108 protein-coding genes and 3 tRNA genes (1 of these 111 cut by a window edge) are annotated in these 113,611 nt (G+C 66.1%); 50 read left to right on the top strand and 61 right to left on the bottom strand.

The genetic code is table 11. The annotated features are described in order from the left end of the window. From NVV90_RS00555 to NVV90_RS00540, 4 genes are all read right to left on the bottom strand, one after another. Positions 1-480: the beginning of a LacI family DNA-binding transcriptional regulator gene (locus NVV90_RS00555; RefSeq protein WP_258439262.1), read on the bottom strand. 564 nt of this gene lie to the left of the window's left edge; 480 of the gene's 1,044 nt are visible here — the first part of the coding sequence; it begins with the start codon at positions 478-480; the stop codon falls past the left edge of the window. 56 nt (positions 481-536) lie between these two features. Beyond that, positions 537-1,451 (bottom strand): carbohydrate ABC transporter permease, encoded by a 915-nt coding sequence (locus tag NVV90_RS00550; protein ID WP_258439261.1) that lies wholly within the window; start codon positions 1,449-1,451, stop codon positions 537-539. A gap of 35 nt (positions 1,452-1,486) precedes the next feature. Then, positions 1,487-2,374, bottom strand: a complete 888-nt coding sequence (locus NVV90_RS00545; protein WP_258439260.1) for a carbohydrate ABC transporter permease — start codon at positions 2,372-2,374, stop codon at positions 1,487-1,489. A 65-nt stretch (positions 2,375-2,439) separates the two neighbouring features. Further along, the gene (locus NVV90_RS00540; protein ID WP_258439259.1) at positions 2,440-3,717 is read right to left on the bottom strand and encodes an ABC transporter substrate-binding protein; all 1,278 of its coding nucleotides are present in this window, start codon (positions 3,715-3,717) and stop codon (positions 2,440-2,442) included. Between the two features lie 276 nt (positions 3,718-3,993). Here NVV90_RS00540 and NVV90_RS00535 point away from each other — a divergent pair, with 276 nt between their 5' ends. The 3 genes from NVV90_RS00535 (at position 3,994) to NVV90_RS00525 (ending at position 8,231) form a co-directional block, all read left to right on the top strand. After that, positions 3,994-4,194 carry a hypothetical protein gene (locus tag NVV90_RS00535; RefSeq protein WP_258439258.1) on the top strand — a complete coding sequence of 67 codons (201 nt, stop codon included), beginning with the start codon at positions 3,994-3,996 and terminating at the stop codon, positions 4,192-4,194. Between the two features lie 86 nt (positions 4,195-4,280). Next, entirely contained in the window at positions 4,281-5,486 is a 1,206-nt protein-coding gene (locus NVV90_RS00530; protein WP_258439257.1) for a NosD domain-containing protein, read from the top strand. 159 nt (positions 5,487-5,645) lie between these two features. After that, the gene (locus NVV90_RS00525; protein ID WP_258439256.1) at positions 5,646-8,231 is read left to right on the top strand and encodes a GH32 C-terminal domain-containing protein; all 2,586 of its coding nucleotides are present in this window, start codon (positions 5,646-5,648) and stop codon (positions 8,229-8,231) included. A gap of 87 nt (positions 8,232-8,318) precedes the next feature. Here NVV90_RS00525 and hpt read toward each other — a convergent pair whose 3' ends face one another. From hpt to dacB, 4 genes are all read right to left on the bottom strand, one after another. Continuing rightward, positions 8,319-8,870: a hypoxanthine phosphoribosyltransferase gene (hpt, locus tag NVV90_RS00520; RefSeq protein ID WP_258439255.1), complete on the bottom strand. Its 552-nt coding sequence runs from the start codon at positions 8,868-8,870 to the stop codon at positions 8,319-8,321. Between the two features lie 29 nt (positions 8,871-8,899). Then, positions 8,900-9,937 carry a tRNA lysidine(34) synthetase TilS gene (gene tilS / locus NVV90_RS00515; RefSeq protein ID WP_258439254.1) on the bottom strand — a complete coding sequence of 346 codons (1,038 nt, stop codon included), beginning with the start codon at positions 9,935-9,937 and terminating at the stop codon, positions 8,900-8,902. A gap of 107 nt (positions 9,938-10,044) precedes the next feature. Continuing rightward, positions 10,045-11,163 carry a zinc-dependent metalloprotease gene (locus tag NVV90_RS00510; protein ID WP_258439253.1) on the bottom strand — a complete coding sequence of 373 codons (1,119 nt, stop codon included), beginning with the start codon at positions 11,161-11,163 and terminating at the stop codon, positions 10,045-10,047. Positions 11,164-11,295: 132 nt separating this feature from the next. Then, positions 11,296-12,756 carry a D-alanyl-D-alanine carboxypeptidase/D-alanyl-D-alanine-endopeptidase gene (dacB, locus tag NVV90_RS00505; protein WP_258439252.1) on the bottom strand — a complete coding sequence of 487 codons (1,461 nt, stop codon included), beginning with the start codon at positions 12,754-12,756 and terminating at the stop codon, positions 11,296-11,298. Positions 12,757-12,972: 216 nt separating this feature from the next. On the opposite strand from dacB, the gene NVV90_RS00500 reads away from it, so the two are divergent. From NVV90_RS00500 to NVV90_RS00490, 3 genes are all read left to right on the top strand, one after another. After that, positions 12,973-13,461: an inorganic diphosphatase gene (locus NVV90_RS00500; RefSeq protein WP_024818962.1), complete on the top strand. Its 489-nt coding sequence runs from the start codon at positions 12,973-12,975 to the stop codon at positions 13,459-13,461. Positions 13,462-13,651: 190 nt separating this feature from the next. Continuing rightward, positions 13,652-14,236, top strand: a complete 585-nt coding sequence (locus NVV90_RS00495; RefSeq protein WP_258439250.1) for an RDD family protein — start codon at positions 13,652-13,654, stop codon at positions 14,234-14,236. A gap of 45 nt (positions 14,237-14,281) precedes the next feature. Next, positions 14,282-14,881 carry a hypothetical protein gene (locus NVV90_RS00490; protein WP_258439249.1) on the top strand — a complete coding sequence of 200 codons (600 nt, stop codon included), beginning with the start codon at positions 14,282-14,284 and terminating at the stop codon, positions 14,879-14,881. Between the two features lie 29 nt (positions 14,882-14,910). Here the strand turns inward: NVV90_RS00490 and NVV90_RS00485 are convergent, their stop codons facing one another. The 4 genes from NVV90_RS00485 to serS all read right to left on the bottom strand — a co-directional run bounded on the left by NVV90_RS00485 (position 14,911) and on the right by serS (position 18,666). Then, positions 14,911-15,306 carry a DUF1761 domain-containing protein gene (locus NVV90_RS00485; protein ID WP_258439248.1) on the bottom strand — a complete coding sequence of 132 codons (396 nt, stop codon included), beginning with the start codon at positions 15,304-15,306 and terminating at the stop codon, positions 14,911-14,913. Between the two features lie 119 nt (positions 15,307-15,425). Further along, complete coding sequence (locus tag NVV90_RS00480; protein WP_258439247.1) at positions 15,426-16,262, bottom strand: AraC family transcriptional regulator; 837 nt, start codon at positions 16,260-16,262, stop codon at positions 15,426-15,428. 133 nt (positions 16,263-16,395) lie between these two features. Next, entirely contained in the window at positions 16,396-17,241 is an 846-nt protein-coding gene (locus NVV90_RS00475; protein WP_258439246.1) for an HAD family hydrolase, read from the bottom strand. Between the two features lie 144 nt (positions 17,242-17,385). Then, entirely contained in the window at positions 17,386-18,666 is a 1,281-nt protein-coding gene (gene serS, locus NVV90_RS00470; protein WP_258439245.1) for a serine--tRNA ligase, read from the bottom strand. A 121-nt stretch (positions 18,667-18,787) separates the two neighbouring features. Between serS and NVV90_RS00465 the strand changes: the two genes are divergently transcribed. Beyond that, positions 18,788-19,843: a diacylglycerol kinase family protein gene (locus tag NVV90_RS00465; RefSeq protein WP_258439244.1), complete on the top strand. Its 1,056-nt coding sequence runs from the start codon at positions 18,788-18,790 to the stop codon at positions 19,841-19,843. A 13-nt stretch (positions 19,844-19,856) separates the two neighbouring features. On the opposite strand, the gene NVV90_RS00460 is transcribed toward NVV90_RS00465, so the two are convergent. From NVV90_RS00460 to NVV90_RS00450, 3 genes are all read right to left on the bottom strand, one after another. Further along, positions 19,857-20,066 (bottom strand): hypothetical protein, encoded by a 210-nt coding sequence (locus tag NVV90_RS00460; protein ID WP_207615842.1) that lies wholly within the window; start codon positions 20,064-20,066, stop codon positions 19,857-19,859. Positions 20,067-20,215: 149 nt separating this feature from the next. Further along, positions 20,216-21,157 (bottom strand): prephenate dehydratase, encoded by a 942-nt coding sequence (pheA, locus tag NVV90_RS00455; RefSeq protein WP_258439243.1) that lies wholly within the window; start codon positions 21,155-21,157, stop codon positions 20,216-20,218. A gap of 29 nt (positions 21,158-21,186) precedes the next feature. Beyond that, the gene (locus NVV90_RS00450) at positions 21,187-21,513 is read right to left on the bottom strand and encodes a rhodanese-like domain-containing protein (protein ID WP_258439242.1); all 327 of its coding nucleotides are present in this window, start codon (positions 21,511-21,513) and stop codon (positions 21,187-21,189) included. Between the two features lie 173 nt (positions 21,514-21,686). Between NVV90_RS00450 and NVV90_RS00445 the strand changes: the two genes are divergently transcribed. From NVV90_RS00445 to NVV90_RS00435, 3 genes are read left to right on the top strand one after another with little or no spacing between them, the layout of a single operon-like run. Continuing rightward, complete coding sequence (locus tag NVV90_RS00445) at positions 21,687-22,430, top strand: peptidase E (RefSeq protein ID WP_258439241.1); 744 nt, start codon at positions 21,687-21,689, stop codon at positions 22,428-22,430. Beyond that, the gene (locus NVV90_RS00440; RefSeq protein ID WP_258439240.1) at positions 22,423-23,856 is read left to right on the top strand and encodes an amidase; all 1,434 of its coding nucleotides are present in this window, start codon (positions 22,423-22,425) and stop codon (positions 23,854-23,856) included. The genes NVV90_RS00445 and NVV90_RS00440 overlap by 8 nt, the downstream gene beginning before the upstream one ends. A 53-nt stretch (positions 23,857-23,909) precedes the next feature. Next, entirely contained in the window at positions 23,910-25,409 is a 1,500-nt protein-coding gene (locus NVV90_RS00435) for a peptide MFS transporter (protein ID WP_258441259.1), read from the top strand. A 122-nt stretch (positions 25,410-25,531) separates the two neighbouring features. On the opposite strand, the gene NVV90_RS00430 is transcribed toward NVV90_RS00435, so the two are convergent. Next, the gene (locus NVV90_RS00430) at positions 25,532-26,128 is read right to left on the bottom strand and encodes a DUF4190 domain-containing protein (protein WP_258439239.1); all 597 of its coding nucleotides are present in this window, start codon (positions 26,126-26,128) and stop codon (positions 25,532-25,534) included. 61 nt (positions 26,129-26,189) lie between these two features. Further along, positions 26,190-26,969, bottom strand: coding sequence for a nuclease-related domain-containing protein (locus tag NVV90_RS00425; RefSeq protein WP_258439238.1), 780 nt, complete (start codon positions 26,967-26,969; stop codon positions 26,190-26,192). A 258-nt stretch (positions 26,970-27,227) separates the two neighbouring features. Here NVV90_RS00425 and pgm point away from each other — a divergent pair, with 258 nt between their 5' ends. Next, on the top strand, positions 27,228-28,907 hold the full coding sequence (gene pgm, locus NVV90_RS00420) for a phosphoglucomutase (alpha-D-glucose-1,6-bisphosphate-dependent) (protein ID WP_258439237.1): 1,680 nt from the start codon (positions 27,228-27,230) through the stop codon (positions 28,905-28,907). Positions 28,908-28,995: 88 nt separating this feature from the next. Here the strand turns inward: pgm and NVV90_RS00415 are convergent, their stop codons facing one another. From NVV90_RS00415 to NVV90_RS00405, 3 genes are all read right to left on the bottom strand, one after another. After that, positions 28,996-29,490: a 2'-5' RNA ligase family protein gene (locus tag NVV90_RS00415; protein WP_258439236.1), complete on the bottom strand. Its 495-nt coding sequence runs from the start codon at positions 29,488-29,490 to the stop codon at positions 28,996-28,998. A 138-nt stretch (positions 29,491-29,628) separates the two neighbouring features. Continuing rightward, a complete protein-coding gene (locus NVV90_RS00410) occupies positions 29,629-30,234 on the bottom strand; it encodes a malonic semialdehyde reductase (RefSeq protein ID WP_258439235.1) in 606 nt (201 codons plus the stop codon). Positions 30,235-30,367: 133 nt separating this feature from the next. Beyond that, on the bottom strand, positions 30,368-30,964 hold the full coding sequence (locus NVV90_RS00405) for a helix-turn-helix domain-containing protein (RefSeq protein ID WP_396125330.1): 597 nt from the start codon (positions 30,962-30,964) through the stop codon (positions 30,368-30,370). A 77-nt stretch (positions 30,965-31,041) separates the two neighbouring features. On the opposite strand from NVV90_RS00405, the gene NVV90_RS00400 reads away from it, so the two are divergent. Both NVV90_RS00400 and NVV90_RS00395 read left to right on the top strand, forming a co-directional pair. Further along, entirely contained in the window at positions 31,042-31,971 is a 930-nt protein-coding gene (locus tag NVV90_RS00400; protein WP_258439234.1) for an NAD(P)/FAD-dependent oxidoreductase, read from the top strand. 102 nt (positions 31,972-32,073) lie between these two features. Beyond that, a complete protein-coding gene (locus NVV90_RS00395; protein WP_258439233.1) occupies positions 32,074-33,426 on the top strand; it encodes a uracil-xanthine permease family protein in 1,353 nt (450 codons plus the stop codon). Between the two features lie 1,093 nt (positions 33,427-34,519). On the opposite strand, the gene NVV90_RS00390 is transcribed toward NVV90_RS00395, so the two are convergent. Together NVV90_RS00390 and NVV90_RS00385 are read right to left on the bottom strand one after the other, a co-directional pair. Next, a complete protein-coding gene (locus tag NVV90_RS00390; RefSeq protein WP_258439232.1) occupies positions 34,520-35,509 on the bottom strand; it encodes a reverse transcriptase family protein in 990 nt (329 codons plus the stop codon). Positions 35,510-35,635: 126 nt separating this feature from the next. Beyond that, positions 35,636-36,397, bottom strand: coding sequence for a hypothetical protein (locus NVV90_RS00385; protein WP_258439231.1), 762 nt, complete (start codon positions 36,395-36,397; stop codon positions 35,636-35,638). An 831-nt stretch (positions 36,398-37,228) separates the two neighbouring features. Between NVV90_RS00385 and NVV90_RS00380 the strand changes: the two genes are divergently transcribed. Beyond that, a complete protein-coding gene (locus NVV90_RS00380; protein WP_258441257.1) occupies positions 37,229-39,622 on the top strand; it encodes an excinuclease ABC subunit UvrA in 2,394 nt (797 codons plus the stop codon). Positions 39,623-39,720: 98 nt separating this feature from the next. Here NVV90_RS00380 and NVV90_RS00375 read toward each other — a convergent pair whose 3' ends face one another. Together NVV90_RS00375 and NVV90_RS00370 are read right to left on the bottom strand one after the other, a co-directional pair. Next, the gene (locus tag NVV90_RS00375) at positions 39,721-40,185 is read right to left on the bottom strand and encodes a GatB/YqeY domain-containing protein (RefSeq protein ID WP_258439230.1); all 465 of its coding nucleotides are present in this window, start codon (positions 40,183-40,185) and stop codon (positions 39,721-39,723) included. A 271-nt stretch (positions 40,186-40,456) separates the two neighbouring features. After that, positions 40,457-41,599, bottom strand: coding sequence for a glycerate kinase (locus NVV90_RS00370; protein WP_258439229.1), 1,143 nt, complete (start codon positions 41,597-41,599; stop codon positions 40,457-40,459). Between the two features lie 272 nt (positions 41,600-41,871). Between NVV90_RS00370 and NVV90_RS00365 the strand changes: the two genes are divergently transcribed. The 4 genes from NVV90_RS00365 to NVV90_RS00350 all read left to right on the top strand — a co-directional run bounded on the left by NVV90_RS00365 (position 41,872) and on the right by NVV90_RS00350 (position 44,948). Beyond that, positions 41,872-42,594 (top strand): LppX_LprAFG lipoprotein, encoded by a 723-nt coding sequence (locus NVV90_RS00365; RefSeq protein ID WP_258439228.1) that lies wholly within the window; start codon positions 41,872-41,874, stop codon positions 42,592-42,594. 29 nt (positions 42,595-42,623) lie between these two features. Then, entirely contained in the window at positions 42,624-44,240 is a 1,617-nt protein-coding gene (locus NVV90_RS00360; protein ID WP_309304083.1) for an MFS transporter, read from the top strand. Positions 44,241-44,345: 105 nt separating this feature from the next. Next, positions 44,346-44,615: a hypothetical protein gene (locus tag NVV90_RS00355; RefSeq protein ID WP_258439227.1), complete on the top strand. Its 270-nt coding sequence runs from the start codon at positions 44,346-44,348 to the stop codon at positions 44,613-44,615. A gap of 60 nt (positions 44,616-44,675) precedes the next feature. Further along, complete coding sequence (locus tag NVV90_RS00350) at positions 44,676-44,948, top strand: DUF1643 domain-containing protein (protein ID WP_258439226.1); 273 nt, start codon at positions 44,676-44,678, stop codon at positions 44,946-44,948. A gap of 269 nt (positions 44,949-45,217) precedes the next feature. Here the strand turns inward: NVV90_RS00350 and NVV90_RS00345 are convergent, their stop codons facing one another. After that, positions 45,218-45,541, bottom strand: a complete 324-nt coding sequence (locus NVV90_RS00345; protein WP_258439225.1) for a DUF805 domain-containing protein — start codon at positions 45,539-45,541, stop codon at positions 45,218-45,220. Between the two features lie 570 nt (positions 45,542-46,111). Between NVV90_RS00345 and arr the strand changes: the two genes are divergently transcribed. The 4 genes from arr to NVV90_RS00325 all read left to right on the top strand — a co-directional run bounded on the left by arr (position 46,112) and on the right by NVV90_RS00325 (position 49,721). Next, positions 46,112-46,522 carry an NAD(+)--rifampin ADP-ribosyltransferase gene (gene arr, locus NVV90_RS00340; RefSeq protein WP_258439224.1) on the top strand — a complete coding sequence of 137 codons (411 nt, stop codon included), beginning with the start codon at positions 46,112-46,114 and terminating at the stop codon, positions 46,520-46,522. A 358-nt stretch (positions 46,523-46,880) separates the two neighbouring features. Beyond that, complete coding sequence (locus NVV90_RS00335) at positions 46,881-47,255, top strand: STAS/SEC14 domain-containing protein (protein ID WP_258441256.1); 375 nt, start codon at positions 46,881-46,883, stop codon at positions 47,253-47,255. A gap of 99 nt (positions 47,256-47,354) precedes the next feature. Continuing rightward, positions 47,355-48,899: a bifunctional diguanylate cyclase/phosphodiesterase gene (locus NVV90_RS00330; RefSeq protein WP_258439223.1), complete on the top strand. Its 1,545-nt coding sequence runs from the start codon at positions 47,355-47,357 to the stop codon at positions 48,897-48,899. A gap of 3 nt (positions 48,900-48,902) precedes the next feature. Beyond that, positions 48,903-49,721, top strand: a complete 819-nt coding sequence (locus NVV90_RS00325) for a class I SAM-dependent methyltransferase (RefSeq protein WP_258439222.1) — start codon at positions 48,903-48,905, stop codon at positions 49,719-49,721. Positions 49,722-50,480: 759 nt separating this feature from the next. Here the strand turns inward: NVV90_RS00325 and NVV90_RS00320 are convergent. Further along, positions 50,481-51,422, bottom strand: a complete 942-nt coding sequence (locus NVV90_RS00320) for an NAD-dependent epimerase/dehydratase family protein (RefSeq protein WP_258439221.1) — start codon at positions 51,420-51,422, stop codon at positions 50,481-50,483. An 86-nt stretch (positions 51,423-51,508) separates the two neighbouring features. On the opposite strand from NVV90_RS00320, the gene NVV90_RS00315 reads away from it, so the two are divergent. The 4 genes from NVV90_RS00315 (at position 51,509) to NVV90_RS00300 (ending at position 54,820) form a co-directional block, all read left to right on the top strand. After that, positions 51,509-52,144, top strand: coding sequence for a TetR/AcrR family transcriptional regulator (locus tag NVV90_RS00315; protein ID WP_258439220.1), 636 nt, complete (start codon positions 51,509-51,511; stop codon positions 52,142-52,144). After that, complete coding sequence (locus tag NVV90_RS00310) at positions 52,141-52,824, top strand: type 1 glutamine amidotransferase domain-containing protein (protein ID WP_258439219.1); 684 nt, start codon at positions 52,141-52,143, stop codon at positions 52,822-52,824. Before NVV90_RS00315 ends, NVV90_RS00310 begins: the two co-directional genes overlap by 4 nt. 395 nt (positions 52,825-53,219) lie before the next feature. Next, positions 53,220-53,570 carry a YciI family protein gene (locus NVV90_RS00305; RefSeq protein ID WP_258439218.1) on the top strand — a complete coding sequence of 117 codons (351 nt, stop codon included), beginning with the start codon at positions 53,220-53,222 and terminating at the stop codon, positions 53,568-53,570. Next, complete coding sequence (locus NVV90_RS00300) at positions 53,570-54,820, top strand: RNA polymerase sigma factor (protein ID WP_258439217.1); 1,251 nt, start codon at positions 53,570-53,572, stop codon at positions 54,818-54,820. The genes NVV90_RS00305 and NVV90_RS00300 overlap by 1 nt, the downstream gene beginning before the upstream one ends. Here NVV90_RS00300 and NVV90_RS00295 read toward each other — a convergent pair. From NVV90_RS00295 to NVV90_RS00270, 6 genes are all read right to left on the bottom strand, one after another. After that, a complete protein-coding gene (locus tag NVV90_RS00295; protein WP_258439215.1) occupies positions 54,817-55,602 on the bottom strand; it encodes a glycerophosphodiester phosphodiesterase family protein in 786 nt (261 codons plus the stop codon). The genes NVV90_RS00300 and NVV90_RS00295 overlap by 4 nt on opposite strands. A gap of 75 nt (positions 55,603-55,677) precedes the next feature. Continuing rightward, positions 55,678-55,926 carry a hypothetical protein gene (locus tag NVV90_RS00290; protein WP_258439214.1) on the bottom strand — a complete coding sequence of 83 codons (249 nt, stop codon included), beginning with the start codon at positions 55,924-55,926 and terminating at the stop codon, positions 55,678-55,680. Between the two features lie 143 nt (positions 55,927-56,069). After that, the gene (locus NVV90_RS00285) at positions 56,070-56,879 is read right to left on the bottom strand and encodes an HAD family hydrolase (RefSeq protein WP_258439212.1); all 810 of its coding nucleotides are present in this window, start codon (positions 56,877-56,879) and stop codon (positions 56,070-56,072) included. A gap of 75 nt (positions 56,880-56,954) precedes the next feature. Beyond that, on the bottom strand, positions 56,955-57,485 hold the full coding sequence (locus tag NVV90_RS00280; protein WP_258439211.1) for a YbhB/YbcL family Raf kinase inhibitor-like protein: 531 nt from the start codon (positions 57,483-57,485) through the stop codon (positions 56,955-56,957). Next, positions 57,485-58,450: a carbohydrate kinase gene (locus NVV90_RS00275; RefSeq protein WP_258439210.1), complete on the bottom strand. Its 966-nt coding sequence runs from the start codon at positions 58,448-58,450 to the stop codon at positions 57,485-57,487. Before NVV90_RS00275 ends, NVV90_RS00280 begins: the two co-directional genes overlap by 1 nt. A gap of 57 nt (positions 58,451-58,507) precedes the next feature. Continuing rightward, entirely contained in the window at positions 58,508-59,329 is an 822-nt protein-coding gene (locus tag NVV90_RS00270; RefSeq protein ID WP_258439209.1) for an alpha/beta hydrolase, read from the bottom strand. A gap of 111 nt (positions 59,330-59,440) precedes the next feature. Here NVV90_RS00270 and NVV90_RS00265 point away from each other — a divergent pair, with 111 nt between their 5' ends. Further along, on the top strand, positions 59,441-60,547 hold the full coding sequence (locus NVV90_RS00265) for a GTP pyrophosphokinase family protein (protein ID WP_258439208.1): 1,107 nt from the start codon (positions 59,441-59,443) through the stop codon (positions 60,545-60,547). Positions 60,548-60,554: 7 nt separating this feature from the next. Continuing rightward, positions 60,555-62,051 (top strand): SulP family inorganic anion transporter, encoded by a 1,497-nt coding sequence (locus NVV90_RS00260; protein ID WP_258439207.1) that lies wholly within the window; start codon positions 60,555-60,557, stop codon positions 62,049-62,051. Positions 62,052-62,058: 7 nt separating this feature from the next. Here the strand turns inward: NVV90_RS00260 and NVV90_RS00255 are convergent, their stop codons facing one another. Further along, positions 62,059-63,069, bottom strand: a complete 1,011-nt coding sequence (locus tag NVV90_RS00255; protein ID WP_258439206.1) for a LacI family DNA-binding transcriptional regulator — start codon at positions 63,067-63,069, stop codon at positions 62,059-62,061. A gap of 305 nt (positions 63,070-63,374) precedes the next feature. Here NVV90_RS00255 and NVV90_RS00250 point away from each other — a divergent pair, with 305 nt between their 5' ends. Further along, positions 63,375-64,079, top strand: a complete 705-nt coding sequence (locus tag NVV90_RS00250) for a response regulator transcription factor (protein WP_258439205.1) — start codon at positions 63,375-63,377, stop codon at positions 64,077-64,079. Here NVV90_RS00250 and NVV90_RS00245 read toward each other — a convergent pair. Next, the gene (locus NVV90_RS00245) at positions 64,033-65,718 is read right to left on the bottom strand and encodes a cell wall metabolism sensor histidine kinase WalK (RefSeq protein WP_258439204.1); all 1,686 of its coding nucleotides are present in this window, start codon (positions 65,716-65,718) and stop codon (positions 64,033-64,035) included. The genes NVV90_RS00250 and NVV90_RS00245 overlap by 47 nt on opposite strands. 51 nt (positions 65,719-65,769) lie before the next feature. Here NVV90_RS00245 and NVV90_RS00240 point away from each other — a divergent pair, with 51 nt between their 5' ends. After that, positions 65,770-66,285, top strand: coding sequence for a PepSY domain-containing protein (locus NVV90_RS00240; RefSeq protein WP_258439203.1), 516 nt, complete (start codon positions 65,770-65,772; stop codon positions 66,283-66,285). Positions 66,286-66,421: 136 nt separating this feature from the next. Here the strand turns inward: NVV90_RS00240 and NVV90_RS00235 are convergent, their stop codons facing one another. The 6 genes from NVV90_RS00235 to NVV90_RS00210 form a co-directional block, all read right to left on the bottom strand. Next, positions 66,422-66,799, bottom strand: coding sequence for a hypothetical protein (locus NVV90_RS00235; RefSeq protein ID WP_258439202.1), 378 nt, complete (start codon positions 66,797-66,799; stop codon positions 66,422-66,424). Further along, positions 66,799-67,413 carry a hypothetical protein gene (locus NVV90_RS00230; protein WP_258439201.1) on the bottom strand — a complete coding sequence of 205 codons (615 nt, stop codon included), beginning with the start codon at positions 67,411-67,413 and terminating at the stop codon, positions 66,799-66,801. The genes NVV90_RS00235 and NVV90_RS00230 overlap by 1 nt, the downstream gene beginning before the upstream one ends. 250 nt (positions 67,414-67,663) lie before the next feature. Continuing rightward, on the bottom strand, positions 67,664-69,442 hold the full coding sequence (locus NVV90_RS00225) for a biotin carboxylase N-terminal domain-containing protein (protein WP_258439200.1): 1,779 nt from the start codon (positions 69,440-69,442) through the stop codon (positions 67,664-67,666). After that, the gene (locus NVV90_RS00220; RefSeq protein ID WP_258441255.1) at positions 69,442-71,163 is read right to left on the bottom strand and encodes a carboxyltransferase domain-containing protein; all 1,722 of its coding nucleotides are present in this window, start codon (positions 71,161-71,163) and stop codon (positions 69,442-69,444) included. The genes NVV90_RS00225 and NVV90_RS00220 overlap by 1 nt, the downstream gene beginning before the upstream one ends. Before the next feature lie 17 nt (positions 71,164-71,180). Next, positions 71,181-72,518, bottom strand: coding sequence for an MFS transporter (locus NVV90_RS00215; protein WP_258439199.1), 1,338 nt, complete (start codon positions 72,516-72,518; stop codon positions 71,181-71,183). 60 nt (positions 72,519-72,578) lie between these two features. Then, positions 72,579-73,337, bottom strand: coding sequence for a LamB/YcsF family protein (locus NVV90_RS00210; RefSeq protein ID WP_258439198.1), 759 nt, complete (start codon positions 73,335-73,337; stop codon positions 72,579-72,581). A 106-nt stretch (positions 73,338-73,443) separates the two neighbouring features. Here NVV90_RS00210 and NVV90_RS00205 point away from each other — a divergent pair, with 106 nt between their 5' ends. Further along, entirely contained in the window at positions 73,444-74,148 is a 705-nt protein-coding gene (locus NVV90_RS00205) for a GntR family transcriptional regulator (protein ID WP_258439197.1), read from the top strand. Between the two features lie 9 nt (positions 74,149-74,157). On the opposite strand, the gene NVV90_RS00200 is transcribed toward NVV90_RS00205, so the two are convergent. Continuing rightward, on the bottom strand, positions 74,158-74,913 hold the full coding sequence (locus NVV90_RS00200) for a LysR family transcriptional regulator substrate-binding protein (RefSeq protein ID WP_258439196.1): 756 nt from the start codon (positions 74,911-74,913) through the stop codon (positions 74,158-74,160). Positions 74,914-75,252: 339 nt separating this feature from the next. On the opposite strand from NVV90_RS00200, the gene NVV90_RS00195 reads away from it, so the two are divergent. Both NVV90_RS00195 and NVV90_RS00190 read left to right on the top strand, forming a co-directional pair. Further along, positions 75,253-76,758, top strand: a complete 1,506-nt coding sequence (locus tag NVV90_RS00195; protein WP_258439195.1) for an amino acid permease — start codon at positions 75,253-75,255, stop codon at positions 76,756-76,758. A gap of 77 nt (positions 76,759-76,835) precedes the next feature. Beyond that, the gene (locus tag NVV90_RS00190) at positions 76,836-77,285 is read left to right on the top strand and encodes a DUF5997 family protein (protein WP_258439194.1); all 450 of its coding nucleotides are present in this window, start codon (positions 76,836-76,838) and stop codon (positions 77,283-77,285) included. Between the two features lie 104 nt (positions 77,286-77,389). On the opposite strand, the gene NVV90_RS00185 is transcribed toward NVV90_RS00190, so the two are convergent. Continuing rightward, positions 77,390-77,770 carry a VOC family protein gene (locus NVV90_RS00185; protein WP_258439192.1) on the bottom strand — a complete coding sequence of 127 codons (381 nt, stop codon included), beginning with the start codon at positions 77,768-77,770 and terminating at the stop codon, positions 77,390-77,392. A 121-nt stretch (positions 77,771-77,891) separates the two neighbouring features. Between NVV90_RS00185 and NVV90_RS00180 the strand changes: the two genes are divergently transcribed. Next, positions 77,892-78,461: a hypothetical protein gene (locus NVV90_RS00180; RefSeq protein WP_258439191.1), complete on the top strand. Its 570-nt coding sequence runs from the start codon at positions 77,892-77,894 to the stop codon at positions 78,459-78,461. Between the two features lie 86 nt (positions 78,462-78,547). Here NVV90_RS00180 and NVV90_RS00175 read toward each other — a convergent pair whose 3' ends face one another. Continuing rightward, positions 78,548-79,921, bottom strand: coding sequence for an NAD(P)/FAD-dependent oxidoreductase (locus NVV90_RS00175; RefSeq protein WP_258439189.1), 1,374 nt, complete (start codon positions 79,919-79,921; stop codon positions 78,548-78,550). Between the two features lie 137 nt (positions 79,922-80,058). On the opposite strand from NVV90_RS00175, the gene NVV90_RS00170 reads away from it, so the two are divergent. After that, positions 80,059-80,736 carry a TetR/AcrR family transcriptional regulator gene (locus NVV90_RS00170; RefSeq protein ID WP_258439187.1) on the top strand — a complete coding sequence of 226 codons (678 nt, stop codon included), beginning with the start codon at positions 80,059-80,061 and terminating at the stop codon, positions 80,734-80,736. 107 nt (positions 80,737-80,843) lie between these two features. Here NVV90_RS00170 and NVV90_RS00165 read toward each other — a convergent pair. After that, positions 80,844-80,926: transfer RNA gene (locus NVV90_RS00165), tRNA-Leu, on the bottom strand. Between the two features lie 343 nt (positions 80,927-81,269). Here NVV90_RS00165 and NVV90_RS00160 point away from each other — a divergent pair. Genes NVV90_RS00160 through pknB form a run of 7 tightly spaced genes read left to right on the top strand, consistent with a single transcriptional unit; the run spans position 81,270 to position 90,808 of the window. After that, entirely contained in the window at positions 81,270-82,028 is a 759-nt protein-coding gene (locus tag NVV90_RS00160; RefSeq protein WP_258439185.1) for a DUF3662 and FHA domain-containing protein, read from the top strand. After that, a complete protein-coding gene (locus NVV90_RS00155; RefSeq protein ID WP_258439183.1) occupies positions 82,025-82,513 on the top strand; it encodes an FHA domain-containing protein in 489 nt (162 codons plus the stop codon). The genes NVV90_RS00160 and NVV90_RS00155 overlap by 4 nt, the downstream gene beginning before the upstream one ends. A gap of 3 nt (positions 82,514-82,516) precedes the next feature. Further along, positions 82,517-84,190, top strand: coding sequence for a PP2C family serine/threonine-protein phosphatase (locus NVV90_RS00150; RefSeq protein ID WP_258439181.1), 1,674 nt, complete (start codon positions 82,517-82,519; stop codon positions 84,188-84,190). Next, positions 84,187-85,632 (top strand): FtsW/RodA/SpoVE family cell cycle protein, encoded by a 1,446-nt coding sequence (locus NVV90_RS00145; protein ID WP_258439180.1) that lies wholly within the window; start codon positions 84,187-84,189, stop codon positions 85,630-85,632. The genes NVV90_RS00150 and NVV90_RS00145 overlap by 4 nt, the downstream gene beginning before the upstream one ends. After that, on the top strand, positions 85,629-87,086 hold the full coding sequence (locus NVV90_RS00140; protein ID WP_258439179.1) for a penicillin-binding protein 2: 1,458 nt from the start codon (positions 85,629-85,631) through the stop codon (positions 87,084-87,086). Before NVV90_RS00145 ends, NVV90_RS00140 begins: the two co-directional genes overlap by 4 nt. Then, complete coding sequence (locus NVV90_RS00135; RefSeq protein WP_258439178.1) at positions 87,083-88,888, top strand: protein kinase domain-containing protein; 1,806 nt, start codon at positions 87,083-87,085, stop codon at positions 88,886-88,888. Before NVV90_RS00140 ends, NVV90_RS00135 begins: the two co-directional genes overlap by 4 nt. Before the next feature lie 6 nt (positions 88,889-88,894). Next, positions 88,895-90,808 (top strand): Stk1 family PASTA domain-containing Ser/Thr kinase, encoded by a 1,914-nt coding sequence (gene pknB, locus NVV90_RS00130; protein WP_258439177.1) that lies wholly within the window; start codon positions 88,895-88,897, stop codon positions 90,806-90,808. A gap of 70 nt (positions 90,809-90,878) precedes the next feature. Here the strand turns inward: pknB and NVV90_RS00125 are convergent, their stop codons facing one another. The 3 genes from NVV90_RS00125 to NVV90_RS00115 are packed head-to-tail and all read right to left on the bottom strand — an operon-like array spanning position 90,879 to position 92,482. Next, positions 90,879-91,520, bottom strand: a complete 642-nt coding sequence (locus NVV90_RS00125) for an aminodeoxychorismate/anthranilate synthase component II (protein ID WP_258439176.1) — start codon at positions 91,518-91,520, stop codon at positions 90,879-90,881. Next, positions 91,517-91,687: a hypothetical protein gene (locus NVV90_RS00120; RefSeq protein WP_258439175.1), complete on the bottom strand. Its 171-nt coding sequence runs from the start codon at positions 91,685-91,687 to the stop codon at positions 91,517-91,519. Before NVV90_RS00120 ends, NVV90_RS00125 begins: the two co-directional genes overlap by 4 nt. Before the next feature lie 3 nt (positions 91,688-91,690). Next, entirely contained in the window at positions 91,691-92,482 is a 792-nt protein-coding gene (locus NVV90_RS00115; RefSeq protein ID WP_258441254.1) for a class E sortase, read from the bottom strand. A 207-nt stretch (positions 92,483-92,689) separates the two neighbouring features. On the opposite strand from NVV90_RS00115, the gene NVV90_RS00110 reads away from it, so the two are divergent. The 6 genes from NVV90_RS00110 to NVV90_RS00085 are packed head-to-tail and all read left to right on the top strand — an operon-like array spanning position 92,690 to position 95,978. Further along, on the top strand, positions 92,690-92,941 hold the full coding sequence (locus NVV90_RS00110; protein ID WP_207615778.1) for a cell division protein CrgA: 252 nt from the start codon (positions 92,690-92,692) through the stop codon (positions 92,939-92,941). A 44-nt stretch (positions 92,942-92,985) separates the two neighbouring features. Further along, on the top strand, positions 92,986-93,495 hold the full coding sequence (locus NVV90_RS00105; protein WP_258439174.1) for a methylated-DNA--[protein]-cysteine S-methyltransferase: 510 nt from the start codon (positions 92,986-92,988) through the stop codon (positions 93,493-93,495). Further along, complete coding sequence (locus NVV90_RS00100; protein ID WP_258439173.1) at positions 93,495-93,992, top strand: RNA polymerase sigma factor; 498 nt, start codon at positions 93,495-93,497, stop codon at positions 93,990-93,992. The genes NVV90_RS00105 and NVV90_RS00100 overlap by 1 nt, the downstream gene beginning before the upstream one ends. Then, positions 93,989-94,624 carry a methylated-DNA--[protein]-cysteine S-methyltransferase gene (locus tag NVV90_RS00095; RefSeq protein WP_258439172.1) on the top strand — a complete coding sequence of 212 codons (636 nt, stop codon included), beginning with the start codon at positions 93,989-93,991 and terminating at the stop codon, positions 94,622-94,624. The genes NVV90_RS00100 and NVV90_RS00095 overlap by 4 nt, the downstream gene beginning before the upstream one ends. 50 nt (positions 94,625-94,674) lie before the next feature. Further along, positions 94,675-95,322, top strand: a complete 648-nt coding sequence (locus NVV90_RS00090; protein ID WP_258441253.1) for an alpha-ketoglutarate-dependent dioxygenase AlkB — start codon at positions 94,675-94,677, stop codon at positions 95,320-95,322. A 56-nt stretch (positions 95,323-95,378) separates the two neighbouring features. Continuing rightward, the gene (locus NVV90_RS00085) at positions 95,379-95,978 is read left to right on the top strand and encodes a DNA-3-methyladenine glycosylase I (RefSeq protein ID WP_258439171.1); all 600 of its coding nucleotides are present in this window, start codon (positions 95,379-95,381) and stop codon (positions 95,976-95,978) included. A gap of 801 nt (positions 95,979-96,779) precedes the next feature. On the opposite strand, the gene NVV90_RS00080 is transcribed toward NVV90_RS00085, so the two are convergent. Both NVV90_RS00080 and NVV90_RS00075 read right to left on the bottom strand, forming a co-directional pair. Continuing rightward, a complete protein-coding gene (locus NVV90_RS00080) occupies positions 96,780-97,661 on the bottom strand; it encodes a rhomboid family intramembrane serine protease (RefSeq protein WP_258439170.1) in 882 nt (293 codons plus the stop codon). Positions 97,662-97,712: 51 nt separating this feature from the next. After that, entirely contained in the window at positions 97,713-98,255 is a 543-nt protein-coding gene (locus NVV90_RS00075) for a peptidylprolyl isomerase (RefSeq protein WP_207615771.1), read from the bottom strand. 153 nt (positions 98,256-98,408) lie between these two features. Between NVV90_RS00075 and NVV90_RS00070 the strand changes: the two genes are divergently transcribed. Then, positions 98,409-99,428 carry a hypothetical protein gene (locus NVV90_RS00070; protein ID WP_258439169.1) on the top strand — a complete coding sequence of 340 codons (1,020 nt, stop codon included), beginning with the start codon at positions 98,409-98,411 and terminating at the stop codon, positions 99,426-99,428. 141 nt (positions 99,429-99,569) lie between these two features. Continuing rightward, positions 99,570-100,445, top strand: a complete 876-nt coding sequence (locus tag NVV90_RS00065; protein WP_258439168.1) for a glycosyltransferase family 2 protein — start codon at positions 99,570-99,572, stop codon at positions 100,443-100,445. 25 nt (positions 100,446-100,470) lie between these two features. Here NVV90_RS00065 and NVV90_RS00060 read toward each other — a convergent pair whose 3' ends face one another. The 12 genes from NVV90_RS00060 to dnaA form a co-directional block, all read right to left on the bottom strand. Continuing rightward, positions 100,471-101,391 carry a DMT family transporter gene (locus NVV90_RS00060; RefSeq protein WP_258439167.1) on the bottom strand — a complete coding sequence of 307 codons (921 nt, stop codon included), beginning with the start codon at positions 101,389-101,391 and terminating at the stop codon, positions 100,471-100,473. Positions 101,392-101,467: 76 nt separating this feature from the next. Further along, a tRNA-Ala gene (locus tag NVV90_RS00055) sits at positions 101,468-101,543 on the bottom strand. 73 nt (positions 101,544-101,616) lie between these two features. Then, the gene (locus NVV90_RS00050) at positions 101,617-101,733 is read right to left on the bottom strand and encodes a DLW-39 family protein (RefSeq protein WP_258439166.1); all 117 of its coding nucleotides are present in this window, start codon (positions 101,731-101,733) and stop codon (positions 101,617-101,619) included. A gap of 47 nt (positions 101,734-101,780) precedes the next feature. Next, positions 101,781-101,854 (bottom strand) — tRNA-Ile (locus NVV90_RS00045). 113 nt (positions 101,855-101,967) lie between these two features. Continuing rightward, positions 101,968-102,612 carry a DUF3566 domain-containing protein gene (locus NVV90_RS00040; RefSeq protein ID WP_258439165.1) on the bottom strand — a complete coding sequence of 215 codons (645 nt, stop codon included), beginning with the start codon at positions 102,610-102,612 and terminating at the stop codon, positions 101,968-101,970. Beyond that, positions 102,609-105,281 (bottom strand): DNA gyrase subunit A, encoded by a 2,673-nt coding sequence (gene gyrA, locus NVV90_RS00035; RefSeq protein ID WP_258439164.1) that lies wholly within the window; start codon positions 105,279-105,281, stop codon positions 102,609-102,611. Before gyrA ends, NVV90_RS00040 begins: the two co-directional genes overlap by 4 nt. A gap of 60 nt (positions 105,282-105,341) precedes the next feature. Beyond that, positions 105,342-107,420, bottom strand: a complete 2,079-nt coding sequence (gene gyrB / locus NVV90_RS00030) for a DNA topoisomerase (ATP-hydrolyzing) subunit B (RefSeq protein ID WP_309304082.1) — start codon at positions 107,418-107,420, stop codon at positions 105,342-105,344. A gap of 356 nt (positions 107,421-107,776) precedes the next feature. After that, entirely contained in the window at positions 107,777-108,331 is a 555-nt protein-coding gene (locus tag NVV90_RS00025; protein ID WP_258439163.1) for a DUF721 domain-containing protein, read from the bottom strand. Continuing rightward, positions 108,318-109,511: a DNA replication/repair protein RecF gene (recF, locus tag NVV90_RS00020; protein WP_258439162.1), complete on the bottom strand. Its 1,194-nt coding sequence runs from the start codon at positions 109,509-109,511 to the stop codon at positions 108,318-108,320. Before recF ends, NVV90_RS00025 begins: the two co-directional genes overlap by 14 nt. A gap of 24 nt (positions 109,512-109,535) precedes the next feature. Further along, positions 109,536-110,420: a phosphogluconate dehydrogenase (NAD(+)-dependent, decarboxylating) gene (gene gnd / locus NVV90_RS00015; RefSeq protein WP_258439161.1), complete on the bottom strand. Its 885-nt coding sequence runs from the start codon at positions 110,418-110,420 to the stop codon at positions 109,536-109,538. Positions 110,421-110,523: 103 nt separating this feature from the next. Further along, the gene (dnaN, locus tag NVV90_RS00010) at positions 110,524-111,648 is read right to left on the bottom strand and encodes a DNA polymerase III subunit beta (protein ID WP_258439160.1); all 1,125 of its coding nucleotides are present in this window, start codon (positions 111,646-111,648) and stop codon (positions 110,524-110,526) included. A gap of 541 nt (positions 111,649-112,189) precedes the next feature. After that, positions 112,190-113,611, bottom strand: coding sequence for a chromosomal replication initiator protein DnaA (dnaA, locus tag NVV90_RS00005; RefSeq protein ID WP_258439159.1), 1,422 nt, complete (start codon positions 113,609-113,611; stop codon positions 112,190-112,192).

The raw sequence follows: 113,611 nt of genomic DNA, 5'->3' as shown, positions 1-113,611 counted from the left end.
GTTTCCGCCGATGGCCACCGAGTCGACCAGGACGGAGGGCACGCTGCCGAGGTTGGCCGGCAGCTCCACGTTGCGGTGGTACATGGTGGCGTAGAGGATTCCGTCCACCCGGCGTTCCAGGAGGGTCTCGACGTCGGCCTGCCGGGATTCGAGGCTGGACGAGCCGGAGGTGTTGATGATCATGAGGTTGTACCCCCGGGCTCTGGCGGCCTCGTCAGCGCCGAGGATGATCCGGCCGGCGTGGGGCGTGGTGGCGATATCCTCGCTGACCAGGCCCAGCATGCCGGTCCTCTGGGTGCGAAGGGCCTGGGCAAGGCGGTTGGGGCCATAGCCTAGTTGCTCCGAAATGGCCCTGACCTTGTCCCTGGTTTCGGGGCTGATTCTGGCGTAGGAAACCTCGTTGAGGACATGGGAGACAGTCGTCACGGAGACGCCGGCGGCGATGGCCACGTCCTTGATGCCGATGTTCTTGTTGCTCATCTGTCTCCCACGTCCATGTTCTCTTGCGTGCCTTTCAGTGTTGTTTCAAAGATGGTCTAGCCCTTGACGGCGCCGAGCGTCATGCCTGCCACGATCTTGCGCTGCAAGAGAAGCGTGAGGAGGATGACCGGGATCGAGTAGACGGCTGCGAGCGCCGTCATGGATCCCCAGTCCAGGCCGAACTGGGTCTGGAAGTTGGCGATCACCACCGGGGTGGTCTGCGAGCGGATCGCCGTCATCAGGAGTGCGAAGAGGAATTCGTTCCAGGAGGCCAGGAAGGCGAAGATCGCGGTGACGGCGATGCCGCCGGAGACCACGGGGATCACCACCCGCCAGAGGGCGCCGAGCCTGCTGCAACCGTCCACGGTCGCCGCTTCCTCCAGGTCACGGGGAACCGCTTCGAAGAAGCTGGACATGAGCCAGATGGAAAGGGGCAGCGAGATGGTGGTGTGGGCGATGGACAGCGCAATCGGGGTATCGGCCAGGCCGACCGAGGCCATCATGGACGCCAGCGGGATGCCGATCGCCACCGGTGGCACCATGCGGGTCACCAGCGCGGCCATGATGAACACGCGTCCGCTGGCGGTCTTGTACCGGGTGATGCCGTAGGCGGCCGGTACGGCCAGGAGCAGCGATAGCAGGGTGCTGATGATGGCCGTCTGGGTGCTGTTGATGATGGAGGCCAGCACGCCGCTGCGGCCCAGGGCGTTGGTGTAGTTCTCCAGCGTCCATTCCCTGGGGAGGATGGTGGGCGGGACCGCGATGGTATCAATGGGGGTCTTGAAGGACGTGAAGAGCAGGTACAGGAACGGGAAGCCGTACAGCACCATGGCGGCGACGAGCAGGATCCAGAGAAGAGTCCGGGTACTGCGGCGTCCCGCCTCAAGGCCTTCGCGATTGACTCCACGGCGCTTGCGCGGGCCGCTTGGGCTGGTGGCGCCCGACGGCGGCGCAACGGTTCGGCTGGTCATGGCACCTTCTGTTGCTTGCTTTACTGCCACGCTCATCAACTGTCCTTTCCTGGTCGCCAGATGGTGGTCACCGCGAAGAACGCGACGGCGAGCATCGCCACCAGGTAGATGGTGCCCATGGCGCTGGCCAGTCCCGGATCGCCGAAGCGGATCATGGTCCGGTAGATCAGCAGGCTCATGGTCTCGGAGGCGGACTGCGGGCCGCCGTTGGTCTGGATGAGGATGGTGTCAAAGGCACGGGCGGCATCGATGCCACGGACCACCAGTGCCACGGCGATGACCGGCCGGAGCAACGGGAGGATGATCCGGAACAGGAGCGCCGGGGCCCTGGCACCGTCCAGGCGGGCGGCCTCGATGAGGTCGCCGGGGATGTTCTGGAGCCCGGCGAACAACACCAGGCACATGAACGACGTGGTCAGCCAGATGTCCGGGATGGCGACCGAGAAGAGCACGATGTCCGGGTCGGACAGCCAGCCGATCTGGTTGGGGTTGAACAGGATGCCGGCCTGGTGCAGGAGAGTCCCGATGAGGCCGAAGTTGTCGATCATGAGGAACTTCCACAGCAGTCCGGCCACGATCGGGGCGATCATGAGCGGGTACAGGAAGGCTGTCCGCCACACCTGGGACTTGCGGCCGAGGGTGGTGAAGAGGAGCGCCATGCCGAGGCCCAGCGCAAACTCGAGGGTCACCACCACCACGGTGTAGGCGAGGGTCCGCCAGCCGGCGCCCATGAAGGCTTCGGAGGCGAAGGCCCGGAAGTAGTTGTCCAGGCCGACGAAGTCGCGTGGACCGCCGACGATGGGGGAAATCTTGAAGAAACTGTCGGCCACGAGCCTGAACAACGGGTAGGCAACAAATACTGCGAGGAACAACGCCGCCGGGGTCATCAGGTAGAGGGCGAAGCGGCGATCAGGGATACGCACGGGGTTCTCTTCCGCTGGTTGGGTCCGCGGCCGGCACGGCTGATGCCGGTGCCGGCCGCGGTGTCTTACTTGAGGAGCGCCTGGACCTGGGTCTTGGCCTCGCTCAGGAGGGCCTTGCTGTCGCCGCCGGCCACCGACTTCTGCAGCGTGGGGATCAGGACGGTGTCCACGATCTGCTGCCACTTGGCCGTGGCCGGGCGGGTTGCCGTGGCCTTGGCATTGAGCGTTTCGATGAGCGGCTTGAAGCTCTCATAGCCGGGCTTGTCCTGGTACTTCTCGAAGGCCGAGATACGTGCCGCGAGGCCCAGGCTGGATTCGATGCCCATGCTGTTGTGCTCGTAGGCGCACTTGACGAACTTCTTGGCGTTGTCCGCGTTCTTGGTGGCCTTGGGGACCGAGAGGTACCACGGTCCGGGGACGCCTGCGACGCCGGCGGAGCCGCCGATCATGGCTGCGGTGCCCACCTTGCCGTACACCGGGGCGTCCTTGGGGATCTGCCGGTAGGCGTGTGCCCAGAAGCGGGTCATGACGGTCTTGCCCTGGTTGAACAGGTTCTGCGCGGCGGCCCAGTCAACCTGAGCGGCGCCCGGGGGGGCCGACTTGGACAGGCTCGTGTAGAAGTCGAGTGCCTCCTTGTGGGCGGCATTGTCGATCACCACGTTGTTGTTGGCATCCAGGACCATGGGAGACCCGGCCTGGAGGACGTGGGCCATCCATTCGGTTTCCACGGCACCCTTGACGTCCGTGCCGTACATGCCGTCCTTGGTGAAGAACTCGGAGATGTCCTGGTACTGCTTCCAGGTGGTGGGTGCCGCGAGATCGTAGCCGTATTTGGCCTTGAAGCCGGCCTTGTTGGCTGCGTCTTCGAAGAGGTCCTTGCGGTAGAGGATGATCTCGGCGTTGGTCCACGCGGGCATGCCGATGTAGTGGCCATCCACGTTGGCTTCCTTGACGAGCGCCGGGAAGATGTCCTTCTTGGCCTCATCGGTGAAGAGCTCGTCGATCGGCTGGACGGCGTCCTTGAAGCTGGGGAGCCAGACTGAGTCCAGGGCGGCGACGTCGAAGGAAACGGCGCCGGAGGAGAATTCGCTGGAGAGCCTGTTGAACAGGCCGTCGTAGGGCAGTTCGACGAAGTTGACGTCGATGCCGGTGTCCTTCTTGCACTGCTCGGCGATGCCGGTGAGTTCGGCGTGGCCGCCGGCTTCGACGAGGACATTGATGGAGCTTGCAGCGCTTCCCGACGACGCCGGGCCCCCTGCGCCGCATGCAGTCGCCGTGAGGGCGACTGCCGTGCAGATGCCGCCGATGGAGGCGAGCTTGGAGATGGTCTTTCGAGCTGACATCGCTGTCGACTCACTTTCTCTCGGAACGGGATGGCGAGACTGTTTCGGGGTGAAAAATCGTTTTGCCAAAACGACTTGGCTCAAACACTAAACCCAATCCGAAGAGCGTGTCAAGCGTCACTTTGGAAGAGTTTTCGGGGTCTTGACTGCCGCACGATTCCGGCCCTACTGTGATCGACGGCAGCCGCAAAATCGTTTTGGCATATTTTGGCCGCTTTGGCAGCTTTTTGGCAGGCCGCCGCGTTCCAGGCACACACACCACCCAAGGAGGGCCCTTTGCACCCCAGCCCGTACCAACCGAGCCGCAGGACCCTGCTCCGCACGGCATCGGCAGCCCTGGCGGCGGTCGCCGTCGTCGTCGCTTCAAGTACCCAGGCCGCTGCCCGGACTGCCCCGGATCCCGGTCACCGCACAGCGCCCGACGCCGGCGGGCGGCTGCCGGCTTCCGGGCACCGCGGCATCATCGGAGTCCTCTGACGGACTTCGGATCGACCCGTTCCGGGTCCGGACATCCGGGCCAGGTCCAAAACGCTTCACCCCCAAAGATGTGAGGAGAACCTGCTTTGACCACCGTTTACGACGTCACCACCTGGTCCGTTCCAGGAAACCCGACGGCCACGCCCTACAACGACATCGGCCTGATCATCAACAGCATCATTGCCGATGTGAAGTCCCAGCAGACCAGCCAGGCCTCCAAGCCCGGCGCCGTTGTCTACATCCCGCCGGGAGACTACTCCCTGAAGACCCGCGTCAACATCGACATCAGCTACCTGACCATCCGTGGCTCCGGCCATGGCTTCACGTCCCTGAGCATCCGCTACAACGCCGGCAGCACCTCGGGCTGGCACGAAATCAACCCGGGCGGTAGCCGGATCCGCGTGGAGAACACCGACGGCAACAACGAGGCCTTCCGCGTGTACCGCACGGGAGATCCGCGCCTGAGCTCCATCGTGTTCCAGAACTTCTGCCTCGACGGCGTGTCCTTCGGCTCCAACCAGAACTCCTACGTCAACGGCAAGACCGGAATCCGTTTCGACTCCGCCAACGATTCCTGCCGGATCGAGGGCATGGGAATGGTCTACCTGGAACATGGCCTGGTGGTCTGGGATACGGACGCGCTGAGCGTGAGCGGCAATTTCCTGGCCGAATGCGGCAGCTGCATCGAGTTGCCGGGCTCAGGGCAGGCCTCGAAGGTCACGGACAACCTGATCGGCGCCGGCTACGTGGGCTTCTCGATCTACGCCGAGGGCCACATGGGGCTGCTGGTGTCCGGGAACAACGTCTTCCCGCGCGGCAAGAGCAGCGTCCACTTCAAGAACTGCACGCGCTCCACGATCACGTCCAACCGCTTCCACGCGTTCTACCCCGGCATGGTGAACTTCGAGGGCAGCTGCACGGAAAACCTGATCGGGGCCAACCATTTCCTGCGCCAGATGGAACCCTTCGATCCGCTCAAGCCCTACAACAACGGCCTGGACGACCTCTTCGGCCTGGTGCACATCGCCGGAGGTTCCAACACGGTGACGGGAAACCACTTCAGCTACGACGTCCCGTCCGCCTCCGTCACGCCGTCGGGACAGACCCCCACCATCATCCTGGTGGCTTCCGGAAACAACAACTACATCGCCGCCAACAACACAGTGGCCTCCGTGGCAGTGAAGACGGTCGTCCTGGACTCCTCCACCTCGGGGACCAAGGTCCTGGACAGCGGCACGCAGAGCCAGTTCGAGCCCTATCAGAGCAGCTACTCGTTCAGGGCCACGCCCTAGCCGCGGCACCATGACACCGGCCGCATAGCGGCAAGAACCACGACGACGGCGGACGCCGCCCCAAGGTGACGTCCGCCGTCGTCGTTCGCTGTACTGCACCTTCGCTCAACTGCATTTCGATGTACTGCAAGGCAAGCACTCTTGAAAGGTCTGTCAAAGATGACCAGACGCACCAAAGCATTGCTGTCACTCGGGACGGCCGTGGCCCTGACCGCTGCCTCCTTCGCCATCGCAACGAACGCTGCCCGGGCCACCGACCCGGATCCGGCGACTCAGCAATACCGGCCCTATCTCCATTACACGCCGGAGGCCAACTGGATGAATGACCCCAATGGGCTCGTCTACCACAACGGCAAGTACCACATGTACTACCAGTACAACCCTGAGGGAACGGGGTGGGGGAACATGAGCTGGGGCCATGCTTCCTCCACCGACCTGATCCACTGGCAGGAACAACCGCTCGCCATCCCGCGCGGTTTCAACGGAAACGACGTCATTGAGGAGATCTTCTCCGGGTCCGTGGTGGTGGACACCCTGAACAGCAGCGGGTTCGGGACCCTGCAGAACCCGCCCCTGGTTGCCGTGTACACGAGCAATTACACCGGCGCCCACCCGACTCTGGCCGGCAAGCAGGCGCAGTCGCTGGCGTACAGTACCGACGACGGGCAAAACTGGACCAAGTACGGCAGCAACCCGGTCCTCAACCGAAACACCTCCGGCTTCCGCGACCCCAAGGTGTTCTGGTACGACGGAGCCGGCGGCCCCTACTGGGTGATGGCCGCGGTGGAAGCCGACGAGCACCGGGTCCTCTTCTATAAGAGCAGCAACCTGAAGGACTGGACCTACCTGGACGACTTCGGACCGGCAAATGCCTTCGGCGGGCAATGGGAATGCCCGGACCTCTTCCCCCTCGCCGTGGACGGGGACCCGAACAACATCAAATGGGTCCTCGCCGTGAACATCAACCCGGGCGCCGTGGCCGGCGGCAGCGGCGGGCAGTACTTCGTCGGGACCTTCAACGGCACATCGTTCACCGCGGAGAACATCGATCCCGCCGATCAGCTTCCACCCGGCAACGTCCTTGCCGGTTTCAACGGAGGCAATTACAGCGGATGGAATGTCCAGAACGATCCGTCGAACAGTTCGGGCCCCTGGGGAAGCGCCCCTGCCGCCGGAAACCTTGCGGGACAGATGGCAGTCGCAGGCAACATCGGGGCCGGGCTGGTGAACAGCTTCCATGGCGGAGACGTGCCCGTGGGCACCATGGAATCGGCACCCTTCACCGTGGACAAGGACTACCTCAACTTCCTGGTGGGCGGCGGTAAGCACCCGCAGGAGACCGGCCAGCAGTCGGGAAACCAGGCCCCTCCGGGCTACCTGCTGTTCGACGGCTTCGACTACCCCGGAACGCTCACCCAAGCCGGCTGGCAGCTCACCGGCGACTTCCAGGCGGCACTCAACCCCTCGACGTCGGGCGGTGAATTCGCCATCGGGAAGCGGATCAACACCTTCGAGGGCGGCCCGTACCAGGACAACAACGTCGGCACCATCACGTCGCCCGAGTTCTACCTGACCAACACCAACATCGGCTTCCTCCTGGGCGGCGGCGATCGGACCGACGGGCAACTCCAGGTGGAACTGCTGGTGGGCGGCGTGCCGGTCCGCACCACAAGCGGCGCCAATTCGGGAGACCTGAACTGGAAGAACTGGGACGTCTCCCCCTGGTACGGCCAGATCGCCCGCATCCGGATCGTGGACAACGCAACGGGCACATGGGGGCACCTGACCCTGGACAACATGGTCCTTGGTTCGGAACCGGCCAAGGCCCGGAGCAGCGAAACCACGGTGAACCTGGTGGTCAACGGCCATACTGTCCGCAGTGCAAGCGGCGCGAACAGCGAACACCTGGCATGGACCGCCTGGGACGTCAGCGCCTACAAGGGCAGCCAGGCCACCATCCGGATCGTGGACAACAACCGCGGCGGGTGGGGGCACATCCTGGCCGATGAGTTTGTCTCCTCGGACGAATCCCGCCTTGAGCCGCACGACTGGCTGGACTGGGGAAGGGACTACTACGCCACGGTGTCCTTCAACAATGCTCCGGGCGGCAAGCGCATCATGCTGGGCTGGATGAACAACTGGGACTACGGCCAGAACACCCCCACCACCACCTGGCGCGGAACCATGGCCCTGCCGCGTGAAGTCGTCCTGACCCAGACGCCTGCAGGCCCAAGGTTGCGGCAGCAGGTGGTGTCCCAGGCGGACGCGCTGAAGAACACGGCCGCGACATACACGGCATCTGCCCAGGACATAGCGCCGGGAACCACCACGCTTCCGGTCACGGGGGACGTGGTTCAGATCGATGCCGAGTTCTCTCCTGGCACGGCGTCGTCGTTCGGCCTGAAGGTGCTCGGAAACGCCAGCGAATCAACCCGGATCAGCTACTCACCATCGACCACCCGCCTTTCCCTGGACAGGACCAACTCCGGCAACGAGGGCTTCCATCCGGCCTTCAGTTCCGTGGAGGACGCGCGCGTCGAGTTGATCAATGGCCGGCTCCACCTGCGCCTGTACGTGGACCGTGCATCCGTGGAGCTCTTCGCCCAGGACGGCCTGACGACCATCACGGACCAGGTCTTCCCAGCCGCTGGTGCGAACACCATCTCGGTCTTCTCCGAGGGAGGAACCGCGCGGCTCGAAAGCATGACGGTGACTCCCCTGAACCAGGCCATGTGGGGCGGCTGACGGTCCCCACCCGAAGCCGGCGTTAACAGCAAAGGCGGCCTCCCAAGGGAGGCCGCCTTTCGCGCGTGGCGCCGGAAACTGTGGGGTCTACTCGTAGACGTGCGGAGCCAGGGTGCCGACGAAGTCCAGGTTGCGGTACTTCTCGGCGTAGTCCAGGCCGTAGCCCACCACGAATTCGTTCGGGATGTCGTAACCGACGTACTTGACGTCGATTTCCACCTTGGCCGCGGTCGGCTTGCGGAAGGCCGTGCAGATTTCCACGCTGGCGGTGCCGCGGGATTCCAGGTTGGACTTGAGCCAGGAGAGGGTCAGGCCGGAGTCGATGATGTCCTCGACGATCAGGACGTCCTTGCCCATGAGGTCGGTATCGAGGTCCTTGAGGATCCGCACCACGCCCGAGGACTGGGTGCCGGAGCCGTAGGAGGACACTGCCATCCAGTCCATGCTGACGTGGCTGTGCAGTGCGCGGGCGAGGTCTGCCATGACCATGACGGCGCCCTTGAGGACACCCACGATCAGGATGTCACGGCCTGCGTAGTCCTTGTCGATCTGTGCGGCCAGCTCAGCGATGCGGTTCTGGATCTGCTCTTTGGTGTAGAGAACGTGCTTGAGATCTGCCTGAACGTCGTTTGAATCCACCAATGGCTCCTGTGTTGATGCGGGTGCGGCTACTGTTGGGGCGGTTTTTGATGCCGGAATACTAGCTTCCCACAGCGGGCGGCCTCCCGGGGAACCCCGGGGCCCGCCAGGGCCTGTTCCTGCTCCAAATCGCTGAGCGAGAGACGGTACACGCCCACGTGCCCGGGCAGCTCCACCGGCCCCGCCGAACCCTGCCGGCGCAGCAGCGCTTCGGCCGCCTGAAGGCGCCCGTACCCCGGTTGTTGCCCGCCGACGTCGGCCGCTGCCTTGGCGATGACCCGGAACCTGAGTGCCGGCGCGAGGTCCCGGACGGCGTCCTCGGGCAGCCAGACACCATCGTCCATGCGCTGCCTGAGCGCCTCATATGTGTCTTTCGCCATGTCTTCGAGGAAATCGGCGTCCTGCTGCAGGATGGCGGCCGTGCGGGCCAGGGATTCGGCGACGCCGGGCCCCAGCTTTTCCTCGAGGACGGGCATGACCTCCACGCGGGTCCGGGAGCGGGCGAAGGCAGGATCGGCATTGCTGGGATCGTGCCAGGGATCGAGTTCCTCGGCCTCGCAGATGTCCAGGGTTTCCTCGCGCCGCAGGCCCAGGAACGGGCGAAGGAGCCGCCCGCGGGCAGGGCGCATACCGGCGAGGGAACGGGTCCCGGAGCCGCGGGCCAGGCCCAGCAGCACCTGTTCGGCCTGGTCGTCCAGGGTGTGGCCCAGCAGGATGGCCTGGCAGCCGAGTTCCTCGGCAGCGGCGTCCAGGGCCGCGTGCCGGGCATCGCGTGCGGCGGCCTCCGGGCCGAATCCGGTGGACGCGACCTCCACGGTGCGCAGCTGCACGGGCGCAAGGCCAAGGTCTTCCAGGGTCCGGACGGCACGCGCGGCCACGTCGGCCGAGCCGGGCTGCAGCTGGTGGTCAACCACGACGGCGGCCACGGACACCGGGCGGCCGTCCACGTGGCCGCGGCGGGCGAAGTAGGCGGCCACGGCTGCCAGGGCCAGGGAATCGGGGCCGCCGCTGCAGGCCACCAGCACCCGTTCCGGGTAGCCGGCGTCGGCGAGCGCGTTCTGCAACATCTTGCGCGCCTTGCCGACGACGGGCGCCAGGCGCCCCGGCCGGCGTCGACCGCTGCTCAGTCCCCCGCTGGATCCTTTGGGTACGCCTCCCCTGGGTACGCCGCCGCTCACAGCCCCATCCGCTCGAGCCACCGCCGGGAATCGTGGATTTCCTCTTCCGTGGGGAGGTGCTCGGGAGACTCCCAGACGCGGTTGAAGCCCTCCATGCCGGCCACGGCCACCACTTCGCGGACGAACTTGGCGCCGTCGGTGTACTGGCGCATCTTGGCGTCCAGGCCCAGCAGGTTGCGGATGAACTTCTCCACCACGCCACGGTCCTTGCCGCGCTCGTTGAAGCGCTGCCGGATGGTCTTCACGGAAGGGACGATGCTCGAATCCACGGCATCCATCACCACGTTGGCGTGGCCTTCCAGCAGGCTCATGACGGCGGTGAGGTGGGACAGCGACGCCTTTTCCTCGGGGTTCTGCAGGAGGTCCAGGATGGCGCCGCGGCCCGGCATGGAACCGGAGGAGGTGCGGTCGCGCAGGGACCTGGCGGCGGCAGCGGCCCGCTCCACCAGGGAGTCCACGTTGCCCAGGAGGTGCTCGCTGAGCTTCCCGATCTCGTCCAGCATGTGGTGCCGCAGCCATGGCGCGGCCGCGAACTGGACCCGGTGCGTCTGCTCGTGGAGGCAGACCCAGAGCCGGAAGTCGTCCGGATGCACATTGAGTTCGCGCTCCACGGAGATGATGTTGGGTGCCACCAGCAGGAGCCTGCCGGCCGGCGGGGCGTTGGACTCCGGCGCGAGAGCGGCGAAGGGATCGTACTGGCCCAGGACCTTGCTCGACAGGAACGCCAGGATGGCGCCGAGCTGGCTGCCCGTGATGGCCCCGCTGGCGCTTGCCGCGGCAGGGCTCAGGGCAGAGGTCCGCGTTTCCATCATCTGCTGCAGGGCAGGCTGGAGCATCACGGCGAAGCTCTGGGTGTTGGCCTTGGCCCAGGAGGCCCGGTCCACCACCAGGACGTGGGAATCGCGCAGGTCGCGGGCGGCCTCAAGGCCGGTGATGTCGTGGACGTGCGGCACGGAAATGTCCGCATTGAAGCGCAGATTGTCCACCGCCTTGCCGATTTCGGACGCGCTGAGGGCAGGGCCGGGCGGGGCAAGCCGGGCGGCCGTCGAGGCGGCCAGTTCCCAGTTGATCAGGGACTGGGCCCCTGCGGACGAATCTCGGGCAGAAGACACCATGCGTCCATCAGACCACAGCAGGCTGGGTGCGCACCCTTAAGTTCGCTGACCGGGGAAGGCGCCCAGCCCAACTGAGTAGCGGCAGGTGTCGTTTTGGGCGCTCAAAACGACACCTACTGCTACCTACTTGGGCTAGCGGCACCCGCAGGCTGCCAGGACCGACGCCGAGCGGTCCAGCGCCACCTTGTTGCCCGCGGCGCCGGGCTCCAGGCCGTTGCCGATGAAGGAGAACACCAGGAGCCGGCCGTCCGCGTCCACCACGTAGCCGCTCAGGGCGATCACGGTGTTGAGCGTTCCGGTCTTGGCCCGAACCAGGCCAGCGCCGCCGGCCGTGCTGGCCTCCCCATAGCGCTGGTCCAGGGTGCCCGTGAGGCCGGCCACCGGGAAACCGTCCAGGGCTGCCCTGAGCCGCAGTTCCGGCCCGTTGGTGATGGCCCGCACCACCTCGGCGAACTGCCGGGCACTCACCTGGTTCTCCAGGGCCAGGCCCGAAACGTCGGCCAGGCGCATGGAACCGGCGGCGATCCCCAACTCCTCCAGCTGTTGGCGCACGGCCGCGGTGGCGCCGTCGTTGCTTCCCGGAAGGCCGGATTTCACGGCGGCCATCCGCCCCAGCGCCTCGGCGAGGTAGTTGTCCGAGGTTTCCAGCATGAGGTCCACCTGCTGGCTGACCGTGGCGGACTCCGCGGTGGCGAGCACCTGCGCGGGATCGCCCTTGGCACGCTCGACGCCGGGTGCCAAGGTAAGCCCGGACGCCGCACCGGCCATGCTGAGCTGCGCGGCGAAGGTCTCGGCGGCCGTGGCTGCGGCATCCTTGGGGCGCGGTCCCGTCGTGTTATTCGGGGAGCTGCGGGCGGCGTTGAGGGCCAGCGGGAACAGCGGCGCGGTTTCGCCGGCGTCCACGTCGCCGGGCGCCCAGGCCGGGTTCAGTCCGGGACCTTCGAAGAGGGAGTCGTCCACCCGGACCGTGACGGTGCCGCTGATGCCACGCTCCGCGAGCGCCGCGACCGTGTCCCGTGCCAGGGCCGCCAGGCCGGCGTGGCCCATGACGGCACCGGGCTGCGGTTCGCCGGCACCGAGAAGCACGTCCCCTCCCCCGGTAAGGACCACGCTGCCGGGGGCGTCGCCGGCCAGCACCCGCGTGCTGAAGCGCGTCTCGGGGCCCACGGCCCGCAGCGTTGCGACGGCGGTGAGCAGCTTCATGTTCGACGCCGGGATGCGGTTCGCGTCGCCGTCGCGGTCGAACAGCACCTGCCCGGTGGAGGCATCCTGGACGACGCCGGTGAAGGTGCCCGCGCCGTCGGGCTTGAGGCTGCCGTTGAGCAGCCGCGCGAGTTCGGCAGGGACCGGGAGCGGGGCGTCGGCACCCAACGGTGCGACGGCGTCGGGCCGTGAAAGTTGGGTGGGAGGCAGCTGCCAGGCCGGAACGCCGGGGGCCGGGGCGGCGGGGCCGGCGAACAGGCCGGGAACCAGGCCGAGGCCTGTGGAGATCATCAAAACAAGCAGCACGAGGATCAGCATCACCGGGGTGAACCAGCGCCCCCATGCCACAGACACCCGCTTGCGGGCCCCCGCGTCCTTAACGCCGTTCATGCAGCTTTTTGGTCCTTGTCAGTCCTGAAATGTCCCCGCCGGTTCAAGAAACCTGGGCCTCTCGCTATATCCTCAATAGTAGTCGGCGGTACCGGCTGCGATTTTGCCTGCCGCCAGCCCTGGGCTGAACAGCCTGCCCGAGGTACCGGCGCCTGCGTGCCGGCCGCCGTCGCGGCGGAGCCCATTGCCCGCACATACCCCGTCAAGGAGCATTCCATGAAGCACGACGTGACCATCGAGATCCCCAAGGGATCGCGCGTCAAGTACGAAGTTGACCACGAGACCGGCCGCGTCCGCCTGGACCGCGTCCTCTTCACCTCCATGCAGTACCCCACGCACTACGGTTTCTTCGAGAACACCCTGGGCGAGGACGGCGACCCCCTGGACGCACTGGTGCTCCTGCAGGACTTCGATCTGCACCCGGGCGTCATCGTTGAGTCCCGCCCCATCGGCGTCTTCAACATGACCGACGACGGCGGCGGAGACGCCAAGGTCCTGTGTGTGCCGGTTGACGCCCGCTTCGACCACATCCAGGAAGTCAGCGACGTCAGCGAATTCCTGATCAAGGAAATCGAGCACTTCTTCACGCGCTACAAGGACCTGGAGCCCGGCAAGTGGGTCAAGGCCGAGGGCTGGGGCGACCGCGCCGCTGCCGAAGCCGAGCTGGAAGCCTCCATCAAGCGCTACGTTCCGGCAGCGCACTAGCAGCGCGCGTAACAGCCAACGCCCGACGGCGGTTGGTGCGGTTCCCTGCGGACCGCACCGGCCGCCGTCGTTCTTTGAGCCGTGGTGAGGCACATGGGGATGTCTCCCCATGGCGGTGGTTGCAGGGCCAGCCTAGGCTTGGACGAGCATTTTTCGAGCGACGCAGGTCCATGCACACGGGGGGTTTCATATGGCTGGCTTCAACGGGACCGGGGCCCGTTCCGGGTTCCCGCCCGCAACGGGACTGGCCGATGCACTGACGGGCCGGCCCGTCCGGCGGCACACCGCCACCGGGGCGTTCTACGTCCGCAAAGCGGGCTGGGAGCACTTCTGGGCCCGGGCCCTTGACGCGGCCGTGTTCGTGGCCGCTTACGGCGTGGTGGCCCTGCTCCTGGCGGCCGTCCGGTCCGCGATGTTCAGCAGCGGCGTCCAGCTGGCGCTCAATGACACCTTCTTCCTGGTGCTGCACGCCGTCCTGTGGTTCGTGGGCCTGTTCATCTACGGCATGATCTGGGGCACGGCGGGCAGCGTGGGCGACGCCGCCGGCGGCATGCGTTCCGTCCGGACCAAGGACGGCACGACGGCCGGGGCCTGGCTGGGCGGCTGGCGTGCGGTCTGCTGGTCCTTCTTCCCGTTCTACGTGGTGGTCCTGGTGTTCTCGGCCTTCAGCGGAGGCGGCGACTCCTGGGACCCCCAATTCGTGGCCATCGACCTCCGTTCAGGCGTGGCCCAGGGCCAACAGCCGCAGCCGACAGTGCCGGCAACCGTTACTTGAATCCCACTTGCGGGGTGACTACCAGCCGGTAGCATGTGATCCACGATGTTCACGCTCACGATCAACCAACGCGACAGCCGCCACGACGGCGACCTGGTGCCGCAGCTCCTCAAGGACCTGCGGCACATTCCCGCGCGGCTGGACTTCGACCGCTCAGTGGAGGACGAGGTCCAGGGCATCGTCGAATGTCCGCACCAGGCTGTGGACACGGCACTGATCGCCCTTCGCGGCGGGCAGTGGTACGTGGGGATCGGCGTGGGGCCCGTGAACGAGCCGCTGCCCAACCTCGTGAAGGACGCCTCGGGCCACGGACTCGTGTACGCGCGGCGGGCCGTGGACCGCCTGCGCAACGGCAAGGACCGCATCCCTGTCGCCGTGGAAGGCCCGCTCGCGGCCATCGCGGCCGAATCCGAAGCCGTGCTGCGGCTGCTGGGGCACATCGTCCAGCACCGGACCCTGGCCGAATGGCGGGTCCTGGACCTGCTCACGCCCGGTGTCCGCGGCCAGCAGAAGGCCGTGGCCCAGGAACTTGGCATCACCACCCAGGCCGTCAGCAAGGCCCTGGCGCGCTCGCAGTGGGTGGAAGAGCACGCGGCACGTCCTGCGGCCGCCAGGCTGCTGCAGCTGATCCTCGAAGTCCGTTAGGGGCTCTTCCAGGTACGGTAGGCGGCGCGTCAGCCCTGCATGGCGCCGATGATGGCGCCCATCGCCGTAAAGGTGACCACATTGTAGCTGCCGTTGATGGCGAACAGGGCCAGGCTGCGGCGCTCGAACAGGTAGTTCACGCCCAGTGCCGTTGCCACCCAGCCCAGGCCTGCCGCCAACCCGGCGAACGTCCCGAAGGCCGCACCGCCCTTGCCGATGAAGGCGGCGAGGAAGGCCGCCATCACCACGGCCAGGAGGAACGAGCCGACGAACACCCGCACTGTGCCGGCCTTCAGCTGCTCACCGCTCACGCCCGCCGCCTTCTGCCAGGCCTTGGCGAACAGCAGCGAGTACCAGAGGCCACCCACCACGAACGTTGCCAAGGAAGCCAGGAGCACCGCGAGCCAATTGATCTGGACGTCCATGGGGCTTCCTTCCGGATTCTGCGTCTTGAGCTGGAGGCTACACCGGCGGCTGCCCGTGGTCTTGTACAAATGCCGCAACTAACTGAATCCTGTCGGCCGGCTGGTTCCTGTCAGCCTCGTCAGCCGACCACGTCCTCCACAGGGACGAACGTGGCGTATTCGGCGCCGTAGCTACGCACCACGTGCAGGTACTCCCCCGGCGTGAAGCCGCTGAAGCGCCGGAAGGCCCGGATCAGGTGCGGCTGGTCGTAGTAGTCGGCCAGCTGAAGGAGCTCGCGGCCTGCCGCTTCCCCGGGCGGGAGGGCCGCTGCCGCATTGACAAAGCGGAAGAAGCGGCACACATCCGAGTAGGCCTTGGCCGTGGTTCCGCAGTCCCGCATCATGATGCGTTCCAGCGTGGAGGAGCTGATCCCCAGGCCGGCGGCAAGCTCTCCGATCCCGACATCCTCAGCCGCAAGCGTCTCAACTGCCCGTACCGTCCGCGGGTCCGCCGTGTAGCCGGGGCGGAGCCGCTGCTCAAGGAAGCCGCCCAGGGCGGCGAAGGCTTCCACTGGCTCCGGCTCGTTGAGCCGCTCCCGGAGGGCGGCGAAGCCCGGGAAGACGGCTTCCGCGTCCACCACCCTGTCCTGCAGGCCCGACGGCGGCTCCCGCGTGAACGCTGCCAGGCCGTAGGCAGTCAGCCGGGCACCGATGTTGAAGATCTGCTCGGGATTCTCACTGACCAGGTAGCTCCGCTGCAGGCCTGCATAGAAGCCTGTGGAGACCACGGTCGCGTGGCCTTCCGTGCCGCGGCCGGTATCGATGAGCCGGTAGGGCGTGGACAGGTTCAGGATCAGGTGGGCTGCAGGGCCGGGGAGGATCTTCTCGTAGCGGGCCCGCGGGAGGGCACGGATGAACCAGAACTGCGTGACGAACGGCTGCAGCCCTGGCGGTGCGGGGCACTCTTCGTAGTGCACAGCATCAGTGTAGGAGGCGCGGGGCCTGGTTGGGCCTGTCCTCGACCGGACCCGCCCCGGCTCGGCGGGGCAAGCCCGGCTCGGCGGGGCAGGGTGCCCGCCTGGGCCGGCCAGGACCCAGGCGGGTGAAGCCCTACAGGAGGCTGCGCAGGACCAGGGCGGCGCCGTCGTCGAACACTGATGCGGTGACCTCATCCGCGGCGGCGAGCACTTCCTGCGGTGCCTGGCCCATGGCCACGCCGCGGCCGGCCCAGTTCAGCATTTCGATGTCGTTGCGGCCGTCGCCCACTGCCACCGTGTGGATCTGCTGCGTGCCGAGGCGGCGGCGGAGCTGCTCCAGGGCGCTGGCCTTGGTGACGCCGGCCGCGGCGATGTCCAGCCACGCGGTCCAGCCGACGGAGTAGGTGACCCCGGAAAGGCCGATGTGGCGGATGGCCTCGTTGAAGTCCTCCGAGGTGTTCTCGCTGCTGAACACCACAACGCGGACAGCCGTGGCGTCGAGCATGGTCTGGAAGTCCACGCCGATGGCCTCGACACCGAAGCTCGCGTCCTGGAAGCGTTCCGTGGAGAGGAAGTTGCCGTCCTCGTCCTCCAGGGCGTACTTGGCGTTGGGCAGCCGTTGGCGCAGGGCCTTGAGGGCCGGGGCGGGGTCGAAGGTGGCCTTGTGGATGATCTCGTAGCCGGCGTCCAGGGCGGGATCCAGGCGGAGCGTCACACCGCCGTTGCAACACACCGCGTAGCCGTGCAACAGGCCGATCTGCTCGATGATGGGCAGGGTCGCGTTGAGGGAGCGGCCGGTGGCGATGAGGACATCGTGGCCCTCGGCGACGACGTCCTGGGCTGCGCGGCGCACGCCCTCGGACATGTGGCCGTCGTGGTCGACGAGCGTGCCGTCGACATCCAGGGCGACCATGAGTTTCTGCTTGTAGTTCCGCTGGTCATCGATGCCAGCGACTGAGGTGCCAGTCAAAATAGTCATGCTTCCAGTGAAGCAGACCCCTCCGACAGCAGCTAGGACGTGCACCACAGCATGGGGTTAACGGGCGGTGAATACTCACGGCTTGTCCACAGTGTGAGTATTAACCTGGGGCTTGTGGGGTGGAGCCGCCCAAACCCAAGGAAGCTACAGGACCGGGAGCACTTCCAGCCCGCCGATGTACTTCTGCAGCGCCTTGGGGACGTTGACGGAGCCGTCCGGGTTCTGGTGGTGCTCCAGGATGGCCACGATCCAGCGGGTGGTGGCCAGGGTGCCGTTCAGGGTGGCCACGGCGCGGGTGCCCTTGGGCGCGCCGCCCTCGGCAAACACGCGCTCACGGATGTTCAGGCGGCGGGCCTGGAACGTGGTGCAGTTCGAGGTGGACGTGAGCTCGCGGTAGGCGCCCTGCGTGGGGACCCAGGCTTCGCAGTCGAACTTGCGGGCTGCGGAGTTGCCGAGGTCGCCGGCGGCGGTGTCGATCACGCGGTAGGGAAGCTCGCACTTGGCCAGCATTTCCTCTTCCCAGGCCAGCAGGCGTGCGTGCTCTGCCTCGGCTTCTTCAACGGTGGTGTAGATGAACATCTCCACTTTGTTGAACTGGTGCACGCGGATGATGCCGCGGGTGTCCTTGCCGTGCGAGCCGGCCTCGCGGCGGTAGCAGGAGCTCTGCCCGGCGTAGCGGACGGGGCCCGCGGAGAGGTCCAGGATCTCGTCGGCGTGGTAGCCGGCCAGGGCCACCTCCGAGGTGCCCACAAGGTAAAGGTCGTCTTCGGCGAGACGGTAGATCTCGGCGTCGTGCTTTACATCAAAACCGGTGCCCTGCATGGTCTCGGGGCGCACCAGAGTGGGGGTGATCATCGGGATGAAGCCGGCCTCGATGGCCTGGTCCATGGCCATCTGCAGCAGCGCCATCTCCAGGCGCGCACCAACACCGCGCAGGAAGTAGAAGCGCGAGCCGGAGACCTTGGCGCCGCGTTCCATGTCGATCGCGCCGATCAGTTCGCCGATTTCCAGGTGGTCCTTCGGTTCGAAGTCCGGGAATTCGCGCGGGGTGCCGACGGTCTTGACCACGATGTAGTCGTCCTCGCCGCCCGCGGGAACGCCGTCCACGATCAGGTTGGGAACCACACGGAGCAGCTCTTCCTGCTTGGCCTGTGCGGCGTCGGCCTCGGCGGAGGCGGCCTTCACCGAGTTGGCGAGTTCCTTGACCTCGGCCAGCAGTGCCTGCTTCTCCTCGCCCTTGGCCTGCGCCACCTTCTTGCCGAAGGCGTTCTGTTCGGCGCGCAGGTTCTCGTAGCGGATCAGGGCAGCGCGGCGGTCTGCATCGGCGGAGATGATCGCGTCCACAACGGATTCATCGGCGCCGCGGGCGCGCTGGCTGGCACGGAACTTGTCCGGATTTTCGCTGAGGTCTTTTACGTCGATCACCACACAAGAGTATCGAATCGGCCGCCGGATCCCCTCCCGGACAGGCCCACGGCACGACGGCGGACGGCGGCCCGGCGCGGGAGGCCTGCGGACCGCTGCGGAGAGATAGGGTTGGAGGACCATGAGCGACTGGATCCTGTACGTGATTCTTGCTGGGGGCGTGGTGTTCGCCGCCTCCAGTTGGTGGGGCGTGCGCCGGCTCAAGGCCAGGCACAGCCGGAGCGCTGTCCGCGAGGAAAGCCACAAGCCCGGGCCCGGCCTGCAGAAGGTGGCCGTGGTCATCAATCCGGTGAAGTCCAAGTCCGATGAGGCCCGCAAGCTCATCAAGGATGCCTGCCATCTGGCCGGCTGGGACGAGCCCCGCTTCTTCGAAACCACCGCCGAGGATCCGGGCCATGCCCAGTCGCGCGCGGCGCTGGAGTACGGGGCAGACGTGGTTCTGGTGGGCGGCGGTGACGGTACCGTACGCGTGGTGGCCGAGGCGCTGGCCCACACCGGTACCGCGCTGGGCCTGATCCCCCTCGGCACCGGCAACCTGCTGGCCCGCAACGTGGACCTGGACGTCAACGACCTTCCCGGCAATGTCCAGACGGCCCTCTTCGGTCACCAGCGCTACATCGACACGGCCGTGATGGGGATCGAAAACGAGCTGACCGGTGCCTCCTCGGAACACGGCTTCCTGGTGATCGCGGGCATGGGGCTCGACGCCGAGGTGGTGGGCGATACCAAGGAAGACCTGAAGAAGACGGTTGGCTGGCTCGCCTACACGGAGGCCGGCGTGCGGCACCTGCCGGGCCGGCGCAAGAAGGTCGCCATCACCATGGACGACGGCGCCGAGCAGTCACGGAAGATCCGCAGCGTGCTGTTTGCCAACTGCGGGCTGATCCCGGGCGGCATCGACTTCATCCCGCAGGCCATGATCGACGACGGCGTGCTGGACGTGGTGGTCATGAGCCCCCGCAGCGCGATCGGCTGGCTCGCCATGTACGCGAAGATCCTTTTCAAGCACAACAGGAACCTGCCGGTGATGAATTTCTACCGTTCAGGGAAGATTGTCATCCGCAGCCAGGAGCCGATGGCCACGCAACTGGACGGCGATCCCTCGGGAGAGGCCACCAAGGTCACCGTGCAGGTACAGCCGAGGTCGTTGCTGGTGCGGGTGCAGAAAGCGCCATAGGCGCGATCGGGGGCTAGGAAGCCGCCTTCTTCTTCTCGGCTTCGGCGGCGGCTTTCGCGGCCGCGCGGGCCTCGGACTGCTCCCGGATCATGGCCTGCTCCTCTTCGAAGCGCAGGCGATCAGCCCGGTCGGCTTCGTCGCCGTCCCAGTCCTGGTTTTCGGCAGCCGGCTTGGGATTGACGATCATTCCCTGGCCGTCCTGGTCATCTCTACGGCCTGACATGGCCCGCTCCCTTCGTTAGGGGCATGCATCCATCAAATGTGGATCAAGCAAGCATACGCAGACTTGCATCCTTGCGATAGGGGTTGAAGGATCAATCGCCTACCCGCGGGTAATGGCGCAGCGACCCGCCATCAGGGCGTTCCGGCCAGCTAGGACTCGCTGTTGAGGATGGAATCCACCCAGGCATGCGCCGACGTGAACGCGGCATCGGAGGTGTGCGGGGCCACGATGGCGGGCTGCTTGTCCGCGCGGGCATAGGAGCCCAGGAATCGGGTGGCCGGGCTGATCCGGTGCAATCCCGCCAGGGCATCGGCCACGCGCGCATCCGCGGCATGGCCGTCGGCATCGATGCTGAAGAAGTAGTGGCCCAGGTAGAGGCCAGTGGGCCGGGATTCGATGCGGCTGAGGTTCACGCCGCGCGTGGCGAACTGGTCCAGGATCTCCATGAGGGCACCCGGGTGGTCCTCGGGAAGCGGGACAACCACGGTGGTCTTGTCCGCGCCGGTGCGCTCCGGCAGGGCGCCGGGGCGGCTGACGAGGATGAAGCGGGTGACGGCCTCGGCGTTGTCCCCGATGTTCTCGGCCAGGATGTTCAGGCCGGGCTGCTCCGAGGCGATGAGCGGGGCGCAGATGGCGGCGTCGTAGGCGGCGTCGTCCTCAAGGAGCCCGATGGCGGCCGCCGCCGTGGACGAACCCGGAACATATTCCACGTCCGGGATGTTTCCATCGATCCAGATCCTGCACTGGGCCCAGGCGTGTCCGTGGGTGGAGATGCGGCGGACATCGGAGATCTCGACGCCGGGCCTCGCCACGAGCACGAAGGTAATCGGAACCAGGGCCTCACGGATGATCCGCAGTTCCGGACCGTTCGCAATCGAGTCCAGCGTGGCCGTGACCCCGCCCTCCACCGAGTTCTCAATGGGCACCATGGCGGCGTCGGCCTCGCCGTTGCGCACTTTGTCCAGTGCGGTGTTCACATTGGAGCACGGGACGCGGTTTGCGTCAGCAGCACCGGGAACCTGCAGGAGCGCAGCCTCGGTGAAGGTACCCTCCGGGCCGAGGAACGTGTAGGTAAGGGTGCTGGCTGACATCAAATATTCCTTAAGAGGTATGCGAAGGGTTAGAGAACAACGGGCTTGAGGCCGTTGTCCGACACCATGGGGCGGCCGGACTCAAACCACATGTCCATGCCCCCGGCAACGTTCGTGGCGGAGTAGCCCTGGGCAGTCAGCCACTGCGCTGCCCGCATGGAGCGGCCGCCGGTGCGGCAGATGACATAGAGGTCCACGTCCGGGTCAAGCTCCCCCAGGCGGGCCGGAATCTGGTCCATGGGGATGTGCAGGGCGCCCTCGGCGTGCCCGGCAACCCACTCGTAGTCCTCGCGCACATCCAGGATGCTCGCGTCCGCAGGAACGTCGCCCACCGGCACAGTCTCGAAATCGCTCATGGGAGTCCCTTCCACTCAAATCAGGTCTCCATCAAGCCTAGTCCCCAACGCCTCCCTTGCCTCGCTCCGCTTCGACCAGGGAACCCGGACGTCGTGGGCCCACCCAACGCCTCCCTCCGGCATTAGTCTTGGCACAGGCTTGCACTATGGACTGCGGTAAGGAGATCAAACGAATGGCGGCTGCGGAACCCACCATCCTGGCGACGTCGGGCGGCTACAAGGCCGGGCGCCGCACCAGGCTGGAATTCGACCACCTGCTGCACTACGCCGTCGAGTTGTCCGGCGTGAGCGGACGCGCGCCGCGCGTGACGCACATCGGCACGGCGTCCGGGGACCAGCGCTGGTGGGCGGCAGAGATGGACCAGGCCGCGCGCGTGGCCGGCTTCGACTTCAGCCACCTGAACCTCTTCACCATGCCCAACCACGAGGACACCGAGGCCCATCTGCTGGAGCAGGACGTGGTCTGGGTGAACGGCGGCTCCGTGGTCAACATGCTCGCGGTGTGGCGGGCCCACGGCCTGGACGGCGTGCTGCGCCGCGTCTGGGAACACGGCGTGGTGCTGGCCGGCGTGTCCGCGGGGTCCATCTGCTGGTTCCAGGGCGGCACCACCGATTCCTATGGCCCGGAACTGCGGCCCATCACCAACGGCCTGGGCTTCCTGCCGTACGCCAACGGCGTGCACTACGATTCGGAACCGGGCCGCCGCCCGCTGGTCCACCAGCTGGTGTCCCAGGGCGTGCTGGGCGAAACGCACTGCACCGACGACGGCGTGGGGCTGGTGTACCGGGGCACGGATCTGGCTGAGGTAGTCGCCGAGGTTAGGGACAAGGCGGCGTACCGCGTCACCGCCGGCGCCGGCGAAGGCGTGGACGCCGTGGCCTTCGAGGAACGGCTGGAGCCGCGGCTCCTTGGCTGACATCCACCAACTGGGCGCCGTGGGACTCCGTGACGCGCTGGCCGCCGGGAGCATTTCCGCACGCGAAGCCGCCGGGCATTTCCTGGCTCGCATCGAGGCCGCCAACACCAGCCTGGGCGCCTTCATCACCGTGACCGCGGAACAGGCCATGGCCGACGCCGCTGCCGCCGATGCCCTTCACGCCCGGCTGCTCCGCGAGCGCCGAACCGCGGACTTGCCAAGGCTCCACGGCGTCCCCCTCGCCTTCAAGGACCTCACCGACGTGGCCGGCGTGGCCACCACGCACGGCAGCGCCGCCCTGGACCACAAGCCGGCCCCGGAGGACGGCGCCCTGGCGGCCGTGCTCAAAGGCGACGGCGCCATCTCACTGGGCAAGACGCAGGTTCCGGAATTCGGACTCACGGCCTACAGCGAAAACCGGATCGCGCCGCCGTCGCGCAATCCCCATGCGCTGGGCCGCAGTTCGGGCGGCTCCTCGGGAGGCAGCGCTGCCGCGGTGGCCGCGGGCCTGGTGCCGTTCGCGCCGGGGACCGACGGCGGCGGCTCCATCAGGATTCCGGCGGGCGCCTGCGGTCTGGTGGGCCTCAAGCCGGGGCGCGGGCTGGTTCCTGCGGGCGAAAGCTGGGGCGACGCCGCCGGGCTGGTGGTTGCCGGACCCCTGGCGCGCACGGCCGGGGACGCGGCGCTGATGCTCGAATCGCTCGTCCCCAAGGGGAGCCAGCCCGACGGCGGCTACCTCGCCAACATCGGCACGGCGCCGCCGAAGCTCCGGATCGGCGTGAGCCTGGACAGTCCCTGGGCGGCCAGATTCCCGTTCACGGTGGAGCAGGAAGCCCGCGACGCCCTCGCGAAGGGCATGACATTGCTGGAAGCCGCCGGGCACCTCGTGGCAGAAGCGGAGATCCGCTACGACAACCGCTACCCGGACGCGTTCACCGCCGCGTGGACCGCCGGCGTCGGGAGTGCCCGGATCACGCCGCAGCGCGAGGCCCTGCTGACCCCGCTGACGCGGACGTTCAGGCGGCGCGCGCAGCAGCGCAGCGCCTCCAAGGTCAACGAGGCACTGGCGTTCCTGCGCCAATTCGAGCACGACACGATCGCCCAGTACTCGGAGTGGGACGTGATGCTCATGCCCACGCTGGCACAGTCGCCGCGGCCTGTCGGCTGGTTCACCGGCGGCGGGCACAGCAGCGAGCCGTGGCCCTCCGAGTGGGCCGGGGACGCCGACGCCGACTACCGGAGGCAGTGCGAATTCGCGCCGTGGTCCTCCATGGTGAACGTGTGCGGGCTGCCGGCCATCAGCATCCCCGTGCACTGGACGGGCGGTGCGGCCGGCGCCGGCCTGCCGATGGGGATCCAGCTCATCGGCAAGATGGGCTCTGAACTGCTGCTTCTTCAGCTAGCCGCTGTTCTGGAGGCTTCGTAGGCGCCTGTCTACCATATGGAAACCAGTTGCCAGAGGCACCCATCGATGTGACAATGCCCGCAAGCAGTGCCAGCATTGACGGAATGAGCACACCTCAAGTGACGGCAGCGCCCGCCAAACCATCGGGCGATACCTCGTTCTTCGGCCACCCCAAAATGCTGGCCAGCCTGTTTTCCGTGGAAATGTGGGAGCGGTTCTCCTTCTACGGCATGCAGGGAATCCTCCTGTACTACATGTACTTCACGGCCGAGCAGGGAGGCCTGTCCATCGACAAGGGCCTCGCGGCCGGGCTCGTGGGCGCCTATGGCGGCGGCGTGTACCTGTCCACGATCCTGGGCGCTTGGTTGGCTGACCGGCTCTTCGGCTCCGAGCGCGTGCTCTTCGGCTCCGCCATCATGATCATGGCCGGGCACATCGCCCTGGCGCTGCTGCCGGGCATCCCCGGCCTGATCGCCGGCCTGGTCCTGGTGGGCATCGGCTCCGGCGGCCTGAAAGCCAACGCCACGGCGCTGGTGGGCAGCCTGTACGGGGAGAAGGACGAGCGCCGCGACGCCGGCTTCTCCATCTTCTACATGGGCATCAACATCGGCGGGCTGATCGGCCCGCTGGTGACCGGCTGGCTGCAGGAAAGCAGCGGCTTCCACTGGGGCTTCGGCGCGGCCGCCGTCGGCATGGCCATCGGCCTGACCATCTACTCGCTCGGCCGGAACAAGCTCCCCGAGGAAGCCCACCGCGTACCGAACCCGCTGCCCGTTGCGGACCGCACCCGCTACGGCGTCATCTTCCTGGCCATCGCGCTGGTGATCGCCACCCTGCTGGGCACCGGCATCGTGAACGCCGGCAACCTCGCCCGGAGCATGGCGTACGCGGCGATCGGCGCCTCGGTGATCTACCTGGTGCTCATCTTCCGCAGCCCCAAGGTGACCGGCGTGGAGCGCAAGCGCGTGCTCGCCTTCATCCCGCTGTACATCGCCTCGGCCGCGTTCTGGGCCCTGTTCCAGCAGCAGTTCACCTTCATTGCCGTGTACTCCGAGGAGAAGCTGGACCGGAACCTGTTCGGCTGGGAGATGCCGGCCGCCTGGGTGCAGTCCATCAACCCGGTGTTCATCATCATCTTCGCCGGCGTCATGGCGGCGCTGTGGACGAAGCTCGGCCGGAAGCAGCCCAGCTCTCCGCTGAAGTTCTCGGCCGGCCTGCTCATCATGGGCCTGGCGTTCCTGGCGTTCATCCCGCTGGCCGGCACCGGCAAGACCCCGCTGCTGGCGCTGGTGGGAATCCTGTTCCTGTTCACGCTGGCGGAGCTATTCCTCTCGCCGATCGGGCTGTCCGTGAGCACCAAGCTGGCCCCGCAGGCCTTCCACACGCAGATGGTGGCCCTGTTCTTCCTCTCGGTCTCGCTGGGTACCACCCTGGCCGGCATCCTGGCCGGGCTCTACAACCCGGACGACGAACTGCCGTACTTCCTGGGCATCGGCGGCGCGGCCGTGGTGCTCGCTGTTGCCTTGGCCGCAGCTTCGCCCGCCATCAAGAAGCTCATGGGCGGCGTGCGGTAGTTCTTCACGCCTGGCGCGCACCGCGCGTTAAAGCCCGACGGCGGCAGCCGCAGATGGTGGGAATCCCACCTTCTGCGACTGCCGCCGTCGTTGTCTGTGGCTGCCGCTGTCAGCCGGGACTGCTAGTAGTTGTACGTGCCGTACTGGGCGGCCATGGCCAGGCCGATGATCAGGAAGACGAGCCACAGCAGCCCGAAGAGGATGCCGACGTAGCCCGTAATGAGGCCGGTCAGGGCGAAGCCGCGGCCAGCGGGTTCCTTCTTCATGCCAATGTGACCCAGGATCACCGCGGCAATCTGGGGCAGGCCGAGGAAGCCGCCCGTCACCAGGCCGACGATGCCGCAGATCATGGCCGCGATGCTCAGGCCCCTCGGCTCCGCAGGAACACCGTAGTAGGCAGGCTGGCCATAGGGGCTGCCCGGCTGGCCATACTGGCCCGGCTGCTGGCCGTACGGCGCCTGGCCGTACGGAGGCTGGGCCGGCGGCTGCTGGCCGTAGGGTGCAGGCTGCACGTACGGCGGCTGCTGGCCATACGGGTCCTGGCCGTACGGCGGCTGGGCCGGTGATTCGAACGCCGGCGGAACCGATTCGCCGAATACAGGCGGCGGCGGGACCGGAGTTCCGGCGTCGTTTGCTGAGTATTCCGTGGGCGGAATGTACGACGGTGGCTCGTAGCCCTTGGGTGCGTCGTCGTTGCCCTTGGCTGGCTGATCTGACATGTGTATCCCCCTTGCGAGTCTTTGCGTCCCACACTACCGCCGGTGGGGCCTGTGCATAAGCTCAACGGCCGCGGGACAGCAGCGTGATTACAAACGGCATCAGGGTGACCACCGCGGCCATGATGAGGACTGCCCGCACCAAGCCCCAGAATGCCTTTGATTGTTTGCTGGGCCTGGGCGCCGGCTGACGAACCGGCACGGGGGAAGCCGCAGGAGCAGATTTGAGGTGCGGCTCGGCGGCTCTTCCCGCTTGCCGGGCAGGCCCCGGGACCAACTGCTGCGCCAGATGGGCGTGCAGCCCGGCGACCGTGAGGGGATCGAGCACGGGTTTCAGCCGGGTGATCGCGGCTTCAATTCCGCCCACGCCCACCACCGCAACGCCGTTGACCGTGGCGAGCCGCATATCCGGGTGGCCAGCCAGGCAGATCATCGGCCACAGCTTCGTGCCGTGTTCGGGCACCAGGAGTCCGGCCACGGAAGCCCCTTGCCGCAGGGCGCCTTCAATGGCGGAAGCCCGGGAGCGGCCGTTTTGCCGCAGGACGCCGCCATGGGCCGTCACGTTTCCGGTCCAGTTCTTGGTATCCACAACCACGATGCCGCCGGGCCCCACCAGAACGTGGTCCAGGTTCGCCAGGGGCCGCCCCGGCCAATGTACGTCGTGGAGCATGTACCAGCCATGCGGTGCCAGACGGGCAAGTTCCGCGGCGACCAGCCGCTCCCCTTCGGCACCCGCCTTCCAGGACTGCTCGGCGTGCTCGGCACGGAGCAGCTTCTGCTTGAGCCGCTCCACCCGCTCGGCCGCCTTGCGTGACTGCTCCGCCGCGCCGTCTCCTGCCCCCACTGGACCGCCCCCATACCCGCCGTCGCGGACGGGCCTGGACTGCCGGCGTCGTACGCGATTCCAAAGTCGTAAGTCTGAAGCTAACAGGGGCCGCTCCCCGCGTACATAGGCACTTTGGCGCGGTACTCATCCGTCCAACCCTGCCGCACGGTAAACGCCGGGTGAAACTTTGCGGGCCTCGGATGACATTCCCCGTCACAGGGGCCGCATTACGGACAACTCCTCCCGTGGCGCAGTGGGGTCTGGCATGCTGGACGAATGGCTAGCCGAGCGGGCACAGTTGCCCTCCCCCAGGACCTTGTTGACATCACCGCCCTTCTGGACGCCTACTTCGATGTGGCTCCGGATCTGGAAGATCCCGCGCAGCGCGTCGCGTTCGGGACGTCCGGTCACCGCGGATCGAGCCTGAAGGCCTCGTTTAACGAGCCCCACATCCTGGCCATCACGCAGGCGATCGTGGAATACCGTGGCCGCCAGGGCATCACCGGGCCGCTGTTCATCGGGCGCGATACGCACGCCCTCAGCGAGCCCGCGCAGAACTCCGCGCTGGAAGTCCTCGCCGCCAACGGCGTCAACGTCCTGGTGGATGCCCGCCACGGCTACACCCCCACGCCGGCGCTGAGCCACGCCATCCTGAAGTACAACCAGCAGGCCGGCCCCGGGCAGCCGCAGGCCGACGGCATCGTTGTCACGCCCAGCCACAACCCGCCCGGCGACGGCGGCTTCAAGTACAACCCCCCGCACGGCGGCCCGGCTGACACGGACGCCACCGGCTGGATCGCCAACCGCGCCAACGAGCTGCTCGAAAACGAGCTCCGCGGCGTCAAGCGCATACCCCTGAATGACGCTCTCGCCGCCGAGACCACCGGCAAGTTCGACTTCCTCAGCAGCTACGTGGACGACCTCCCGTCCGTGCTGGACCTGGATGCCATCCGCAAGGCCGGCGTGCGGATCGGCGCCGACCCCATGGGCGGTGCCTCCGTGGACTACTGGGGCGAGATCGGCGAGCGCCACCAGCTGGACCTCACCGTGGTCAACCCCACCGTGGACCCGCAGTGGGCCTTCATGACCCTGGACTGGGACGAGAAGATCCGCATGGACTGCTCCTCGCCGTCGGCCATGGCTTCCCTGATCCAGCGCATGTCCGCCGGTTCCGCCACCGCGGCCGGCTCCGCCTTCGACATCGCCACGGGCAACGACGCCGACGCCGACCGGCACGGCATCGTGACCCCCTTCGTCGACGGCCAGGGCGGGCTGATGAACCCCAACCACTACCTCGCCGTCGCGATCGACTACCTGTACCGGAACCGCACCGGCTGGAACCCGGAGTCCGTGATCGGCAAGACCCTGGTGTCTTCCTCCATCATCGACCGCGTGGCTGCCGGCCTGGGCCGCAAGCTGGTCGAGGTCCCCGTGGGCTTCAAGTGGTTCGTCCCGGGCCTGCTCTCCGGCGAGGGCGCGTTCGGCGGCGAGGAATCCGCAGGTGCTTCCTTCAACAAGCGCGACGGCAGCGTGTGGACCACGGACAAGGACGGCATCCTGCTGGCCCTGCTGGCCTCCGAGATCACGGCGGTCACGGGCAAGTCGCCGTCGCAGCTGTACAAGGGGCTCACGGACCAGTTCGGTGACCCTGTCTACGCCCGCATCGACGCCGCCGCCACGCGCGAGCAGAAGGCCAAGCTGGGCAAGCTCTCCGCCGAGGACGTCTCCGCCACTGAGCTGGCCGGCGAGACCATCACGGCCAAGCTGACCGAGGCCCCCGGCAACGGCGCGTCCATCGGCGGCCTGAAGGTTGTCACCGAGAACGCCTGGTTCGCGGCCCGCCCGTCCGGCACCGAGGACGTCTACAAGATCTACGCCGAGTCCTTCAAGGGCGCCGACCACCTGGCCAAGGTGCAGGAAGAGGCCAAGGCCCTGGTGGACGGGGTTATTTCCTAGCCTTCCGGCCTCCCCTCTCCCGGCGCGACCGTGGGTGCGGCCCGGTAACTGTGTTCCTGAACGCAGATACCGGGCCGCACCTGTGTTGTCAGGCAGTGGGCACCCGCCAGAGTTCCAGGATTTTGCGGATCGTGTGGTTGCCGCCGGGGGCCATGTCCACGAGCGCGATGTGATCAAGCACGACGACGTCGCCCGGCTTGGGCCGTTTGCTGTTGTGGTGCGAGATGTGGGGCCGGTAGCCCTCCAGGACGTAGCGCGGAATCGCGACTTTTCCGCCGAGCTCCTCGACGGCGTCGAGCAGTTCCTCGTGCAGGCCCTGCAGCAGTGGGTGGTGGTCCACGAGGCTGACGGGAATGGATCCCTGGACGCCGAATCCGGCGTCGTCCCCGATCCGCAGCACGGCGCCGAGGGCCCCCGCCACGGGTGCCGCGGCGCGCTGGATCAGGTGGGGCACGACGTCGGTACTTGCCGGGGGCTCGACGTCGAACCTTAGCAAGGTGATGTGAAGCGGCCAGTCGTCGCGCGGAAATACCAGCCCCGGGGCTACGGGCTCGGTGAACGCCACGAGGATGAGGTTCCGCATAGGGATAGTTTCCCACCGCGCCCCTCCCGACGCTCTCTCACGAATGCGGCCTTAAACGCCGACGCTCTCTCACTTTCTTCAGGAACGTGAGAGAGCGTCGCTCAAAAATGGCTCAAACGTGAGAGAGCGTCGGAAGGGTTAGACGGTGCGGACGACGTCCTCGTAGGCGAACTTGGGCTTGGCGTCGCCGAAGGCGTCCGGGCCGGGCTGGCCGATGTTGACGACGAGGAAGCTCTTCTGGTCGCCGGCGGGGAAGAACGCTGCGTCGATCGCGGAGAAGTCGGCGCCCGTCATGGGGCCGGCGGCGAAACCGAGCGAGCGGACGGCCAGGATGAAGTAGCCGGCCTGCAGGTGGGCGTTGTTGTTGCCCGTGGAGGCGGCGAGCGCGGGGTCGGCGTCGTACATGGCCTTGGGGGCTCCGTAGGCGGGGAGGAAGCTGTCCCACTGTCCCTGCCAGTTGGTGTCATAGGAGAGCACGGCGACCAGCGGAGCGCTGGCGGTCTTGGCCTTGTTGCCCGGCATGAGTGCGTCCACCAGCTTGGCGCGGGCTTCTTCGGAGCGGACGTAGGTGACGCGCAGCGGCTGGGAGTTGAATGCCGTGGGGCCGAACTTGGTCAGTTCGTAGATGGCCTGGGCCTGCTCCTCGGTGACCTCGCCGGCGAAGGAGTTGGCGGTGCGGGCTTCGGCAAAGATGGCGTCGACTGCTGCGGCGTCAATGACTGCTTCTTCGTGGGCGATCGTCATGGGTGAACCTTTCGCTGGGCCCTTGCCTTGTGGACGGCCGGGCGCTTCTGCTTTCCATGGTTGCAACTTCAACAGTCGCGCGGCGATTCCCATGACGGCCCGTGACCTTGGGCACACGCGCAAGACCGAGCGGCTATTCGGCCAGTTTCTTGCCGGACTTCGCCCGGACATGCATCCGCTCGCCCTGGCCGCCGAAGATGCTCAGGACTTCCGCGGGCTGCTCGCCCGCATTCCCAAACCAGTGGGGTACCCGGGTGTCGAACTCAGCCACCTCGCCGGCTCCGAGGATCACGTCATGGTCTCCGAGGACCAGCCGAAGGCGCCCGGAGAGGACATACATCCACTCATACCCCTCATGCGCCCGGGGTTCCGGCTGGGCACTGGAAACGGGGATCACCATCTTCCACGTCTGCAGGCCACCGGGCTGCCGGGTCAGGGGAATCACGGTCCTCCCATTGGCGAGCCGTGGCTTGAGGCGGATGCGGGGGTCGCCGACTTCCGGGGCGCCCACCAGGTCATCCAGCGGTACGCGGTAGGCCTGTGCCAGCGGCAGCAGCAGTTCCAGGCTCGGGCGGCGCTGGCCGGTCTCCAGCCGCGACAAGGTGCTCTTCGAGATTCCGGTCGACGCCGCGAGGCTGGTCAGGGTCACGCCTCGCTGCATGCGAAGCCTCTTCAACCGTGTGCCCACTTGGTCCAGCGCGTCTGCGATCACTGTTGCTGCATCATCCACAGGACCATCCAACGCTCGATTCCCGGAAACAGCAACGATTGTTGCCGGTTTGGGGATCCCGGGACAGCCTTGAGGGCATGAGCACATATGACGTAGTGATAGTAGGCGGCGGAGCCGCGGGGTTGTCGGCCGCCTTGGTGTTGTCCCGGGCCCGCCGCAAGGTTCTGGTGGTGGACTCCGGGGCGCCGCGAAACGCCCCGGCTCCGCACATGCACGGCTTCCTCTCGCGCGACGGCATGCCGCCCCGGGAGCTCCTGGCGATTGGACGGGAGGAGGTGGAGGGCTACGGCGGCGAGGTTCTCGACGGCGTCGTCACGGAGCTTGTGCCGGACGGCACGTCCGGGTTCTGGGTGCTGTTGGCCGACGGGCGGCGCATTTCTGCGCGGCGCCTGCTGGTGACCACCGGCCTGCACGACGAACTGCCGGACATTCCGGGCCTCGCCGACAGGTGGGCACGCGATGTTCTGCACTGCCCCTACTGCCACGGCTACGAGGTGCGCGACCAGCGGCTGGGCGTTCTTGGTGGTTCAGCGGACTCGGTCCGCTATGCCCACATCGTCCGCCAGTGGGCCAAGGACGTGGTGTTCTTCGCCCCGGCCGGATTCCTCACGGCGCAGCAGCGCACGGAGATGCTGGCCCGGGCCATCGGGGTGGTCGAAGGCACGGTGCAGCAGGTGGTGGTCCAGGATGACCACCTGTCCGGCGTGGAAATGGACGACGGCCGGACGGTCCCCCGTGACGCCTTGTTTGTGCCGCCGCGCTTCCGCCCGAACAACGATCTGCTCGCCGGCCTCGGCTGCGAGCTGGATGCGGCCGGATTTGCCGTCCGGGACAGCAACGGCCAGACCACTGTTCCCGGCGTATTCATCGCGGGCAACGTGGCGAACCCGCGGGCCCAGGTCATCACCGCCGCCGGAGAAGGCTCAACCTCGGCGGCGGCCATCAATGCCGACCTTGTTGAGGAGGACATCCGGGACGCCGTCCGGGCCTTCAACCTGGGGTACTGAGCGGGCTGCTGAAGCGGGCTACTGAACCAGCTACTAAGACGGGCGCGGGCGAGGCGGTAAAGTTGCACCGAACCCCGCTATCTTCTGAGGAAGGCCCTTGCCATGAGCATGCTCGGTACCAAATGGAAGCTCCATGGCAACGGAAAGACCATCCGGCCCGGCCACGTGGTGGCCCCCGACGAGCGCCTGGCCTGGCCCCTGACCATCGGCGTAGGCATGCAGCACGTGGTCGCAATGTTCGGCGCCACCTTCCTGGTGCCCATCATCACGGGCATGCCGCCGGCCACCACCATGTTCTTCTCGGGCGTCGGCACGCTGCTGTTCCTGGTGATCACCAAGGGCCGGGTCCCCAGCTACCTCGGTTCCAGCTTCGCGTTCATCGCCCCCATCATGGCGTCCCAGCAGCAGTACGGCGTTGCCGGCGCGCTGGGCGGCGTGGTGCTTGCCGGCGTCGTACTGGCGCTTATCGGTGCGGTGGTGCAGAAGTTCGGCGCCGCCTGGATCAACCGGCTCATGCCGCCCATCGTCACTGGCGCGATCGTGGCGCTGATCGGCCTGAACCTGGCGCCCGCGGCGAAGAACAACTTCGACGCCGCGCCGGTCACCGCGCTCATTACACTGGTGACGATCATCCTGGTCAGCGTGCTGTTCCGCGGGATCATCGGCCGCCTGAGCATCCTGGTGGGCGTGGTGGTGGGCTACCTCGTGGCCATGATGCGTGGCGAGGTTGACTACTCGAAGATGGACGCCGCCGCATGGATCGGCCTCCCGCACTTCCAGACCCCCGAATTCCACCTGGGCGTGGTGGGCCTGTTCGTCCCCGTGGTGCTGGTGCTGGTGGCCGAGAACATCGGGCACGTGAAGTCCGTGGCGGCGATGACCGGCCAGAACCTCGACGGCGTCTCCGGCCGCGCGCTGATGGCCGACGGCGCCGCGACAGTGCTTGCCGGCCTCGGCGGCGGTTCCGGTACCACCACCTATGCGGAGAACATCGGCGTCATGGCCGCCACCAAGGTCTACTCGACGGCGGCCTACTGGGTGGCCGGTATCTTCGCCATCGTGCTGAGCTTCTCGCCGAAGTTCGGCGAGCTGATCGCGACCGTTCCGGCCGGCGTGCTGGGCGGCGCCGCGACCATGCTGTACGGCATGATCGGCGTACTGGGCGTGAAGATCTGGGTGCAGAACAAGGTCAACTTCTCCAACCCCATCAACCTCACCACGGCGGCCGTTGCCCTGATCATCGGCATCGCCGACTACACCTGGACCATCGGCGAACTGACCTTCACGGGCATCGCCCTGGGTTCCGCCGCGGCCCTGGTGATCTACCACGGCATGAAGGCCGTGGCCCGCTGGCGCGGGACCGTAGCCGAGCCGGAGACCGAGACGGCGGGGCTGCCGCCGGCGGCGAAGGCTGCTATCAATGCGGCGGCGAAGCGGCAGGGGAAGAAGAAGTAGGGGTTGGTTGTGGGGAAGATTCCGAGAAGGCCTTGAGCGCGCCGAGAATGGTTCGCGCAATTTCTGAATGGATAACATCGTGGGTCCAGTCAGAGGCCTCAGCTGGAGACCAGCGCATGGCAATTCCGGTTGGTTCGAATTCCGAGGTTCAGACAAGCCGGACGTAATCTATGCGAGGGTGGAGCATGCAGCCAATCACAGCCTCGGAGCAGCAAATCCTGGGCCGGCTTCTAGCACCAGATTTCGAGGGCGCGCGGGAACTTCGCGAGCAAGCGCGGCACATTCTGGGAGTCGAACCGAACTGCCGCTGCGGTTGCCCTTCGATCACAACCTTTGTGGATCGTTCACAGGCGCCACCGGCGTCCGGGCCCCAATTCCTGCCGGTCGAGCTACTTGAGCTTGGACGACCTTCTGGCATCCCACGCTCGGTAATTTGCTTCCTCGACGAGGACGGCTACATCGGGAACCTGGAATGCGTGTACTACGCCGACGCGATCTCAGAATGGCCGCCCAGTGACAACTGTGCGGTCCTGCTTCACGACTCTGAGCGACATCTGAGCTCTGTGTTACTGCCCAGCGGTGCCCAACTGAGGCCTCATGACGCCGGGGACTACTGGGTTTCTTTCAATGACGAGGAGGTGGGATTCGGCGCAGCGACTCAGAACGGATGGGCTGAGACCTTCAATGCCAATGGACAGTTAGTCTCCCGAATCTTCGTCAAGTAATGCTGGTCCCCAGGCGCCTCCTGGGGCGCGGTGCGACCGCGCGGAGAATCGGCGTCCTGGCCTCTACCAAGGTCTGCTCGACGGCGGTCTACTGGGTGGGCGCGCATCTTCGCCATCGTGCCGAGCTTCTCGCCGAAATTGGGCAAGCTGATGGCGACCGTCCCGGCCGGCGGGCCGGGCGTGAAGATCTGAATGCAAAACAAGGTCAACTTCTCCAACTCCATCAACCTCACGGCGACGGCAGTCGCCTAATCATCGGCGTCGCCCTGGCTTCCGCCGCGGCCCTGGCGATCTACCACGGCAAAAGGCCGCGGCCCTCTGGCGCAGGACCGTTGCCGAGCCCGAGACGGCGGCGATGAACGCGGCTATTAATGCTGCGGCGAAGAGGGGTGGGCAGAAGGGGAGGTAGTGGGTGTGGTGTTGGCAGCAGGATATGGAGCAAGAATCGCATCAAACTCTTCCCGCAAGTGGAGTGCCAGCGTGCGCTCAGCGCACATCAAATAGTTGATCCGGCCTTGTAGCCGCTCTATGAAGGCGTCTTCGTCCAAGTTTCTATGGCGCGCCTGCGCGTCCAACCCATGGCGTGCTGCATAGTAAAGATCTTGACGAAGTCTTCTTTTCCACGCTTTTGGTAGCCGCACATCGTCCGAGTGCGCGATGGCAAATCCGGTCACAATCTGGGGGTGCCCTTTACGTTGGAAGCGAACTTTCTTCTCATTGACTTGAAAACCGGCTGTCGTGAGCAAATCATTTACATTCGCCAAGGTTTCATCGCCCACCTCATCACCAGAAAATGTCAGATCGTCTGCGTAGCGCGTATACGTTAGGGCGTGCGCATCGGCGAAGGATTTGAACTGGTCGTCTAGTGGGCGGAAGACAAGATTGGACAGTACTGGGCTGGTTGGAAATCCAGTAGCAAGAGTTCCGCGGAAGGTGGTGACATTGGCTATGGATGCAGCAATTGAGCTCGAAGCCCCGCGCTCTTGGAGCGCATCCTCGATTTGTGAACGAGTGATCGATGGAAAGAAGTCGGTGACATCAACTGTAAGAATGGCTCGCGCGTCCAAGTGAGCCTGCGCGTTGGAATATGGACCCCGTCCACGCGTGAATCCGTGCACGCTCGGGTGCGGATCCAAGACCTTTCGGTCGATGAATTCTTTGAGCCGCTTTTGAAGCCTCATGAGCGAAGAGTCAATGGGTTCACAAACGACGCGGTACCCGCCGCGCGGTTTGCGAATGGTCGTTATTCGCAGATCGTCCGGTTGCAGGCGGCGTCCTAGCCATTCGCCAGCAGAAGCAGGCAGCGAGGCTGCAATTGCGAGATCCGCCAGGTTTCGAACTCTCGAGAGCGTCGTCATTGGGGGACCTCCAAGCAATGGGTTGCGGGGTGCGAAATCACACATGAAGGCAGAGCCAACTCAGGTGCTTGCGTGTGCGAATCGCACACAGATGAACTACCGCACCCCGCAAGAAGACAGGCTACACTACTGCGCGCCCATTCGACGACACGTGCGGGAATGGGAGCCAGAAATGTCAAAAAAGGAATGATCAGCAAGACGAACCGCCCTACTTGAGAGGCTTTTCCCGAAGTTGGCGGCAAACAAGGTCGAGCACAGGGGCTCAATCGCCGCGAACGATCGATACTGGTACTTCCCGGGCAAAGCGCGTGTATCGCAACATGCATCGATCCAGACCCGGATTGCTTGACTCGCAAGCGCGATACAGTAATCCGCCACGGAGAGAACCCGGTCCGCTTTCGTTCCCACAGCAAACGTTACGAGATCGGAGGGCTGTTCGGCGTAGGCGACAGCCGACTCCACGATCGAAGAAAAGTGGGACCGCAAGCGATCATTCTGCTCGAAGACGAAATGGACGCGCCTTCCACGGTATTTCTGGAGTATGGTCCTGGAGATCCACCGAAACTGGTCCGGCAGCGCAAGATATGGATCCTCAACGCTTGCATCCAAGTCGGCCGAGCACCACCATTCAAAGTCCATTCGAGGTAGCAGACCCTCAAACCGCGTCATAGCCATGACGTTGTCCTCAACGTGGTGGAAGCCAACCTTCTCGAAGTCCGCGGCACCTCGCTCCAGTTGGAAATCCGGCTGGAGCATCAACTCGTGAATTAGGTCCTCAATTTGCTTCGTCATCACGGCCACGTCACCAACGACCACAGCACAGGCGGATGGGAAGCGGGCCTCGCCATCCAGAGCGCCCTCATCGAGAAAGATCATCATCGGCTCCACTTGAACATGCTAAACGGAACGGAGTCATAAGACTGCACGTACCGAGTGCCAGGAATCGGAGAATCCGGCAGGCCTGGAATAGTCCCAATCCCGACCATCTCTGGTTGCATTTGACACCTCTTCAACAGCAGTCGAAACCAGCCGCAGGAGGTGCCGCCCCGCCCGCACATCCGGACTGCAGCCGCTGTTATCAGCCAACACGACCAGCACCCTCTGTCTCGAGCGATGCGAAACGAGCGACTTTGCCGCCACCCGATGCGGTCCGCGAGCAAGCCGACGGGTATCTTGCGCTTTGCCGGCCCTGACGTCGATGGTCCGCGATGATCAGCATCAGTCACCTCCTCGCGTGCGCTGAGCAGGTGCTTCGACTCGGCGTCGCGGGCAACATCGCCCAGTGCCAGCAGCACGGCGGTCCCGAACATCAGCAGCGTGGCACAGGCGATGGCGCCGAAGATGAGGTCCGCGACCGGAAGGCACCCGGTTCCGGCGACTCTTCTCGTCAAGGGAGATACTCGGATCATGACGCGACTGGAGTTTTGGCCAGACTATGGCGACGTCCCCTTATGGATCGCTGTACGAAGAGGACAAATTCCGATCGACGGCCCCGACACTAGGTGGATCGCCGACGGCAGCCTGGTTCTCTTGCCAACTGCGCAACGACTTGGGCCATTCCATCGAGGTTGTAGTTACGGAGCCGTGGTGGGGCGACCGCGCCAACAAATCAACACCCCCCCGCACCCACCCGCACTGGTTAGAATCGAGCCAGCCCACGCCGCCGCTGACCGTGAAGACGGACCGCGAAGACGGCTCCGCGCCAACGATGGAGACATGATGAGCATGGATACGAGGATGGACGCGGAGTCCGCCGAGCTGCGCGATCCGGACGGCCACGACATGATCCGAGTGCAGGGTGCCCGGGAGAACAACCTCAAGGACATCAGCGTCGAACTCCCCAAGCGGCGGCTGACGGTGTTCACCGGGGTTTCCGGCTCGGGCAAGAGTTCCCTGGTGTTCGGCACCATCGCGGCGGAGTCGCAGCGGCTGATCAACGAGACCTACAGCGCCTTCGTCCAGGGCTTCATGCCGAGCCTGGCGCGGCCCGAGGTGGACCACCTCGAGGGGCTCACCACGGCGATCATCGTGGACCAGGAGCGGATGGGCGCCAACCCGCGCTCCACCGTGGGCACCGCCACCGATGCCAACGCCATGCTCCGGATCCTCTTCAGCCGGCTGGGCAAGCCGTACGTCGGGCCACCCACGGCGTTCTCCTTCAACGTCCCCACGCGGAAGGCCAGCGGTGTGATGAGCACCGAGAAGGCCGGCGGCCGGGTGGAGAAGGCCGTGGTGCAGAACCAGGTCTACCTGGGCGGCATGTGTGCGCGCTGCGAGGGCATGGGCTCGGTCTCCGACTTCGACCTCACCGCACTCTACGACGAGAGCAAGTCGCTCGCCGAGGGTGCCTTGGCCGTCCCCGGCTACAGCATGGACGGCTGGTACGGCCGGCTGTTCGAAGGCATGGGTCTGCCGATGGACAAGCCGATTGCCACGTTCACCAAGAAGCAGCTCGAGACGATGCTGTACGCCGAGCCCACCAAGATCAAAGTGGAGGGCATCAACCTCACGTTCGAGGGCATCATCCCCAAGATCCAGAAATCCATGCTCTCCAAGGACGTGGAGGCGATGCAGCCGCACGTGCGCCGCTTCGTGGAGCGCGCCATCACCTTCCAGGCCTGCCCCGAATGCGAAGGCACACGGCTCACCCCGGAGGCCAGGTCCGCAAAGATCAACGGCAAGAACATCGCAGAACTGTGCGAGATGCAGATCAGCGACCTGGCCGGCTGGATCCGCGAGCTGCACGAGCCCTCAGTGGCGCCGCTGCTCAAGGGCCTGCAGCACCTGCTCGATTCCTTCGCCGAAATCGGCCTGGGTTACCTCTCGCTGGACCGGCCGGCAGGCACGCTGTCCGGCGGCGAGGCGCAGCGCACCAAGATGATCCGGCACCTGGGCTCGTCCCTCACTGATGTCACCTACGTCTTCGACGAGCCCACCATCGGCCTGCACCCGCACGACATCGAGCGGATGAACCAGCTGCTGCTGCAGCTGCGCGACAAGGGCAACACCGTGCTGGTCGTCGAGCACAAGCCCGAGACCATCGCCATCGCCGACCACATCGTTGACCTCGGCCCCGGCGCCGGCACGGACGGCGGCAATGTCTGTTTCGAGGGAAGCGTGGAGGGGCTGCGGGGCAGCGACACCATCACCGGACGCCACCTCGACGACCGGGCCAAGGTCAAGGAATCCGTACGTACGCCTTCCGGCTTACTCGAGATTCGCGGCGCCTCGATGCACAACCTCCGGGACGTGGACGTGGACGTTCCGCTCGGCGTGCTCTGCGTGGTCACGGGCGTGGCCGGATCGGGCAAGAGCTCGCTGATCCACGGCTCCGTGGCCGGCCGCGACGAGGTGGTGGTGATCGACCAGGGCGCCATCAAGGGCTCGCGCCGCAGCAACCCCGCCACGTACACGGGCCTGCTCGAGCCGATCCGCAAGGCCTTCGCCAAGGCCAACGGCGTGAAGCCGGCGCTCTTCAGCTCCAACTCCGAGGGCGCCTGCCCCAGCTGCAACGGCGCGGGCGTCATCTTCACCGAACTCGGCGTCATGGCCACGGTGGAATCCCCCTGCGAGGAGTGCGAGGGCAAGCGGTTCCAGGCCTCGGTCCTGGAGTACAGGCTGGGCGGCCGCAACATCGCCGAGGTGCTGGCCATGTCCATGAACGAGGCCGAGGCCTTCTTCAGCGAAGGCGAGGCCCGCACGCCGGCCGCCCACAAGATCCTCGACCGCCTGGTTGACGTGGGGCTCGGCTACCTCACCCTCGGCCAGCCGCTCACCACGCTCTCCGGCGGCGAGCGGCAGCGCGTCAAGCTGGCCACGCAGATGGCCGAAAGCGGCGACGTCTACGTCCTCGACGAACCGACCACCGGCCTGCACCTCGCCGACGTCGAGAACCTGCTGGGCCTCCTGGACCGCCTGGTCGCGTCCGGCAAGTCGGTCATCGTCATCGAGCACCACCAGGCCGTCATGGCGCACGCCGACTGGATCATCGACCTCGGCCCCGGCGCAGGGCACGACGGCGGCAAGGTGGTTTTCGAGGGCACGCCGGCCCAGCTGGTGGCCGCCAAAGCGACGCTCACCGGCAAGCACCTCGCGGCGTACGTGGGCAGCTGACCGGGGCCCAGGAGTGTCCATTGCTAGCAGCCACAGCCTGCAGCAAATGGACGACGGCGGCCACGTGGCCGCCGTCGTTGCACTGCCGGTCTATTTCGCTACGAGAGGCGCTGGCGGACGATGTCGCTGACAGCCTTGCCGTCGAAGCGGCCGGCCACGATGTCCGTGACGGGCTTCATGACATAGCCCATGTGCATGAGGGACAGCTCAACGCCGTCGGCCTTCAACGAGGCGATGGCTTCGTCAACAATGGACTCGACTTCAGCGGCGGCCAACGGTTCCGGCAGGTAGGCCTCGATAACTTCGGCCTCTGCGATCTCTGTGGCGGCTCGCTCAGGCTCTCCTGCTTCCTCGTAGAGGTGGGCAGTCTCGTGGCGCTGGGCAGCCTCTTTCTGCAACATGGCCGTGATCTGGGCATCGTCCAGGTGGATGGGCGCCTGGCCGGCCTTCTCACGCGTGTCGATTTCGCTCAGGACGTTGCGCACGGCGGTCAAGGCGATGCGGTTGCCGTCCTTCATATGGCTGACGACGTCTGCGTGCAGCCGCTCTTTCAAGTTGGACATGGTGCTCCTCGATTCGATTTGCCTTGCTGGCTGGCTGCCAGCCCGGCGCGAGACGACGGCGGCACGGCGGGGGTCGTCGCATCGTAGGTGCATGGCAGAGGTCAGAGCCATACTTGTACATTCATTATCTGCCCGGCGGCCGGAATTGGTGCCGGCTCGGGCCGCGGTCCTGCGAACATATGTTCGTTGTCCCTCTGTGGCCGCCCGCGAGTTTGGCGCGTGAAGATCACCGCGGCTAAGACGGTCATGCGATGTGCATGACCTCCTAGCCTCAGGCCCCTTCGAGCACCTGCGTGGTAGCCCAGGCCAGGTATTTGGCGGCGTTAGCCACGGCGTCGGCGGCGTCCGGGACGCCATCCTTGCGCTGCGCGATGTCCAGCAGCTGGGCGGCGGCCACGATCCCGTGTTCGGCCAGGGCCTCCGGGGTGACCAGGATCCGCCCGGCGACCACCACCACGGGGATGCCGCGGTCCCGCGCCGAATCGGCCAGGGCGATGGGCGCCTTGCCCGTGAGGGACTGCTCGTCCATGGAACCCTCGCCGGTGATGACAAGATCGGCCTCGCCGAGGTGCGCCGCGAGCCCGGTCAGCCCCGCCACCAGCGCGAAGCCGCCTTCCAGCGCGGCGTCCGTGAAGGCAAGGAACGACGCCGGGAAGCCGCCTGCCGCTCCGGCTCCGGGCACGTTGACGTCGCGACCGGTGGCCTCGCGCAGCACGGACGCCCAGTTGCGGAGACCGGCGTCGAGCAGTTCGACCGCGTCGTCGTCGGCACCCTTCTGGGGGCCGAAGACGTGCGCGGCGCCGTCGCTGCCGTAGAGCGGGTTCCGGACGTCGACGGCGATGCGGAACTTTGCGGTGGCCAGGCGCGGATCCAGCCCGGAGACGTCCAGGGCGACGACGTCGGCCAGCGAGCCGCCGCCGAGCGGCACCACGTTCCCGGCGGCGTCGATCGGCTTGAGCCCCAAAGCGCGCAAGGCGCCGCTGCCGCCGTCGGACATGGCCGAGCCGCCCAGCCCCAGCACGATCTCAGTGGCGCCGGCATCCAGTGCCGCCGCGATCAGCTGGCCGCAGCCGTAGCTGTGGGCTCGGAGGGCGTTCTCAGGCGTGGGCTCCATGTGGGCCAGACCGGAGGCCTGGGCCGTTTCGATCACCGCGGTGGCGCCGCCGAAGGCGTCCTGCCGGATGGCCCAGGCCGCGCCCACCGGCTTCAGGATGGGGCCCACCACGGCGTTGACCCGCTCCTCGTAGCCTGCGGCGACGGCCGCTTCCAGGGTGCCCTCGCCGCCGTCGGCCACGGGGAACTGGGTGGCCACAGCGTCCGGGTAGACGCGCAGAACCCCCTCCGCCATGGCCGAGGCAGCCTCGGCGGCCGTGAGGGATCCTTTGAACTTGTCCGGGGCGATCAGAATGCGCATGCCTCCATCCTGCCAGCTAGTGGGCGGAATGCGCTTTCCTGCGGGGATATTTCATGGGTGGCTTGTGGAGTTTTGCAGCAAATGGCGGCGATGTCGCAGCCCGGGCTTCGTATCGTCTTGCATCCAATGGGTTTCGAGACACCGAGTCGGACTAGCCGCCCGCCCGCAAGGGGATCGGCTTACGGGCACCAGGGTTGACATTTGGCGCCGCGAAAACGCCGCCAATTAATGTTGCGATTCACACGTTTCGAAGGACCAACTATAATCAAGTCATGTATAATGCATCCCTGCAGACCCGCCTTGTGGCGATCTTCGCGCCCTTCATCGCCGTCGTCGCCCTCGTTGCAGGGTGCGCCGGCCCATCGTCGACCGGCCCATCGTCGGTGGCTTCTCCCGACCCCGCCACCCTGTTGAAAGAGTCGAGTGAGACCACCAAAGGGCAGACCAGCGCGCATCTCAAGCTCTCGGTTGAGGGCCAGATCGCCGGACTGCCGGTCGAGTACATCGAGGGCGATCTCACACAGACTCCCGCGGTCGCCGCCAAGGGCACACTCGACATGGTGCACCTTGGCCAGCGGCTCAAAGGGGTAGTGTTCGTGGTCTCCGACGGCGTCCTCTGGGCCGCGATCACGCCGGGGGGCAGCCCGTCGAACTTCGGGCCGGCATCCAACATCTACGACGTCCCGGCGATCCTGGACCCCGGCGTGGGGCTGGCCAACGTGCTCGCCAACTTCTCCGATGCCAAGGTCGACGGCCGCGAGACCGTCGAGGGCGTGGACTCTGTACGCATCACGGGCAAAGTCACCGCGGACGCGGTCAAGAAGATCTCCCCGCAGATCGGGGCGACGGGCCCCGTGCCTGGCACCGTCTGGATCTCTGAGGACGGCAACCGCAAGCTGATGCGGGTCCGGTTGGAACCCAGCCCTGGTAACAGCCTCACGATGACCCTGTCCAAGTGGGGCGAACCGGTCACCGTCGACAAACCGGCGGTGTGATGCACGGCCCGCCCCCGGCCACCGGGCGGGTGTCGACCAACCGCCGCATCGCGATCAGCGCGGGCAGTCTCGCAGTGGCGCTGGGCGCGCTCGACACCTACGTCGTCGTCACGATCATGACCGACATCATGCGCGACGTCGGCATCGGAGTGAATCAGCTCCAACGGGTCACCCCGATCATCACCGGCTACCTGCTCGGCTACATCGCGGCGATGCCGCTACTGGGTCGGGCGTCGGACCGGTTCGGGCGGAAGATGCTCATCCAGGTCAGCCTGGCCGGCTTCGCGCTCGGATCGGTGGTCACGGCACTGGCGACCGATCTCACCGTGTTGGTCCTCGGCCGCACTCTCCAGGGCGCCGCCAGTGGCGCGCTGCTGCCGGTGACGCTGGCCTTGGCCGCCGAACTGTGGGCTGCGCGCAACCGCGCAGCTGTGCTCGGCGGTGTCGGTGCCGCACAGGGACTGGGCAGCGTGCTCGGCCCGGTGTACGGCATCGCCCTGGTCGGGCTGTTCCAGCATTGGCAGGCCGTTTTCTGGGTCAACGTGCCGCTTGCGGTGATCGCGATGGTGATGATCCACTTCAGCCTGCCCGGCCGGCAGAGAACCGATGATCCCCAGAAGGTCGACGTGCTCGGCGGTCTACTGCTGGCCATCGCCCTGGGCCTGGCCGTGATCGGGCTTTACAACCCCAAGCCCGACGGCAAGCTGGTGCTGCCCAGCTGGGGATTGCCGATGCTGATCGCCGCCGCCGTGACGACCACCGCGTTCTTCGTCTGGGAGAGGTTCGCCCGCACCCGCCTGCTGGAACCGGCGGGAGTGCACGTCAGACCGTTCCTGGCGGCCCTTGGCGCGTCGTTGGCCGCCGGCGCAGCACTCATGGTGACGCTGGTCAACGTCGAGCTGTTCGGTCAGGGTGTCCTGGGTCAGGACCAGAACCAGGCCGCCCTCCTGCTGCTGCGCTTCCTCGTCGCGCTGCCGGTTGGGGCGCTACTCGGCGGATGGCTGGCCACCCGGATCGGCGACCGGATCGTCACGTTCACCGGCCTGCTCGTCGCCGCCGTGGGCTATCTGCTGATCTCGAAATGGCCCGTCGATGCGCTGACGGCACAACACGATCTCGGACTGTTCACCCTGCCGACACTGGACACCGACCTGGCGATCGCCGGCCTCGGTCTCGGCCTGGTGATGGGCCCGCTGACGTCGGCGACGCTTCGGGTGGTTCCCGCCGCCCAGCACGGGATCGCGTCGGCAGCGGTCGTGGTCGCCCGCATGATCGGCATGCTGCTCGGCGTCGCGGCGCTGAGCGCATGGGGCCTCTACCGGTTCAACCAGCATCTGGCCAGCCTGCCCGCCAGTACGGGCGGCGACACACTCGCGGAACGGTTGTCAGCCGAGGCCGGCCGGGTCCGCGAGGCGTACTCCCTGCAGTACGGCGAGATCTTCTCGATCACCGCGATCGTGTGTGTGGTGGGCGCGGTGCTGGGTCTGCTGATCAGCGCGCGCGACGAGTACGCCGAGGAGCCGGAGCCAGACGCTGCGGAGACCCTCGGTAGCGCTCAAGCCCGCAGCCCATCACCTAAGGCTCGTCGACCGGTCCGGATTCCTCTGAGGTCAGACGCCGCCAGGCGTCACGGACGGCGGCCTTGATACTGCGTGGATCGACCGGCGATAGCGCTCCGCGAGAAGAGCCTGCGGCACACTCAACGGACGCCCTCCTTCTCCAAGCTGGGAGATCGAGCCTACGGCGGGCGGATGCGAGGCTTTCCCTCCTCCTTCGAGAACGCCACAGTCGTAGGCTACGGCTACGACACCGAAGTCCTCACTCAAGACCTCGAGCGCGACTACTGGCGTATTGAAGACAGCGGTATCCCGGCGATCGTCAAACTGCGCAACGACCTCCCTGACGACGTTGGCCTCAATGCGCTGCTCGCCATGAACAGCAGGCGGTGGATCGTCGGAGTTAAGGGAACGCTCAATTTCAACAAGGCCGCTGTTATTGCGGCTCGACGATCTAAGGGATGATCTTGCCGGAGGACGCCCGTTGCCTGAGTTTGTTTCGCGAAGCATGAGGGGTACGGCGGCATGGTGATCCTCAACCTATACGCGTTCCGCACCAAGGACCCGAAATCGATTATGGTCGCGATCGACCCGGTGGGACCGGATAACGATCGCGTGCTTGCCGACGTCACCGGCGCCGTCGTTGCGGGGTGGGACACAAACGCCGACCCGGCCCGCGTGGCCCGGGTGTTGACGTTGTTGCCGCGACTTCACGCGTTAAGCATCACAAAGAATGGTCATCCCAGGCATCCGCTTTATGTGCCTGCCAATGCGCCGCTGATCGAGTGGACGCCGTAGCTGCGCGAAGCAGGCCTCGCCCCCTTTGCGGCCTGGGCTGACCGCCCGAAAGCCGACCCCTTACCGGACGCCGATTCCCCCTGGCTATATACACTGTTGAGCACCGCGATGATCATGGGTGGCAACGAGCGATCAAGGAGCTTTTCCGTCACCGAGGCTGCAGCCCTTGGGTGCTCGCGACTATGACGCTGAGCCGTGTCAAGGAGTGCCGGTTCCAGGTCAAGAAGAACCTTGAGGGACCTGCTGGCGCGGGTCCCTCAAGGTTCAGTTCATTTTCTGTTATCGGTTAGAAACGGAAGGTAGCTTAGTCGGCTTTTGGTTGCCACCCCTGCTTTGGCCCTCTTAGGGATGCGTTGCCGGCCCCGTAGGACGAGGTAGATGACAGCTCCGATAACAGGAACTGCGACGATCAGCACAGCCCAACCCACACGCGCCCAGCCTGACAGGCCACGGTCCGTGACTGCCAGTACGAGGGTGACGAGAACGGCGATCCCCAGGATGATGCTTGGTATTGCGGATAAGGCCATTAAGCCGAAGTTTGGCTGCAGGCTAGCTTCCTGGCTTTGCAGTAAGGTTACGAGCTCGTTGCCCATGCTGGGTTCCCTCCAACGTTCAGTTGCACCCACACATCAAATGATCCCAGCGGGTTGGACACCCACGAGTGGGCCCCGGCGCTAGCGGCTCCCCAGCCGCCTCGCTTGTCTTGATCGGATCGAGATTCGGAGAAGTGCAGCTCCAGAGATAACCCAGCACATTGGGGTCTGGCTGTAGACACGGTCGATAGTGTCGCAGGTTCAATTGACGTTATAGTGCAGTCCGCGTTAGATCCAAGGAAAATGTTCCCCACTGGTTCTTAACGGCACAGCCGCGGAAAACGGCATATCCGCCGCCGGTGTAAACGGTGCAACCCTCAAGCGCCGCCACCGGGGTGACGGCGCCCTCTCCCGCCTCGGTGGGCGGCTCACTGTTCACTACCTAGGTGGGGCGTTCGATCGAAGTCACCTCTACTGGACCGTCGTGATCGAGGTCTCCTTGACGTGTGAATCGCCGCGATAGATGGCGGCTTAATCGCAGCAATAAGTGGCGTCCCCTTCGCCCCTAAATCGAGCGCCTGCGGGGCCGGAGGCTGTTCGGCGGCGGCGACGTCGGCTTAGGCTGTAGCTGTGAACCAACCGGTGGACAAGGGTCCGTTCTTTCACGGCACGAAAGCCAACCTTCGAGACGGTGATCTTCTTAGAGCGGGCTTCAGGTCGAACTACCGTCCCGACGTCGTGATGAATCACATCTATTTCACGGCTCTTCCGAACGGTGCGGGACTCGCTGCGGAACTCGCGCCGGGTGACGGCGTCCCGCGCGTCTACGCCGTCGAGCCGACCGGGGCATTCGAGGACGACCCGAACGTGACCGACAAGAAATTCCCCGGCAACCCCACGCGGTCCTATCGCAGCAGTGCCCCGCTCAGGGTCGTCGGCGAAGTCACCGATTGGACACGACTGGCGCCCGAGGCGCTGCAGGCCTGGAAGGAACGCCTGGCAGCACTCCTTGCGGACGAGCGAGGCGAAATCATCAACTGACGAGGATCAAGGTGTGAATCGAAGCGATAGTGGCGGCATTTTCGCAGCGCTGAATTTCACCCTGGTGCCCGTAAGCCGATCCCCAAACGGGACATCTAATCCAGACCCGAACGTCCCGGCCGTTGCAGCTGTGACGAGGCATTGCTTTTCCCCAAGGCGAAAAGCCTGTCACGGACAGGTACTGGGATGTAGGCTCCGGCATAGGAGTACCAGGCCCTGTACGAAGGTGTTCCTATGCCTGTTCTTCAACATGGTCTGGGCGTCAGCCCGGCGTCGTTTCCAAGAGAAGTTGGGAACCCGGGGTACTTTTGAGGAGTTACTGAAAGGCTCGGCGGCCTGCTCAGGGGAGGACGTGATCGTGGTACCGGATACTGCGGACGGTGGAAAGTTCAGTGTCGATCTAAGCGTCGACGGGCTCCTCCATCTGCGCTGGCTGCCCGGGGTCCACATTCAGGTCGAGGATGCCCGGGCGGCCATGGCGAAAGTCAACGAGCTATGCCAGCAGGAGCAGCATCCAATGCTTGTAGACATGGCAGCAGTCGCCTCCGTCAGCCGAGAGGCCAGGGCTGTATGGTCCATCCCCTGCGGCGCTTCCCGCATCGCTTTGTTAGGTCAGTCGCCTGTAGACCGGGTCCTGGCGAACTTCTTCCTCGGAGTGCACGTCCCGCCTTGCCCGACCCGTTTTTTTACATCGCGCAGCGAGGCCATGGACTGGCTTGATGCGGGCGCGTGAGCCCCGGATGCGCTTCCTGCAGCGGTCAAGGCCAAGCCGCGCGACTGTGCCCTTATTCAACGGCCCACCTTCCGGTGGTTTTCTGCTCCCTAGGATTACATGACCTCGGGAAAGGGCGTTGAGGACCCGCGCCTGCAGCTGTTGGTTGACGGCGTTGTCCGCTTGGCTGCCGGTGATCTGGACGCACGCATTGAACCTTCGGAGCATCGGGATGACATTGATGCTGTCATCACGGGGCTCAACCTGCTCGCAGAGGAACTGGGCCACATTCATTCGGATCTGGAACAGCGGGTGGCCGCCCGCACGGCTATGTTGCGGCGAACACAGGTTGAGCTGGAACAGATGGCCAAGACAGATGCCCTAACGGGCCTTGCAAACAGGACGCTGCTCACGGAGCGGATCCAGGAAGCGATCCTGTCCAGCGCGGACGGCGGAAAAGGACCGGCCGTGTTGGTCCTGGATCTGGACTCATTCAAGACCATCAATGACATCCTGGGCCATAACGCCGGCGACGCCGCGCTGGTGGAGGTTGCCAAACGTCTCCGCTCCGCCGTCAGGGCCACGGATACTGTGGCCCGGCTGGGCGGGGATGAGTTTGCCATCCTCATTACCGCGGCCACGGAAGAGGAGATCCTTCAAATTGCTCACCGTGCGTCGGAGTATCTGCAGCAGAGCGTGAGTATCGGAATAGAAACGGTTTGGGCGATGGCCAGCATCGGCGTTTGCATCGGCACGCCGGGGTACCCGGCGGAGGCGCTGTTGCGCGATGCCGACATTGCCATGTATCAGGCAAAGGCGCGGGGGCGCAACAATGTCCAGCTCTTCCACCCGGATATGCTTCACGCCGTCCAGGAACGGTCGCGAATAACCGCCGAACTACACACCGCTGTTACCGGAGGGGAGCTGGCACTGCTGTACCAGCCGGTGGTCGAATTGGCTTCAGGCAGCGTCATCGGCATAGAAGCCCTCCTCCGATGGCATCACCCAGTCCGCGGAACCATAATGCCGGGCAGCTTCATTGGCATCGCAGAAGAAACCGGCTTGATCTTTGAGCTGGGACGGTGGGTGCTGCATGAAGGTGTCGCGCAAATGAGTCGCTGGCGCCAAACCGACCCGCACCTGACAGACTTTCGTTTGCACATCAATCTTTCTGCCGCCGAACTGCTTCGACCCGACTTGCTGGAGGACATCAGGGACACCCTGGCCAGGCATGGCATCGATCCGCGGCGTTTGGTCCTAGAGATCACCGAGACCGTGTTGATGTCCCGGGGAACCGGAGAGAAACAGGTCCTGAGCAGACTCCGGGAGCTCGGCGTGGGGCTGCAAATTGACGACTTCGGTACCGGATATTCGTCCATCAGCTACCTTAGGTCGCTTCCGGCAGACACAGTGAAGGTCGACCAGTCCCTAATAAAGGACATGGAGTCGGACCCCCGGCAGCAAGAGTTCGTTTCTGCCATTCTGCAGCTGATTTCCGCTGCGGGACTCAACGCGACCGTGGAAGGCATCGAAACCGCCGAGCAGGCGGCCCAGCTGGAGGCCATGGGTTGCCTCTACGGGCAAGGCTACTTCTACGGATATCCGGTACCTGCCGCGCAAGTACCGGATCAACTCCGCCGGCCCGCACGGCGTCTGTACAGTTAGCGTATGTCGAAGCTTTGGGACCGGATGCTGCTTGTCCCCACAGTAGTACGCCTCGCTTCCCGGGCACCGAGAAACCCGGACGCTGCGTGGGAAGGATACTGGCGCGGAATCCGCACCACTGGCCGTTCCGGAGACGTGCTTTGGGACTCCGACTCCCTGGCCGAGCGTGCGCAGTACTCCGACGCGGTTGTAGCCCACTTTGATCCGGCTCTTCCGGTAGTTGACCTCGGGTGCGGCAACGGCACCCACACCCGCTGGCTTGCCGGCCTATTTCCAAGAGTTCTCGGAATCGACGTATCCAAGGGAGCGATCGAGATCGCGAGCAGGGAATCAGAAGGCGTCCAAAATGCCGACTTCCTGGTTCTAGATGCTGCGGGGGAGCGTGCGGGAGAGCTCCTGCTGGAGCGGCTAGGGCCCGCCAATGTCTTTGTCCGCGGAGTCTTCCACGTCCTGAAGCCCGGCAAGCAGGCTGCCATGGCAGCCAACCTGCGAACCGTCATCGGGAACAGAGGCCGGGTATTACTGGCCGAAACCAACTTCCGCGGAAATAGCCTCGGGTACCTGACGGAGCTCGGCGCCACCCGGCAACGCATGCCCCTGCAGCTGCAGCGCGCCTTGGAAAACCTTCCCCGGCCCGGGCATTTCGGTGCTAGGGAACGGCACAGCGTATTTCCGGATTCTGACTGGCAGGTGATTGCGGACGGCCCGGTCAACATCGAAGTGGTCCCGATGAACCCCGGCGGTCTTTCTCAGTGGGTTCCGGGATATTACGCAATCCTGTCAGGCGCGGAAGATTCCGGAACAAAGCACGAACGGGTGTAACTGCACCCGGTGCGCACCGCGACCAAATGGACATCGGTTGGGTCCCGTGTAAGAGTCCAGTTTTGTGTGGGTTTCTGCGTCCGAGGACGGACGTACCTAGCCGCCAAGTAGCGAGAAGTCCCGCATGCTTCAGAGGATTTTTCCAGTCGCGTTGCGTGAGGATGAATAGACTCCTGGACTTCAGGAAACCTAAAACGGGGTCCAATCTGACAGGATCTGGCAAGCGGACGGCAAGTCCGTGCTGTTCTACCAGGAGCGCGCGAGGTTCAAGAGTCGCTACGGCACCTCGCGTTCCTCGGGCCGGCACAGCTCGACGATGGCACGATGTGGGCCACGTCCTACGCCATCACCGAGCTCTCTCCGGCCTACGAGAAGGTCATCGCGGAGCTGGTACGGAAGGCCACGGGCCAGCTCTGATTCACGTCGACCTGATACCGGTTTGGGACCGCCTCACGTGGGGTGCCTGCCCCGGCAAACGAGGAAGCTGAGAGAGTGTCCGCAAGCCGATCCTTTACCGGGCAGCGGACAACTTTCTTCAGGGCTCCGGCAAGGTGGTTCGCGAACGCCGACGGCATAGTGGTCAACCTGATCCGCGCCCAGGCGTGGAGGCAAATCCGGGAGGCCTTCTCATTGTGAGCGTCCCGTTTGAGGAACCCCCAGCGGGCGGCTGTGGTAGCAGCTCCGCGAGGAGTAACTACTCGCACTGCCCGCCCCGGCTTGGTTTCCTGTGGATCGTCAAAGGTCAGGCATGGGACGTGGTCATCGGGCCCGTTTGATGTCGGTTTCTCGTCGGATGATAGCGAGGCCCTCGCGATAGGGGGTCACTGCAAACTCTGGGAAGCGCGAGGTGAACTTCGTGGAGTCGAAGCGATTGTGGTGCTCGTAGCGCGGCAGTAGTTCTCTGAGTTCCCGTACCTGCGGAGAGAATAGCCCAGCAGCGTTGAGAACCCACCCGGGAACGACGGTGTGCCCGGGTTCCTGGCCGAACGCTTGGCTGGCCATGATGGCGAAATGCCGGTAGTCCGGCCGTTCTTCGGCGACCGGAAGATGCCAAGTCTGACCGTAGGCGTCTGGCGTGTTGCCCAGAAGCGCTAGTGCGCGGCTGGCATCGGGCGTCCAGATGAGTGTTCGTAACCGATCATCCCGCACCGGGACGCGGGGTTTCCTGCCAGACTTCAGGGGATCGATGACAAGGGAGTTTGTGAAACTTTGAGTCCGACCCGGTCCATAGAACTCAGGAGCGCGCGCGATGAGGACGGGAATGTCGCCCCTGGCCATCTCCTCAAGCACCATCGAGGCCATCGACGCACGGACCTTGCCCTTGCGCCCTTTGGGAGCGAAAGGCGTCTCCTCAGTCTGGACGCGATCGTCCTGGGGATACATGTAGGTGTTATCGAAGTAGACGAACTTTGCGCCGGCCGCCCGAGTCATATCAAGCGCATTCCGCAGCATCGTCGGGAACTGGGCTTCCCACAGCTCGGTATTCGCTGGTAGCCCGGCGGTGAAATAGACGACGTCGCTGTCATTGACGGCCGCCGCCGTCTGCTCGGCGTCGAGTAGGTCCGCTTTTACGAGGGAGTCTGACTCGTTGACCTTGCGGGGATTACGGCTCACAAGCCGCAGATCCTCGGTGTATTCGCGGCGTAGCTCGCGGGCGAGCTCCACGGCGATCTGGCCGTTGGCGCCAAGTATGGTCTGCATTACTAACCTCCGCTGATCGGGTGACATGGGATTCGCAATGCGGTATGTTTGCAATGCTTACATCAGCGTAGGAGGCGAAGTTAGCAGTGTCAACATCGGCCAGGAGTTACCACCATGGTGATCTTCGCGCGGCCCTGATCGCCGCCGCCATAGAGGGCCTTGAAGCGGGCGAACCATTCTCGTTGCGGGCCGTTGCCCGCCGTGCAGGAGTATCTCCCACCGCTCCCTACCGGCATTTCGCTGACAGGGAAGCGCTCGACAGTGCGGTTGCCGTTGAGGGATTCAAGGATCTCCGCTCGTATCTTGAGGCCGCGCTGGCCGGATCGATGAGGCTTGCTGCGCCCGAAGACGTGATCGCGGCACTCGGAGTGGCCTATGTTGCGTTCGCTTTGAGACGCCCGGCTGTATTCCGGTTGATGTTCGGCAACGAATGCGACGAGAAGGACAGCGAACGCGTGCAGGCTTCGGAGCAGCTTCACGAGATGTTGAGCCAGTCGATCGAGAGACTTTTCCCGGGCGCGAATAATTCCGACCTGTCCATCGCGCTGTGGAGCATGGCGCACGGCCTAGCGTTCCTCCATCTCGACGGTAAGTTACGGCCGCAAACCAGCGAGCACGTTGCTGCTCGCGTGAAGTCGGCGGTTGGGGCGATCTTCGCGCTCAATACCAAGAATTCAGCTAACTATCCCGTTCCGCTTAGACCTCGAGGAGAAAAAGCATGACAAAACGCATCCTTCACGTCGTCACCAATGTCAGCCACTACGATGACCCTTCCCATCCGACCGGCCTGTGGCTGTCCGAGCTGGTTCACGCCTGGGAGGTATTCCAGGCGCACGGTTTCGAACAGGCCATTGTCAGCCCACAAGGCGGACGGGTTCCTTTGGAACCACGCTCACTGAAATTCCCCAGCTACGACAAGGCGGCTAAATCCTGGCACAACGACCCTGCGCGAATGGCCCTTCTTGACAACACCGCCAGCCCGGAGAAAATCAATTCGGCTGACTACGATGCCATTTACTTCACCGGTGGCCATGCGGTGATGTACGACTTCCCTGACAGCGAAGGATTGCAAAGGATCACGCGTGAAATCTGGGAACGAGGCGGCATCGTATCCTCGGTCTGCCATGGGTACTGCGGTCTGCTCAATACAAGGCTTTCGGACGGCAGCCTCCTCGTTGAGGGCCGGAAAGTGACCGGCTTCGCGTGGAAGGAAGAAGTGTTAGCTCGGGTGAACAAGCTCGTGCCATACAACGCGGAGGATGAGATGAAAGGACGTGGAGCACTCTACGAGAAATCCCTGCTCCCATTCGTCTCCTACGCCATCGCGGACGGTAATCTCGTCACTGGCCAGAACCCGGGATCGGCCAAGGCGACTGCCCAGAAAGTCGCCGCACTCCTCTAAAGCATCCACTCGGTGACCGTTGGCGCAGGAAGTAACGGAACCTCAGCAAATCGCCATTGGCGCGCCCGTAAGACGGTCCTCCAGCGGCCGCCCTTGAGGCACATGGTTTACTTCATCAAAGCCGGCCATTCCCGTATTCCGCGATTCCCGTAGGACCCGCCCGCAAAACTGCCCGGTGAAGGTGCCCCAACTGCAACACCTCCGGCGTCTCTCAACCTAAACATGCGAGAGGGCCGGGGCCACCCAAATCTGGCGCCGCGCCACCGTCGCCCCTAGGCTGGCAGCCAACACGGCGCGGGATTTTTCCGGCCGCGGTGTCGATCCGGGTGCTGCCCGTTCGTCTAGAGGGTGAAAGGCGGCGCACAAGCCGCCCCTGCATCAAGGAGGAACCCGAAATGTCACGCTATCTGCTCAGCATCTACCAGCCCGACGGAGGCACCCCGGAGCCCGAGGTCCTGGACAAGGTCATGGCCGAACTCGAGGTCCTGAACCAGGAAATCCGCGACGCCGGGGCCTGGGTCTTCACCGGCGGCCTCCACCCGGCGGACACGGCAACCGTGGTCCGGGCGGCCGACGGCGAGATCCTCACCACCGACGGGCCCTTCACCGAAGCCAAGGAGCACGTCGGCGGCCTGTGGGTCATCGAGGCCCCCGACCTGGACGCCGCCCTGGCCTGGGCCGGCAAGGCCGCGAAGGCCACCACCCTGCCCATCGAGGTACGGCCGTTCGCGGGCTACATCGACTGATGCCGGCCGTTCCGCTCTCGGAAATCGAGCGTATATTCCGCGAGGAGTATGGACGATCGGTGGCCGTCCTGGTCCGTATTTTCGGCAGCATCGACACCGCCGAGGATGCGGTCCAGGACGCCTTCACCGAGGCCGTCCAGCGCTGGCCGGACACCGGGCTCCCGCCGAGCCCTGCCGGCTGGATCATCACCACCGCCCGCAACCGGGCCATCGACCGGCTGCGCCGCGAGGCCACCGGCCGGCACAAACATGAAGAGGCGGCCCTGCTGGCGGAACAGCTCGCCGGCTCCACCGCGCCGGATCCAGCAGGCGAGGAGGACGACGTGGCCCACCCTGTGCAGGACGAGCGCCTCCGGCTGATCTTCACCTGCTGCCACCCTGCCCTGAACAGCGGCGCCCAGGTGGCGCTGACCCTCAGGCTGCTGGGCGGCCTCACGACGGCGGAGATCGCCGGCGCCTTCCTTGTCCCCGAAGCCACCATGGCCCAGCGGCTGGTCCGTGCCAAGGCCAAGATCCGGGACGCCCACATTCCGTACCGTGTCCCGGCGGGAGCGGAACTGCCGGAGCGGCTGAAGTCCGTGCTCGCCGTCGTCTACCTGGTTTTCAACGAGGGTTACTCGGCCAGTTCCGGGGAGCGGCTGGTACGGGCGGAGCTCTGCCGGGAGGCGATCAGGCTGGGCAGGATCCTGGTGGAGCTGATGCCGGACGAGCCCGAGGCCACGGGCCTGCTGGCGCTCATGCTGCTCCTCGAATCCCGCAGGGCGGCCCGCACGGACCGGGCCGGCGCTCTGGTGCTGTTGTCCGATCAGGACCGCGGCCGCTGGGACCGCGGGCTTATCGAGGAAGGCCAGGCCCTCGTCCGGCAGTGCCTGCGCCGCAACCAGCCGGGCCCGTACCAGCTGCAGGCGGCCATCAACGCAGTCCATGCGGACGCAGCAACGGCCGCGGCCACGGACTGGCGGCAGATCCTGGCACTCTACGGACAGCTCCTGGCCTTCTCCCCCACGCCCGTGGTGGCGCTCAACCGCGCGGTGGCCCTTGCCGAGGTGGAGGGCCCGACGGCGGCGCTCACCGCCGTCGACGATCTCCCGCTGGGGCGGTACTACCTGTTCCATGCGGTGCGCGCGGAGCTGCTGCGCCGGCTGGGCCGGAACGCCGAGGCTCTGGCCGCCTACCGGGCGGCGCTGGAGCTGGCGGGGAATGCCGCGGAACGGGAGTTCCTCGAACACCGCATCGATGCCCTGGGCTAGTCCCACTCCCCGCGGCTCAGCAGGACGTCTTTGAGGAGGTCCGAGCGGTCGGTGACGATCCCGTCCAGGCCGAGGTCCAGGAGTTCCCGCATGTGCGCGGGATCGTTGATGGTCCAGACGTGCACCAGGATGCCCAGACGGTGGGCGCGCCGGAGGAACCCGGCGGTGATGACCCGGACCGGGCCGAAGCCGACGGGGACCTGGAAGGCGTCCACGTCGTGCAGAAGCCGCCGCAGCAGGCCCGTCGGCAGCAGCGGGCCCAGCAGCACGAAGGCGGCTGTAAGGAACATGCCCGCGGACGACGCCGTGCGGCGGCTCAGCAGGCGCAGCACCGCGCGGCGCCGGCGGTCCGAAAAGCTTGTGACGAGGACGCGGCCGTGGGCTTGGTGCTTCTCGATGGCCGCGGCCAGGGTTCGGACCGAGTTCCAGTCCTTGACGTCCAGGTTCAGCCTTGCCCGGGGGAACTCCGTGGCCAGCTGATCGAAGGTGGGAATGGCTTCGCGGCCGCCGATCCTGGCCTGCGCCACCTCGGCCGCGGTGAGGTGCGCGATCCGGCCGCTGCGGTCCGTGACGCGGTCCAGGGAGTCGTCGTGGAACAGCAGCAGGACGCCGTCGGCGGTGGTGTGGACATCCGTTTCGAGATGGCCGATACCCAGCTCCACGGCAGCGCGGAAGGCGGCCATGGAGTTCTCCAAACCGTCCCGCGAGTAGCCGCGGTGGGCCAGGGCGAGCGGTCCCGCGCTCCCGTCCGGGCGGCTGAAATAGGGCAGCGGATGGTTCACATCCGTAGCCTATCCCGCCGCCGGTGCGGGCTTGCGGAGGGCCCGGCGGGGTCCTGGCGAAGATCCTGGCGGGGCTCAGGAATCCTTGGGGACGACGGCCACGCCGTCGCTGCAGTGCACCAGCGTGCGGCCGCGGCCGCCGTCGAGGTGCACCCACACTGCCGTGGCGTCGCCGGTGACGGCATCCACCACTCCCACCGATTCGTAGCCCGGCTCAAGGGTGACGCTGACGCGATCGCCCTGGCGCAGGGATTTCCAGTGGTGGTCCGGCTGCACGCGCCTCAGCGGTGCGGTGTTCGTAGCCTGGTTTCGGCGCTTTCCCATGTGTCCCCCTGCAGGTTCAGCGGGCCGTGGTTCCACAGGCCCGTGGCTGGAAGCCTACGGGCGGAAGTTGAACGCCAGTTGTATGCCAGCTGGGAAAAGGATGAAACATACCTTGCGGGGCATATGGTCGGAGCCGCCCATAACTAAACCCGCTGGGCGGCGAGCTTCGCCTCGAGGACCTGGGCCACGCCGTCGTCGTCGAAGTGCGGGGCCTGCTGACCGGCGGCACTGATCGCCTCGGGGTGGCCGCTGGCCATGGCGTAGCCTTCGCCGGCCCAGCGGAGCATCTCGATGTCGTTGGGCATGTCGCCGAAGGCCACCACGTCCGCGGCGTCGATCCCCAGCGACGCCGCGTACTCGGCCAGTGTCACGGCCTTGTTGACGCCCGGAACGGACATTTCCAGCAGCGCCGTGCGCGGTGCCGAGTGGGTGGTGGTCACCAGGTGCGCCACGGCGGGCTGGATTTCCGCCAGGAATTCGTCCGGGGTGACGCAGCGGCTGATGGCCAGGAACTTCACGACGGCGTCATCCACGGTGAGCGTTTGGCGCAGCGGAGCGGGGGTGACCTCCGACAGCAGCTCGCTGGTGGCATTCTCGATGAACCCGGGCTCGAGGTGGAATCCGGTCAGCGTCTCCGCTGCGAACAGGGCGTCGGGGCGGATGGACTTGATGATCCTACTGGCTTCCAGGATGGCCTCAAGGCCCAGGGCACGCGAGGCCAGGACCTTGTCCGCGGCGAGATCCCAGACCACGGCGCCGTTGGAACAGATCACCTTGCCGCTGTGCCCCAGCTGCTCCTGCAGGGGCGTCAGCCAGCGCGGCGGGCGGCCGGTCACGAAGACCAGCTCGACGCCGGCGTCGCGGCACGCGTGGAACGCACGGACGGTGCGGTCGCTGATCTTGCCGTCGTGGCCAAGGATGGTGCCGTCGATATCGCTAGCTACAAGGCGCATCACGCCAGTCTACGTGGCAGGGCCCCTCGTCCGGATCGCCGGATGCGGAGTGGGATGCGACCGGGAAGCGCGCCGTCACCGCTCGAACATGCCCGTGATGATGGCCCGGCCCAGCGTGTGCCGGACCAGCGCGGACGCGAGCTTTGCGTGTGCGGCGCGCGCATCGAGGCCGAGGTCTTCAACATCCAGGGCATGGATGGCCACGATGTACCGGTGCGGGCCGTGCCCCGGGGGAGCCGCGGCGCCCAGATAACCCGGGAACCCGCCGTCGTTCTTCAACTGGAAGGCGCCCGCTGGCAGCAGGCTGCCGTCCCTGCTGCCGGCCCCGGCGGGGAGTTCGGCGGTGTCCGCGGGAAGGTTGAGCACCGCCCAGTGCCAGAAGCTGCCGGCACCGGGGGCGTCCGGGTCCAGGAGCGTGACCGCAAAGCTCCTGGTGCCCTGCGGTGCGCCGCTCCAGCTCAGCTGCGGGGAGATGTCCTTTCCTCCCGCACCGAAGAGGCCGCTGCGCTGGTCCCGGGGCAGCGTCTCGCCGTCCTTGAACGATGCGCTGCGGACTGCGAAGGACGCCACGGGAGGAAGTCCGGCGTAGGGGTCGAGCCCGGCCATCACTCGTCCTCCTCTGCTGCTGCCGCCGCACCCGCCGCGGAATGGTTGAGTTCCGCCCGGGTGGGCGGATTGGCGCCGGCCCGGGAAACGGTGACGGCTGCCGCGCGGGCGGCGTGCTCGAGGATCCTCGCAAGGACCTCGGCGGGCATGGCCCGCAGATCGCCGCGGTTCTGCGCGCCGGCCAGGCCGCGGTCCACGATGCCGGAGAGCAGCGCGGCCATGAAGGAATCGCCCGCACCCACCGTGTCCACCACGTCCACGGCAGGCGCGGCCACTTGGGCCTCGCCGGCCGCCGTGACGCCCCACGGTCCCACCGCGCCGCGGGTGACCACCACGACGGCGGGACCCTCCGACCCGCCCAGGCTGAGCCAGCGGCGGGCCGATTCCAGGGCGTCCACGCCGGGGTAGAGCCATTCGAGGTCCTCGTCCGAGGCCTTGACCACGTCCGCGAGCACCACAAAGCGCTCGGTCTGCGCCCGCGCGTACTTCCGGTCCGTGATGATGCTGGGGCGGCAGTTGGGGTCGAAGCTGATGGTGGCGCTCGGGTGGGCGTGCTCGACGGCGGCCAGCACCTCGGCGGCGCCCGGCTCCAGCATCGTGGCGATCGAGCCCGTATGCAGCAGGGTGGCCCCCTGCAGCATGAACGGCAGCCGCCCCGCCAAGCCGGGAAGCTCCCAGGCGAGGTCGAAGGAGTAGCTGGCGGCGCCGTCGTCGTCAATCACGGCGGTGGCCACGCTGGTTGGCTTGTCGTCCGGCGGCAGCGGCACCATGACCGAACTAGCGCGCAGGTGCGCGGCCACCGAGTCGCCGTAGGTGTCGCGGCCGAAGCGCCCCACGAACTGCACTGCATGGTCCAGGCGGGCCAGGCCCACAGCAACATTCAGGGGGCTGCCGCCCACGTGCGCCTCGACTCCGCCGGAGCGCTGAACCACGTCCACCAATGCCTCGCCAATGACTGTCAGCATGGGACCACTCTGCCAGAGGAGAGGTATCGCGGACTAGGGATCAGGCCGGACTAGGGATCAGGCCAGCAGACGCTGGACCAGTTCCCGGCATTTCTTGTAGCTCACGGACTTGGTGTCGATGAGGTCGTAGTGGTCCCCGGGAACCCGCAGGAGCTGCGCCGTGCCGCCGGAAGCGGTGGACGCCGCAACGTAGCCCTCCGACTGGCTGACGGGAACGTCGTCATCATCGGCGGCATGCACGGCGAAAACAGGGACGTCGATGGGCAGGGTGCTCATGGGATCGGCGAATCTATGCCGTTTGGGGTATCTAACGGAATCGCCGCCCATGAGGTTGCAGACGGCGCCGTTGCTCAGGTTCAGGCGTTCGGCTTCGGCCAGGTTGAGCAGGCCGGACTGGCTGACCACACCAGTCAGGTGCACGGCAGTTTCCTCAGGATTGCGCTGGAGCTGGCGCTCGGCGTCCTGCGCTCCGATGGAAGAGAGGCGCCGCCGGCCCGCGGCCCAGACGGCCAGGTGCCCGCCAGCGGAGTGGCCCAGGGCCACCACCTTGCCGAGCTTCAGGCCGTGCTCCTCCGCGATGTCGGAGAGGTGGTCGATGCCGGCCAGGACGTCCTCGAAGGTGTGCGGCCACCCACCGCCATTGCCGGCGCGGCGGTATTCGAGGTTCCAGGCGGGAATGCCCCTGGCTGCGAGGTCGCGGGCGATGGGCTCACCAAGTTCGGCACCGTACTGCGAGCGCCAGTAGCCGCCGTGGATCACCACGGCCACGCCGTCCGCCAAAGCCGAGAACCCGGGGTGTTTGGCCCCATGGTTTTCCGGAATGAACAGCTCCCCCCATTGGCTTGGGTGATCGCCGTAGAAGTACTTGTGCCGCATCATTGCGCCCTCCTTTGTAGCGAGCCTATCGCGTGCCGCGGGTACTGTGGGGTAGGGCACGTCGACGGCGGGTGGCACGTTTTCGCTGTCAGCCCTTCCCCGTAAGCTGGGGGCATGGCGAGCAACTGGGACAGCTTGGATCCGGACCTGCGCGAATCCGTGCAGGCCAACGTGGAACTCTATGAACGCGTCCGGCCGGCCTTGAAGCTGGTCACGCGGGACGTTCTGCTGACACTGCGGACCATGCTCAAGGAATCGGAAGTCACGCCCTTGTTCGTGACGGGCCGCACCAAGACCGTGGAGTCCTTCCGCGAGAAGATTTCACGCACGGATGACCCGCTGGAGCCCGGCGGTCCCCGCGTGCTCAAGTTCCCGGACCCCTTCCGGACGCTCAATGACATGGTGGGCATCCGCGTCATCACCAAGCTGCCGGCCGAAAACGCTGCCGTGGCCAACATCATCAAGCGCCAGCGGCAGCTGTTCGACTGCCGTGGGGACCGCGAGAAGGACATCGGCTCCATCGAATCCGGCACCTACGGGTACTCCAGCCGGCACCTGATCCTGCGCACCATCCAGAACGAGACCGTCAAGGAATACCAGCACGCCTTCAACCCGGACATCCAGGCCAACGGCAGCTACTTCTTCGAATGCCAGATCCGCACCGTGTTCGCCCACGCCTGGAGCGAGATCGAGCACGACATCCGCTTCAAGGCCGAGGACCCGCGGGCCTGGACGCCGCACTTCGACCGCCAGTTCACGGCCACCGCCGCCATGCTCGAGACCGTTGAGGGCGCCTTCGCCGACCTCAACGAGCGCTACGCGGAAGTCCGTAGCTACTGGGACCTGGAGGGCGAGGGCGGCATGGCCCTGACGCCCAACCGGATCCGCGACGTCTGGCGCACCCTGCTCCCCCACGTGGACCGTAAAGTGGATGACGACTGGGGCTGGGCCGCCGAACTCCTGGCGGCGCACGGCCTCACCACCACGGTGGAGCTTGCCGGCCTCCTCAGCGCCAACCGGATCACCGAGGTCCGCAAGGCCCTGGACCACCGCTACTCCCCCGGGCCGGACCGCCTCCTGGATGACCTCCTGCTGTGGCAGTACGGCACCGCCCACATCGACCTCACCGCGGAGGAGCCCGACGTCGTCCCGCACCCGCGGCGCGACAGCCTCCAGCGGCGCCTGAAACAGATTGAGCGCTACCGCCAAAGCGCCACGTAAAGGACCCATGACACCAGAGCAGCTCCAGTCCCTCCGCCTCACGCTGCGCTCCCCGCGGCGGCTCCTGACGGAGTCGCTGGCGGGCCTGGTGGTGGCCCTGGCCCTCATCCCGGAGGCCATCGCGTTCTCCGTGATCGCCGGCGTGGACCCCCGCATCGGCCTCTTCGCGTCCTTCACCATGGGCGTGGTGACCGCGATCGTGGGTGGCCGCCCTGCGATGATCTCCGCGGCAACGGGTGCGGTGGCCCTGGTGATCGCGCCGGTGATGCGCGATCACGGCCTGCACTACCTGATTGCCACCATCATTCTGGCGGGCGTCTTCCAGATCATCCTGGCCGCCCTGGGCGTCACCCGGCTCATGCGCTTCATTCCCCGGTCCGTGATGATCGGCTTCGTCAACGCGCTGGCGATATTGGTGTTCATGTCCCAAATGCCTGAGCTCTTCAACGTGCCCTGGATGGTTTATCCGATCGTGGCCGTGGGGCTGCTGATCGTGTTTGGGCTCCCACGCCTGACCACCGCGGTGCCGGCACCACTGGTAGCGATTGTGGCCATCACGCTTGTTACCGCCTTGGGGCACATCGACGTGCCGACCGTCAGCGACAAGGGCGAACTCCCGGACAGCCTGCCCGGCTTCTTCCTGCCCCAGGTGCCCCTGACCTTGGAAACCTTCCAGATCATTGCCCCGTTCGCCCTGTCCATGGCCATGGTGGGTCTCCTGGAATCGCTGATGACGGCCAAGCTGGTGGACGACATCACGGACACGCGCTCCAACAAGACCCGGGTCTCCTGGGGGCAGGGCGCGGCGAACATCGTCACCGGCTTCCTGGGTGGGCTGGGCGGTTGCGCCGTGATCGGGCAGACCATGATCAACGTCAAGGGATCGGGTGCCCGCAGCCGTCTCTCCACCTTGCTTGCAGGCGTGTTCCTGCTGGTGCTGGTGGTGGTCCTGGGCGATGTGGTGGGCATGATCCCCATGGCGGCCCTGGTGGCTGTAATGATCTTCGTTTCGCTCATCACCTTCGACTGGCACTCCATCAGGCCCTCCACCCTGAAGCGGCTGCCCAAATCCGAAACCGGCACCATGCTGGTGACGGTGGCTGCCGTGGTAGCCACCCACAACCTGGCCATCGGCGTGGGCGTGGGCGTGCTGACGGCCATGGTGCTGTTTGCCCGGCGTGTGGCCCACTTCGCCACCGTGGAACGGACGGAACTTGAGCTCAACGGCGAGACCGTGGCCACCTACACCGTGGACGGGGAGCTGTTCTTCGCCTCGTCCAACGACCTCTACACGCAGTTTGACTACGCGAAGGATTCCGCAGAGCGAATAGACCGGGTGGTCATTGACCTGCATGCCTCGCACCTCTGGGATGCGTCCACCATCGCCGTACTGGATTCCGTGACCGAGAAGTACCGGAACCACGGGCGTGACGTGGAGCTGATCGGCCTGAACGCGGCCAGCGTCCGGATGCGCGAACGCCTGGCAGGGAAGTTGAACGGCTGAGGGAGCGTCAGTCCTGGAGGGTGGTGCCGCGCAGCTGCAGGGTCCACGGCGCGGGGACCCTGGTGCCCTCGGCAGGCGAGCGCTGCTCGAGCCGGTCCACCAGCATGGTGACCACGCGGTCGAAGATCGGGTCCGGGCCCACGGTGGTCAGCGCGGGGTCCGATTCCTGGCCTTCCGTGGAGTTGCCGACGCCCACGATCTGCACGTCCTCGGGCACGCGGAGCCCCAGTCGGAAGGCGGCACGGACGGCCTGCAGGGCCTCCATGTCGTCCGTGGCCAAGATGGCCGTGGGCGGTTCGGGGAGCCGCAGGAGGTCGAGCGCAGCCTGGTAGGCGACGTCGCGCCGGTGGTGTGAGGTGCGGACCAGGGCATCGTCCACGGGAATCCCGGCACGCTTCAGGCCAGCCGCGTAGCCGCTGTACCGGGAGGGCCTGGTGCGGCGGCCCTCCTCGCCGCGCCGGATGCAGGCGATCCGGGTGTGGTTCGCGGTGAGGAAGTCCATGCCCTGGGCGATGCCGTCCTCCGATTCGGGGGCCAGGACGTCGAAACCGGCCGGCTGCATGGACTCGGAGATGACCACCTGGGCCACCCCGCGACGGGCCAGTTCCGTCATGGTTTCGTCCTCCAGGACGTCCTCCGGGATGAAGCCGAGAATGACGCCGTCCGCCCCGCCGGACAGCATGAACTGCCGCCATGCGTTGCCCAGCAGAATGACAGGCTGGTAGCCGTGCTCGGGGAGGATCTTGGCGGCCGCCGCGGCGAGCGCGCGGTCCCACGGCCATTCGAGATCGCCGATGGCCACGGCCACCAGGTCCGTCTTGCCCCGCCGCATGCCGCGGGCCGCCTGGTTGGGGACGTACCCGAGTTCGCGGACGGCATCCTTGACGCGCTCCTGCGTGGGCTCGCTGATGCGGGTGGTTCCCCCGTGGCGCCCGGAGAGCACATAGGACACCGTGGTCAGCGAAACGCCTGCGCGTTCGGCGACATCCCGAATGGTCGGCTTGGATCCTTGCCTCACGTCTGCGTCCTGTTCTGTGCTGCCCTCAGCCGGGCGGGTGACAACGCCGGGACCGAATGCCCGTTTCGATGTACTCTATCCGGCCCCGCCGGCGCCCCGAACAGCGCCTGTAAGGCACCGGCTCCGGAATCCGGGGCCGCAGACGACGACGCCGGCCGCGCACCCGGGTGCGCGCCGCCTGATTGGGCGGCCTGGCCCCTGACGCGGCAGGATTCGCGAGGCAATGGAGAACGACACCCACGACGTCTCTGGTGCCGCCCAACCGAGGTCGGGGATACTGTCGTCATGAACCGGGAGGCGCGGTCATGAGGATCTTGATCGTCGAAGACGAAAAGGTGCTGGCCGAGACAGTTCGCCGCGGACTCCGCAATGAGGGGTTCGTCGTTGATCTGGCACACGACGGCGTCAGCGGCATGAGGGCCGCGATGGAGAATCCCTATGATGTGATCCTGCTGGATCTGATGCTGCCCCTGAAAAATGGATACGACGTGCTCAAGGAAATCCGGGAACATCGGATCTGGACTCCGGTCCTGATGCTGACAGCAAAGGACGGTGAGTACGACCAGACGGACGCATTCGATCTCGGGGCGGATGACTATCTCACCAAGCCATTCAGCTTCCTGGTGCTGGTTGCTCGGATCCGGGCCTTGATACGCCGCGGTGCCCCCGAGCGGCCGGTCGTCCTCGCCGTCGGAACGTTGACCCTGCATTCCGTGAGTCGCGGTGTTCGCCGCGGTGACACCCCCATCTGGCTCACGGCAAAGGAATACGCGCTGCTGCACTACCTGATGCGCAGGCACGAGCAGGTGGTTTCCAAGTCCGAAATTCTCGACAACGTCTGGGATTCAGCCTTCGAGGGAGGGGACAACGTCGTCGAGGTGTACGTGGGCTACTTGAGACGGAAAATCGACACGCCTTTCGGGCTGCGCACCCTCACCACTGTCCGGGGAATGGGGTACATGCTCAGCCCCGACCGCCCTGCGGATTCCCCTGCCTCGGCAGTAGATTGAGTCGCTGAGGCGTGGCTTGCCCGGGGGACTCTGTTTGACCCGGGAAAGCCAGCTCGAACCGGCAGCCGCCGCCGGGAGTTGCCGTAGAGAGGATCCGGCCCCCGTGGGCGCTCATGATGGCGTCCGCGATGGCCAAACCCAGCCCGCTGCCACCGCTTTCGCGGGACCGGCTTTCATCAAGTCGTACAAACCGTTCAAAGATCCGCTCGCGTTCGGCAATCGGCACCGGTGGACCATCGTTGTCGATGGTGAGCAGGACGCCGTCAAGGGAGTTTCGTACTTGGATGCTGATCCGGGACTGCGCGTAACGCTCCGCGTTGTCCAAGACGTTCCGGACGGCTTGGCCGAGGCGCCGGACGTCGCCTGTAACCCGGGCCGGTTCAAGCAGGGCCTCGATCTCGTGTTTGCTCGTGGAACGTAGACGGCGGACTTCGTCATTCAGCACGTCGTCCAGATCCACGTCTTTCACGTCCAGGCGCAGGCCATCGTCGTTGGTCCTGGCCAAGGTCAGCAGGTCTTGGACCAGGTAGCGCATCCGCGCCGTTTCCCCGGCCAGGACCTCTTTCATCGCCTCCCAGGTGGCCCCGGATGAATCAGCGGCCGCGATCTCCACCGCGGCGCTGAGTGTCGCCAAAGGGCTGCGTAATTCATGGCTTGCATCCGAGATGAAGCGTCGCTGTTCCAGGTCCGAAGCCTGTAGCCGGTCCAGCATCATATTCATCGTCAGTGCCAAGGCCCGGATCTCGTCGGACGTCTGAGGCACGTCGACGCGGCCGTCCAGGCTCCGGGCGTCAATGTCCGCGACTTGGCTGCGGATCCGCTCAACCTGGCGCAGCGACCGTCCCACAAGCATCCAGACCCCGACGCCGACCCCTGCCAGCAATAGCGGTGCGGCGCCAAGCATGAACCAAGCCACCGTGGAAACCGTCTCGGACTGCACCCGCACCGTGGCGGCAACAGCGACGGTGTAGACCTTCTCCTCCACTTTGACACCCGTGGCAACAACGTACAGTTCATCGTCAAACAGGTTCTTCAGCCCGGAAATACGCTGGAAGAGCGTTTGCTTGGCTTCTGGACGCAGCGTCGTGATCGGCGTCGCGGCGGTGGCAGCAACGGACGCGGCAAAGACCGATCCATCGGGATTCAGGATCTGGATGTATTGGCCAGGGCGCACTGCGGACCTGAGGTATTGGCTCGCTTCATCCAGGTCGTGTTCTACGATGTGGGCAACCACGGTCTCGGCCTGAAGCCGGGTGAGTGATTCCGTGGACGCCACCAGAGCTCTCTGAAGCAGGAGCAGCAGGATCAGTCCGCCTACGAGCAGCGCGGCCGCCACAAAGGCGACCGCCGTGGCCGTTGCCCGTTTGCGCACGCCCCAGCGGCGGGTGCGCACTTTTCCGGAGTGCGGGGGCGCCTTAACAGCATCCATGCTCCAAGAATGCGTCCCGGTCCCGCCTGAAACAAACCCCTCGCCGATAGCCCACTGGCATAGATAGGCAAACCTGCCCCACCGACTGGGTTGGACTGTGTCGGCGAGCAAGGCGGTGTCGGCGAGCAGGCTGTGGGTTGGCTGAGACAGGCTGTGTTTTAGCTGAGATTTGTCCAGCGGATTTTGCAGGCGGAGAAGCCTTGGGAGCAAACTGGTTTTACATCATCAGGTTTTGCTGGGGTCACAAAACAGGAGACTGCCATGCATAAGAAATCCCTATTGATCACCGGCATTGCCACCGCAGCAGCTGCAATCAGCGGAGCGTCCATTGCGGCTGCCAGCACCACGCCTGGCGATGACCAGCCCTTGAGCGGAGCTTCCCTGCAGCAGGCCAGCGACGCGGCCCTTGCTCGAACCGGTCCGGGCACCGTAACAAGCGCGAAGACTGACCATGATGCGAATACTTCGTATGAAGTGAACGTGCAGTTGAACAGCGGCAGCCGGGTTGAGGTGGAGCTTGATAGCTCGTTCCAGGTTGTCACGGTGGAGGGCCAGGATGACGACTCGGGACAGCCGCTGAGCGCTGCTGACCGCGACAGGGCAGGACAAGCCGCGCTGGCGAAGGTCGGCCAAGGCCGAGTTGGCGAAGTGGAACGCGAGAACGAAGGCGGCTCCGCCTTTGAGGTGGAGATCATCCTTCCGGACGGCTCTGAAGCTGACGTTGAACTGGGAGCCGATTTCCAGGTCCTGCGCACGGGAGCGCCTGAGCGCGACTGATCGGCGGCAGGCCAGGTGCCCGGCTTGCCCGAGCCCCCGAACGAAGACGGCGGCCGCGTACCCCTGTAGGGGATACGCGGCCGCCGCAGTGCTTACGGCAGTCGGACTACTACTGAATGAGTTTCAGGCGCAGGCCCTACGCTGCCGTTTCGGAAGAATCTTCGTGGAAGCGTCCGAAGCGCTGAAGGTACAGGTACATGGCGATGAACGTGACCAATCCCAGAAGGGGCCCTGCCCACATGGCTACTGCCGTTCCGTGAATCAGTATCGCGCCGACCCCAAATAGGCCCCCTACAACACCAACTCCTGGGCTGGCTGTGGCAAGTTTTCCCTGAATATTGCGAGCGATCTGCCGGTAACGAATGCCCTGCAGTACCGCGAACAGGACGAAGGATGCCACCATGACCAAAGACCATGGAGGCGCTGCCATCGCCACAACGCTTAATGTCAGGCCGTACATGGCGGCCAAGCCCAACCAGTAGTTCCGTGCGATCGTCGTTGTCTTCGTGTTCATCAGCAGCCTCGATTGAAGTCGATAACTGAGCCTGCGATCGCCATTGCTGCAGAACACCCAAGTGCAGCCATCGGTCCAAAGAACCCCATGGCCCCACAGAAAGCAGCGTTAGTGCCCCACCATGCCCATAGAGCTGCCCAAGCCGATGGGCACTGAGGGAACATGGGCTTCATAGACATGCCGCCTTTGCCGCCGCCGACCATGGACGGCTTTGCCTTGGAAAGCTTCGCTACCTTGGTGCCGTTGGGCCCGTCTTTTACTTCGAGGGTCAGATATCCAGTATCGGTGAGTTCAACCAGGGCCTCAAGAACATCAGTCGGCATGGAAGCTGCCAGGAACCTCTGTTGAAGCCCGCTGTCGAATCGGCTATCGGACGCCAGGAACGTGGTAAGTGGCTTGGAGCCCTTGATTATGCGAAGTCGCTCGGCGAAGCCGGCCGGGTCGGCTGATCGAGACTGCTCGAGTCGCTGCAGAGCCTCGGCTTTCTGGGCCTCCGTTGGCTGAAGTAGCGCGACCCCAGTTTCGGCCGCGGATACGGTCCTTGGCCCCGCAGCACTGGCCGGTGCGACAGACGTGGAGAAAACCGCAATGACCGCCACGAGCGTGGTGATCACGCGCAATAGATGTATCCAACGGGTTGTTGTGTGACCATTCTGAATCCCCAATTTTCTAGTTCATCTAATTCTGCTGAACAGCAATCCGTAGTGCCGCCTGGTGGTAGCACTGCGTGCAGCCAAGCTAGTGACCCGACCCCCATGATGCAAGTCAAACAACGACGGCGGCCGCGCACCCTGGCAGGGATGCGCGGCCGCCGCGACGCTTAAGGCAGCAGTGCTTAAAGCAGCAGTGCTTAAGGCAGTCGTGCTACTCGATGTGTGCCAGGACAGTTCCGGCGCTGACCACGCCGCCGGCTCCGGACAGCACGGCGGAGAGCGTTCCGGCGCGGTGAGCGGAAACCTGGGTTTCCATCTTCATGGCCTCGAGGACCACCAGGGGGTCGCCGACGGCAACCTCGGTGCCGGGCTCCACCAGCCACTTCACCACGGTGCCGGCCATCTGGGACACAAGGGCAGATTCGGCGACGGCAGCGGCGGAAGCCGCAGAACCGCCGTCGGGCAGTCCGGAACCCAGGCCCGAGACGTGCGCAGCGGACGGCAGCCCCTGGCCGGAGCGGGCCCAGCCGTCCAGCAGATCCGCGGGCAGGCCGACGGCGAGGCGCTTGCCGTCGAGCTCCACCGTGACGGTACGCCGCTCGCCGGAGGGGGCCACGGCACTGTATTCGGGATCCACGGGGATTTGGTCAGCGAAGTCGGTTTCGATCCAGCGCGTGTGGACGTGCAGGCCGTCCTCGGCCGTGAAGTCCGGGGACTCGAGCACGGCGCGGTGGAAGGGCAGGACCGTGGCCAGGCCGGTGATGTTGATTTCGGCCAGTGCCCGGCGGGCCCGGCGCAGCGCCTGCTGGCGGTCCGCGCCGGTGACGATCAGCTTGGCCAGGAGCGAGTCGAACTGCGGCGGTACGAAGGAGCCTGCACGAACGCCGGAATCCAGGCGAACGCCCGGCCCGGTGGGAACGCCGAACGAGGCAACGGTGCCCGGGGAAGGCAGGAAGCCGCGGCCCACGTCCTCGGCGTTGATGCGGAATTCGAAGGAGTGCCCGCGCGGTGCCGGGTCCTCGGAGATGCTCAGCTTTTCACCGGCGGCGATGCGGAACTGTTCCTGGACGAGGTCGATTCCGGCGGTTTCCTCGGTGATGGGGTGCTCCACCTGCAGGCGGGTGTTGACCTCCAGGAAGGCGACGGCGCCATCGGCCGAGACGAGGAACTCCACGGTTCCGGCGCCGTAGTAGCCGGCCTCGCGGACGATGTCCTTGGCGGCACGGTAGATCTGTTCCTGCTGGCCGGCGCGCAGGAACGGCGCGGGGGCCTCTTCCACGAGCTTCTGGTGCCTGCGCTGCAGGGAGCAGTCGCGGGTTCCGACCACGACGACGTTGCCGTGGACGTCCGCGATGACCTGGGCCTCGACGTGGCGGGGTCGGTCGAGGTACTGCTCCACGAAGCATTCGCCGCGGCCGAAGGCCACCACGGCCTCGCGCACGGCGGAGTCGAAGGCTTCCTCGATTTCCGCGAGTTCGCGGACCACCTTGAGGCCGCGTCCGCCGCCGCCGAAGGCCGCCTTGATGGCGACGGGCAGGCCGTGCTGTTCGGCAAAGGCGCGGGCTTCCGCGGCCGTGGCCACGGGGCCGTCGCTGCCGGCCACGAGCGGGGCTCCGGCGCGGACGGCGATTTCGCGGGCGGTGATCTTGTTGCCCAACTGGCGGATGGACTCCGGTGCGGGGCCGATCCAGGTGAGTCCGGCGTCGAGCACTGCCTGCGCAAAGTCGGCGTTCTCGGAGAGGAAGCCGTAGCCGGGGTGCACGGCGTCGGCGCTGGAGCGGGCGGCGATCTCGAGGAGCTTGCCGATGTTCAGGTAGGTGTCCGCGGGGCTGTTGCCGCCCAGACTCCAGGCCTCGCCTGCGGCACCCACGTGCATGGCGTCGGCGTCGATGTCGGCGTAGACGGCCACGGAGCCGATGCCGGCGTCGTCGCAGGCGCGGGCGATGCGGACGGCGATTTCGCCGCGGTTCGCGATCAGGACCTTGCGCATCAGATACTCACTTTTCTTGAAGGTACTTCGTAGTTCGGGGAAATGCGGAAGCGGATGCTCCCGCCGATGGGGACCTGCGCGGCCCGGTCCAGGTGTTCGTCGGCCACGACGCCGATCACGGGGTAGCCGCCGGTGATGGGGTGGTCCGCGAGGAACAGCACGGGGAGGCCGGCCGGGGGGATCTGGATGGCGCCGGCCATGGTGCCCTCGCTGGGGAGTTCACCGTCCCGGCTGCGGCGCAGCGGTTCGCCGGCCAGGCGCATGCCCACCCGGTTCGACTGCGGCGTGACCTGCCAGGACTGGCTGCAGAGCGAGTCCAGGGCGGAGGGCTCGAACCAGTCCTCGCGGGGGCCCGGAATGATGTCCAGGACGGTGATGCCGGATTCGCCGCCAAGCTCCGGGAAACCGGGCTGGAGTTCGGGGCTGCCCACGGCCGCGGACGCGGTGTCCGTGCCGACGGGCAGGAACTGGCCGGGCGCCAGCGGTGCGGGTCCGATCCCGGACATGGTGTCCGAGGAGCGGCTGCCCAGCGCGGCCGGAACGTCGGCCCCGCCACGGATGGCCAGATAGGTGCGGAAGCCGCTCTCCGGCGCGCCGATGGCCAGCACCTCGCCGTCCAGGAGCGCGAACGGTGTGGCCATGGAAACCGTGCGCTGCGGGCCGGGCTGCAGCTCGCCCTCGGAGGCCTCGCCGTCGAACGTCTCGCCGTTCTCCACCCAAATGCCCGACGGCGACTGGATGGTCAGCGTTGCCGGCGCACCGGCCACGGCAATCACCTGGTCTCCGACAGCTTCCACCACGAGCCCGCCGTTGACGGTCTCGACGGCGGCCGCCGTGGGGCTGTTGCCCACCAGGCGGTTGGCGCGGCGCAGCGACTCCCGGTCAAGGGCACCCGCGGCGGAGACGCCCAGGGGTCCGTAGCCGCGGCGGCCCAGGTCCTCGATGAGGCTCAGCGCGCCGGGGGCCACGATGCGGATGCCGGCGGACGCGGCAGCGGCGTACGCGGCAGCGGCAGGCTCGGTGCCGGCGTCCGGGACCGGGGCGACGGCCTCGGCCGGTGCCACCGTGACGACGTCGCGGACGGCCCGGAACTGCACCCGGTTCCCCGGGCGGACCAGGGCCGGCTGGGGCCGGTCAAGGTCCCACATGCGGGCGCCGGTGCGCCCTATCAGCTGCCAGCCGCCGGGCGAACGGCGGGGATAGACGGCGGAGTACTGGCCGCCAAGGGCCACGGAACCGGCAGGCACCGCGGTGCGCGGGGAGGAACGGCGGGGAACGTCCAGCGCATCGTTTTCGCCCACCATGTAGCCGAATCCGGGGGCGAAGCCGGCGAAGGCCACGGTCCAGATCTGGCCGGTGTGGGCGGCAATGACGCCGTCCACGCCCAGGCCGGTCAGCTCCGCGACGTCGGCGAGGTCATCGCCGTCGTACACGGTGTCGATGACCACCAGGCCGCCGTGGTTCTCCACCGGCCCGGTGAGCTCAAGGTCCAGAAGCAGGGCGCCGATGGCACGGGTGGCTTGGGCGGATTCGCCCACCACCATGACCGTTTCGGCCGCGGCCAGGACGTCCACCTGGCCGGGGAGCGGCGATTCGAAGAGCATGGCCTGCAGGGTCAGGACGTCCTGAAGGCCGTCCAGCTCTGCGAGTACCGCACGGGTGCCAACCGGCCGCACGGAGCGGACCTTGCTTGCGGTCCTAGTCTGCATTTCGGTTTCCATCATCCGCTCGCAGCCGATTAGGCGTGCGACTCCTGCAGGAGGCGCTCTTCTTCTTCGATGTGCGGGTCGCGGCCGATGGCCATGCCCACGATCGTGACGATGGCGGCCAGGAGCAGGTACCCGGCGATGAGGAGCCAGCCGCCGTGGGCCGAGCCGTAGAGGGCGGTGAAGATGATCGGAGCGAAGCCGCCGCCGATCACGCCAGCCAGGGTGTAGGCCAGCGAGCTGCCGGCGTAGCGGAGGCGGGCCGGGAACTGCTCGGTAATGAAGGCTGCCTGCGGGCCGTACATGAAGGCGTGGAACGCCAGGCCGATCACCACGCCGATGGTCAGCGTCAGCACGGACTTGTCCTGGATCATCAGGAAGAACACCGGGATGTAGGCGGCCGTGCCGGCTGCTGCGATGCCGTACACGAGGCGACGGTTGAAGCGGTCCGTGAGGGCGCCGGCCAGCGGGATGAGGAACAACTGGAAGGCCGAGCCGATGAGGATGGCGGCCAGGACGTTGCCGGTGGTCATGCCCAGTTCCTTGGTGGCGTACACGGCCACGAACACGGTGAAGAGCGAGTACAGGATGTCAGGGCAGATGCGGGAGAGCGCGGCGGCGATCAGGGCCTTCGGCTGGGTGGTGAAGACCTCCTTGATGGGAGCCTTGGGGCGGTCGCCGTGGGCCTGGATGGCCTTGAAGACGGGGGTTTCCTCGAGCTTGAGGCGGATCAGCAGGCCGAAGACCACCAGGAGGGCGGAGGCCAGGAAGGCTACGCGCCAACCCCAGGAGAGGAATGCTTCGCTGCTGAGGCTTGCGGCCAGGATGGCCAGGACGCCGTTGGCCATGAGGTTGCCGGCGGGCGGGCCGATCTGGGCCGCGGAGGACCAGAAGCCGCGCTTGTTGGGGTCGCCGAATTCGCTGGACAGCAGTACCGCGCCGCCCCATTCGCCGCCGACGCCGATGCCCTGGGCCAGGCGCAGGAGCACCAGGATGGCGGGGGCTGCGATGCCGATCACGGAGTAGTCCGGCAGCGCACCGATGAGGACGGTGGCGATGCCGATCAGCAGCAAGGTGAAGACCAGGACGTACTTGCGGCCGATCTTGTCGCCCAGGCGGCCGAAGACGATGCCGCCGATCGGGCGGGCAAAGTAGCCGACGGCGTACGTCGAGAACGACAGGATGAGCGAGACGAACTCATCGTTTCCCGGGAAGAAGATCTTCGGGAAGACGAGGGCGGATGCCACCGAGTAGATGGCGAAGTCGTAGTACTCAAGCGAAGTGCCGGTGAGGCTGGCGATGTATGCCTTGAGGGCGCCGGCCGGTGGCTTCCTTGTCACGGCCTGTGCTGCCTTGCTGTTGGTGCTCATGTGTTCCTCCGGGGGATGAGGTGGGGTTTGGTGCGGGAGGCCGGTGACCGGCCGGGGGGATCAGACGAAGGTGCCGATGCTGACGCCGGCGTCGCTGAGAGCGGACTTCACGGCGGTGGCCATTGCAACGGCCCCCGGTGAGTCACCATGCACGCAGATGCTCTCCGCGCGGATATTCAGGATGGAACCATCGATCGTCCGGACGGACTGTTCGGTGGCCATCCGCAGCACGTGCTCCGCCACTTCGGCGGGGTTGTGAAGGACCGCTCCGGGCAGCGCACGCGATACGAGCGTTCCGTCCGGGTTGTAGGCGCGGTCCGCGAAAGCTTCGGTCACGGCACGCAGCCCGGCTGCCTCGGCCAGCCGCAGGACCTCGGAGCCCGGGAGCCCGAGGATCGGAAGGTTGGGGTCAACCGATTTGACGGCGTCGACGACGGCCTGGGCCTGGGCGGTGTGCTTGACGATTGCGTTGTACAGGCCGCCGTGCGGCTTGACGTACGCCACGGACGTTCCGGCGGTGGCCGCCAGGGCCTGCAGGGCGCCGATCTGGTACACGACGTCGTCGGCCAGTTCCAGGGGATCGATGTCCAGGAAACGGCGGCCGAATCCGGCAAGGTCCCGGTAGCCCACATGGGCACCGATCACGACGCCGGCCTCCGCCGCCTGCTGGCAGGTGGTGCGGATGACGGTGGGGTCGCCGGCATGGAATCCGCAGGCCACATTGGCGCTGGAAACGGACTGGAACATGGCGTTGTCGTCGCCGAGCGTCCAGCGTCCGAACGACTCACCAACGTCGCTGTTCAGGTCGATGCTTGCCATTGTGATCCCTGTCTCATGAAGTGCCTTAGATCAAGGATGCATCAAAATGTCGGATTGTTCAACAATTCAGCGATTCAATTATTTGGCAATCGTGTAAGTTCGGTTCATGGCCAGTTCAGATGAAGGACTCCGCGACCCTGCTAACGGCGCCGGACGGGGCGGCAGCGCCCGCCTGCGCGTGGCCGTACCCTCCGTGGCGGAGCGGGTGGCCGATGAACTCCGCTTCCAATTGGCCGAGGGAATGCTGGTCCCCGGGACACGGCTGACCGAAGCAGCCATCGCGGAGGAACTGGGCGTCTCACGCAACACCGTGCGGGAGGCCTTCGCGGAGCTCGCCAGCGAGCGCCTGGTGGTCCGCCATCCGAACCGGGGCGTCTTCGTGGCCACCCTGGAAGCCGGGGACATCCACGATGTCTACACCGTGCGCCGGGCCATCGAAGTCAGCGCCATCCGCGGCGGCGGCACGCCGGAACGCATTGCCGCGGTCCGCGCCGCGGTGGAGGAAGGCAGGCGCGCAGCCGCCCTGGAAGACAACGAGGGCCTGGGCAGCGCCAACCAGCATTTCCACGGCGCCATCGTCGCCCTGGCCGGAAGCAACCGGCTCAACACGATCATGGCCCACATACTGGCGGAAATGCGGCTGTTCTTTCATAAGGCCAGCGTGGACGCCCGGTTCTACAGCGGGTACCTCACGGAAAACGACGAGATCTGCTCGGCCCTGGAAGCAGGCGAACTCGACCATGCCGGCGAACTCCTGCGCGCCTACCTGGACCGCTCGGAAGCCCAACAGCGGGCCGTGCACGGCGAATAGGCCGGACTCCTACCGCTTGCCCTTCTTGCGCGAACCCTTGCCGCGGCCTTTGTCCGGGTTTGGTGCGTAGCGCTGCGGCACGGAGGGCTTCTTGGCGCCACTCCCGCGGCGGTCCGGCTTAGGCGCCTTCTTGGGCGCTTCCTGCTGGGCCGAGGGCTGGCGCGAGCTCTGCGCGGTGCGGCCGCGGACGATCCCGATGAATTCCTCAATGACGGGATTGTCGGTGCCGCTCGGCCAGGCCAGCGCGATCTGGGTGCTCGGCGCGCCCGTCAGGCGGCGGGCCACCGTGTCCTTGACGTTGAAATGCCGGGCCACCGACATCGGCAGGATCACCAGCCCGGCACCGGAGGCCACCACCTGCAGGGCCATCTCCGGGCCGCCCATTTCCTCGACGTCCAGGAAGTTCTCCTCGGCCAGGTCCGCCAGATCGACTTCCTCGAAAACCGAGATCTCGTGACCCTTGGGCGCCACCACCACGGGCTGCTCTTCGTAGAGCGGGATGACATTCAGGCCTTCGCGCTCGATCGGCAGCCGGACGAAGCTCAGCTCCGCGGAACCGTCGGCCAGCACCGAAAGCTGCGCTCCGGCGTCGGACATGAAGGCGTGCAGCGGGAAGTCCGGCATGCGCTCTGCCCAGCGGCGGATCCACTTCCCCGGCGTCACGCCGGCAACGTAGGCGAAGCTCAGGCCGGGACGGCTGGCCTCGCCCGGGTCCTGCTGGGGCTCGGCGTCGGAGGCGGCGGTGGGTTCTTGATCGGCTGGCACCAGTTCACAGTACCGCCCGGCACGCCGCCGCAGCAGCAGCATTCCGGCGGTTCCCGCGGGCGCGGCCGCGACGATACCCAAGCAATACTTGCAATAATTACTTCCTAGCAACAGCACGGCTGTCGCTAGGAGAGCTTCGTCACAGTTCAACGATGAGGATTCTTTGCCTGTTTGGCCCGCAGCATTGGCGATGGTTCCTCCGTGTTAGCTTGATCACCACGGTCCGAACGGATGGCTTTGCGGAGCCCCGAACGATCTCCTTCACGCAGGTACCGGTCCCCCCACCGGGTTCATTCTGCGTGCCCCTTTGCCCGACCCCTGACTTCCCCCGGAGGATCCATGCGAGCTGCTTTGCCCCAAGAAGCCGATGCGCCCAGCGCCCTGGCGGACCCAGACAAGCCCGGCCTCCGGAGGTCGATGGAGGCCCGCCACCTGGTGATGATCGGGCTGGGCGGCGTGATCGGCTCGGGCCTGTTCGTCAGCTCCGGCTACACGATCTCCCAGGCCGGGCCCCTCGGTGCCGTCATCGCCTACCTGATCGGCGCCGTCGTGGTCTATCTGGTGATGTCCTGCCTGAGCGAACTGGCCATCGCGTACCCCGTGTCCGGCGCGTTCCACATCTACGCCGCAAGGTCCATCGGCCCGGCCACGGGCTTCACCACTGCCTGGCTCTACTGGCTGACCTGGGCCGTAGCCCTCGGCTCCGAATTCACCGCCGCCGGCTTGCTCATGCAGCGCTGGTTCCCCGAGGTGCCGGTCTGGATCTGGTGCCTGGCCTTCGCCTCAGTGCTCTTCGGGATGAACGCGATTTCCTCCCGCGTCTTCGGCGAAAGCGAATTCTGGTTCGCCATGATCAAGGTCGCCGCCGTCGTCGGCCTGATCATCCTGGGCGGCGCGGCCCTTCTCGGCTTCCACCCGATGGCGGGCGGCGGCTACCCGCACCTGTTTGAGAACTTCTCGACGGCGGAAGGCCTGTTCCCGAACGGCTTCACCGGCGTGCTGGTCACTGTGCTTGTGGTGTTCTTCGCCTTCTCCGGTTCCGAACTGATCGGCGTGGCCGCCGGCGAGACCGCCGATCCGGCCAGGAACATCCCCAAGGCCATGAGGACCACGGTCCTGCGCCTGGTGATCTTCTTCATCGGTGCAATCGTGGTCATCGCCGCCACCATCCCCTACGACAAGGCCGGCCTCGACGAAAGCCCCTTCGTCACGGTCTTCTCCAGCATCGGCGTCCCCTACGCCGCGGACATCATGAACTTCGTGGTCATCACCGCGCTGCTCTCGGCGGGCAACAGCGGCCTGTACTCCTGTGCCCGCATGTTGTTCTCGTTGTCCGCAGAGGGGCAGGCGCCCAAGGTGTTCGGCAAGCTGACCAAGCGGGGCATCCCCATGGTGGCCCTGATCGTCAGCATCTTCGGCGGCCTCGCGTCACTGATCAGCAGCATCGTGGCGCCCACCACCGTGTACCTGGTGCTCACCTCGGTTGCCGGTTTCGCCACGGTGGCCGTGTGGATGTCGATCGTGGCCTCGCACTACTTCCACCGCCGCGCCTTCATCCGGAACGGCGGGGACCTCTCCAGCCTGCCGTACAAGGCCCCGCTGTTCCCGCTGGTTCCGATCCTGGCGTTCGTGGCCTGCCTGGGCTCGATGATCGGCATCGGCTTCGATCCCACCCAGGCCCCGGCGCTCTACTTCGGCGTTCCCTTCGTGATCGCCTGCTACCTCTTCTTCCACTTCAGGTATGGCAAGGGACGCCGGGGCCCGGCCCAGGAAACCGTGCCGGGCGCCGACGGCCTTGCCAGCGAGGAAGCGAAGAAGGAGCTTCCCGTGGAGGTCGGGGCGTAGTTCGAACTGCACTGCCGGCGCCGACTGACTTTTCACCGGCGGCGCCGGCAACTTGCAGGCGGCGATACCCTTGAATCATGACCTCTGAGAACTCCCAGTCCATGAAGCCGGCAACCGTTGCCAAGAAACTCGGCATCTACCTGCCCGCAACACCCCAGGAGTTCCAGGATTCGGCTATTTCACGCGCCGATTTCGCCGAACTCCAGGCCAACCCGCCGGAGTGGCTGGCTGAGCTCCGCCGCAACGGCCCGCACCCGCGCCCCGTTGTTGCGCACAAGCTGAACGTCTCCATCAGCGGCCTCGCCCGCGGCGGCGTGGAGGATGCGCTCACGACGGCGGACATCACCGCGCTGCTGCAGTCTCCGCCGCAGTGGCTGGTGACCGAGCGCGCCACGCACGCCGCAGTGCGGGCCGAGGCGCAGCGCGTCAAGGAGGCTGCCGCCAAGAAGGGCGCCACCAAGGAGGCCAAAGACAACGCGGCCGCCAAGCGCGACGCTCCCAAGGCGTCCAAGCGCGACCACGCCTAGGCTTCACCCAGGCATACCGGGGCTTGTTTGCGGTTCCGGACCTTGATGGTCCGGGACCGCAAACAAGCCTTTGTCGTTCCCGGCGGGATTCGGTCCTGGCTCAGCTAGTCCTGGTGCAGCTGGACGAAGTTGCCGCAGCCGTCGTCGAACACGGCGCTGATCCCGGAGGGGTCCTCGGACGGTTCGCCCTTGAACGTCACGCCGGCGGCGAGCAGCCGCTCGTACTCGGCCTGCACGTCGGGGACGCCAAAGACGATGGCCGGCATCCCGGCGTCGTACAGTGCGTTCATGTAGTCCGCGCCGATCGGGTTGTCACTGGGCTCCAGCAGCAGCCCCACCGATCCGGCATCGGCACCGGGATCCTTGACGATGAAAAGGTTGTACTCGGGCATGGCCATCAGGGTCTCGAAGCCCAGCGTCCCGGTGTAGAAAGCGTGGGCGGCCGCCGGATCCTGGACGTGGATGCTGCACATTTTCAGTCTCATGGGCCTACGCTACGCGGCCACACCACTCCTGCGCAGCACCCGCGGACCGGGCCCTCGCGTCCGTCGCCGCGTCGGCGCATACTGAAAGTGAAGCGGCGCGAATTCGCCTGGAGGTGGTCAAATGCCCGCCATGATGATCATGTGGGTAGTTGCGCTGGTCCTGGCCGTCGCAGCCACCACCCACGCCCTCCAGAAGAAGCTCGCGCACGGAACCGGCCCCGAACCGGACGGCGTTTTCTGGGATGCCTTCGCGGGTTTGGTGGTGATTGTCCCCGCCATCCTGGTGCCCACACTGGCCTGGCCACCGGCCGGGCTGTTCCTCCTGCTGCTGGCCGCGGCCACGGCCGGCGGAACGATTCTCGGCGAGCGGCGCTTTGAACGCGTCCACGCCGCCCAACCGCACCGCCGGCCAGGATTCGCCGACGCCGCGGCCCGGCACCAGGAGGTCCTGGCCCGCTGGCGGCGCTACGAACTGGACCCCGGCCAGGCCATCCTCTTCCCCGCCATGAGCGATGTGGCGAACCCCCGGACAGCGGCGCTCCTGCGGGCCATGCGGGAAGCCGAAAACTGCCGGCTGACGGCCGGCACCGACTACGCGGCCGCCGTCGGGCGCCTTGAACAGGCACTGGCCGACGCCGAACATGCAGCCGGGGTGCCGGCCGAAATCCTCAGCAGCCAGGCCCGGACCTAGACAGCGGCCTGCACAGGCATCCAGACGTGGGATCTCGGCCTCTTCAGCGAACGGAAGGGTCGAGATCTCACCTATGAATGAATGGCCTACTTCCGGACGAGGGCCCGATCGTTGGCTGCCACGATCCGGGCGGCCGTCTTCTGGCCCATCCGGACCGCGCCGTCCACGTGCTGGTAGCCCTCGGCCGCGAGGTCGGAGGAGGACCAGTAGATCGGTCCCACGTTGGCGTGCTGGTCCTTGCCGTAGCGGTGCAGGCCGCCCAGGTCATAGCTGGAGGCGTAGGCGCCGCGGGTCCATTCCTCGGAACCCCAGTCGGATTCGTAGTAGACCTCGGCGTCCAGGGCCTTCTCGCCCAGGAAGCCGGCGATCGACTCGAGGATGGCCTTCTTGCGGTCCTCGGCACTGAGCTCGAACACGGCGTCGGCCTTTTCGTCGGACACGAAGCCCACCAGGGTGCCGCGGGTGTCGCCGTGGTTGGTGTTGTCGTAGACCTCCTGGACCAGCGCGCCGGCGCCGAAGCCCGTGCCGGACAGGCCTTCTTCGCGCCAGAACGGCGTGCCGTAGACGGCGTGCACCTTGATGACCAGGCCCAAGGACTGGTGCTGGTGCATCTGGTGCTGGCGGCGCGGCAGCGGCGGGTTGAACGAGACGCGGGAGTACAGGTTCGGCGGCACCGCCATGATGACGAAGCGCGCGTTGACCGTTGCCTGCTCGGACACCACAGTCACGTCGTTGCCGTCCCAGTTGATGGTGCGCACCGGGCTGTTAAGGACGACGTCGTCCCCGAGCTCTGCGGCGATCCGCAGGGAGACCTGCTGCATGCCGCCGATGACGCGCTTGTCCAGGATGAAGTCCTCGTCCGTCAGGTGGGAGAAGGAACCGGCGGAGGCGGCCATCAACACTGCCTGCAGGGCCGAGAAGGCGTGGGCCGGCTTGGTCAGCATGCCGCCGGCGATGAACAGGCCGATGTTGTTGCAGGCTTCCTCGTCGTCCGAGTTGGCGCGCAGCCAGTGGTGGAAGGAAATGGTGTCCAGCTCGCGGGCCTTGGGGTGAGCCCAGGGCTCGGTGGGGCCGATTTCGGCGGCAAGGCCGTCCAGGATGGCGATGAGCTTGTCCATCTCGGCCTTGGTGGTGTCGCTGACCGGGAAGGAGTCACCGGTGTAACGGGTGCGGGTGCCGTCCGCGCCGATGTAGACCGACTCACCGTCGCGGTAGCGCGAGTACATGTCCAGGCCCAGCTCGCCGAGCAGCTCCATGAGGGCCGTCTGGTCCGGCGAGACCCACTGGCCGCCGATTTCGAGCATGGCCCCGTCAATGGTGTCCGTCCAGGTGCGGCCGCCGACGCGTCCCCGCGCCTCCAGCACTGCAACGCTCAGTCCGGCCTTCTTCAGTTCACGTGCCGCCGTCAGCCCTGACGGTCCGGCACCGACGATCACAACGTCGCGATCAAGATTCTGCATGATGTCCTCTCCGTGGCCGTCCGTGGTGGCTGACCAATAAATGAATGCCATTCATTTATATCGATAATAGCTGCCTTGGGCGCGGCTGTGAAGAGCAATGGAATAATGCTGGAGACCCCGGCAGAGAAAGGCCAGCGATGCCCGCACCCACCCCGGCTTCCGGCGAGAGCAAGTCACGGCGGCGCGCCGGCAGGCCGATGGCCGCCATCCTGGACCACGCCGGCATCACCCTGGCAGCCCTGGAACTCATCAACAGGAAGGGCTACGACGGGCTCACCATGGCCGCGCTGGCCCGCAGCCTGGGCGTTGCCCCGTCGGCCCTGTACAACCACGTGGCCTCCAAGGACGATGTCCTGAGGCTGGTGGAAGAGGAAGTGATGTCCAAGGTGGACTTCAGCGGGTTCCGCACCCTCCCGTGGGAGGACGCCGTCCGCCAATGGGCCTATTCCTACCGCGGGATCTTCGCCAGGCACACCCCCCTGATCTCGGTCATCGCGGTGCTCCCCGTGACCGACGCCCCGCAAACCCTGAGCATGTACGAGGCCGTGACCGAAGGGTTCCTCCGCGCCGGCTTCCCGGAAGAGCGGATCATTCCGTGCATCGTGGCCCTTGAGGCCTACGTTTTCGGAGCCGCCTTCGACGCCACTGCCCCGGCCGACATCTTCGACTCCGGCCAATTGGCCGACTCCACGCCGCACTTCAGCTCGGCCGTCCGCAGCCTGGGAGGCGACAGCAAGAGCAACTACCCCTCCGACCTGGCGTTCAGCATGGGACTGGATGCCTTGATCGCGGGATTCGGCGCGCTGCGCGTCTAGGACGTCCCGCCCGGGGCGGGCCGGCTGCCCGCGGCTTAAACAGGGCCGGCTGCCCGCGGCTTAAACAAAAGAGCCCCGATCCTAAGACCGGGGCTCTTTCAATTGCGTGCGCGAGGGGGGATTTGAACCCCCACACCCTTTCGGATACTGGCACCTGAAGCCAGCGCGTCTGCCGTTCCGCCACTCGCGCGCAACTTCTTTCGAGGGAGCCTCACCAGGTTTCCCCGGCTTCGCTTCCTTCAAAAGCAGCGAGATCAAGCATAACGGACAATTACGGCAAAACACCAATCGGGCCCGGGAGGCCCCCGAAAACCGCGGATTCCCGCGGAAACGCCGTGCCCGGACACACCCGATCGGAGCGGCCGGCGTCGAACTTTTCCGGACCGCCGGGCGTTATGGATTAAGGCCTTTCGCAGTCATGCCCAGTAGTATCGGGATGAGGAAGGGCCTCCCGGCGCTCACTTCGGCGTGTGCGGGGGAACGGCCATCAAAGCAGGCACCGCACGTGCCGCGGCAAGGAAAGGAGAGGGACCATGGGATTGCTGGACAAAGTCGAGCGCGGCATCGAAAAGGCCGTCCGCAACGTCTTCTCCACGGGGTCGCGGGCGCGTGTTGAACCGGTGGAAATTGCGAGCAAGCTGCGCCGCGAACTGGACAACAAGTCCATGACCATCGCCGCCGGGCGCACCCTTGCCCCGAACGTCTTCGATGTCCTGCTCAGCGAGGAGGACTTCGGCCGGGCCCAGGAATGGGGAACGCCGCTGGCGGAAGAGCTTTGCGACGTGGTGATCCAGCATGTGCGCAGCCAGGGCTACACCCTCCAGGGACCCGTGCGGATTTCCTTCCGCCAGGAACCGAGCGAGCGTGCCGGGCACTTCGAAATCGCCTCGAGGACCGAAAAGTCCACGGGCGGTGCCGCGCCGGCCCCACAGGCCCCGCCGGCCCCGCGCGCCAACGTCCCCATGCCGCCCGCGCGCCAACCCGTCCGGCTCCAGCCAGTCCTGGACATTGCCGGGCAGCGTTACTCCCTCAACGCGCCCAGCGTGGTGCTGGGCCGCTCCTCCGAGGCCGACATCCTGGTGGACGATACCGGAGTCTCCCGCAAACACCTGGAAGTACGCACCCAGGGCGGCAGCGCCTGGGCGGTGGACCTCGGCTCCACTAACGGCAGCTACGTCAACGGCCACAAGGTGAACGGCAGCGTGGAACTCATGGACGGCTCCACGATCACCATGGGACGGACCAAGATCATCTTCCGCCTCATCCCGCTGAACACCGGTGGCAACGCATGAACGACATCAGCGAACTGACCATCACGGCGCTGCGGTTCGGATTCCTGCTGCTGCTGTGGATCCTGATCTTCAGCATCGTTTCCACGATGCGCCGCGACTTCATGATCGGCCGCAAGGCCGTGACCGGCACCCCGACCGCCCGCGAAATGCGCAAGCACCCGGAACTGGCCCGCGCGCCGCAGCCGGTCAAGCAGCACGCCCGCCAGCTCGTCGTCGTCGAGGGGCCCCTGAAGGGAACCACCCTGCCGCTGTCCGCCAGCCCCATCCTGCTGGGCCGCGCCCAGGAGGCCACCCTGATCCTGGAGGACGACTACGCCTCGGGCCGCCATGCCCGCCTGTTCCCGCAAGGCAGCCGCTGGTTCATTGAGGACCTCGGCTCCACCAACGGCACCTATCTGGCCGATCAGCAGCTCACCCGCGCCCTGCCGGTGGAGCTTGGAGTCCCCGTGAGAATCGGCAAGACGGTCATCGAATTGAGGCCGTAGTCCATGGCCTCCCCCGAGACCAGCGAGAAAAAGGAAACACCCGCGGAGCGCCCGTTGATCATGCGCTACGCGGCGCGCTCCGACGTGGGCCGCATCCGTTCCAAGAACGACGATTCCGCCTACGTGGGCCGCCACCTGGCCGTCGTGGCCGACGGCATGGGCGGCCACGCCGGCGGCGATGTCGCCTCGGCGTCCACCGTGCTGGACATGATCCACCTCGACCACAACGACTACGACGACGGCGCCGACACGGTCCTGGCGGACGAGATCCAGACCGCAAACTCGCTCCTGTCCGAGCTGGTGCACCTGAACCCGAAGCTTTCCGGCATGGGCACTACCGTCACGGCGTTGCTGCTTGAGGGGCGCAAGCTGCACTTCGCGCACATCGGCGATTCCCGGGCCTACCGGCTGCGCAACAAGGTGTTCGAGCAGATCAGCATCGACCACACCTTCGTCCAGCGCCTCATCGACGAAGGCCGGCTGCGCCCCGAGGAAGCCGAGTCCCACCCGCACAAGAACGTCCTCATGCGCGTGCTGGGCGACGTCGATGCCAGCCCCGAGCTGGACCTCGATGTCCTGGACGTGGAACCGGGTGAACGCTGGCTCCTCTGCTCCGATGGACTGAACTACGTGGCCGGCCACGTGGTGGAGCGCGTGGTCCGTGAAACCAAGGACCTGCGCGAATGCGCGAAACTGCTGGTGGACCTCACCCTTGAAGCCGGCGCCCCGGACAACGTCACCGTGGTGCTGCTGGAGATCGTCGAGCAAAACGACGACGACGTCAGCACGGCCGCCGTCGAGATCGTCACTCCCACGGCACTTGCCGCGGCTGACGCCCTCGCCGCCCAGGCGGCCGCTGCCACCAAGAAGGTGGCCCCTTCCGCCGCCCCGGATGCCCCCGGCAGCGGAGCGGGCGCTGCTGCGAAGGCCGCCGCGGAAGCTGCCGTACCGGCTGAAGGATCCGCCGACGGGTCCGGCAACGGTTCCGCCGCTGAACCGGCCACCACCACCGATCCACACCTCGGCGAACACCTCTCCGCCGCAGTTCTGCGCGAAGAGCTGGCGAGCCGCCCACACGAACTCGTGGGCGCTGCCGCAACCGCGGCAGAGACCGGCTCGATCCCCACGGTGGCAGGCCGCAGCGTGGCCCGCCGCGCCGCCACAGTGCTGACGCACAAGGCCGAGCAGGACCGGCAGGACGTTGCCGACACGGCCCCCCGGCGGAACCGTTGGCTCATGCCTGCCATCGCCGCCATCCTTGCCGTTGGCGTGGTGGCGGGGCTCTGGCTGGGCTACGCCTGGACCCAGACGCGGTACTACGTGGGCGAATCCGATCACAAGGTTGCCATCTTCAACGGCATCTCCCAGCGGCTTGGCCCCATCCAGCTGTCCCGGCTGGAGTCGGTGACGGAAATCAGCATGGATTCGCTGACCGAGTTCTCGCAGCAGAGCGTCCGCCAGACGGTACCTGCCAGGGACCTTGCCGACGCACAGCGCATCGTAAAGAACCTCCGGGACACCGGCACCACGCAGGAGTGCCCCAAGCCTTCACCTTCGGGCACGGCCTCGCCGACGGCCTCGCCCAGTGCGGCCATTCCGAGCACGGCGGCCATCGCGAGCTCGCCGCCCTCGCCCACATCAACGCCGGTTCCGGCTCCCTGCGAGGCGGCTAAATGATCCAGTCAGAAGCAGTCCCCAAGCCGCGCCGGAACATCGAGCTCCTCCTGCTCATCCTGGCCCTTGCCGTGGGCATCGGCGCCAGCGCCATGGTGGGCCTGACCTCCGCCGTGGCCTTTGACAGCGATTTCTGGTTCCAGTCGAGCCTGCTGGCCGTGGCAGCCTTTGCCTTCCACATCGTTCTCCGCCTCCGCGCAAAGTATGCCGATCCGGTAATACTTCCCATCGTGGTGGCCCTCAACGGCCTCGGCCTGGCGCTGATCCACCGGATGGACGGCCCCGCGGACGATACCGGCAACAACCAGCTCCGCTGGACCCTCATCGCGATGGCGGTGTCCATTGCGGTGATCTGGTTCCTGAAGGACCACCGCATCCTGCGCCGTTTCACGTTCATTTCACTGGCCGCCAGCGCCTTCCTGTTGATCCTCCCGCTGGTTCCGGGCATTTCCGCCGGCGAAATCCTGGGCGCCAGCGTCTGGATCCGGATCGGGCCCATGACCTTCCAGCCCGGCGAAATCGCCAAGATCACGCTCGCCATATTCTTTGCCGGGTATCTGTCCTCCAACCGGGACCTGATCCTGCTGGCCGGCCGCAAGATCGGCCCCATGCAGTTCCCGCGGTTCAAGGACCTCGGCCCCATGATCACGGCCTGGCTCGTGAGCATCGGCGTGCTGGTCTTCCAGCGCGACCTCGGTTCCTCGGTGCTGTTCTTCGGGCTCTTCATCGTCATGATCTACGTGGCCACCAGCCGCATCAGCTGGGTGGTGATCGGCCTTGGACTGATCCTTGGCGGCGGCTTCATTGCCTCCCGGATCTTCTCCCATGTGGCCTTCCGCATCGACAGCTGGATCAACGCGTTCACTCCCGAGGTCTTCGGCCGCTCCCCGGGCGGCAGCGGCCAGATCGTGCAGGGCCTCTTCGGCATGGCCGACGGCGGCCTGGTGGGCACGGGCCTGGGCCAGGGCCGGCCGGACCTGGTGCCGTTCGCCAACAGCGACATGATCATTGCCCTCATCGGTGAAGAGCTCGGCCTGATCGGCCTGTTCGCCGTGGTGATGCTCTACCTGCTCCTGTTCACCCGCGGATTCCGTGCTGCCCTGGGTACGCGGGATGCCTTCGGCAAGCTGCTTGCCTGTGGCCTGTCCTTCGCGATCGCGCTCCAGTGCTTCGTGGTGATCGGCGGCGTCACGCGCCTCATCCCCCTGACGGGCCTCACAACCCCGTTCCTCGCGGCAGGCGGTTCTTCGCTGCTGGCCAACTGGATCATCGTGGGCCTGCTGCTGATGATTTCGCACACGGCCCGCGGACCCGTGGACACCACCCCCATGGCGCCCGCCCCGGCCGCACCTGCAACGGCCGCTGCACCCGCAGCCGCCAACGCCGCCGCCGCCGCACCGAGGACCGCAAGCACCACCACCACGGAGGCGGTGAAGCACCAGTGAACCAGGCCATTCGAAGCTCCTGGCTGGCCGCCGTGGCCATGTTCGCCCTCATTTTCGGTGCCATCAGCTATGTGCAGGTCATCGGCGCGGACGAGCTCAATGCCAACCCGTGGAACCAGCGCGCCATCCTGGCCAGTTTCTGCAACGACCGCGGCGCCATCATCGTGGCCGGGAAACCGATCGCCGAGTCTGCCCCGGGCACGGAGACCTGCCAGTTCCAGCGCAAGTACACCCAGCCGGAGCTCTATGCGGGAATCACCGGCTTTTTCTCAAGGGGCTATGGCTCCACCGGCCTGGAGCTTTCCCTGCAGGACCAGCTCGGCGGAAACTCGGACCAGCTGTTCCTGGACCGCATGAGTCAGATGTTCCTCGGCAAGGAGCCCAAGGGCGCCTCGGTGGAACTGACCCTCGATCCGGAACTGCAGAAACTTGCCTACGACCTCATTCCGGACGGCCAACGCGGCTCCATCGTGGTCACCAACCCGAAGACCGGCGCCATCCTGGCCATGGTTTCCAAGCCGTCATACGATCCCAACCTGATCGCCACCCATGACGCAGCGGCCTCGGAAGCCAATTACCAGAAACTCAACCAGATTCCCGGCATCAACCTGAACCAGAGTGTCAGTGGCCCCACGGGCAACCTGCTCGCGCCCGGTTCGGTGTTCAAGCTCGTGGACACGGCAGCGGCACTCAACTCCGGCAAGTACAACAAGGACAGCCAGCTGCCCAATCCGAGCAGCCTGCCGCTGCCCGGCTCCAACGCCGTGCTGCCCAACTACGCCGGCGGCAACTGCAATGTCCGCGAGACGGCAGACTTCGCGTTCGCCCTGGAACAGTCCTGCAACACCCCGTTCGCCAGCATTGCGCTGGACCTCGGGCAGCAAGCCATCGCGGACCAGGCCAAGAAGTTCGGCTTCGGCGAGACCTTCGGCGATCAGCTCAAGCTGGGGCAGGCGGAGAGCGTCTTCCCCGCCGACCTGGACCAGGCAGAACTGGCCCAGTCCGCCGTCGGGCAGCGCGACGTCAAGGCAACGCCCCTGCAGATCGGCATGATGACCGCCGCCATCGCCAACGGCGGGGTGCAGATGAAACCGAACCTCATCAAGACCGTGCGTGCCCCCGATCTGCGCGTCATCAGCGAGGCCAAGCCCGAGGTCCTGCGGACCTCCACCAGCACCTCCATTGCTGCCCAGATCACGCAGTGGATGACCGGCGCGGTGTCCAAAGGCATCGCCTCAGGCGCCGCGATTCCCGGAGTGCAGGTGGCCGGCAAGACCGGCACCGCGCAGCTGGGGGATTCAGGCCTGAACAACTCATGGTTTACCGGGTTTGCCCCGGCCAACGACCCGCAGGTGGCCGTCACCATCGTCATTGAAGGCGTAGACGTGATCACCGGCGCAAAGCTAACCAGTCCGAACGCGAAGAAGATTTTTGAGGCGGTGTTGAACAAGTGAGACCTACTTCAGGAATCACCCTCGGCGGCAGGTTCCAGCTGACCAGTCGTATTGCGATTGGCGGCATGGGCGAAGTCTGGAAGGCCAAGGACCAGATCCTGGGCCGGATTGTCGCCATTAAGGTGCTCAAAGAGGAATATACGGGCGATCCCGGCTTCCTCCAGCGCTTCCGGGCCGAGGCCCGCCACACTGCGCTCCTGAACCACGTGGGCATCGCCAACGTCTTCGACTATGGCGAGGAAGACGGTTCCGCGTACCTGGTCATGGAGCTCGTGCCGGGCGCCCCGCTGAGCGGCATCCTGGAGCGCGAGCAGGTCCTGTCCCCGGACCGGACCATGTCCATCATCGCGCAGACAGCCCGGGCCCTGGCCATCGCGCACGCGCAGGGCCTGGTGCACCGTGACGTGAAGCCGGGCAACCTGCTGATCACGCCGGACAACCGGGTCAAGGTCACGGACTTCGGCATCGCCCGCCTGGCCGACCAGGTCCCGCTGACGCAGACCGGTCAGGTCATGGGCACCGCCCAGTACCTGGCCCCCGAACAGGCCACGGGGCAGACGGCCACGGGCTCCTCGGACATATATTCCCTGGGCGTTATCGGTTACGAGTGCCTCACGGGCCACCGCCCGTTCTCCGGCGAATCGCAGATCGCGATCGCCCTGGCACAGGTCAACGACGCTCCGCCGCCGCTGCCCGAAACCCTGCCGAAGCCGGTGCGGGCCCTTCTGATGTCCATGCTCGCCAAGGACCCCAAGAACCGTCCTGCCAACGCCATCGTGCTGGCCGAGGCGGCCGAAGCCATCCGCAACGGCGACATCGCCGCGGCCCACGCCGCGGTGCCCGGCATGCTGCTGTACGAGGCAGCCACCGGCCCCATCACCGCCCCGGTGGACACCCCGACGGCGCCCACCGGCGTCGTCAGCTCCCCGTACGGCAGGGAGCAGGGGGCGACGGCGACCTCCGCCTTGCCCGTGATCGGCGCCGCCGGTGCGGGCGCGGCCGCAGGTGCCGGTGCCGGTGCCGGTTCAGCCCTGTCCCGCGCCAACGCCATGGCCGCCGAGCGCAGCTGGAGCGACGACGAAACCGGCCATTACGACGACGATGACAACTTCGAGCCGGAGCCCGAGCGCAAGAAGCGCAGCCCGTGGACGTGGCCGCTGGTCGCCCTGATCCTGCTGGTCCTCTTCGTGCTGGTGGGCTTCCTGATCTCACAGTCAGGCGTCTTCGGACCGCAGGGCACCTCCAGCTCCTCGGCGCCGCCCAGCACCCAGAGCAGCGCCAGCCCCACGAAATCCTCGGCCAGCCCCACACAGTCCTCGCCGAGCCCCTCCGCGACGCCCAGCCAGTCGACCGCCGCAAAGATCAACCTGATCCCGGCTTCCTACCTGGGTCAGCAGTATGACGCTGTCCGCAGCGAACTCATTGGCCTGAAGCTTCAGGTGAAGGGCGTGGAAGTCTTCAACAGCGCACCCGTGGGCACCGTGACGGATATCGATCCGTCAGGACTCGTCGACGAGGGCACACCGATCACGGTCACCTACTCCAAGGGACCGGAAATGGTGTCGGTTCCGGCCATCGGCCAAGGCGCCACTGAGGCCCAGGTCAAGGCTGCCATCGAGGGCGCCAACCTTCGCTGGGTGGCGGGCGCCCCGGTCAACGGCGCCATCGGCCAGGCACCGAATACCTTCGTGAGTTCGGATCCTGTAGCAGGCACCAAGCTGGCCGCCGGCTCCGTGGTGACCTACCACCTCTCCAAGCCGCTGGTGCCGTCCAACGGCCCCAGCACCAGCCCGGGCAACTAGGAAGCCATGTCCACGCCACGCCCCAGCCCAGCGCACAGGGAGGACCGCTCCCCGGCGAAGCCGCAGCATGTCCTCAATGGCCGCTACGAACTTGGCGAGCTGATCGGGCGTGGCGGCATGGCGGACGTCCACCGTGGCGTGGACACCCTCCTGGGGCGGACCGTCGCGGTCAAGATCCTGCGCGCGGACCTTGCCCGCGACCCGCAGTTCCAGGCACGGTTCAAACGGGAGGCCCAGGCCGTCGCGGCGCTGAACCACCCATCCATCGTGGCGATCTACGACACCGGCGAGTTCGAGGTGCCGGGCGACTCCGGCGAGAGCGTTCCGGTGCCATACATCGTGATGGAGTTTGTTTCCGGGCGGACGCTGCGCGACATGGTCAAGGCCAAGGAACTGACCATCGCGGACTCCGTCAACTTCACCCTCGGCGTGTTGTCGGCCCTGGAATACAGCCACAAGGCCGGCATCGTGCACCGGGACATCAAGCCGGCCAACGTGATGGTGTGCGGGAACACGGACGGCGTGAAGGTCATGGATTTCGGCATTGCCCGTGCCATGGCGGATTCCTCGGCCACCATGACGCAGACCCAGGCAGTGGTGGGCACGGCCCAGTACCTGTCGCCCGAGCAGGCCCGCGGCGAGACCGTCGATGCCCGCAGCGACCTGTACTCCGCCGGATGCCTGCTGTATGAAACCCTGACCGGCCGGCCGCCGTTCCTGGGCGACAGCCCCGTCTCGGTCGCCTACCAGCATGTCCGCGAGATCCCGGAACCGGCCAGCACCTTCAACCCCGAGGTGTCCGAGGCACTGGACAGCGTCCTGGCGAAGGCCCTGCAGAAGAACCGCGCGGACCGCTTCCAGGATGCCGCCGCCTTCCGACGCGCCCTGCGGGCGGCGAGCAACGGCATAGCCGTGCCGGAACCCGCCGCCGCCGAGGCGCCCACGGACCCCACCGACGTCGTCCCTTCCACCGGCTTTGACGGCACCCCCGCAGGATTCCTGGCCTCGCCGCTGCGCGAGGCCGGAGCCGACTCCGGGGACACCGCGGAGGACACCCTGATGGCGATGCACGCCGTGGACGACTTCGCCGAGGAGGAAGCACTGCCCCTCGGACTGCCGCCCGAACGCGAGCGGAGCAAGGCCCAAAAGCGCCGGCGCCGGGCATGGGCAGCCACGCTGGTGATCTTCACGCTCCTGGTGCTGGCCGGCGGCGGATTCTGGATCTACAGCACCGTGAATTTCAAGGCACCGCCGCCGCCGCAGTCCGCTGTGCCTTCGGTGAGCGGCATGAGCGAAGCGCAGGCCATCCAGGAAATCTACAACGCCAAGCTGGTCCCCAAAACGAACGGGCTCCCGCACGACAAGATCAGCAAGGGCACGGCGATCGGCACCATCCCTGACGCCGGGACGTCCTTGGAACAGAACTCCGAGGTGGTCCTGAACATCTCGAACGGCCCCAGTTCGGTGACCATCCCGCAGGACATCCTCGGAAAGACCGAATCCTCGGCCCGCGACGCCCTGCGGCAGATGGGCATGACCGGCGTGATCTCGGCCAAAATCACCAACAGCGCCAGCGTTCCCAGCGGCCTGGTCATCAACACCAGCCCGTCCCCCGGAGCCGCGGTCTCGGTCGGAGCAGAGGTGGAGCTCCTCATTTCCTCGGGCAAGGTGGCCGTTCCCGAGCTCAGGAACCTGCCCAAGGACGACGCGGACGCGCTGCTGAAGGCTAACGGCCTGGCAATGTCGGTCGTCGAGCAGGAAAACGCCATCGTGGCGCCCGGCACCGTCACGCACCAGAGCGACCCGGCGGACAGCCTGGTGGAACAGGGCAAGACCATCACGGTGACCGTGGCCAAGGCCCCGGCGCCCACTCCGACGCCGACGCCCACCGCTACGGAAACCAAGCCCGCCAAACCTTAGCCGGGTGCGCGGGCCGGGTAGGGCCCACGGCCCGCCGCGCCCGGGGGCCGTGCGGACCCGAGCCCGCCAGTCAGTGCTGGATCAGCGGGCTCAGCTTCGAGGCGCGCTCCGCGGCGCCTGCCATGCCAAGCGACTCTAGCCAGTTGCCGAGCATCTGGTAGCCGCCCTCGGTGAGCACGGACTCCGGGTGGAACTGCACACCGCACAGCGGTGCCGTCCGGTGCTGCAGGCCCATGATCACCCCGCTGGCCGTTTCCGCGGTAATTTCCAGGACGTCGGGGATGGATTCCCGGACGGCGGCCAGTGAGTGGTAGCGGGTGGCCGTGACGGGGGAGGGCAGCCCCGCGAAGACGCTCTTTCCCTCGTGCAGCACGGGCGAGGTCTTGCCGTGCATGAGCTCCGGGGCATGCGTCACCACGCCGCCGTAGGCCTCCGCGAGGGCCTGGTGGCCCAGGCAGACGCCGAACATCGGCTTGTTGTTGTCGCCGCACCACTTGATCAGCTCGATGCAGACGCCTGCCTCGGCAGGTGTGCCCGGGCCGGGCGAGACCAGGATGCCGTCGCGTGCCGCGGCCAGTTCGGTGGCCTCGGCGAGGGTCACGTCGTCATTGCGGACCACGGTGGTTTCGGCGCCGAGTTCCTGGAGGTAGCCGACAAGGGTGTAGACGAAGCTGTCGTAGTTGTCCACGACGAGGATTTTTGTTGTGCTCATGGCTGCTGCGCTGAACCAATCGTTGAGTCGGTGAGGGTGGTGAACTGTGAAAACCAGGGGAACAGGAACTGGACCATGAGCACCAGGGCGCCGGCCAGCAGCACCAAAGAAGTCAGGATCCGCACCCACAGGGGTCCCGGCAAGTGGCGGAAAATCCATCCGTACATTGCTTATCCCTTTCCGTGGGCCTGGGCGACTTGTGGGGCGATCTCCGACGGCGGCCCGGCGGAGACCGGCTGCCAGCCTTCCAGGAGGGAGTAGGCGATGATCCGTTCCTGGGCGCCGAAGCGGGGATTGCAGCTGGTCATGGTGAGGAAGCTTTCAGTGGGATCCGCGCCGGGCTGTGTCGGAACCGGGAGCAGCACGTCCGTCCGCTCCGGCATGACGATCTGGTTGTTCCGGAAAACGTACGTGTAGTAGCCGTCCGTGGTCTGGATGTAGATCCGGTCGCCGGGCACCAGGAGGTGGATGTTGTCCAGCACGGCACCGTGCGTCTGCCGGTGGCCGGCAACGGCAAAGTTTCCGGGTGCGCCCGGCATGGTGGTGTTGGCGTAGTGGCCCAGCCCGAGCGTGTCCAGGATGTCGCTGCTGGTGCCCTCGATGATGGGGCGCGTGTAGTCGGGGCCGAAGCGCGGGATGTACATGATGCCGATCATGCCGCCGTGTCCGGGGGCCTCCGCCACCGCGGGAGGGCCGTAGTTGACCGGCGCGGCCGAGGACGACGGCGGTGCCACGGGTGCCAGCGGGCCGTCGAAGTCCTGCGCAAAGCTCTTGATCGCCTCGCTCTGCTTGGCATCGGCTTCCACGTTGGTCCACCACAGTTCCCAGGCCACGAACAGCAGCAGGACGACGCCGGCGGTCACCAGCAGTTCGCCGAGGATCTCCGCGATCTTGCGGACCACGTCGCCTGCTGTGATGCGCCGCTTGGGCAGCGATGCCGGAGTTCCGCCGCCGGTGGTCATGACAGCGGATCCGTCCGTCTGCTGCTGAGCCACAGGGTCTCCTCTTCACAGGCGCGGGAGGCGCTGGCGGTGCCTGACTTCCGGCTAGACTTGGCAGCTAGTAAGAACCCAGAATTACCGCGCGCATTGAACCGCTGGAATTTTCCTTCCTGCAGGATATCAAGGGTGCGCGCGTGTGCATTTTGTTCAGCCAGCCAAGGAGGATCCGTGCCCGAGTCCAAGCCACGCAAGAGGCCTGCCCGCCAGGCCCAGCAGACGTCGGCGGCGCAGAACACGCCGAACCCCGTCTGGTACAAGGCTGTCATGTTCGGACTCATGATCGTCGGCCTGATCTGGATCATCACGTTCTACATCAGTGAAGGTCTCTTCCCGGTGCGCGATTGGGGTTCCTGGAACATCGTGGCAGGCTTCGGCATCGCGATCGTGGGCTTCCTCATGACCACGCGCTGGCGCTCCTAGCGGCCCCCACCTCACATTTCCGCCGCCCGGACCGTCTACAGGACATGAGCACCAGGCACACCATCATTGATTCGCCGCTGGGACAGCTGACCCTGGTTGCCGACGGCGAGGTCCTGAAGGGCATCTTCTTCAAGGGGCACTGGCATATGCCGCCACCGGAATACTTCGGCGCCGCCGTTCCTGCCGAAGATCCTGTCTTTGCCCGTGCCGCGGCGGAGCTGGCCGAATACTTCCGCGGCGAACGCACGGGCTTCGATTTCCCGTACAAGGCCAGCGGAAATCCGTTCCAGGAGAAGGTCTGGGCCCGCCTGGACCTCATTCCCTTCGGGGAGACCGTCAGCTACGGCGAAATAGCCGCCGAACTCGGCGACCCCAATCTGGCCCAGGCTGTCGGTTCGGCCGTCGGCCGGAACCCGCTGAGCATCGTGGTCCCCTGCCACCGGGTGGTGGGACGGGACGGCAGCCTCACCGGCTACGCGGGCGGCCTGGAGAACAAGCGGTTCCTGCTCGAGCTCGAGGAACCCGCGGCCGTGAAGGAAAGCAAGCTCTTCTGATGGAGCCCAGGAAGCCGTTCGAAGCCATTGTCCAGGAGCACGGCCCCACCGTGCTGCGGGTGTGCCGGGCGGTGCTCGGCCCCCATGATGCCGAGGACGGCTGGTCCGAGACCTTCCTGTCCGCGCTGCAGGCCTACCCGGAGCTGCCGGCCGGTGCCAATGTGGAGGCCTGGCTGGTCACCATCGCGCACCGCAAGGCCATCGACCTCATCCGTTCCCGCAACCGGCGTGCCGTGCCGGTCGAGGAACCGCCGGAGCAGCATTCCCGGCTGGGCATCCCGGGTGACGGGCAAGCGGAACTGCTCGACGCCGTCGGGCAGCTGCCGCCCAAGCAGCGCCAGGCGGTGGCGTACCACTACCTGGCCGGGCTGCCCTACAAGGACATCGCCGCCATCCTTGGCGGCACCCCCGAGGCCGCCCGACGGGCCGCCGCAGACGGCGTGAAGGCGCTGCGCACCGTCCTCGCGGCACCGCTTTCGACAGGAGTGACCCCATGAGCATCGACACGGAATTCACGGAGACGGACGCCGCCACGCTCTTCGCCCCCCTGACCGCCGCCTCCACGGACACCGCGGCCCTGGACCGCCTGCACCAGCGCCTCGCCGCGGACGCACGGGACATCGGCGCCCTGGACATCGCGTACCGGGTGGTGGAGTCACCGCTGGGCAAGTTGCTGCTCGCCGCAACTGAACAGGGAATCGTGCGCGTCGCCTTCGCCCGGGAGGACCACGACGCCGTGCTGCAACTGCTCGCCGAAAAGATCAGTCCGCGGATCTTGCGCGTTCCCGCCCGGCTTGATGGCGCGGCGCGGGAGCTGGACGAATACTTCGCAGGCACCCGCCGGGAGTTCGACCTTCCCCTGGACTTCCGGCTCTCCCGCGGTTTCCGGCTCAGCGTGCTGCAGCACCTGCCGCACATCGCCTACGGGCACACGGAAAGCTACGCCGCGGTGGCCCAGGCGGCAGGCAGCCCCCGCGCGGTGCGCGCGGTCGGCACGGCCTGCGCCACCAACCCGCTCCCGCTGATCGTCCCGTGCCACCGGGTGGTGAAATCGGACGGCTCCTTCGGCGGCTACCTGGGCGGGACCGAGGCCAAGCGCGCCCTCCTCTCGCTCGAGGCCGCCGCATGAGTGCCGGCGAAACCCCGCCGCTGTTTCCGCTCTCGCTGGTCCAGGACGGAATGCCCGACGCCGGTCCCCGGGTCATCGCTCCGGGTGCGGTGCACGTGCCGGGCTGGCTGAGCCCGGAGCAGCAACGCTGGATCGTGGCCCGTTTCCACGAATGGGCCGAAGGTCCCGTTCCCCTGCGGGCCGCCGCCCTGCCGGGCGGCCACCGGATGTCCGTGCGCACCGTGTGCCTTGGCTGGCACTGGCAGCCGTACAAGTACACCCGCGACGCCGGCGACGTGAACGGCCTGCGGGTGCTCGACTTCCCGGAGTGGATGGTGCGTCTGGGCCGGAAGGCGCTGGCCGAGGCCTACGGCGAGGGATATGACACTGCCGCCTACACCCCGGACACGGCCCTGGTGAACTTCTACGACGACGCGGCCACCATGGGCATGCACCAGGACAAGGACGAGCGCTCCAGCGCCCCTGTGGTCTCCCTGAGCATCGGTGACGGCTGCGTCTTCCGTTTCGGCAACACGGAGACCCGCACCAAGCCGTACACCGACGTCGAGCTCGGATCGGGCGACTTGTTCGTGTTCGGCGGGCCCTCCCGTTTCGCGTACCACGGCATCCCCAGGGTGCGCCCCGGTACGGCACCCCAGGACTGCGGGCTGGAGCACGGCCGGATCAACATCACCATGCGCGTCACGGGAATGTCGTAGCCGGCAGGCACACTGGTCACCACAAGGGATTTGTCCCAACTGCAGAAGGAGCGCGCATGACCCCGGAGAACGGCACCATCCTCGGCGACGACGGCCTGGCCCGCCCGGCATGGGCGTCTGTGGATCCGCTCCTGCGCGAGTACTACGACCATGAATGGGGCATGCCGGTCCGCGACGAGCAGGGCATGTACGAGCGCATCAGCCTCGAAGGCTTCCAGGCAGGACTGTCCTGGGCCACTATCCTGCGCAAGCGCCCCGGCTTCCGGGCGGCCTTCCTGGACTTCCACCCGGAGAGTGTCGCTGCCTTCACCGAGGACGACGTCGAACGGCTCATGCTGGATGCCGGCATCGTGCGGAACCGGCTCAAGATCCGGGCCACCATCACCAATGCCAAGGCAACCATCGCCCTGCGCGAAGAGGGCGGCCTGGTGGACTTCGTCTGGTCGTTCCGCCCGGAGACCACGCCGGAGCCGCGGACCCTCGGCGAGGTTCCCACGCAGTCACCGGAATCCGTGGCCCTCTCCAAGGCGCTGCGCAAGAAGGGTTTCGCCTTCGTCGGGCCCACCACCATGTACGCGCTGATGGAGGCCGTGGGGATCATCGACACGCACCTGGTGGACAGCCACCGCCGGGGAAGCTCGGGCGTCTGGGCCTGAGCGGCGTTTGGAGCTGGGTGGGGTTTGGGCTGTGCACGGTTTGGGCCTGCGCAGGGCCGGGATCTCCACAGCTGCTGTCCACAGAAGTGCGTAACTTTATCCACAGGCGTGGATAACTCGTGTGGACATCCACGCATTCCTGGGGAAAAGAACCGGCATTGCGGGAGTTTCCATCACCTCCACCCCGTCAGAGGAGTTATGCCCAATGTGAACAACGCTGTGGATAGTGTCTGCGGCTTCATGGATTGTTCACCCCGGACGGATTGAATTCTTCATCCAGCGGCCGCTGCTTGCGTGCCCGCGCGAGGCGCTCGGGGTGCAGCCGGGGAGGCAAGCGGTGTTACCCACTTAACAACAAGCCACTACCCACAAGTTATCCACAGATGGGGACAAACATCCGGCTGAACGATGACAATCCGCCCCAGTACTGGGATCCGGGGCCCTTCGCAAGACTCAAACTACAGCCATGGAAGTTATTAACATTGTTGATAACCCTGTTGATAGCAGCCTGTTCCACCCCGAGTCGCCGACGTTGTCCACAGCAGTCCCGCCAAACCCGCGGTTGTCCACAAAAACAGGAGGCTGTGGGCGAAAGTTATCCACAGCTGTGGACTCTGGCTCAGGGAAAAGCGGCTGTGCGGGCTAACTTAGGCTCCTTGCGGGGCGGCGGCGCCAGAACTACAACCATGTAAGTTACGCACAGTGTGGATAACGGCTGTGGAAAACTTCCGGGCAGCACTGAACGGCCGCGTGCAGAGGTGCAGGCGGAGATACAAGCAGGGGATGCGGGGGTGAGGAGAACTAGCCCGTCGTGACGCGGATCCAGGCGGCCAGGGCCAGCAGGACGAGCACCAGGACCAGCCCGGCGGCCTGCAGCAGGCTGCGGTTCTTGCCCCGCGGGGCGTAGGCGATGACCGCGGCGCTCAGCGCACCAGTCACCAGGCCGCCCAAGTGGGCCTGCCAGGCGATGCTGGGCACCATGAATCCGATCACGCCGTTGATGGCGATCAGGATCCAGAGCTGCCTGGTGTCGCCACCGCGGTGCCGCTGGACCACCAGCATGGCGCCAAACAGGCCAAAGATGGCTCCCGAGGCACCCACTACCGGACTGGTCGGGTGGCCGGGCGCAAACAAGGGGGTGAGCAGCAGGAAGCCCACGGATCCACCGATGGCGGAAAGAACATAGACCGCAAGGAACCGCAAGCGGCCCAGGATCGGTTCAAGGGCCTGCCCGAAGATCCAGAGCGTGTACATGTTGAGCACGATGTGGAGCAGGAAACCCTGGGAGTGCAGGAAGGCGGCAGTCAGCATCCGCCATGGTTCGAACTGACCAACGTCTGGCTGGACATATCCGGCGGCAAAGGCAAACTGATCAGCCAGAACGTCGCCCGGGACCAGCCACTGCAGCACGTAGACCACAACGCAAAGCGCGATAATCAGGTACGTCGCCAAGGGCCGGCCAGCGGCCAAGGTGCCGCCGTAGACGGACTGGACGCCTGGCGTCGTGCGTTTTGTTTCATTGACGCAGTCAATGCATTGGAACCCGACGGCGGCCGCCCGCTGGCATTCGGGGCACGCAGGGCGCCCGCAGCGCTGGCACCGGACATAGGAAGGCCTGTCCGGGTGCCGGGGACACACCGGGATGTCTGCGGACGGCTCTGCCGCCGGGATTCCGTAACTCATTTGCTCAGTTCTCTTAGTTGGCAGCCGGCCAGTGGCGCCGGCCTGCTGTGACTAGAGCTGTACGACGTCGATGCTGTTGATGACGACGTCTTCAACAGGGCGGTCGCCCATGCCGGTGCGGACGGCTTCGATGGCGTCGACAACCTTGCGGGACTCTTCATCCACAACCTCGCCGAAGATGCTGTGCTTGCCGAACAGCCAGTCGGTGTTGACGGTGGTGATGAAGAACTGCGAGCCGTTGGTGCCCTTGCCCATCTGGATGCCGGCGTTGGCCATGGCCAGCTTGTAGGGGGAGTTGAAGTTCAGTTCCGGGTGGATTTCGTCGTCGAACTTGTAGCCCGGTCCGCCCACGCCGCGGCCCAGCGGATCGCCGGCCTGGATCATGAAGTCCTTGATGATGCGGTGGAAGATGGTGCCGTTGTACAGCGGGGTACCGGTCTTGTCTTCGCCGGTTTCCGGGTGCGTCCAGGACTTTTCGCCCGTGGCCAGGCCGACGAAGTTGGCGACCGTCTTGGGGGCGTGGTTGCCGAAGAGGTCAACCACGATGTCGCCGAGGTTCGTGTGGATGGTTGCTTTTGCTGTTGCGATGGTCATAGCCACATTCTTTCATGCAGGGTCAACGCCAAAGGAGCCGTGGGGGCGGTTCCGCGCTCGGTGAAATCTCCCGACAATCCTTCAGATGAATGGCCCGTGCGGGTCAGGCGACGTAGGCTAACAATTAATCAGCATGTGTATCGGGAGGTAATTGTGAAAAAATCAGACCGGATTGCCCGTGAACTTGAACACTCCGTCGCCGCGGGTGTGGACAACGCCCGCGACTGGGCTGCGCCCCGCGTCGAAGCAGCCGTGAACTGGGCTGTTCCCCGCCTGCAGCACGGTATTGACAGTGCTTCCCCGAAGATCCAGGAGGGTCTGAAGACGGCAGCGCACAACCTCGCCGACGGCGTCGCAACCGTCACGCCGCGCCTCCAGGAAGGCCTGGCGAACCTCGCGCCGAAGATCCATGACGCCGTGGATGACGCCACGCCCAAAATCCAGGAAGCCCTCAACAAGGCCACCCCTGCCCTGGGCATTGCACGCGACAAGGTGGTGGACGAGTACCTGCCCAAGCTCTCCGAACAGCTCGGCCACGCCTCCGAGGTGGTCCACCACGCCCTGGAGAACGCCCCTGCCCAGGTTGATGCCGTAGCCCAGAAACTGGTGGATTCCGGAGTGGTGCACACCCTGCAGGACCAGGCCCAGACGGCCGGATCCCAGCTGAAGGCCGTGGCCGGGGAAGCGTCCAAGGCAGTCAGCGCCGAACTCACCCGGCCGCGCAAGCCCAAGAAGCGGGGCTTGCTGATCGTTACCGTCATCGCCGCAGCCGTGGCTGCGGGCGTTGCCGCGTGGAAGGCTTCCAAGCCGGTCGAGGACCCGTGGAAGACCCCGGTACCTGTCACTCCGGCCCCGGTGCCCGCCGCTCCTGCTGCCCCCGCCGCTCCGGTGGCCGGCCCCGTGGCCGAAGCCAAGGAAGCCATCAAGGAAGCCGCCGAAGAGGTGTCCGAGAAAGTCCAGCACGCCGCCGAAGAGGTGTCCGAGAAAGTCCAGCACGCCGCCGAAGAGGTGTCCGAGAAAGTCCAGCACGCCGCCGAGGAAGCCAAAGAGACAGCCGCCAAGGTTGCCACCGACGCCAAGACCGCGGTCAAGAACATCGCGGCGAGCCTGCACAAGGAAAGCGACGCCAAGGCCGCCGGGAGCACCGCTTCAGGGGACGCTGACGGCAAGTAGCTGCACGGCGGACGGGCCCTGTAGCCCGCGCCAGCAAACAATGTGAGGGGATTCCGGCACCGCCGGAATCCCCTCAGTGTTTATCCAGACGTAACCCGGACCTCCGGCAATGTCCCGCGGCGTGATGTTAGATTTGTGGAGATGTCAGCCGATGGATCCACCCAAGATGTACTCAGTGACGCCCCCGCCAGGCCGGGCGTTTCCATCGTCATCCCGGCTTACAACGAGGAATCCGTCATCCGGCAGTGCCTCATCGCTGCCATCTACCAGTCGGCTCCGGCTGACGAGATCATCGTGGTGGACAACATGTCCACGGACCGCACGGCTTCGATCGTCCGCCAGATGCAGCAGGAGTATCCGGAGAGCCCCATCATCCTGCTCAGCCAGGACGAATCCCAGGGCCTGATCCCCACCCGCAACTTCGGCCTCAACCATGCCACCGGTGAGGTCCTGGGCCGCATCGACGCCGATTCCGTGCTCGAACCGGACTGGGTGGAACAGGTGCAGATCGCGTTCATGGATGCCTCCGTGCAGGCCGCCACCGGCCCCGTGGTCTACTACGACATGCCCATGCGCCGCTTCGGACTCAAGGCCGATGACAAGATGCGCCAGCTCATGCTCCGCCTGGCCAAGCACCAGTACCACTTCCTCTTCGGCTCCAACATGGCGCTGCGCCGCTCCGCCTGGGAAACCATCCGCGATGAAGCCTGCCTGGACGAGAAGGACGAGATGCACGAGGACATCGACCTCTCGCTGCACCTTGCCGAGCACGACCTCAAGGTGCAGTACTGGCCGCAGATGGTCTCCGGCATGTCCGCGCGGCGCTTGGAAGACTCCCCGCGCGATTACCGCTACTACGTGACGCGCTTCGACCGCACGTACAAGGCCCACAACGTCAAGAAGATGGCATTGAAGGCACCCATGGTGGTGTTTTTCTCCGTCTACTTCCCGGCCAAGATCCTGCGTGCCATCCACACGGCCAACTCCAGCCAGGTGGCCCGCCGGGGCGGCCAGTAACGCCGGCTGCGGCCTGCAGCCGGCGTCAGTCGGTGCCGAGCCCGGCGATCTTCGGAGCCGCAGCGTCCGCCTCGCCACCCTTGTTCCGCATCTGGCCCACCACCACGACGGCGAGTCCGGCCAGGATGAGCGCCAGGCCGGCGTAGGTCCCGGCCGGCAGCGTCTCGTGCAGGAAGATCGCTGCAAGGATCGCGGCTCCGGGGATCTCCAGCAGGATGATCATGGAGACCAGCAACGGGCTCATGGTCGCCAGGAGATGGTTGAACGCGGTGTGCCCCACCAGCTGCGCACAGACGGTGATGGCGAGAATCCCCAGCCAGCCGCCGGCGTCGAACCCTGTGAGCGGCTGGCGCATGAAGAGGGCCAGCACGGCCACCATGGCGGCGCACAGGCCGTAGCAGAGCGTTGTGTAGACCCCCACGCCCATCGTCTGGCGGGCCCTGCCTCCGGCCAGTGTGTAGAGGCCGGCCAGGGCGCCGCCGGCAAGGGCCAGGAGGTCGCCCAGCAGGGCCTCGGGGGAGGAACCCATGTCGAAGCCTGTGATGGCCACGACGCCGCCGAAGGCGATCCCCAGGCCCACCAGGACCGGCCAGCGGTGCCGGGTGCCGCGGAAGAGCTGGAAGACGGCGATCCAGGCCGACTGCAGGCACACGAGGGCGCTGGCGGCCGCCACGGAGGTCAGCTGCAGCGAGGTGATGAAGCAGGCGAAGTGCAGGGCCAGGGCGGTGCCTGCGACGGCGGACCAGGTGAACTCGTGCCGGGTCACCTTGCCGAACTGGCGTGGTTCGCGGACCAGGACGGGGGCGGACATGACCGCCGCGCCGATCGCATTGCGCCAGAAGGCGATGGCCAGGGCGCTCACGGACGTTGCCCCCAGCGTGCCGGCAATCAGCGGGCCGGACGATGCAACCCCCAGCACGCCCAGGGCGGCAATAAGAAGATTCACGTTCAAACCCTATCGGGAGCAGGCAGGTGCCGCTTAAATGCAAAAGTCCCGGTCATTTCTGACCGGGACTTTCTTATGGTGGAGGCACGGGGACTCGAACCCCGAACCCCCTGCTTGCAAAGCAGGTGCGCTACCAATTGCGCCATGCCCCCATAAGAAGCAACCCGTCAATCATACACCAGCCGTACCGATGGTTTTCACCATCCGCCTTTGCGGGCCCCTTCGCTAGTCAACCGTGTCGGTTGCCTTGCTCCAGACTTCTTTCCGGGCTTCGGATTCCTGCACCTTTTTATAGAGCAGGACACCTGCGATCGCAGCTGCAACAATCAGCAACTTCTTCACAAGCACCTCATTCCGGTTCAGTGTTACCTGAACCTGCTTTGGTTCCGTGGGCGTACCAGGACTTGAACCTGGGACCTCTTCGTTATCAGCGAAGCGCTCTAACCGCCTGAGCTATACGCCCCGATGCCTCATCGGGCCGAGATATGACTGTACAGCACATCCCGGCCCGATCTCAAATCGAGGCATTTTCACCGCTGTTTTGCGGCGATTCCGGCTTGTTTCCGGGGTTTTTGGCTAGTCGTCCGTGAGGGTGACGCCGATTCCGCCAACCAACGTTGCCGAAATGTTATACAAGACAGCCGAGAGCATGGACAGCGCCGTCAGGAGCACCACATTCACCACGGCGATGATGGTGGCGAAGGACGCCACCTGGCCCAGGGAAGCAACCTTCTTCAGTTCGAAGGCGCCGCCTTCCGAGCCTGCGAGGGTGCCCAGGAGGCTGTCCACCTGGTTGAAGATGCCGGTGAGGTCCAGGACGGTCCACAGCACGATCGCGGCCACCACGGTGACGATGCCCAGTGCCACGGACAGCAGGAACGCCATCTTCAGCACCGACCACGGGTCCACCTTGCTGACCAGCAGGCGCGCACGGCGCACCTTGGCCTTCGGTGCGGGCTTCACGAGCCCCGGGTTGCCCTGCGCAGGCCGCTGCCCGGGCTGGAGGGGCCGCTGGCCGGGCTGTGCCGGCCTCTGGCCCGCCGGGCGCACTCCTGCCGGCGCCGGACGCTGGCCCGGGACCGCCGGGCGTGCACCTGCGGGGCCGGCCGCGGGCCGCTGCTGCGGGCGGGCAGGTGCGCCTGCCTGCGGGGCGCCGGTCGGCTGCCGGATCCCGCCGGGGACGTCAGTGCTCGGCTTGGGATATGAGTCTGGATTACTCACTCGTTACCTCCGGTGTTGTCTTCGTTCAGCTCCGCGTCCGGCCCGTTGTCCGGATCCGCGGTCTCTCCCGATTCTGCCGTAGCGGGCGCCTCAATGGCGCCGCCGTTCGCAGCCAACGTTACGTCATCGTCGTGTACGTCTTCGGACTCTTCGCCTTCGAGCCCCCGTTCGCTGTTGCGTGCCACCTCGATGATGCGGTCATTCTTGTCCGGCTTGGCGAAGATGACGCCCATGGTGTCGCGGCCCTTGGCGGGCACACCGGTGACGGCGGAACGAACCACCTTGCCGCCTTCCATGACCACCAGGACTTCGTCTTCCTCCTGGACAATCAGCGCGCCAACGAGGTCGCCACGCTCCTCGGCAAGCTTGGCCACCTTGATGCCAAGCCCGCCGCGGCCCTGGAGCCGGTATTCCTCGACGGCGGTGCGCTTGGCGTAGCCGCCTTCGGTCACCACGAACACGAACGAGCCGTCCTGGACCACGTCGGCCGCCAGCAGTTCGTCGTCTTCACGGAACTTCATGCCTGTGACGCCGGACGTCGCGCGGCCCATGGGGCGCAGGGCGTCGTCGGTGGCGGTGAAGCGGATGGACTGGCCCTTGCGGGAGACCAGCAGGAGGTCGTCGGTTTCGGACACCAGCTGCGCCGAGACCAGTTCGTCTTCGTCGCGCAGGTTGATGGCGATGACGCCGGCGGAGCGGTTGGTGTCGTAGTCCTCCAGGCGCGTCTTCTTGACGAGGCCGCTCTTGGTGGCGAGCACCAGGTACGGGGCCTGCTGGTAGTCCTTCAGGTCCAGGACCTGGGCGATGTGCTCGTCCGGCTGGAAGGCCAGCAGGTTGGCCACGTGCTGGCCCTTGGCGTCGCGCCCGGCCTCGGCCAGTTCGTAGGCCTTGGCCCGGTACACGCGTCCCAGGTTGGTAAAGAACAGCAGCCAGTGGTGCGTGGTGGTGACGAAGAAGTGCTCCACCACGTCGTCGCCGCGCAGCTGGGCGCCCTTGATGCCCTTGCCGCCGCGCTGCTGCGAGCGGTAGTTGTCGCTGCGGGTGCGCTTGACGTAGCCGCCGCGGGTGATGGTGACGACCATTTCCTCCACGGGGATCAGGTCCTCCATGGACATGTCGCCGTCGAAGCCCATGAGGATGTGCGTGCGGCGGTCATCGCCGTGCTTGGCCACGATCTCGGCCAGCTCGGTGCTGATGATCTGGCGTTGGCGCTCTTCGGAGGCAAGGATCGCGTTGTACTCGGCGATCATGGCTTCGAGCTCGGCGTGCCGGTCCTGGATCTTCTGGCGTTCCAGGGCGGCCAGGCGGCGCAGCTGCATGTCCAGGATAGCGCGGGCCTGGAGCTCATCGATGTCCAGCAGCCCCATGAGGCCGTCGCGGGCAGCCTCGGTGGTGTTGGATGCGCGGATGAGGGCAATGACCTCGTCCAGCATGTCCAGGGCCTTCAGGAGGGCGCGCAGGATGTGCGCTTCTTCCTCGGCCTTGCGCAGGCGGTACCGGGTACGGCGTGCGATGACGTCCATCTGGTGCGTCACCCAGTGCCGGATGAAGGCATCCAGGCTCAGGGTGCGCGGTACGCCGTCCACGATGGCGAGCATGTTCGCCGAGAAGTTGTCCTGCAGCTGCGTGTGCTTGTACAGGTTGTTCAGGACCACCTTGGCCACGGCGTCACGCTTGAGCACGATCACCAGGCGCTGGCCCGTGCGGCCGGAGGTCTCGTCGCGGAGGTCGGCGATGCCGGAGATCTTGCCGTCCTTGACGAGCTCGGCGATCTTGATGGCCAGGTTGTCCGGGTTGGCCTGGTACGGCAGTTCGGTGACCACCAGGCAGGTGCGGCCCTGGAGTTCCTCCACGTTTACCACGGCCCGCATGGTGATGGAGCCGCGGCCCGTGCGGTAGGCGTCCTCGATGCCCTTGTGGCCCAGGATGGTGGCGCCCGTGGGGAAGTCGGGTCCCTTGATGCGCAGGAGCAGCTCTTCGAGCAGCTCTTCGCGGTTGGCGGTGGGGTTGGCCAGGTACCACTGCACGCCATCGGCGACTTCGCGCAGGTTGTGCGGCGGGATGTTGGTGGCCATGCCGACGGCGATGCCCGAGGAACCGTTGACCAGCAAGTTCGGGAAACGCGCCGGCAGGATGGTGGGTTCCTGGTTCTTGCCGTCGTAGTTGTCCTGGAAATCGACGGTTTCCTCGTCGATGTCGCGGACCATTTCCATGGCCAGCGGAGCCATCTTGGTTTCGGTGTACCGGGGTGCTGCCGCGCCGTCGTTGCCGGGCGAACCGAAGTTGCCCTGGCCCAACGCCAGCGGGTAGCGCATGGTCCAGTCCTGGATCAGGCGGACCAGGGCATCGTAGATGGCCGTGTCGCCGTGCGGGTGGTACTGGCCCATGACCTCGCCCACCACGCGGGCGCACTTGTTGAAGGAGCGCTCCGGGCGGTAGCCGCCGTCGAACATCGCGTAGAGCACGCGGCGGTGGACGGGCTTGAGGCCATCGCGGACGTCCGGAAGGGCGCGGCCGACGATGACGGCCATGGCGTAGTCCAGGTAGGAGCGCTGCATTTCCGTCTGCAGGTCCACCTGCTCAACGCGGTCAATCAGCACATCACCCTCAAGAACGGGTTCCGGGGTGCCGGGTGATTCAGCGGGAACCTCGGGTGTTTCGTCACTCATTGTCTATGTTTTCCGTTTCAGGTATATGTCGGTCCAGGACTATTTCGTCGGCGATAGCCGCTAGATGTCGAGGAACCGAACGTCCTTGGCGTTCTGCTGAATGAAGTTTCTGCGTGATTCGACGTCCTCGCCCATCAGGGTGGAGAAGATCTGGTCCGCGGCCAGGGCGTCATCCATGGTCACCTGAAGCAGGGTCCGGTGGTCCGGGTCCATGGTGGTGTCCCACAGTTCCGTGTAGTCCATTTCGCCGAGGCCCTTGTAACGCTGGATGCCGTTGTCCTTCGGAATGCGGCGGCCGGCAGCCTGGCCGGAGAGCAGCTTGGCGTCGCGTTCGCGGTCGCTGTAGACGTAGTCGTGCGGGGCATTCGACCACTTGATCCGGTACAGCGGCGGCTGGGCCAGGTAGACGTAGCCGTTCTCAATCAGCGGGCGCATGTAGCGGAACAGCAGCGTCATCAGCAGGGTGGTGATGTGCTGGCCGTCAACGTCGGCATCGGCCATCAGGACGATCTTGTGGTACCGCAGCTTGGCGAGGTCGAAGTCCTCCCCGATGCCCGTGCCGAACGCGGTGATCATGGACTGGACCTCGGCATTGCCCAGGGCCTTGTCCAGCCGGGCCCGCTCCACGTTCAGGATCTTTCCGCGCAACGGCAGGATGGCCTGGGTTTCCGGGTTGCGGCCGCGCTTGGCGGAACCGCCTGCCGAGTCACCCTCCACGATGTAGACCTCGCAGCGCGAAGGATCCTTGGAGGAGCAGTCGGAGAGCTTGCCCGGCATGCCGAAGGACTCCAGCGGGCTCTTGCGGCGGGCGTTGTCGCGGGCCTTGCGGGCAGCCATGCGTGCCTGGGAGGCCTGGATGGCCTTGCGGATGACATCCCGGGCGGGGCCGGGGTTGCGCTCCAGCCAGTCGCCGAGCTGGTCGGTGACCACGCGCTGCACGAAGCCCTTGACCTCGGAGTTGCCGAGCTTGGTCTTGGTCTGGCCTTCGAACTGCGGTTCGGCGAGCTTGACCGAAATGACGGCGGTGAGGCCTTCACGGATGTCGTCACCCGTGAGGTTGTCTTCTTTTTCCTTGATGATGCTCTTCTCGCGCGCATAGCGGTTGATGAGCGAGGTCATCGCGGCGCGGAAGCCTTCTTCGTGCGTGCCGCCCTCGTGGGTGTTGATGGTGTTCGCGTAGGTGTGGACGCTCTCGGAGTACGCGGTGGTCCACTGCATGGCCATTTCGACGGCGATGTGCCGCTCGGTGTCCTCGGTTTCGAAGGCGATGACGTCCTCGTGGACCACCTCCACCTTCTTGTTCGAGTTCAGGTGCTTGACGTAGTCCAGCAGGCCGTCGTTGTACTGATAGACAACGGTGCGGTGCTCGGCAGCGACTTCGCCTTCCGTGGTCACCACGTCCAGGTCGAGGTCGTCCACGGAGGCGCTCTGCACCGGGCGTTCGTCCGTCAGAGTGATCTTGAGGCCCTTGTTGAGGAAGGCCATCTGCTGGAAGCGTGCGCGCAGTGTCTCGAAGTCGAAGACCGTGGACTCGAAGATCGTGCCGTCCGGGTAGAACGTCTGCGTGGTTCCGGTTTCCGTGGTGGCTTCGCCCTGGACGAGCTCGCCCTGCGGCTTGCCGCCGTCGGCGAAGGACATGCGCCAAACGTGACCCTGGCGGCGGACCTCGGTGTCCACGCGGCGGGACAAGGCATTGACCACGGAAATGCCCACGCCGTGGAGGCCGCCGGAGACGGCGTAGCCGCCGCCGCCGAACTTGCCGCCGGCGTGCAGGATGGTCATGACCACTTCAACGGTGGGCTTGCCCTCGCTGGGGTGGATGTCCACTGGGATGCCGCGGCCGTCGTCCACTACTTTCACGCCGCCGTCGGCGCGGAGGGTGATCTCGATGTGGCTGCAGTAGCCGGCCAGGGCCTCATCCACGGAGTTGTCCACCACTTCGTACACCAGGTGGTGGAGGCCGCGCGGACCGGTGGAACCGATGTACATGCCGGGGCGCTTGCGCACCGCTTCGAGGCCTTCGAGGACGGTGATGTCGCTGGCGCCGTATTCCCTGGGTGCCTCGACCGTCGTTTCCGGTGTGGAGGCATTCTCCGCCACGGGCTCTACTGCCAAGGTCTCTGCATTGTCGTTAGCCACAGGCGCTGTCGACTCCTCTGTACTCGATGATGGCCGTTCCCGGATCTGCCCGCGGTGAACCGCAGGCGCCAACAGGGACGTGACTGATAGCGCCGATGCATCGGTTGGCTGGTGGTCCGGTCCCATTCTCTGGAAATCCGACCCCGTCAACATCGCACCGGCGCCCAGTTATCTATGCCGATTCTACCGTGAAATAGGGCCTTTCCCCGCCAATACGGGGCCAGCCGGGCCGGGAAAGTGCCCTTGGGAGGCCGTTGGCCCCCACTGGAAGGGCCCTGTGGTGGGTCAGATGGGTGCCTATACGGCCCGCGGGCGTTGAATCGCTCTGCACGGCGTCCAGCCTCCGCCGGTTCTCCTCAGCCGTAGGTGTCGCGGGGGCCGCGTCCGTTGACGCTGCGTCCGCCCTTGCGCCAGCTCGGCGCCGAGGGTCCCAGCACCTGGATGCTCGTGACCACGCCGTCGCCCAGTTCATTGCGGAACATCTCCAGCAGGCTCATGCTCAGCAGCCGGAGCTGGGTGGCCCAGGCCGTGGAATCGCAGCGCACATGGAGGGTGGTGTCGGTGAAGCTTTCGGGGGTGCAGTGGGCCGAGATTTCCGGACCCACCAGGGTGGCCCACTCCGCCATGACGGAGCCCACGGCCACCGGCGAGGTCCAGCCGCGCTCGGCCACGAGCCGGCCCACCACCTTGCCCAGGCCCAGGGGATCCCGGCCGCTGCCGTGGAACTGGGCGAAGCCGCGGGTATCCCGCATGCCCTTCCGCTTGGGCGCCTCCCCGGAGCGCGGGGCGCGCTGCCGGACTTCGCCACGGGCCGCGGCGGCGTCGCGCATGCGGTTCAGCGCGGCCTGGGCGGCGTCGATTTCGTCGGGATCCCGGCCGGGCTGGAGTCCGTCGCGGCTATCCTTCGCCATCGATGCCTCCCGGAACAACGGTTACGCGCCGTCCGGCCAGCTCCTCCGGGATGTCGGCGTCGACGGCGGCTGTCACCAGGACCTGTTCGGCTCCGGCAACTATTGCTGCCAGTTTACGCCGACGCTGCACGTCCAGTTCGGCGAACACGTCGTCCAGGATCAGGATCGGCGCGGTGCCGCCGGTCCTGGTGTCATCCAGCATCACGTAGTAGGAGGCAAGCCGCAGGGCAAGGCACATGGACCAGGTTTCGCCGTGCGAGGCGTAGCCCTTGGCAGGGGCCTCGCCAAGGACCAGTTCGAGCTCGTCACGGTGCGGGCCCACCAGCGAAATCCCGCGCTCCAGTTCCCTGCGGCGGGACGCCGCGAACGCCTGGACATAGCGTTCGGTGAGCTGGTCCACGGACAGCAGCCGGAGGTCCTCGCCCGACGCCGGAGCCTCAGTTGCGCGCTCGGCCGGACCGCCGTCGTCGTCCAGGACGCCCTGGATCGTGGAGCGGTACACGGCGCCGGCCGTCTTGGAGCCGTCCGTGAGCTGGGCGTACGCGCCGTCCAGGTGCGGGCGGAGCCGCTCCACCAGTTCCAGGCGGGCGTGCAGCAGCTCGGCGCCGGCCCGGGCCATGTGCTGGTCCCACACATCAAGGGTGGCTTCGTGGCCGGCCGAGAATTTGCCGACGCGGGCCGATTTCAGCAGGGCGTTGCGCTGTCTGAGCACACGGTCGTAGTCGCTGCGGGTGGCAGCGTGCCGCGGAACCAGGCTGACCAGGAGTTCATCGAGGAAACGGCGCCGGTTGGACGGATCGCCCTTGACCAGGGCGAGGTCCTCGGGGGCAAACAGCACGGTCTGGCAGATGCCCAGGAGATCCCGTGCACGCACCGGATTGCCGCGGTTGATGCGCCCCCGGTTGGCCCGGCCGGCGTTGATTTCGAGCTCGATCACCGTTGACTGTTCGCCGCGCACCAGCTTGGCTCGGATCAGGGCGCGTTCGGTTCCGAAGCGCAACAGCGGCCCGTCGGTGCTGACACGGTGCGAACTCAGGCTCGCCAGATAGCCGATGGCCTCCATGAGGTTCGTCTTGCCGATGCCGTTGGCACCCACCAGGACGGTGACCCCGGGGCCGAGCTTGAGGTCGACCTGCGCGTAGCTGCGGAAGTCGGTGAGCGAAAGATGTTCTAGGTACACGCCTGCTGCTGGACTCCCCGCGGCCTAGCTGGACGGACGCGTGGCGTGGCCACCGAATTGATGGCGCAGCGCCGAGACCATCTTCATGGCCGGGGAGCTGTCCTCGCGGGAGGAGAACCGGGCAAAGAGCGCGGCCGTGATGGCCGGTGCCGGGACCGCGTTGGCGATGGCTTCCTCCACGGTCCAGCGGCCTTCGCCGGAGTCTTCCACGTAGTCATCGATCGAGGCCAGGCCAGGATCCTCGTCCAGGGCCTTGACCATGAGGTCCAGCAGCCAGGAGCGCACCACGGTGCCTTTCTGCCAGGCGCGGAACGTGCCGGGGAGGTCGTTGACGATGTCCTTGGCGGCGAGCAGTTCGTAGCCTTCGGCGTAAGCCTGCATCAGGCCGTACTCGATGCCGTTGTGGACCATCTTGGCGTAGTGGCCTGCGCCGACGCCGCCCACATGGACGAAGCTGTCGGCGCGGTCGCCTTCGGGGCGGAGGGCATCGAACACGGGCATGGCCAAAGCGATGTCCTCGTCCGAGCCGCCGGCCATGAGGCCGTAGCCGTTCTGCAGGCCCCAGACCCCGCCGGACACGCCGCAGTCGGCGAAGCGGATGTCCTTCTCGGCCAGTGCAGCAGCGTGCTTCTGGTCCTCGGTGAAGCGCGAGTTCCCGCCGTCGATCACGAGGTCGCCGGGGCTGAGCTTGGCGCCGAGCTCGGTGACCACGGCATCGGTGATGTCGCCGGCCGGAACCATGATCCAGACCAGCCGCGGCGTCGGAAGCGCGGCGATGAGTTCATCCACGGACGAGACGTCGGTGATGTCCGGGTTGCGGTCGAAGCCGGTGACTTCAATGCCGCCGTTTCGCATGCGTTCCCGCATGTTGAAACCCATTTTTCCAAGGCCGATCAGTCCGATATGCACGACGTGAACTCTTTTCTGCGGAGGTGGCGGTGGTGGCTGCGGAAGGCCCAACTGACTCGCATTAGTGGTTGTTCTGAGCGCTCAGAACAACCACAACTGCCAGCTAGTTGGGGAGGCGGACCGGCATCACGAGGTAACGGTAGTCGCCTTGGTCGTCGCCGTCGGCCCCGGCCTGGGCGGTGATCATGGCCGGCTTGGGCGCGGTGGTGAAGGAGAACCGGACGTACTTGGTTTCGATGACGCTGAGGCCCTCCACCAGGTAGTGCGGGTTGAAGGCCACGGTGATGTCGTCACCGGACAGCTGGGCTTCGAGCTCTTCGGAGGCCTGGGCGTCTTCGCCGGTGCCGGCGTCGAGGTTCAGGAGCCCCTGTGTGAAGGCGAGGCGGACTGGGGTGTTGCGTTCGGCCACGAGGGACACGCGCCGGACGGCTTCCACGAGTTCCTGGGTCTGCACAGTGGCGTGGATCGGAGTGGAGTCCGGGAACAGCGAGCGGATCTTGGGGTAGTCGCCGTCAACGAGCAGCGAGGTGGTGGTGCGTCCGCCGCTTTCGAAGCCGATAAGGCGGCTGTCGTCGCTGGCGATGGCGAGGTTGATGTCGCCGCTGCCACCAAGGGTCTTGGCTACTTCGTTCAGCGTCTTGGACTTCACCAGGGCACTCGTGGAAATGCCCGGAGTGACGGGCTTCCAGGGCACTTCGCGCATGGCCAGCCGGTAACGGTCTGTTGCCAGGAGGGTGATCATGTCATCCTCGATCTCCATCCGGACACCGGTGAGGATCGGGAGAGTGTCGTCCTTGCTGGCGGCGATGATCACCTGGGAAACGGCCTGGGCAAAGGCGTCACCGGGGAGGGTTCCGCTGATTTCCGGGAGTGCCGGCAGGGCCGGGTATTCGGACTCCGGCATGGTGGCCAGGTGGAAGCTGCTTCGGCGGCAGCTCAGTGTGACTTTGCTGCCGTCGGTTTCGACGTCCACTGGGGCGGAGGGCAGGCTGCGGCAGATGTCTGCGAGCAGGCGGCCGGAGACCAGGATGGTGCCCTCGGTGGTGATGTCAGCCGGGATTTCCAGGCGTGCGGAGGTCTCGTAGTCAAAGCTCGAGAGGGTGACTGTCCCGGCTTCAGCCTTGAGGAGAAGACCCGAGAGCACCGGAACAGGCGGCCGCGGAGACAACGATCGGGCGGTCCAGGTTACGGCTTCTGCCAGGACGTCCCGTTCGACTCTGAACTTCACGGAAGGGTGCCGCCTTTCATTGCTGCTGCCATGTCCAAACCGCGGATCCCTGTCTGGAACCCGCCAAAATCGTCGCGCTCCGGCACCGGAAGCTGCATGGTCAACGCTGTGCGAACCACAAAACAGACCCAGGGATGGGAGCGCTGCTGACAGCTTAGCCGGAAGATCCGCGATTAACCCATCCCCAGGTTTCCGGCCGGTGCTTCGGCACAGCCGTTGGCTGGGCCCGGCGGGCGGTGGAGGGAGATTGTTATTTGAGGAATTTCAATTTTTTGGGATTCGTAGTGTTAATAACTGCTGTGGAAACTGTGGATAACCCCGTTTCGACGCGCCGTTCCGCAGTTAAGCCCTGTTCACGAGATGTGCGTTAACCGGGTTTTAAACAGGGTGTGGATGGGGACAACCTTCAGGCCCGTTTTTAACGATCCACAGACGGCTTAAGGGTTTTAAGCCCATTAACCGCGCTTGTCCCCTTAAGTATCCACAGGCTTATCCACATGTGCCTGTTAATAAGGTATGTGGTGGCGGCCGCGCTGTGGATTCAGGAGTTTCGCTGCTGCTGTTTGATGCGGTTGGTCAGCTCGGTGACCTGGTTGTAGATCACACGGCGCTCGGCCATCAGCTCGCGGATCTTGCGGTCCGCGTGAATGACGGTGGTGTGGTCGCGGCCGCCCAGCTCCTGTCCGATCTTGGGCAGGGACATGTCCGTCAGTTCGCGGCAGAGGTACATGGCGATCTGCCGCGCCGTCACCAGGGTGCGCGTGCGGGACTTGCTGCAGAGCTCTTCCATGCTGAGCTTGAAGTAGTCTGCGGTCTGGTCGAGGATTTGCTTGGCAGTGATCTCCTGGGCGCCGTCGTCGGTGATGAGGTCCTTGAGGACCATCTCGGCGAGGGCAACATCCACCGGCTGGCGGTTCAGGCTGGCGAACGCGGTGACGCGGATGAGGGCGCCCTCGAGTTCGCGGATGTTGCTGGAGATCTTGGACGCGATGTACTCCAGGGCGTCGTCCGGCGCCGAGAGTCCTTCGCTGAGGCCCTTCTTGCGCAGGATCGCGATGCGGGTCTCGAGCTCCGGCGGCTGGATGTCCGTGAGCAGGCCCCATTCGAAGCGCGAGGTCATGCGGTCCTCGAAGCCGGCCAGCATCTTGGGCGGCTGGTCCGAGGTGATGACCACCTGCTTGTTGGCGTTGTGCAGGGCGTTGAACGTGTGGAAGAACTCTTCCTGCGTGCGGTCCTTGCCCGCCAGGAACTGGATGTCGTCGATCAGCAGCACATCCACGTTGCGGTACGTGGTCTTGAAACTGGTGCCTTCGTCGTCACGGATCGAGTTGATGAAGTCGTTGGTGAACTCTTCGGAGTTGACGTAGCGGACGCGGATGCCGCTGTAGAGCCGCCGGGCGTAGTGGCCGATCGCGTGCAGCAGGTGCGTCTTGCCCAGCCCCGAGTCGCCGTAGATGAACAGCGGGTTGTACGCCTTGGCTGGTGCCTCCGCGACGGCGACGGCGGCCGCGTGGGCAAAGCGGTTGGAGGAACCGATCACGAAGGTATCGAAGATGTACTTCGGGTTCAGCCGGCCGAATTCGTGCGAGGTGCTCGGCGGAGTGGGCTGCGGCTTCGGTTCTGCGGCGAGGTCAGGCACCGCGGAAAGCTCGACGGCGGCTTCCGGCTCCTTGTGGAGGGGCACCAGATCGGTGTCGACGTCGATTGCGCAGCGGATGTCGTCGGAGAAGACACTGCGGAGGGCGTCGTCGAGGGCGTCCTTGACCTGGGTCTGGAGGACCTCCCGGGTGAGTTCATTGGGAACGGCCACCAGAAGGGTGGAGCCGATCAGGCCCTGCGCCTGGGCAAGGATGACGAAGCCGCGCTGCCGGGGGCTGACCCGCTCGTCCTGTTCAAGCAGGCTCAGCACCCTTCGCCAGGAACTTCCGACAGTATTGGCGTGGTTTGCTTCGTCTACTGTCAT

The organism is Arthrobacter sp. CJ23, assembly GCF_024741795.1.
Taxonomy (GTDB): Bacteria; Actinomycetota; Actinomycetes; order Actinomycetales; family Micrococcaceae; genus Arthrobacter.
Note: the sequence above shows the minus strand (reverse complement) of the source record. Positions and strands in the feature narration are given on the sequence as shown.

Bases quoted from the DNA above. Each gene is read 5' to 3' on its own strand.
- NVV90_RS00550 (WP_258439261.1), bottom strand. From the start codon at position 1,451: ATGACCAGCCGAACCGTTGCGCCGCCGTCGGGCGCCACCAGCCCAAGC.
- NVV90_RS00540 (WP_258439259.1), bottom strand. From the start codon at position 3,717: ATGTCAGCTCGAAAGACCATCTCCAAGCTCGCCTCCATCGGCGGCATC.
- NVV90_RS00525 (WP_258439256.1), top strand. From the start codon at position 5,646: ATGACCAGACGCACCAAAGCATTGCTGTCACTCGGGACGGCCGTGGCC.
- tilS (WP_258439254.1), bottom strand. From the start codon at position 9,937: ATGTTGCAGAACGCGCTCGCCGACGCCGGCTACCCGGAACGGGTGCTG.
- NVV90_RS00510 (WP_258439253.1), bottom strand. From the start codon at position 11,163: ATGGTGTCTTCTGCCCGAGATTCGTCCGCAGGGGCCCAGTCCCTGATC.
- dacB (WP_258439252.1), bottom strand. From the start codon at position 12,756: ATGAACGGCGTTAAGGACGCGGGGGCCCGCAAGCGGGTGTCTGTGGCA.
- NVV90_RS00500 (WP_024818962.1), top strand. From the start codon at position 12,973: ATGAAGCACGACGTGACCATCGAGATCCCCAAGGGATCGCGCGTCAAG.
- NVV90_RS00495 (WP_258439250.1), top strand. From the start codon at position 13,652: ATGGCTGGCTTCAACGGGACCGGGGCCCGTTCCGGGTTCCCGCCCGCA.
- NVV90_RS00490 (WP_258439249.1), top strand. From the start codon at position 14,282: ATGTTCACGCTCACGATCAACCAACGCGACAGCCGCCACGACGGCGAC.
- NVV90_RS00485 (WP_258439248.1), bottom strand. From the start codon at position 15,306: ATGGACGTCCAGATCAATTGGCTCGCGGTGCTCCTGGCTTCCTTGGCA.
- NVV90_RS00475 (WP_258439246.1), bottom strand. From the start codon at position 17,241: ATGACTATTTTGACTGGCACCTCAGTCGCTGGCATCGATGACCAGCGG.
- NVV90_RS00465 (WP_258439244.1), top strand. From the start codon at position 18,788: ATGAGCGACTGGATCCTGTACGTGATTCTTGCTGGGGGCGTGGTGTTC.
- NVV90_RS00460 (WP_207615842.1), bottom strand. From the start codon at position 20,066: ATGTCAGGCCGTAGAGATGACCAGGACGGCCAGGGAATGATCGTCAAT.
- pheA (WP_258439243.1), bottom strand. From the start codon at position 21,157: ATGTCAGCCAGCACCCTTACCTACACGTTCCTCGGCCCGGAGGGTACC.
- NVV90_RS00450 (WP_258439242.1), bottom strand. From the start codon at position 21,513: ATGAGCGATTTCGAGACTGTGCCGGTGGGCGACGTTCCTGCGGACGCG.
- NVV90_RS00445 (WP_258439241.1), top strand. From the start codon at position 21,687: ATGGCGGCTGCGGAACCCACCATCCTGGCGACGTCGGGCGGCTACAAG.
- NVV90_RS00435 (WP_258441259.1), top strand. From the start codon at position 23,910: ATGCCCGCAAGCAGTGCCAGCATTGACGGAATGAGCACACCTCAAGTG.
- NVV90_RS00430 (WP_258439239.1), bottom strand. From the start codon at position 26,128: ATGTCAGATCAGCCAGCCAAGGGCAACGACGACGCACCCAAGGGCTAC.
- pgm (WP_258439237.1), top strand. From the start codon at position 27,228: ATGGCTAGCCGAGCGGGCACAGTTGCCCTCCCCCAGGACCTTGTTGAC.
- NVV90_RS00415 (WP_258439236.1), bottom strand. From the start codon at position 29,490: ATGCGGAACCTCATCCTCGTGGCGTTCACCGAGCCCGTAGCCCCGGGG.
- NVV90_RS00410 (WP_258439235.1), bottom strand. From the start codon at position 30,234: ATGACGATCGCCCACGAAGAAGCAGTCATTGACGCCGCAGCAGTCGAC.
- NVV90_RS00400 (WP_258439234.1), top strand. From the start codon at position 31,042: ATGAGCACATATGACGTAGTGATAGTAGGCGGCGGAGCCGCGGGGTTG.
- NVV90_RS00395 (WP_258439233.1), top strand. From the start codon at position 32,074: ATGAGCATGCTCGGTACCAAATGGAAGCTCCATGGCAACGGAAAGACC.
- NVV90_RS00390 (WP_258439232.1), bottom strand. From the start codon at position 35,509: ATGACGACGCTCTCGAGAGTTCGAAACCTGGCGGATCTCGCAATTGCA.
- NVV90_RS00380 (WP_258441257.1), top strand. From the start codon at position 37,229: ATGAGCATGGATACGAGGATGGACGCGGAGTCCGCCGAGCTGCGCGAT.
- NVV90_RS00375 (WP_258439230.1), bottom strand. From the start codon at position 40,185: ATGTCCAACTTGAAAGAGCGGCTGCACGCAGACGTCGTCAGCCATATG.
- NVV90_RS00370 (WP_258439229.1), bottom strand. From the start codon at position 41,599: ATGCGCATTCTGATCGCCCCGGACAAGTTCAAAGGATCCCTCACGGCC.
- NVV90_RS00365 (WP_258439228.1), top strand. From the start codon at position 41,872: ATGTATAATGCATCCCTGCAGACCCGCCTTGTGGCGATCTTCGCGCCC.
- NVV90_RS00355 (WP_258439227.1), top strand. From the start codon at position 44,346: ATGCGAGGCTTTCCCTCCTCCTTCGAGAACGCCACAGTCGTAGGCTAC.
- NVV90_RS00350 (WP_258439226.1), top strand. From the start codon at position 44,676: ATGGTGATCCTCAACCTATACGCGTTCCGCACCAAGGACCCGAAATCG.
- NVV90_RS00345 (WP_258439225.1), bottom strand. From the start codon at position 45,541: ATGGGCAACGAGCTCGTAACCTTACTGCAAAGCCAGGAAGCTAGCCTG.
- NVV90_RS00330 (WP_258439223.1), top strand. From the start codon at position 47,355: ATGACCTCGGGAAAGGGCGTTGAGGACCCGCGCCTGCAGCTGTTGGTT.
- NVV90_RS00325 (WP_258439222.1), top strand. From the start codon at position 48,903: ATGTCGAAGCTTTGGGACCGGATGCTGCTTGTCCCCACAGTAGTACGC.
- NVV90_RS00320 (WP_258439221.1), bottom strand. From the start codon at position 51,422: ATGCAGACCATACTTGGCGCCAACGGCCAGATCGCCGTGGAGCTCGCC.
- NVV90_RS00310 (WP_258439219.1), top strand. From the start codon at position 52,141: ATGACAAAACGCATCCTTCACGTCGTCACCAATGTCAGCCACTACGAT.
- NVV90_RS00305 (WP_258439218.1), top strand. From the start codon at position 53,220: ATGTCACGCTATCTGCTCAGCATCTACCAGCCCGACGGAGGCACCCCG.
- NVV90_RS00300 (WP_258439217.1), top strand. From the start codon at position 53,570: ATGCCGGCCGTTCCGCTCTCGGAAATCGAGCGTATATTCCGCGAGGAG.
- NVV90_RS00290 (WP_258439214.1), bottom strand. From the start codon at position 55,926: ATGGGAAAGCGCCGAAACCAGGCTACGAACACCGCACCGCTGAGGCGC.
- NVV90_RS00285 (WP_258439212.1), bottom strand. From the start codon at position 56,879: ATGCGCCTTGTAGCTAGCGATATCGACGGCACCATCCTTGGCCACGAC.
- NVV90_RS00280 (WP_258439211.1), bottom strand. From the start codon at position 57,485: ATGGCCGGGCTCGACCCCTACGCCGGACTTCCTCCCGTGGCGTCCTTC.
- NVV90_RS00275 (WP_258439210.1), bottom strand. From the start codon at position 58,450: ATGCTGACAGTCATTGGCGAGGCATTGGTGGACGTGGTTCAGCGCTCC.
- NVV90_RS00270 (WP_258439209.1), bottom strand. From the start codon at position 59,329: ATGATGCGGCACAAGTACTTCTACGGCGATCACCCAAGCCAATGGGGG.
- NVV90_RS00265 (WP_258439208.1), top strand. From the start codon at position 59,441: ATGGCGAGCAACTGGGACAGCTTGGATCCGGACCTGCGCGAATCCGTG.
- NVV90_RS00260 (WP_258439207.1), top strand. From the start codon at position 60,555: ATGACACCAGAGCAGCTCCAGTCCCTCCGCCTCACGCTGCGCTCCCCG.
- NVV90_RS00250 (WP_258439205.1), top strand. From the start codon at position 63,375: ATGAGGATCTTGATCGTCGAAGACGAAAAGGTGCTGGCCGAGACAGTT.
- NVV90_RS00240 (WP_258439203.1), top strand. From the start codon at position 65,770: ATGCATAAGAAATCCCTATTGATCACCGGCATTGCCACCGCAGCAGCT.
- NVV90_RS00235 (WP_258439202.1), bottom strand. From the start codon at position 66,799: ATGAACACGAAGACAACGACGATCGCACGGAACTACTGGTTGGGCTTG.
- NVV90_RS00225 (WP_258439200.1), bottom strand. From the start codon at position 69,442: ATGCGCAAGGTCCTGATCGCGAACCGCGGCGAAATCGCCGTCCGCATC.
- NVV90_RS00220 (WP_258441255.1), bottom strand. From the start codon at position 71,163: ATGGAAACCGAAATGCAGACTAGGACCGCAAGCAAGGTCCGCTCCGTG.
- NVV90_RS00215 (WP_258439199.1), bottom strand. From the start codon at position 72,518: ATGAGCACCAACAGCAAGGCAGCACAGGCCGTGACAAGGAAGCCACCG.
- NVV90_RS00210 (WP_258439198.1), bottom strand. From the start codon at position 73,337: ATGGCAAGCATCGACCTGAACAGCGACGTTGGTGAGTCGTTCGGACGC.
- NVV90_RS00205 (WP_258439197.1), top strand. From the start codon at position 73,444: ATGGCCAGTTCAGATGAAGGACTCCGCGACCCTGCTAACGGCGCCGGA.
- NVV90_RS00195 (WP_258439195.1), top strand. From the start codon at position 75,253: ATGCGAGCTGCTTTGCCCCAAGAAGCCGATGCGCCCAGCGCCCTGGCG.
- NVV90_RS00190 (WP_258439194.1), top strand. From the start codon at position 76,836: ATGACCTCTGAGAACTCCCAGTCCATGAAGCCGGCAACCGTTGCCAAG.
- NVV90_RS00185 (WP_258439192.1), bottom strand. From the start codon at position 77,770: ATGAGACTGAAAATGTGCAGCATCCACGTCCAGGATCCGGCGGCCGCC.
- NVV90_RS00180 (WP_258439191.1), top strand. From the start codon at position 77,892: ATGCCCGCCATGATGATCATGTGGGTAGTTGCGCTGGTCCTGGCCGTC.
- NVV90_RS00175 (WP_258439189.1), bottom strand. From the start codon at position 79,921: ATGCAGAATCTTGATCGCGACGTTGTGATCGTCGGTGCCGGACCGTCA.
- NVV90_RS00170 (WP_258439187.1), top strand. From the start codon at position 80,059: ATGCCCGCACCCACCCCGGCTTCCGGCGAGAGCAAGTCACGGCGGCGC.
- NVV90_RS00160 (WP_258439185.1), top strand. From the start codon at position 81,270: ATGGGATTGCTGGACAAAGTCGAGCGCGGCATCGAAAAGGCCGTCCGC.
- NVV90_RS00155 (WP_258439183.1), top strand. From the start codon at position 82,025: ATGAACGACATCAGCGAACTGACCATCACGGCGCTGCGGTTCGGATTC.
- NVV90_RS00150 (WP_258439181.1), top strand. From the start codon at position 82,517: ATGGCCTCCCCCGAGACCAGCGAGAAAAAGGAAACACCCGCGGAGCGC.
- NVV90_RS00145 (WP_258439180.1), top strand. From the start codon at position 84,187: ATGATCCAGTCAGAAGCAGTCCCCAAGCCGCGCCGGAACATCGAGCTC.
- pknB (WP_258439177.1), top strand. From the start codon at position 88,895: ATGTCCACGCCACGCCCCAGCCCAGCGCACAGGGAGGACCGCTCCCCG.
- NVV90_RS00125 (WP_258439176.1), bottom strand. From the start codon at position 91,520: ATGAGCACAACAAAAATCCTCGTCGTGGACAACTACGACAGCTTCGTC.
- NVV90_RS00120 (WP_258439175.1), bottom strand. From the start codon at position 91,687: ATGTACGGATGGATTTTCCGCCACTTGCCGGGACCCCTGTGGGTGCGG.
- NVV90_RS00115 (WP_258441254.1), bottom strand. From the start codon at position 92,482: ATGACCACCGGCGGCGGAACTCCGGCATCGCTGCCCAAGCGGCGCATC.
- NVV90_RS00105 (WP_258439174.1), top strand. From the start codon at position 92,986: ATGAGCACCAGGCACACCATCATTGATTCGCCGCTGGGACAGCTGACC.
- NVV90_RS00100 (WP_258439173.1), top strand. From the start codon at position 93,495: ATGGAGCCCAGGAAGCCGTTCGAAGCCATTGTCCAGGAGCACGGCCCC.
- NVV90_RS00095 (WP_258439172.1), top strand. From the start codon at position 93,989: ATGAGCATCGACACGGAATTCACGGAGACGGACGCCGCCACGCTCTTC.
- NVV90_RS00090 (WP_258441253.1), top strand. From the start codon at position 94,675: ATGCCCGACGCCGGTCCCCGGGTCATCGCTCCGGGTGCGGTGCACGTG.
- NVV90_RS00085 (WP_258439171.1), top strand. From the start codon at position 95,379: ATGACCCCGGAGAACGGCACCATCCTCGGCGACGACGGCCTGGCCCGC.
- NVV90_RS00080 (WP_258439170.1), bottom strand. From the start codon at position 97,661: ATGAGTTACGGAATCCCGGCGGCAGAGCCGTCCGCAGACATCCCGGTG.
- NVV90_RS00075 (WP_207615771.1), bottom strand. From the start codon at position 98,255: ATGACCATCGCAACAGCAAAAGCAACCATCCACACGAACCTCGGCGAC.
- NVV90_RS00065 (WP_258439168.1), top strand. From the start codon at position 99,570: ATGTCAGCCGATGGATCCACCCAAGATGTACTCAGTGACGCCCCCGCC.
- gyrA (WP_258439164.1), bottom strand. From the start codon at position 105,281: ATGAGTGACGAAACACCCGAGGTTCCCGCTGAATCACCCGGCACCCCG.
- NVV90_RS00025 (WP_258439163.1), bottom strand. From the start codon at position 108,331: ATGGCGAAGGATAGCCGCGACGGACTCCAGCCCGGCCGGGATCCCGAC.
- dnaA (WP_258439159.1), bottom strand. From the start codon at position 113,611: ATGACAGTAGACGAAGCAAACCACGCCAATACTGTCGGAAGTTCCTGG.